Below are 113,566 nucleotides of genomic sequence, written 5' to 3' on the forward strand. Positions count from 1 at the left end.
AAGTGAAACGCCGTAGCGCCGATGGTAGTGTGGGGCCTCCCCATGCGAGAGTAGGGAACTGCCAGGCATCAAATTGCAACAGCCCCGACCTCACGGTCGGGGTTTTTTGCGTTTGTGGGCCGGGAAAAAGCGGCCCCGCAGCGGATAAAGCGCGCAGGGGCCCGGAATCTCCCTTTACGGCCCGGCTGCGGGCCAGTGATGCCCTACTTACTGCTGTTCTTCTAACCAGTTTAAAATAAAGTCTGTAACCATAATTGCGTTATTAATATCCAGCAAGGGCACAGGCAAAGAGAAAGCAGAATCTGCGGCAACCGCAATAACGTGTTCATCAAACAGCTCGCTGAAACGCTGTTCGCTCCCTCCACGCCACAGCACTATTTTGGGCACCGGCTCATGTTTAAAACCTTCCACTAAAATAATATCTGTCAGAGAAGGATCCATACGGCTGGCGAGAAAGCGAAGATCCGGCTCATTATGCTCAGGCGTTTCGGTAATCAATGCCCAACGCTGCGGATTATAAACCATCACCTGATCGGCTCCTGCCTTACGTAATTCATAGCTATCCTTGCCGGGCGTATCGATATCCATATTATGATGGGTATGCTTGATCAGGCCTGTACGGATCCCTCGCTGTTTTAAAATGGCAATAACCTGCTTTAACAGCGTCGTTTTGCCTGTCCCGCTCCAGGCCGCGATGGCTAAAAGGGGGATCATCCGCGTTCTCCTGCAATAAGATCTTCATAACGATTAATATTATTAAACGCGTCAGGACAATCGTTAAAATCCACGCTGTGTCCGCCTGCCTGCTGGAGAAAAATCATCACCTTCCGTTCTCCCTTTGTCAGAAAGCTTTTCAGCTGCTCAATTAAACTGACATGCATTAATGCCAGAGTGGGATGATCGCGTCCGTCAGATTTAGCCCAAACCACAGGTGCATCCCGTTTAGCCTGCCACAGGCGAGAAACTAAATCTTCTGGCAGTAAAGGGGTGTCACAAGAGACAAAAACCACCCATTCCGTCTCGATTTTTTCCAGCGCTGCCAGCATACCGGCTAACGGCCCCGGAAAATCCGGCAGCGTATCGGTTATAACCGACAGGCCGGTTTGCTGATAGACAGACAAATTACGGTTGGCGCTGATACACACACGGCTGACCTGAGGTCGTAGGCGACTCAGAACGTGCTGATAGAGCGGTTTTCCCTGATACAGCACCAGCCCTTTATCTTCGCCGCCCATGCGGCTGCCGCGCCCGCCTGCAAGAATGACGCCTGTAATCGAAACGGTATCTGAACCGCAAAAACGCATAAGCTGTAGACCCTCTTTTTTTGTGGGATTAACCCTGCTACCGTAGCGGAACCCGAATCTCACAGGAACCCTATTATGAAATGTCACCGTCTTAACGAGTTAATTTCACTGCTGCAGCCAGCCTGGCAACAGGAACCCGACCTGAATTTAGTGCAATTTTTGCAGAAAATGGCGGATGAGGCAGGATTTACTCAGCCCCTGGCCGACCTGAGCGATGACGTGCTGATTTATCATCTTAAACTACGCAATGCTGACAAAAGCGAAGCTATCCCGGGCCTGCAAAAAGATTATGAAGACGATTTCAAAACGGCGCTGCTTCGCGCGCGCGGCGTTATTAAAGATTAACTGCCGCTGTTCATCCGACGTACCGGCGATTAATGGTATCCTCAATGCATGACGATTATCGATGAGTACGCCGGATGACTGAACCCGCCTTTAACTTTCAAAACCTTAATCCTGATACGATCCTGGATGCGCTCTGGGAAACGGGCATCCGCGTTGAATCGGGGCTTACCGCGCTGAACAGCTACGAAAATCGGGTATATCAGTTTTCCGACGAGGACAAAAAGCGTTACGTGGTGAAATTCTATCGCCCTCAGCGCTGGTCTTCGCTGCAAATCGAAGAAGAACACCGGTTTACTGCCGAGCTGCTGGCTGATGAGGTCCCCGTGGCCGCACCGCTTGTGCTGCAAGGGCAAACGCTACATCAACATAACGGCTACTGGTTTACCGTTTTCCCCAGCCTGGGAGGACGGCAATACGAAACGGATAACTACGACCATCTGGAATGGGTTGGTCGTTTTCTGGGACGTATTCACCAGACGGGACGTAAAAAAACCTTTGATGCTCGTCCGACCTTTGGTCTGGAGGAGTATATCCACGAACCTCGTCAGGTGCTTGAATCCAGCACGTTGATCCCGGCCAAACTGAAACAGAATTTATTGGCAAGCGTCGATCTGCTCAGCGCAACTTTACAAAAGTGCTGGCATACTCAGTGGCAGCCGCTTCGTCTGCACGGCGATTGCCATCCCGGCAATATTCTGTGGCGCGATGGCCCGCTGTTTGTGGATCTGGACGACGCTCGTAATGGCCCTGCCGTACAGGATCTATGGATGCTGGTTAACGGCGATCTTCAGGAGCAGCGTATTCAGTGGGATATCCTGCTGGAAGCCTACGGTGAATTCTGCGAGTTCGACACACACGAATTGTCACTGATTGAGCCTTTACGCGCTATGAGGATGGTTTATTATCTGGCGTGGATTGTGCGCCGCTGGGAAGATCCGGCGTTTCCGGCCAGCTTTCCATGGATGACGGACGAAGATTTCTGGCGCAGACAGATCGCTATTTTCAATGAGCAGACCCGGCTGTTGCAGGAGCCACCGCTGCAGCTGATGCCTGCATTCCAGGGCTGATCGCCTTTTCCGGTCAGCCTCTTTTGCTGTTAGGAGAGAGTTTCCAGATGAAAAAGATTTTATTCGCGCTGATTGGTGTTTTTCTGGCGTTCAGCGCTTCTGCTGCCCAGTTTACCGATGGACAGCAGTACGTCACGATACAGAAACCTGTTACCGGCGAGCCTCAGGTTGTGGAGTTTTTCTCTTTCTTCTGCCCGCACTGCTATGAATTCGAACACGTCTGGCACGTTAGCGACGCGGTGAAAAAAGCCGTGCCTGCCGGCACTAAAGTGACTAAATATCACGTTGAATTCCTCGGCGGCGAAATGGGCAAAGTGGTGACTCAGGCATGGGCCGTTGCCATGGCGCTGGGTGTGGAAGATAAAGTCACTGCTCCGCTGTTTGAAGGCATCCAGAAAACCCAGACCATCACCGATCCGGCCAGCCTGAAAGCGGCCTTTGTGAAGGCAGCCGGCATCAAGCCGGAAGAATACGATGCGGCCTGGAACAGCTTTGTGGTGAAATCGCTGGTAGCCCAGCAGGAAAAAGCAGCGGTCGATGTCGATCTGCGCGGCGTGCCGGCGATGTTTGTTAACGGTAAATATATGGTTAACAACGGTGGCCTGGATACCAGCTCGATGGATAATTACACGCAGCAATACGCTAACGTCGTAAAATTCCTGTTAACCCAAAAGTAAGCCATATTTTGACGCAGCGAGGGTTTCAACCTCGCTGTGTCGGTTAAACCGCCTCTTCATTTCCTCGTCAGATCAAAATTCTTCCGATCGCTTTTTCTTGCTAAAGATCCACCAGATCGTTTAGCCGCTAATTTATATCCACATTAATGCAAATTACCTTTGGGCAAGGATCCTTAGCGGTTAAATATTTAAGTTATTGAAAATTATCGATTTAAATAATTGGTATAGCCCGGTACGCCAGCTGTATTAATATGTTATGAAATTTACGCACAAAGTTATCCACAGGAAGCGTTTGCGAAACAGGCCGCAAAACAAAGGCGTGTCGCCCGGAGATATTTCATATTTCCGGTATAGCTGTGGCATCCTTACCCTATAGTGAAATTTAACCCGGAATGTGACAAACCTATGGCACAAATTGCAGAAAACCCGCTTATTCTGGTAGATGGCTCGTCCTACCTGTATCGCGCATATCATGCGTTTCCTCCGCTGACCAACAGCGCCGGCGACCCTACCGGCGCTATGTACGGCGTGCTGAATATGCTGCGCAGCCTGCTGCTGCAATATAAACCCAGCCATGTTGCGGTCGTTTTCGATGCCAAGGGCAAAACGTTTCGTGATGAACTTTTTGAGCACTACAAATCCCATCGGCCGCCTATGCCGGACGATCTGCGTGCGCAGATTGAGCCACTGCACAATATGGTCAGGGCAATGGGACTGCCGTTATTAGCGGTATCGGGCGTGGAAGCCGATGACGTTATCGGTACCCTGGCGCTGGAGGCGGGTAAAAAGGGCATACCCGTTTTAATCAGCACCGGCGATAAAGATATGGCGCAGCTGGTCACGCCAAATATCACCCTTATCAACACCATGAATAACGCTATTCTTGGCCCGGACGAGGTGGTGGAGAAATACGGCATTCCACCCTCGCTGATTATCGATTTTCTGGCGCTGATGGGCGACGCTTCGGACAATATTCCGGGCGTGCCGGGCGTAGGCGAGAAAACGGCGCAGGCGCTGTTACAGGGACTTGGCGGTATTAAAGATATCTATGAGAACCTGGATAAAGTCGCCGATCTCTCCTTCCGCGGTGCCAAAACCATGGCGGCTAAGCTGGAGCAAAACAAGGAGGTCGCTCTCCTTTCTTACCAGCTGGCCACCATCAAAACTGATGTGCCGCTCGATGCAGGCTGTGAAGAGCTGATCGTTAGCGAGCCTGCTGTCGAAGAACTGCTGACGCTGTTCCGTCGCTATGAATTCAAACGCTGGATCACCGATCTGGAAGAGGGTAAATGGCTACAGGGGAAAAAGGGCGGCGCTGCTGCACAGAAAACCCTGGCGGAACAGCCGGAAAGCCCGCAGCCTGAAGCGACCAGCATTCTGGCGACGGATGGCTACGTCACTATCCTTGACGAGGAGACCTTTGCCGACTGGTTGCAAAAGTTACAGGCAAGCGAGCTTTTCGCTTTTGACCTGGAAACCGATTCGCTGGATACGTTGAGCGCCAATATCGTCGGCATCGCTTTCGCTGTGGCGCCGGGTGAGGCCGCTTACCTGCCGGTTGCTCACGACTACCTCGACGCACCTTTGCAGCTCGATCGTAAAGAGGTGCTGGCGCGCCTGAAACCGCTGCTGGAAGATAAAAAACTGTTCAAAGTTGGTCAGAACCTGAAATACGATCGCGGCGTGCTGAACAACTATGGTATTGAACTGCACGGTATTAAATTCGATACCATGCTGGAATCCTACGCGCTAAACAGCGTGGTGGGCCGTCACGATATGGATACGCTGGCTTCACGCTGGCTGAACCATAAAACCGTGACCTTTGAGGAAATCGCCGGGAAAGGTAAAAAGCAGCTGACGTTTAATCAGATTGCCCTTGAGCAAGCGGCGCACTATGCGGCGGAAGATGCGGACGTAACGCTACAGCTGCATCTGAAAATGTGGCCGGAGCTGGAAAAAGAGCAGGGGCCAAAAGAGGTTTTCGAAAATATCGAAATGCCGCTGGTGACGGTGATCTCCCGTATTGAACGTAACGGCGTGCTGATTGACCAGGCTATCCTTGCCAAACATTCTCAGGAGCTGACCACGCGTCTGGCAGAGCTGGAGCAGAAAGCGCACGAGCTGGCGGGTGAGCCCTTTAATCTTTCCTCTACTAAACAGCTGCAAACTATTCTGTTTGAAAAACAGGGGATTAAGCCAACCAAGAAAACGCCCGGCGGCGCGCCGTCCACCAGCGAGGAAGTGCTGGCCGAACTGGCGCTGGACTATCCGCTGCCAAAAGTTATTCTGGAGCACCGTGGCCTTTCCAAGCTGAAATCAACCTACACCGACAAACTGCCGGTAATGATTAATCCGCTGACCGGCCGCGTGCACACTTCTTATCATCAGGCGGTGACGGCCACGGGACGCCTTTCTTCTACCGATCCTAATCTGCAGAACATTCCGGTACGCAATGAGGAAGGACGTCGTATCCGCCAGGCCTTTATCGCTTCTGAGGGCCATCAGATCCTGGCGGCGGACTACTCGCAAATCGAGCTGCGTATTATGGCGCACCTTTCTCAGGACAAAGGGTTACTGAGCGCCTTCTCGGCAGGAGAAGACATTCACCGTGCCACGGCGGCGGAAGTGTTTGGCATGGCGCTGGATAAGGTGACGGGCGAGCAGCGTCGCAGCGCAAAGGCTATCAACTTTGGCCTGATTTACGGCATGAGCGCTTTTGGTTTGTCGCGTCAGCTTAATATCGGCGCGGGCGAAGCCAGAAAATACATGGATCTCTATTTTGAACGCTATCCTGGCGTGCTGGAATATATGGAAAGCACGCGCCAGCAGGCGGCGGAAAAAGGCTATGTCTCTACGCTGGATGGTCGTCGTCTTTATCTGCCGGACATTAAAGCCAGCAACGCGATGCGTCGCAAAGCGGCCGAGCGGGCAGCAATCAACGCGCCAATGCAGGGCACGGCTGCCGATATCATCAAAAAGGCTATGATTGCCGTCGACGGCTGGCTGACGCCGCAGGCTAATCCTGATGTGAAGATGATCATGCAGGTTCACGATGAACTGGTATTTGAGGTGAAAACGTCGGAAATCGAAGCGGCAACGGTGAAAATCCGCGAGCTGATGGAAAACAGTATGCAGCTGGACGTGCCGCTGCGTGTCGATGTGGGCGTAGGGCATAACTGGGACGAAGCGCATTAATCTGAGGCCGGGCTAAGGCCCGGCTTTATCAATGTGATGCCAGAAAGCGCTTTAGCCTGTCAATTAATGAGCGCTTATAAGCGATAACACCGTGCATAACGCCAGCGCTAACCTGTTATCGCTCAAACATTTTTTTTGCGCCTTCGCTACCTGAAAACTATTTTTCTGTGAAGTGTATTCGATAAAAAAGGGAATTTTGTGAAACGGGGCGGTAAAAAATCCTTTTGAGGCCTGAAAAAATCATGTAGAGTTGAAGATGTAGGGTACAGAGGTAAGATGTTCTATCTTTCAAACCGTTTACTTCACGTAACCGGATTTGGCTGAATATTAGCCGCCCCAGTCGTTATGACTGGGGCGTTTTTTATTGGGCGTCGTTCAGCCGGATATCAGGCTTCTGGTAACGTTTCTTCCGTCGCTGGTGGAATTTCACTGAACCAGCTGTCCAGTTTCAGGCGCAATTTATCGACGCCCAATTTCTTAAGCGAAGAGAAAGCTTCAACCTGTACATCGCCGACGAACCCTTTAGCGGCTTCGCGTACCAGATTTAACTGCGCTTTACGCGCGCCGGAAGCCAGCTTGTCCGCCTTGGTCAGCAGCACCAGCACCTGAATGCCGCTCTGTACCGCCCATTCAATCATCTGCCGATCCAGATCCTTCAGCGGATGACGGATATCCATCAGCACAACCAGCCCTTTCAGACACTGACGCATCTGAAGATATTCTGCCAGCGAACGCTGCCATTTTAACTTCATCTCTTCCGGCACTTCGGCATAGCCATAGCCAGGCAAATCCACCAGGCGATAGCCTTCGGTGACCTGAAACAGGTTAATCAGCTGGGTGCGGCCGGGCGTTTTACTGGTACGGGCCAGGCTCTTCTGATTGGTTAGCGTATTCAACGCGCTGGATTTGCCGGCATTAGAGCGTCCTGCAAACGCCACTTCAATACCGATATCGGCTGGAAGGTGGCGGATGTCGGGCGCGCTGGTGACAAAGTGGGTAAGGTTATAATTCCAGCCAGACAAGTTAGAAACTCCAGATAATAAGAACAATTGCGCAGAGTATACCCTGTATGGATTAAAAGCGCCCAGCCGCACGCGGCGCGGCGGTGGCTTTGTAAGAGATTGGCTATACTTTTTGCCAGAACTTTACCTTTTCTTTCCAGCTTTTAAAAATTAAGTTATTTAAAATCAATAGCTTATTATTTTAAGGCCAAACATTAATAAATTTTTTCGTAACTTACCTTGTGAGTTTCTCCATATAGTCTACATTTGTTGTCAGAGCCAGGATGGCTCACTTCAGGATGAAGCGCTCAGGGGGATGCCAGGAAGGTACTGAGCAGGGAAGGAAAGTGTCGGGGAACGGCTCATCTGAAGGGAAAGGACTGCGTCCACGGAGGACGGCATGGCAAGGGAAAACCGGGAAGTTGGATGCCAAAAAGGATGCTGACTTAGTCAGTCCTTCTGCGGAAGGTGCGAAAAAAGGCGACAGGGTGACCTGGCGCCTTTTTTCTTTGTCTGCTTTCTGCTAGATTCCGCCGCAATTCTATACTGAAGATAAACAGTCTGAGAGCAGAAACCATGAAGCAACCTGTACGCGATTCGCAGAAAAAACCGGCGGCAAAAGCGAAGCGTAAAACGCGCGATGAAATCAACACGGAAGCGCGCGATCGTAAACGCGATAAGAAACATCGCGGCCACGCCTCCGGCAGTCGCGCTAACCCCGTAGCGGCGACAAAGAAAAACGGCGAAAGCGCTAAAGAGAAAGATCCACGTATTGGCAGTAAAACGCCGGTAGCGCTGGGCGCTGCTGCCGCGCAGCCCGCGAAAAAAGCTAAGCCGGTGAAAAAAGCCGAAGAGAAGAAACCCCGTCTGACGCCGGAAGAAGAGCTGGCGAAGCTCGAAAACGACGAGCGGCTGGATGCGCTGCTGGATCGGCTGGAAAATGGCGACACCCTGAAAGCAGAAGAGCAGGCGTGGCTTGACCAGACGCTGGATCGCATCGACACGCTGATGGAACAGCTGGGGATCGCGCTGGATGACGAAGTCGAAGATGAAGAAGCTGAAGAGGATATGTATCGCCTGCTTAAAGGCGGTAATTAATCCCGGCGATGCTTTTCGGACTTACTTAAAGGACGGCGCCAACGGGCGCCGTTTCTGCATAAGGTATCTCTGCCAATGATTTGGCCTGGATCAATTTACCTGCTGATTCTGTTCTGCTGCCTGCTCTGGATGTTGGGTAAACTACGGCGTCTGTCCCGGCTGAAAGCCCGGCTACGCAGACCGACCGTCCTGCCGACAGCGCCTCCGCGACGGTCAACACGCCAATGCAGGAGAGAATATCGTGACGCAGACAATTGAGTGGGATCCCGTCCTGCTGCAAAAATATAATATCTCGGGTCCCCGTTACACTTCTTATCCTACCGCGCTGGAGTTCAGCGAGGCTTACCGCGAAGCCGATTTTATCCGTGCCAGCCAGCGTACTCCCCATCGCCCGCTGTCGCTTTATATTCATATTCCTTTCTGCCATCGCCTTTGTTACTTCTGCGGCTGTAATAAAGTCGTTACCCGTCATCAGCATAAAGCTGACGACTATCTGGAAGCTTTAGCCGTAGAAATCGCCAGTCGCGCCGCGCTTTTCCGCAACCGAACCGTGACACAGATGCACTGGGGCGGCGGCACGCCTACTTTTCTCAGTAAAGCGCAGATTTCCACACTGATGGCGCTGCTGCGTCAGCACTTTGCCTTCAGCGACGAGGCGGAGCTTTCCATTGAAATCGATCCGCGAGAAATTGAAGCGGACGTGATCGATCATCTCTTTGCCGCAGGTTTTACCCGGCTGAGCATGGGTGTGCAGGATTTCAATAAAGAGGTGCAGGAAAAGGTTAACCGCGTACAGGATGAGCAGACTATCGTCGCGCTTATCGAGCGGGCAAAGCGGGTGGGCTTCAGCTCTGTTAATCTCGATTTGATTTATGGCTTACCGAAGCAGACGCCGGAAAGCTTTGCCTTTACCCTGCAAAAGGTCATTGCGCTGAACCCCGACAGGCTTAGCGTCTTCAATTATGCGCATATGCCCGCGCACTTTGCCGCGCAGCGGAAAATTAAAGAGGCCGATCTGCCCGATCCCCAACAGAAACTGACCATCCTGCAACAGTCCATTGCCGCGCTGATGGCCTCCGGCTACCAGTTTATCGGTATGGACCACTTTGCCAGACCGGAGGACGAGCTGGCCGTTGCCCAGCGGGAAGGCAAGCTGCATCGCAACTTCCAGGGGTATACCACGCAGGGAGACAACGATCTGCTGGGCCTGGGCGTCTCCGCCATCAGTATGATCGGCGGCGGCTATGCGCAAAACCAGAAAGGGCTAAAAGAGTGGTATGACGCCGTGGCTAAGCAGGGTACGGCGCTCTGGCGCGGCGTAGAGCTGTCGGGCGACGATATCCTGCGCCGCGAGGTGATTAAAACGCTGATGTGTAATTTCTCGCTGGATTTCGCCGCTTTTACCTCGCACGGCGTCACCTTTACCGACTATTTTGCGGAGGATCTGGCGCTGCTTGAGCCGCTGATTGCAGACGGGCTGGTGGAGCGCAGCGAGAAAGGCCTTCAGGTCACTTCTAAGGGGCGCCTGCTGGTCAGGAATATCTGCATGTGCTTTGACCGCTATCTACGCCAGCAAACGCGCCTACAGCAGTTCTCGCGGGTGATCTGAAAAGAGGCGAGCATAAAAAAGCCGGAAACAAAAACGTTCCCGGCTTTTTAGTGCTGAAATTTTTGGCGCCTCAGCCTGGAAATTTCAGCATCGCTGCGCACAGCACGGCGGCCATAGCCGTTTGCGGCAGATGCGCGGCACCCGTCTGCGCGTAGTGCGTCACCACATGAATTAACGATTCCAGCATTATCTTCCTCCCCGATAACGGTTCAGAATGATACTGACTGATACCGATGTGTAAAGTCGCAAAAGCATAAAAAATGCGCGAATCGACGTTTTTTTATGCTTCTTCTGCTTTACTCCATACCCAGCTCTTTCAGCTTGCGGGTCAGCGTGTTTCGCCCCCATCCCAACAGTCGCGCCGCTTCCTGCTTGTGGCCTTGTGTATGACGCAGCGCGGTAGTCAGCAGCGTGCGCTCCATCTCTGGCTGTGCTTCCGATAACAAGTTTTGATGACCGGAACGCAGCGCGCGATCGGCCCACTGCGCCAGCAGCGTCGCCCAGCTGTCGGGCAGTGACTGCACGGGATTGTCCGGCGTGGCGGTTTCAAACAGCTCCGGCGGCAAATCCTGGATCAGCACTTCCTGGCCGGCGGCCATCACCGTCAGCCAGCGGCAGGTATTTTCCAGCTGGCGCACGTTGCCTGACCAGTGCAGGCGGGTCAGCGCCGTTTCGGTTTCGGGATGCAGAATTTTTGCCTCGACGCCCAGCTCGCGTGCCGCGACCTGAAGGAAATAGCGCGCCAGACGAGGGATATCCTCACGACGCTCCCGCAGCGGCGGCAGATGCACGCGGATAACGTTCAGGCGGTGAAACAGATCCTCGCGGAATTTGCCTTCCTGTACCCGCAGCTCCAGGTTCTGGTGCGTGGCGGCGATGATCCTGACGTCGACTTTGACCGGCGCATAGCCGCCGACGCGATAAAACTGGCCGTCGGCCAGCACGCGTAATAAACGAGTCTGCACATCCAGCGGCATATCGCCAATTTCATCCAGAAACAGCGTGCCGCCGTCGGCCTGTTCGAAACGTCCCTGACGGATTTGATTAGCGCCCGTAAATGCGCCTTTCTCATGGCCGAAAAGCTCCGACTCAATCAGATCCTTCGGGATAGCCGCCATGTTCAGCGCGATAAAAGGCGCCTTCGCGCGCGGGCTGTGGCGATGCAGCGCGTGCGCCACCAGCTCTTTGCCCGTGCCCGACTCGCCGTTGATCAATACGCTGATTGAAGAACGCGAGAGGCGGCCGATAATACGAAACACGTCCTGCATCGCCGGCGCTTCGCCGATGATATCGGTAGTCGGGCCGCTGACCGGCTGGTTGCGCGGCTGCTGCTGCTCCTGATAGTGGCTGATCGCGCGTTCCACTAACGCCACGGCTTCATCGATATCAAAGGGTTTTGGCAGGTAATCGAATGCGCCTTGCTGATAGGCGCTGACGGCCGCATCCAGATCGGAGTGTGCGGTCATAATAATTACCGGCAGCATCGGATGACGTTGCTTAATTTGTTTCAGTAACGCCAGTCCGTCCATGCCGGGCATACGAATATCGGAAAGCAAAACGTCCGGGGTTTTGGTGGCAAGCGCGTCCAGCACCTCGCTCGCGCTGTCAAACGTGGCGCAGTTTAAACCGGCTCCAGTAAGCGCGCGTTCAAGCACCCAGCGGATGGAGCTATCGTCATCGACGATCCAGACTATCCCTCGTTGCATAGAAACCTCACTGGCGAATAGGCAAATAAACGGAAAATTCGGTGTGGCCAGGCCAACTGTTAAATTCTATTTTTCCCGAATGCTGATCGATCAGGCTGCGGGCGATCGACAGGCCTAAACCGGTGCCGCCTTCGCGGCCGCTCACCATCGGGTAAAACAGCGTGTCCTGTAGCTGAGCCGGAATGCCGGGGCCGTTATCTTCAATATCGATACGGGCCACCAGGCGATAGCGGACGCCGTGCAGCGTTAGCTGAAATGCGGTGCGGGTGCGCAGCGTAATGGCACCGCCTTTTTCTCCCAGCGCCTGTAGCGCGTTACGCACCACGTTTAGCAGCACCTGTTCGATTTGGTCCGGGTCATGCGGCAGCTCCGGCAGGCTGGGGTCGTAATCTCTGATCAGCGTAACGTTATCGGGCAGCTCCATTGAGACCAGGTTAACCACGCGCTCGGCGACCTGATGGATGCTTTGCGTAACGTGCATGCCCGGCTGCTGCGGGCCAAGCAGGCGATCCACCAGGTTACGCAGGCGATCGGCCTGTTCGATAATGACTTTGGTATATTCCGTTAAGGCCGGGTCAGGCAGGGCTTTTGCCAACAGCTGCGCCGCGCCGCGTAATCCTCCTAACGGATTTTTAATTTCATGCGCCAGCCCGCGAACTAAATCCCGTGCGGCGACCTGTTGAGCATGCTGAAGCTGTTCCTGACTGAGGCGACGCTGATTGTCCATCGGCGCCATTTCCAGCAGGATTAGCCCGTCCGGCAGCAGCTGCGCCGTTAAAGACATAATATGCGCGCGGCTGTCGACGACCAGCGTAACCTCGCTGTCGGTAAACCCCTGACCGGCATTCAGACTCTCGCGCATCACCCCGATGTTCAGGGAAAAATAGCCCATCAAATCCGGCAGCGGCGTGCCAAAGAGCTTGCGGGAGCTTTGCGCCAGCAGTTGCTGAGCGGCGGGATTGGCGTAATGCACCACCAGTTCGCTGTCGACCAGCAGTATGCTGTTAATCAGCGAGTTGAGGATCTGCCCGGCATCGGGCTGCGTGCCTGTTGCCATAACAGCGTTCTCCTGCACCATTTTAGTGCATTATAGTCATGGAACCTGAAATTCGTCTCTCTGCGCGTGGCGCTCACGGCGAAAAAAGCCCATCCGGAGATGGGCTGAAAATTTCCACGGCAACACTATCTCCGGCGTTCGTTACGCTGCGGCCCGTGTTCACCCGAATCACTGAGCCTGCCGTAGCCGCTTTAACGCGACGAGTCGCCGGAGTCAGAAATCAGACGCTGTAGTACAGTTCGAACTCAACCGGGTGCGGCGTCATGCGAACGCGATCCATTTCAGCCTTGCGCAGGTCGATGTACGCATCGATGGTGTCGTCGGTGAACACGCCGCCACGAGTCAGGAACTCACGGTCTTCGTTCAGCGCGTTCAGCGCCTCTTCCAGCGAGCCGGCTACTTTTGGAATTTCAGCTTCTTCTTCCGGCGGCAGGTCGTACAGGTTTTTGTCCATCGCGTCGCCAGGATGGATCTTGTTGATGATGCCGTCCAGGCCAGCCATCAGCAGCGCGGCGAAGCACAGATATGGGTTAGCGGCTGGATCCGGGAAGCGGGCTTCAATACGGCGCGCTTTCGGGCTGGCAACCACTGGAATACGGATAGAGGCGGAACGGTTACGGGCAGAGTAGGCCAGCATAACCGGCGCTTCGTAACCCGGAACCAGACGCTTGTAGGAGTTGGTAGTCGGGTTAGACAGCGCGTTGATCGCTTTAGCGTGCTTGATCACACCGCCGATGTAGAACAGGGCCATTTCAGACAGGCCGCCGTATTTGTCGCCAGCGAACAGGTTGGTGCCGCCTTTGGACAGGGACATATGGCAGTGCATACCGGAACCGTTATCGCCAAAAATTGGTTTTGGCATAAAGGTCGCGGTTTTGCCGAAAGCGTGCGCCACATTGTGCACGACATATTTGTAGATCTGAATTTCGTCGGCTTTTTTGGTCATGGTGTTGAAGCGGGTGGCCACTTCGTTCTGACCTGCGGTCGCCACTTCGTGGTGATGAGCTTCAACAACCAGACCCATCTGCTCCATGGTCAGACACATAGCAGAACGGATGTCCTGTGAAGAGTCGACCGGTGGCACCGGGAAATAGCCGCCTTTCAGGCCCGGACGGTGGCCTTTGTTGCCGCCTTCATATTCTTTGCCGGTGTTCCATGCCGCTTCGATATCATCGATAGCCACGTGAGAGCCAGAGGTGGTCGCGCCGAAACGCACATCGTCAAACAGGAAGAATTCTGGCTCCGGGCCAAACAGCACGGTGTCCGCAATGCCGGAAGAACGCAGGAAATCTTCGGCGCGCTTGGCGATAGAACGTGGGTCGCGATCGTAGCCCTGCATGGTGCCTGGCTCAAGGATGTCACAACGAATGATAAGCGTAGAGTCTTCAAAGAAAGGATCCAGGACCGCGGTGGTCGCGTCCGGCATCAGCACCATGTCGGATTCGTTAATGCCTTTCCAGCCGCCGATGGAGGAGCCGTCAAACATTTTGCCTTCTTCGAAGAAGTCAGCGTTAACCTGGTGAGCAGGAATGGTAACGTGCTGCTCTTTACCTTTGGTGTCAGTGAAGCGCAGGTCAACAAATTTGACTTCATGCTCGTTCATCATCGACAGAACGTGTTCAGCGGACATACTTAACTCTCCTGGATTTGTCATGGTCGTCGGTTAGAGAACTTTCGCGGTGCGCTTTGCTTATCTCGCCCAGCCGACCGATAATTATGTTCTCTGACTGCTTAGCAACCGTTGTGGAAACTGGCCTCTTTCGCTTGTTATAATTAAAGCGAAAACTATGCCAACTTTCTTAATTGATGAAAAAAGCGCTATGATGCGCCCTCTCGTGAAACGGGAGCTGCACCATGATGGAAGTCGCGCACCATTATGGTGCTTTTGCGTGCGGTCAGTGCACAATAATAGTGCATTTTTCTGATAAAGGGTGTTTTTTGCACCGGAAACGGCCCCGAAAGCAATCCCGAAAGTTATCTTTAATTGAAAACTGTGATCCTGTTCAGCTCTTCGATTAATCCGTGTACAATAGCGCGCTATTTCTAATGCCTGAGGCAAAGCTGTGATCGAAAATTTGCGTAACATCGCCATTATTGCCCACGTTGACCATGGTAAAACTACCCTGGTTGATAAGTTGCTGCAGCAGTCCGGGACCTTTGACGCCCGCACCGAAGCGACCGAACGCGTAATGGACTCCAACGATTTGGAGAAAGAGCGTGGGATTACCATCCTCGCAAAAAACACCGCCATTAAATGGAACGACTACCGTATCAACATCGTGGATACCCCGGGACACGCCGACTTCGGCGGCGAGGTAGAGCGTGTGATGTCTATGGTCGACTCGGTGCTGCTGGTTGTGGATGCAATGGATGGCCCTATGCCGCAAACCCGCTTCGTGACCAAAAAAGCGTTTGCTAATGGTCTGAAGCCGATCGTGGTCATCAACAAGGTTGACCGCCCTGGCGCACGTCCTGACTGGGTTGTGGATCAGGTCTTTGACCTGTTCGTTAACCTGGACGCGACCGACGAACAGCTCGACTTCCCGGTTATCTACGCTTCTGCTCTGAACGGTATTGCTGGTCTTGACCACAGCGACATGGCAGAAGACATGACCCCGCTGTATGAAGCCATCGTGCAGCACGTTTCTCCTCCACAGGTAGAAATGGAAGCGCCGTTCCAGATGCAGATCTCGCAGCTGGACTACAACAACTATGTTGGCGTTATCGGCATCGGCCGCATCAAGCGCGGCAAAGTGAAGCCGAACCAGCAGGTCACCATCGTCGATAGCGAAGGCAAAACCCGTAACGGTAAAGTCGGCAAGGTGCTGACTCACCTGGGTCTGGAGCGTATCGACGCGACCGAAGCGGAAGCGGGCGATATCATCGCTATCACCGGTCTGGGCGAGCTGAACATCTCCGACACCATCTGTGACCCACAGAATGTGGAAGCGCTGCCGGCGCTGAGCGTTGATGAGCCAACCGTTACCATGTTCTTTAACGTCAACACCTCGCCGTTCTGCGGTAAAGAAGGTAAGTTCGTTACTTCTCGTCAGATCCTGGATCGTCTGCGTAAAGAGCTGGTGCACAACGTTGCGCTGCGCGTGGAAGAGACCGAAGACGCCGATGCATTCCGCGTTTCCGGCCGTGGTGAACTGCACCTGTCCGTACTGATCGAAAACATGCGTCGTGAAGGCTTTGAGCTGGCGGTATCCCGTCCAAAAGTTATCTTCCGCGAAATTGACGGTCGTAAGCAGGAGCCGTTCGAGAACGTCACCCTGGATATCGAAGAGCAGCATCAGGGCTCTGTGATGCAGGCGATGGGCGAACGTAAAGCGGACATGAAAAACATGGATCCGGATGGCAAAGGCCGCGTACGTCTTGACTACGTGATCCCAAGCCGTGGCCTGATCGGCTTCCGTAACGAATTCATGACTATGACTTCCGGTACCGGCCTGCTGTACTCCACCTTCAGCCACTACGACGATATTCGTCCGGGCGAAGTGGGCCAGCGCCAGAACGGCGTGCTGATCTCTAACGGCCAGGGTAAAGCGGTAGCTTTCGCCCTGTTCAGCCTGCAGGATCGCGGTAAGCTGTTCCTGGGTCACGGCGCAGAAGTTTATGAAGGCCAGATTATCGGTATTCATAGCCGTTCTAACGACCTGACCGTGAACTGTCTGACCGGTAAGAAGCTGACCAACATGCGTGCTTCCGGTACTGACGAAGCGACCACGCTGGTGCCGGCTATCAAGATGACGCTTGAGCAGGCGATTGAATTTATCGATGACGACGAGCTGGTGGAAGTGACTCCGCTGTCCGTACGTATCCGTAAACGTCACCTGACTGAAAACGATCGTAAACGCGCATCACGCGGCAGCAAAGAAGCTTAATCGCTTTTTTTAAGCTGTAATACAGGGCCGGATCTTTCCGGCCCTGTTTTTTTCGCCTGTGGAACCTTCCTTCCAGATTTCAAAATCCTGCCCTGTTCAGCTTCTCTTTTTACCGCTAGAGTGAATACCTTACCGGAACAAATGGAGATGGCCATGCTGTATATCTTTGATTTAGGTAACGTCATTGTTGATATTGATTTCAACCGGGTTCTGGGCGTCTGGAGCGATCTGGGACGCGTGCCTTTGGCCACGCTGCAAAGCCGTTTTACGATGGGAGAAAGCTTTCATCGTCATGAACGAGGAGAAATCAGCGACGAGGATTTTGCCGAACAGCTGTGCGACGAGCTGGGTCTGGCGCTGAGCTTCGAACAGTTCACCGCAGGCTGGCAGGCTGTTTTTGTCGGCGTCAGGGCGGACACCATCCGTATCATGAACGGACTGCGCGCGCGCGGCCATCGGGTCGTGATCCTGTCTAACACCAACCGGCTGCATCAGCGTTTCTGGCCGTCGCAGTATCCTGAGGTACAAAGCGCGGCGGACAAGCTCTATCTTTCCCAGGAGATGGGGATGCGCAAGCCGGAAGCGCGTATCTATCAGCAGGTGCTGAGCGAAGAGGGCTTCACCGCCGACCAGGCTATTTTCTTTGACGACAACCAGGAAAATATCGACGCGGCGCAGGCGCTGGGCATTCAGAGCGTGCCCGTATTTGATGCGACCACCATACCGGCCTTTTTCGCTAATGCGGCCGATTAACCATTATCGACACCGCCTGCGGGCGACCTGGCGCTGGATAAAGCTGCTGTGGCAGCGTATCGACGAGGATGGCATGACGCTGCTGGCGGGGCATCTTGCCTACGTATCGCTGCTGTCGCTGGTGCCGCTGGTGGCGGTGGTATTTGCGCTGTTCGCCGCGTTCCCGGCCTTCGCCGATGTCAGCAGGCAGCTCAAGCTGTTTATCTTTCAGAACTTTGTGCCGGCGTCCGGCACGGTAGTTCAAAGCTATCTGGAACAGTTTGTCGCCAACGTCAATAAAATGACGGCGGTGGGCGCCTGCGGGCTGGTGGTGACGGCGCTGCTGCTGATGTACTCCATCGACAGCGCGCTAAATGTCATCTGGCGCAGCAAGCGCAAAAGGCCCCTCGTTTACTCTTTTGCCGTCTACTGGATGATCCTGACGCTTGGCCCGCTGCTGGCGGGTGCCAGCCTGGCGATCAGCTCTTATCTGCTGTCGCTGCGCTGGGCTTCGGTCAGCGGCGTCAGCGGACTGATTGACTACGGGCTGCGTATTTTTCCGCTGCTGCTCTCCTGGCTGGCTTTCTGGCTGCTCTACAGCATTGTGCCAACGCGGCAGGTACCGGGGAAAGATGCGCTGGTCGGCGCGCTGGTGGCGGGGCTGCTGTTTGAGCTGGGGAAAAAAGGCTTTGCGCTCTATGTTACGATGTTCCCTTCATATCAGCTTATCTATGGCGTGCTGGCGGTTATCCCTATTCTGTTCCTTTGGGTTTACTGGACATGGTGTATTGTCCTGCTGGGTGCAGAGATCACCGCCTCTCTCGGCGACTATCGCCAGCTTAAACAGGAAGAAGAAAAGGAAGAGAATGATTGCCTTAATTCAACGAGCGCTGAGCGCCAGCGTGACGGTAGCCGGTCAGACCATCGGTGAAATCGGGCCGGGATTGCTAATCTTACTGGGCGTGGAAAAAGGCGACGACGAGCAAAAAGCGCAGCGGCTGTGCGACCGCGTGTTGGGCTATCGCATTTTCAGCGATGAGAACGGCAAGATGAATCTTAACGTGCAGCAGGCTGGCGGCAGCGTGCTGGTGGTTTCGCAGTTTACGCTGGCGGCCGACACGCAAAAAGGCATGCGCCCAGGCTTTTCGGGCGGCGCGGTGCCAGCAGAGGCCGAGCGGTTATATGAGTACTTTGTCGCCTGCTGTCGCGAAAGAGGCCTTGTCACCGAGACGGGCCGCTTTGCGGCGGATATGCAGGTATCGCTGGTTAATGACGGGCCGGTGACGTTCTGGCTTCAGGTATGAAGCGGTCGGAAAGGCTAACGGGCGCTCCGGAAAAAGAGAATCACTTTATGTATCATCTTCGTGTACCTGAAACCGCAGAAGAGCTGGATATCTACTACCAGTTTCGCTGGGAAATGCTGCGTAAACCGCTTCGCCAGCCCAAGGGATCGGAGCGCGACGCCTGGGATGCCTTTGCGCATCACCAAATGGTGGTGGATGAAAGCGGCGCGCCGGTTGCCGCAGGGCGGCTCTATATCAATGCGGATAACGAGGCGGCCATTCGCTTTCTTGCCGTGCACCCGGCGGTGCAGGGCAAAGGATTGGGCACGCTGGTCGCGATGACGCTGGAGTCGGTGGCGCGTCAGGAAGGGGCCAAGCGCGTGGTGTGCAGCGCCCGTGAAGACGCCGTCGAATTTTTCGCCAAGCTTGGCTACGTCAATCAGGGCGAAATCACCGTGCCACAGACAACGCCGGTTCGTCATTTTTTAATGATTAAGCCGGTGATCACGCTGGACGATATTCTGCATCGTGCCGACTGGTGCGGGCAGCTGCAGCAGGCCTGGTACGAGCACATCCCGCTCAGCGAAAAAATGGGCGTGCGTATTTTGCAGTATACCGGGCAAAAATTTATCACCACGATGCCGGAAACCGGCAACCAGAATCCGCACCATACGCTGTTCGCCGGCAGCCTGTTTTCGCTGGCGACGCTGACCGGCTGGGGGCTGATTTGGCTGCTGCTGCGCGAGCGGCATTTAGGCGGCACCATTATCCTGGCCGATGCGCATATCCGCTACAGTCATCCCATCAGCGGCAGGCCGGGCGCGGTAGCGGACTTAGGCTCGCTGAGCGGCGATCTGGACAGGCTGGCCCGGGGACGCAAGGCGCGCGTTCAGCTGGAAGTCGAGCTGTTTGGCAATGAAGAGTGCGGGGCGGTATTTGAGGGCGTCTATATTGTGTTGCCTGCCGATCCGGATGGCCCGCTGGAGCCAGCCGGATCGAATATGCCTTAACGGCCTTTTTTCTTGCGGCCCGGCTGGGTAAAGCGCTTGCGGGAGGCCAGGTTGCCCGGCGTCTTCGCGCCTTCTTTACCGCCTTTATCGCCGCCTTTCGGCCCGCCGATGGACGGTTTCTTCGCGGCGGCGGGCTTCGCTTTCGCCTGCGCTTTTTTGGCGGGTTTCGCTTCGGATGAGGAATCCTCAATCAGGCCGAACAGCTCGGTCAGCTCGTCGTCGGTCAGATCGCGCCACTCGCCCAGCGGCAGGCCTTTCAGGCTGACGTTCATAATGCGCGTGCGTTCGAGCTTAGTGACCTCGTAGCCAAAGTGCTTACACATGCGGCGGATCTGGCGGTTAAGCCCCTGCACCAGCGTAATGCGGAAAACAAACGGCGCTTCCTTTTGCACCTTGCATTTCAGCGTCACCGTGCCCAGCATCGGCACGCCAGCGCTCATGCCCTCAATAAACTCATCCGTCACCAGCTTGTTTACCGTGACCACATATTCTTTTTCGTGGTTGTTTCCGGCGCGCAGAATTTTATTGACCAGATCGCCGTGATTGGTCAGGAAAATCAGGCCCTGCGAATCTTTATCCAGGCGGCCAATAGGGAAAACCCGCTTGCTGTGGTTAACGAAGTCGCTGATGTTATCCCGCTCGCCTTCTTCCATGGTGGTGATAATGCCGACGGGCTTATTCAGGGCGATAAAGACCAGGTCTTCCTCATCGCGCGGCTCGATAAGCTGACCGTTCACTTTCACCACGTCACCGGCAAAAACCTGCGCGCCAACGGCGGCCCGCTTGCCGTTAATAAAGACATTTCCCTGTTCGATATAGCGATCGGCATCGCGACGAGAACAGATACCGCTCTCGCTAATGTATTTATTGAGACGTATGGATGAGTTGGTCAGCATGGTTCCTCCGTAAAAAAGCGGACTATACATTAACCGCGCTACGTTGCGAATACGGGTTAATCATATAGTCCGCTTACGGACAGCGTTTTTACCTGCTGCCGAGATTACCTGCCTGCACGGTCTGCTGAACTGACTTATCGCCAGCAACAGCGGAAAGCGAGCCGTTAACGGAAGGCTTCAGCGGCGCGTCTTTCGCCAGGCTGCCCTGCATCTTCAGCGTCAGCTCACCGTTTTCGGTCAGGGGCACCGCTGGCCATCCCCAGTCCTGCAACAGATTCAGCGGCGTTTCACGGCCATGCAGCGACAGCGAAAAGGCGCGCTGCGGCTGCTGCGAAACCGTTGCCAGCCCTTCGAGAAGGCCGCTGCGGGGAAACGCGCTCATCTCCGTGACGTTAATGGCATTGCTGTCCGCCGTCAGGGCGAGAGAAGGATGACGCAGATCCACACGGTTAAAGGTCGCTTCCGCTGCGTTAAAACTCAGGTTGCCGCCCCAGATGCCCCATTCCCGATCGCGCGCCAGCAGCAGGTTGCTGCCGTTGCCATCCAGCGAGGTCAGCTGGAAGGGAAAATCCGGATCGATATCAATAATCAGGTTATGGCTGACGTTCAGCTTTGTTACTTCCACAGCGTGCAGCCACGCCGGTAAACAGCTAAGCCAGAACGTCCGCCAGGCTGGCGGCAGCGTGTACTCCAGCCCGGCGATTACCACGTCATCCAGCGTCAGCTTTTTATCGCTGCGCGTCCAGTTACCTGACGCGCGGATCAGCCCGTTAACCCAGCGGGAGCTGAACTGCGTCAGCGCCGCGCCCTGCGGCGAGAAGGTCATATTAACGATAGGATCGTTCAGCAGCAGCGCGCCATTTACAAAGCTGCTGGCGTTCATCGACAGCGAGCCGTCCTCGCTTTCCCAGTCGCCGTCGCGCAGCGTTATATTTTTCAACGCCAGATTAAGATCGGTCACCGCCCAGTTCTGACCTTCCAGTCGGGCATCGGTTACATCCACTCGCTCGAAATGCACGACGGGCAGCGTCAGTAGAGGCTGTAGAAATTCGGCAAGCGTTTTGCTGCTTTGCAGACGCAGATTGTTCAGCCTTAGCGTGCTGACCTGCCAGCTGCCCTGCTCGTCACGCTGTGCGCTGGCCGTCACCGATCCGCGCGCCACGTCGGCGCCCATATTACTAAGCTCCAGCTGTTTGGACCTGATGCGGCCTTCAATCAGCACATTCCTGGCGGGAATGTCTTTAAACGTCAGCGATCCGGCGCTGAACTGGAAGCTGGCATTATTACCGATAAAGCTTGTCGCCTCGGGCTGCCACGGCATCACGCCGCCGTTTACGTGCTGAGCGTCCAGGGGCAGCATGTCGTGATGGCTGCTAACCGCCATTTCGCTCAGCTGCAAACGCGCTGCGGAAAGAGGCAGTTGGCTGGTTTTGCTGGTAATTCTTAGCGTACCCTGGTTAAGCAAAACGCTGGCAAAATGCAGCGGCCGTGAAAACTGCCCGGCGCTTAACCCTAAGTCGACGCTTTTTGCCACCAGGGTGGCTGGTCGGGTTTTATGGCCGAACGAAACGTCATGAAGGATGAGATGCGATGGCGCGGAAAAATTATGCTCCAGCTTGCCGACTGCCAGCTGATAACTACTGTGCTGGCTAACGGTGCGGCTGAGCCAGCTGGCTCCCCAGCGAGTTTGCAGCAGTAGATACAACACAATGACCAATGCCAGCAGGATAACCAGCAGCGAAAGAAGAATTTTTCCAACAAATTTCATGAGCTATCCCTGTGCGCTTGCAATAAGGGGTGTTATGCCTGATTTATGCGCGAAGCTCAACCCTGGGAAGACGGCAGAAGGCGCTTTGCCCTCTGCCGTTTACGCTATTTCTCCTGCGGGAAAAGCAGATTCAGGATGATAGCGGTAATGCCGCCGGCGGCGATGCCGGAAGAGAGCAGCGTTTTCAGCCATTCCGGTGCGAATTGCAGGATCAGCGGCTGTTGTGAAACGCCCAGTCCCACCGCCAGCGACAGCGCAATAATCATAATCGCCCGACGATTCAACGGCTCGCGCGAGACGATGCGCACGCCCGAGGCCGCAATCGTACCAAACATAACGATGGTCGCGCCGCCCAGCACCGGTTCAGGAATATGCTGCACAAAGCCGCTGACCGCCGGGAAAAGCCCCAGCACGATCAGCATCAGCGCCACCACGAAGCCAACGTAGCGGCTGGCGACGCCGGTCAGCTGGATCACGCCGTTGTTCTGTCCAAAACAGGAGTTGGGAAAGGTATTAAACAGCGCCGAGACGCACGAGTTCAGGCCGTTCGCCAGCACGCCGCCTTTCAGCCGCTTCATATAGAGCGGGCCGCTGACCGGCTGTTCGGAAACGTCGGAAGTGGCGGTAATATCGCCGATGGTTTCCAGCGAGGTCACCATAAACACCAGCATCAGCGGGATAAGCAAATTCCAGTCGATGCCCAGCCCGTAATAGAAAGGCTGTGGCACGGCAATCAGCGGCTGGTTCGTTGCGGCGGTTCCGGCGGGGAGCATATCCATCAGCCAGGCCAGCAGATAGCCAACGGCCATGGCTATCACCAGAGAAGCCACGCGCAAATAAGGATTACGCTGGCGGTTCAGCAAAATAATCACCAGCAGCACCGCGCCGGCGAGCAGCAGGTTCTTTGGCGCACCAAAGGTGTGATCGCCCATGGCGGCAAAACCGCCGCCGATAGAGGTCAGGCCGACCTGGATCAGCGACAGACCGATAATCATCACCACAATGCCGGAAACCAGCGGCGTAATTACGCGGCGCGCCAGATGCAGCACGCGGGAAAGCGCCATTTCGGTAACGGAAGCCAGCATCAGCGTGCCGAACAGGGCGGCCATCATGGTCGGCACATCCGCGCCGCCGTTTTTCAGCGCCATGCCGCCCATGATCAGCGGCGTCACAAAGTTAAAGCTGGTGCCCTGAATCGACAGCAGTCCCGATCCTATCGGCCCCCAGGTTTTTATTTGCAGCACCGAGGCGACCCCGGAGGCGAACAGTGACATGCTGATAATATGCTGCGTGTCCTGAGCGGGCAGGCCCAAAGCCTGGCAGATCAATAGTGCGGGCGTGATAACCGCCACAAACATCGCCAGCAAATGCTGGCAGGCAGCAAACAGCGTTTGCGGCAGCGGGGGACGATCTTCAAGGCGGTAAATTAATTCACTTTTTGCAGCGGGCGCTGCGCTGCGGCTGGCTTCAGAAAAATTAGCGGACATGCTCAGGGGTTCCGTGGCGAACAAAGTGGCGATTTTAAGCTTCTCCACGGCAAAAGCAAACGATTGCCAACAGCATCGGCTAAACGCCGGACGGCAAAGCGAACCACAATTCACTAAGCTTAATCATCGCGCCTGCGGGCCAGAAAAAAGGAAGCACACAATGAACGTATTTATTATTGGCGCAACGGGCGGCGTGGGGCGACGTCTCAGAAAACGGCTGGTCAATGCGGGCCATCAGGTAACGGGGCTGCATCGTCGGGACAGTCAAAAAGAGGCGCTGGAAGCCGATGGTGTAAAACCGGTCAATATCGACCTGATGAACACCAGTAGCGAAAGGCTGGCGGCGGCGATGCAGGGCTGCGATGCCGTGGTGTTCTCCGCAGGCGCAGCAGGCGCTGGCGTAGATCTCACCGACGGCATTGACGGCCGTGGCGCGCGCTTCGCTGCCGAGGCCGCCAGGCTGGCCGGTATTCAGCGTTTTCTGCTGGTTTCCGCTTTTCCGGATGCCGGAAGGGGCAAGGCGCCTTCGCCGGGCTTTGAGCACTATATGCAGGTAAAAAAGCAGGCCGACGTGATGCTTTCCGCCACCTCACTGGACTGGGTGATCCTGCGGCCCGGCACGCTGGTTAACGAAGCGGGCACGGGAAAAGTCAACGCCGGGTTGGCCATCCCTTACGGCACCATCCCGCGCGATGATGTGGCCGCTGTGCTGCATTCGCTGATTGAGCAGCCAGAGGTGAAAAGGGTGATTATTGAGTTAACCGGCGGCGAGCAGCCCGTTAACGAGGCGGTCGCCGCGATGGCTGCCTTTAGCGGCCGGTAGCCGCAGAGCAGGAGAAAAGACAGCAGGCTGCCGGGGGTCAGGCGTTGGTATAGCGCTCGGTTTCCGGCATCCAGCGTTCAATCAGCGCCTGCGCCTGTTCAGGATAGTGCTGATGAATATGGCGGGCGACGCGCTGCACTTCCGGGATCATCGCGCCATCGCGTACCAGATCGGCTACCTTGAATTCGGCGTTGCCCGTCTGGCGCGTGCCCAGCAGTTCGCCAGGACCGCGGATTTCCAGATCGCATTGCGCAATCACAAAGCCGTCGTTGCTGTCGCGCAGAACCTGTAAGCGTTTCTGCGCGGTTTTGCTCAGCGGCGCTTTATAAAGCAGCACGCAGTGGGAGGCAACCGAGCCGCGACCAACGCGGCCCCGCAGCTGGTGCAGCTGCGCCAGGCCCAGCCTTTCCGGGTTTTCAATGATCATCAGGCTGGCATTAGGCACATCCACGCCAACTTCAATGACCGTGGTAGCGACCAGCAGGTCAATCTCGCCCTGTTTAAACGCCTGCATCACCGCCTGCTTCTCGGTGGGTTTCATCCTGCCATGCACTAGTCCAACGTGCAGCTCTGGCAGCGCCAGCTTCAGCTCTTCCCAGGTGGCTTCGGCGGCCTGGGCTTCCAGCTGTTCCGACTCTTCAATCAGCGTACAGACCCAGTAGGCCTGGCGACCTTCGCCGCTACAGGCGTTCTGCACGCGGGTAATAATATCGGCGCGCCGCGTATCGGGAATGGCGACGGTAGTGACCGGTGTACGGCCCGGCGGTAGCTCGTCAATGGTGGAGGTTTCCAGATCCGCATAGGCGGTCATCGCCAGCGTACGCGGGATCGGTGTCGCGGTCATAATCAGCTGATGAGGATGAAAACCCTGCTCCTGGCCTTTCTCCCACAGCGCCAGCCGCTGGTGGACGCCAAAGCGGTGCTGCTCGTCAATAATCACCAGCGCCAGGCCGTTAAACTGCACCTGTTCCTGGAAAATGGCGTGGGTGCCGACAATCATCGATACCTGGCCGCTGGCGATGGCATCCTGCTGCGCCAGGCGCGCCTTGCCTTTCTGCTTGCCAGCCAGCCAGCCAACTTCAATCCCCAACGGTGCAAACCACTGGCGGAAGTTATTGGCGTGCTGTTCGGCCAGCAGCTCGGTTGGCGCCATCAGCGCCACCTGTTTGCCCCAGGCGATAACGTTCAGGGCAGTCAGCGCGGCCACCAGCGTTTTGCCCGATCCTACGTCACCCTGCACCAGGCGCATCATGGGATAGCTTTGTGCCAGATCCTGCTCTATTTCCTGCACGACGCGCGCCTGGGCGTTAGTCGGCTTAAACGGCAAGGCAGCCAGCAGCCTGTCGCTCAGCGCATGGCGAGCCGGCATAGCTAAAGCACGATAGCGCTGCGCGCCGGCGCGCACGGCCAGCATACTGAGATTGTGCGCCAGCAGCTCTTCCATAATCAGGCGTCGCTGGGCGGGATGCCTGCCGTTTTCCAGATCCACCAGCGCCATGTCGGGCGGCGGCCTGTGCAGCATCCGCAGCGCATCCGGCAGGCTGATCATGCCCTGGCTCAGCTCCTGCGGCAGAAGTTCGGCGACAGGACAGGTATCCAGCAACTTCAGCGCCTGATCGGTCAAGTTGCGCAGCGTCGCCTGGCGGATCCCTTCGGTCGTGGAGTAGACCGGCGTCAGCGTTTCCTGTAGCTCCACCACGCTGTTATCGCCCTGAACGCGATACTCAGGATGGATGATTTCGGCCCCGCGCTGGCCGCGCTTTATTTCGCCATAGGCGGTTACGCGCCGGCCGGGCGCCAGGCTGTTTTTCATGCCGGCGTTAAAGTTGAAAAAGCGCAGCGTCAGGATGCCGGTGCCGTCGCTGATTTGACAGGTCAGCATGCGGCGGCGGCCAAAGGAGATATCGCTTTGCAGCACTTCGCCCTCTACCGTGGCGTAGATGTTAGGCAGGAGGTCGTTAATAGCGTAAAGCTGGGTGCGGTCTTCGTAACGAAGCGGCAGATGCAGCAGCAGATCCTGCACGGTGGTCAGCCCGAGCTTCGCCAGTTTGCCAGCCTGGCTGGCACCAACGCCGGCAAGCGTGCTGAGCGGGATGGCGTCCATCAGGCGGCCCGTCATTTTTTACGTACCGATGCCTGCATGGTGGCCCACCAGTCGGGATCGGCAATCACCTCGCCCGTCTCGCTAATTTGCGGATAAGGTAAGCCTTTATGTTTGGCGACCCTGGCCAGAACGGGATAGCCGCCTTCAAACAGCAGGCGCTGCTGTTCGCTGTGGGAAAGCAGGCTCTCCTGACGCTGATACATGCCTGCGTTCTGGCGCTGGCGCTGCGCTTCATAGAGGATCAGTGCCGAAGCCACGGAAACGTTCAGCGACTGCACCATGCCGACCATCGGAATAACGATCTCCTGGTCAGCCAGTTCAAGCGCCTGTTGGGTGATGCCGGTTTTTTCCTGACCCATCAACACGCAGGTCGGGCGGGTGTAATCGATTTCGCGGAAATCTACTGCTTTATCAGAAAGATGCGTAGCCAGGATCTGCATTCCCTGGCCTTTAAGATGCGTGACCGCATCGGCAATAGTGGGATGCGTTTTTACCTGCACCCAGCTGTTGCTTCCGGCGGCGGCAGAGGCCATGGTACGCATCCGGCTGCCCGGCCAGACCGCATGGACTTCATGCACGCCAACCGCATCCGCCGTGCGGATCACCGCAGAGACGTTATGCGGTTTGTGCACCAGCTCCATGCAGACGGTTAAATCGTGCTGGCGGGCAGCCAGCATTTCACGGATACGGGCAAAACGTTGAGCATTCATGCGCTAGTTTCGGTTGCGGTGAACTTTGATCACGTCAGGCATTACGCGGATTTTGCGCATAATATTCGCCAGATGAACGCGATCGCGTGCCGTCAGACGGATAAAGGCGCTGTAAACCCGGCCATCTTTCTCTTCCGTGTTCAGGCTCTGGATATTCGATCCGGCGGTGTTTATGGCCGCCGTCAGGTTTGCCAGCGCGCCCTGGTGGTTAAACATATCCACCTTGATCTCCGCCACGAACTCCTGCTCGGTAACCTTATCCCACTCTACCGCCATAAACTTCTCTGGCTCTTTCTGGTAGCCGCGAATATTACGGCAGGATTCGTGGTGCACTACCAGGCCTTTGCCGGGGCTGACATGCGCCACGATAGGATCGCCGGGAATAGGGCGGCAGCACTTGGCAAAGGTGATCAGCACGCCGTCGGCGCCTTTGATTGGCAGCTTGCCGCGCGATGGCGTACTGGAAACCACCGGTGCAGGCTGGTCGCTCTGCTGCAGGTTTTTCGCCACGACCACGCTCATGGCGTTGCCCAGGCCAATCTCTGCCAGCAGATCGTCCAGCGTCGCCAGCTTCATGCGTTCCAGCTCGTGCTGAATGCTCTCCGGCGAAATCTCGGCCAGCTTGCGGCTGCCGCCCAGCGCATGATTCAGCAGACGACGGCCAAGGCTGACCGAGTCGTCGCGCTTGAGGTTTTTCAATAGCTGACGGATTTTGGCGCGCGCTTTGGAGCTGACCACGAAGTTCAGCCAGGCGGCGTTAGGCCGTGCGCCCGGTGCCGTAATGATTTCAACGGTCTGACCGCTGGTCAGCGGCTGGGAAAGCGGGTAGGGCTGGCGATCGACACGCGCGCCCACGCAGGCATGACCGATATCGGTGTGCACCGCATAGGCGAAGTCAACCGGCGTCGCGCCCGCAGGCAGTTCGACGATGCGGCCTTCCGGCGTGAAAACGTAAATCTCGTCCGGGAAAAGATCCGATTTTACGCTTTCGATAAATTCAAAGGAGCTGCCCGCGCTCTGCTGCAGCTCCAGCAGGCTTTGCAACCAACGCTGGGCGCGGATTTGCGCGGTGGTACTGCTTTCGCCCTGCTCTTTATAGGCCCAGTGCGCCGCGACGCCCATCTCTGCCATCTGATCCATATCTTCCGTACGGATCTGCACTTCAACCGGTACGCCATGCGGGCCGATCATCGAAGTGTGCAGCGACTGATAGCCGTTGGCCTTGGGAATAGCGATGTAGTCTTTCACCCGGCCCGGACGAGGCTTGTAGAGGCTGTGCATCTGGCCCAGCACCCGGTAACAGGTATCCACGTCGTGAACGATGACCCTGAAGGCATAGATATCCATAATGGAATGGAAGCGCTGCTCTTTCAGGTGCATTTTGCAGTAGATGGAATAGAGGTGTTTTTCCCTGCCGCTGACGCGACACGGAATGCCGGCTTCCTGCAGACGACCGTCAATTTCCGCAAGGATTTTCTGGATCATCTCTTTGCGGTTGCCGCGCGCCGCTTTCACTACCTCTTTGATAACGCGGTAGCGGTTGGGATAGAGCGCCTCGAAACCCAGCTCTTCCAGCTCGGTTTTCAGGTGATGAATACCCAGGCGATGCGCCAGCGGACTGTAGATCTCCAGCGTTTCCAGCGCGATACGACGACGCTTATCCGGACGCAGCGATCCCAGCGTGCGCATGTTGTGCGTGCGGTCAGCCAGCTTGATCAGAATGACGCGGATATCCTGCACCATCGCCATGATCATTTTGCGAAAGTTTTCGGCCTGCGCCTCTTTCTTATCGCGGAATTTCAGCTTGTCTAGCTTGGAAACCCCTTCCACCAGTTCAGCCACGTTTTTACCGAACAGCTGTTCCATATCCTGATAGGTGGCGGGAGTATCCTCGATGACATCATGCAGAAGCGCGGCCATGAGCGTTTCATGGTCGAGCTTCATCTCCGCCAGAATACAGGCGACAGCAACCGGATGGGTAATGTAAGGCTCACCGCTGGAGCGAGTCTGTCCCTCGTGAGCATCACGTGCGACAAGGTAAGCTTGCTTGAGGCGCTTTATCTGGTCCTCAGGCAAGTATTTTTCAATCAGTTGATTGAGACTTTCAAACAGATACAAGGGCGAGCCTTCCGGCTGATGATTAACGACGACCTTCAGCGATAGCGGTAACAGCCTGCAGTTCTGCGGCTTCCTGCTCCTGCTGTTCCTGACGATCACGGACATCCAGAATCTGGTTGGTGATCAGACCTTCTTCGATCTCGCGCAGCGCGATAACGGTAGACTTGTCGTTTTCTTCCGGAACCAGCGGATCTTTACCGCCAACCTGCATCTGGCGAGCGCGACGAGCGGCGACCAGAACCAGGTCAAAACGGTTACCAATTTTTTCTACTGCGTCCTGTACGGTTACGCGTGCCATAAGTGTGATACTCCACGGTTGACGAAATGACTGGGCATCATACTGAGTTGTCCTCAGTCTGCCAACAGTTTGCTGATTAAAGCATCATGACGGGATTTTTGACGGCCCATTCGCAGACGCTCGGCGCGAATAATGGTTTTCAGATCGGACAGCGCCAGATCGAAATCATCATTCACAATAAGGTAGTCGTACTCCGCATAGTGGCTCATTTCCGCGACGGCCTGCGCCATACGCCGGGCAATGACCTCTTCGCTGTCCTGACCGCGACCGCGCAGGCGGCGATCCAGCTCGTCTTTTGACGGCGGTAAAACAAAAATGCTGCGTGCCTGCGGCATTTTCTGACGGATTTGCTGCGCGCCCTGCCAGTCAATATCTAAAAAGACATCCACGCCGGTTGAGAGCACCTGCTCAATCGCCCTGCGTGACGTGCCGTAATAGTTGCCGAAGACTTCGGCGTGCTCCAGAAAGGCATCTTCTTCGATCATACGACGAAATTCGTCATGGTTTACAAAATAATAGTGTTCGCCGTGATTTTCACCCGGACGCACGCCCCTGGTGGTATGGGAGATGGACACCTGAGTGTCATACAGCGGTTGCGTCTTTAGCAGCGCGTTAATCAGGCTGGATTTACCCGCGCCGCTTGGTGCTGAAACAATAAAAAGTGTGCCTTGAGCCATGATGATTTCTTGCTATGCCAGTCGGAGTTTACTTCCTGCACAGTATACACGGGTGAAGGCCAGGATGCAGCGTTTCGGCTGTTCTGCCGCGTTTTTTCTCTAAAACTGGAAGATGGCTCGCGGTACTGATGACAGGTTTCATGCTAGGGAAAAAACTTTTCGATACGTTTTCCATAAGCGAACTTACGCTATCGCCATGTTCTGGTTTTGCCGATTTAATAAGCGAAGCAGAGCAACAAGGGAGTGTGGAGATGCGAAGCATAGTAATAATGTTCGGGCTGGGAGGGTGCGCCATTGCACAGGCTTTTTGCCCCGTCTGGTCGCCCGCCCGGGCAGAACTGGAGATGACGGCGCTGGAAAAACAGCTGAGCGACTGGGATCGGGCCTACTATGAGCAGGGCATCAGCCTGGTAGAGGATGAACGCTATGATGCCTTAGAGAAAACGTATCACGACTGGCAGCGCTGCTTCCGGCCCGAAAGCGAGTCTCGTTCGCCGGCGCTGGCGAAAAGCGGCAAGGTACGGCATCCGGTAGCGCATGTTGGCGTCAAAAAGCTGCCGGACAGGCGGGCGGTGGTGCGCTGGATGGTGGGAAAGCAACCGCTGTGGGTGCAGCCAAAACTGGACGGCATTGCCGTGACGCTCTGGTACCGGCATGGGAAACTTGTGCGGGTAATCAGTCGCGGCGACGGGCTGCGAGGAGAAGACTGGACGGAAAAAGCACGCCATATACCCGCTATTCCGCAGCAGATAACGCTGGATGACGATCCCCTGGTTTTGCAGGGCGAACTTTATCTGAAGATGACCGATCACCAGCAGGCCAGCCAGGGCGGCGTTAATGCCCGCGCCGTCGTGGCTGGCGCAATGCGGCGTAATGAGAGCTCGCCGCTATTGGCACAGCTGGGCATGTTTATCTGGGCGTGGCCGGACGGCCCGGAAAAAATGCCGCAGCGCTTACAGCAGTTAAGCAAGGCGGGCTTCAGCATTATGGAAGCCTGGAGCAAGCCTGTTGCCAACGCTGATGAAGTCGCCGACTGGCGCGAACGTTGGTTTCATCAGCCTCTGCCCTTTGTTACGGATGGCGTGGTGATCCACGGTACGCCAGTAAAGGGCGCTTACTGGCTACCCGGCGATAATACCTGGTCAGCAGCCTGGAAATATACGCCGCTGAAAGTGAGCGCAGAGGTTCGCTCAGTCGATTTTCCTATCGGGCGGACGGGAAAAACAGGCGCGGTACTAAATCTGTTACCCGTACAGCTGGATGATAAAAAAGTCAGCCGGGTCAATATTGGCTCGCTTAAACGCTGGCAGGCGCTGGATATCGTGCCGGGCGACAGGGTCGCCATTAGCCTGGCGGGTCAGGGCATCCCCAGGCTTGACGAGGTCATCTGGCGGGTACAAAAACGGGACAGGCCTCCCGTACCGGATGCTGATGCTTTTCATGCTCTGAGCTGTTTTGACTATACGCCTGCCTGTCGCGAGCAGTTTCTGGCCCGCCTTGTCTGGGCAAGCGGCACACAGGCGCTGGCGATGACCGGCGTCAGCCGCAGCAGCTGGCAGCGCCTGATGCAGGCCGGGCAGCTGACCCATCTCTTTTCCTGGCTTGCGCTGACTCAGGAAGATCTGCGGAAAATTGCTGACCTCACGCCCGCCCGCGCAGACTGGCTTTACCACCAATTCTCGCTAAGCCGACGGCAGCCCTTCAGGCGCTGGGTAAAAGCCCTGGGCGTTCCTGTACCGGAAGGTGCCCTGAACGCTATTGAAGATAACGACTGGTCAACGCTACTGGCCCGACGGGAAGAGGCATGGCAGCAGCTACCAGGCATAGGTAAAACGCTGGCCGGGCAAATCGTGCGTTTTCTGCATCACCCTCAGGTGCAGCAGCTGATTGCTTATGCAGACGAGGCAAGGCGATGAACCTTTTAGTGATCGGCATGAGGATAGTTAAATACCGGCAGCCCCAGCCGGAAGCGCAACGCCAGCAGGCGCGCCAGAAAGCCAAACAGCAGCGTGATGATGATGGCCAATTCGTCGGATACCGGCGTTTTCAACAGCAGGATATAGAGCCAGCCGGAAGCAAAAGCGATACCGGCATAAAGCTCCTTCTGGAAAACCAGCGGGATACGGTTGCAGAACATATCGCGCAGCACGCCGCCGAAGACGCCGGTAATCACCGCACTAATAGCCGCAATAATCGAGGCATGGCCCATATCCAGCGCCACTTTGGTGCCGATGATAGAGAAAACGGCCAGGCCCAGCGCGTCCAGCACCAGGAAGACCTTGCGCAAATGCGGCATCAGCGGCGCCAGCTGGGTGGTAATAACGGCAGCCATCGCCACAATGACGATGTATTCGGGGTGTTTTACCCAGCCAAGCGGGTAGTGCCCAAGCAGCATATCGCGCACGGATCCGCCGCCAATGGCGGTAACGGAAGCGATAATAATTACGCCAAACATATCCATTTTACGGCGGCCAGCCGCCAGCGCGCCGGTCATGGCCTCTGCGGTGATCCCAATCAGATAAAAAACAGTAAGTAGCATAACCCGCTCCTGAGCAATCGGCGGCAAGCCTGCAGGATCCCAGACAGGTTGACGAGTGAATTTTTCTAAAAGCCGTTAAGTAAATGAGTTTACCTAATCTGAAAATAAAGTAACCGTGCGCGTCTCCAGGACAACGTTTTATTTTGTTTAAGTTTTTTTGAATCCGCTATTCAGCAATGGGCTTAGCCACCTGACATAGCATGATTAAAAAACTGCACGGCTGGATCCTGAAGTCGGGCAGGCTACCACAAGGACGAGAAAAATGATGGCAGGTGAAATTTTCCGACTGTTGGCAAAAGGGATCCATCCGGAAACAGGCGAGCTGTTGCCGCCAGCTTCTGTTGTGCATACACCCGATGCTATAAGGCTGTTGTTTGCTCTGGCTGAAGAGTTCAGCGGTGTGAATTTCAGTTCTGTAAAACGGCAAGAAAAAGTGAAGCTGACGCCAGAAGAGCGTCGGGAAAAGAATCGAGCGGAAGGGCGGCCTGGCAATGCTTATCTTCCCTGGTCTGAAGAGCAAAAACAGGAGTTGATAGCGCTTTTCCGGCAGGGCCATTCCGTCAGCGAGCTGGCTGGCCTGTGTGAGCGTTCGCCGCGTTCAATCGCCATGCAGTTAGAAAAGCAGGCGCTTATCACGGCGGAACAAGCTGCGGCCTTTAGCTGAAGACTGCGCAGCCTGTACGGCGATCGTTGCCGCAGGTTAAAACCGGATCAGTTTTTCTTTACGAATTCTGATTTCAGCTTCATCGGGCCAAAGCCGTCAATTTTACAGTCGATATTATGATCGCCTTCCACCAGGCGAATGCTTTTTACCCTGGTGCCGATCTTAAGAGGCGTCGAGCTGCCTTTGACCTTGAGGTCTTTGATAACTGTCACGCTGTCGCCGTCAGCCAGCAGATTGCCGTTGGCATCTTTAACTACCAGCGCCTCTGTGGCTTCTGTGTTGCCAGACCAGACGTGGCCGCATTCGGGACAGTTAAACAGGTCGCCATCCTGCCAGCTGTATTCGGAGTGGCATTCAGGGCAGGGAGGAAGAGTTTGCATAAAAACCTTAAAATTATCCGCAGGAAAAGAAGGGGGATTTTAGCCTGGTGCCGCCTGTAAAACTATTCATCTTTGACGATATGCGCCAGGCACAGGGTTCATGCACTCACCAGTGATAAAAGTGTACGGCAGACAATAACTGTTTATGCATTGGGTCAATCATCTTACCAACCAGTTGGCTGTACGGCTCATAAAGAGCAAATTTGCGGGATAGCGATCGGGCTCACTCATGTTTTCTTCGCATGGTTGGGGACAATACGGAGGGAGCGGAAGATTTTATTGTTATCTCTACGCGAGTGGAGCCGTTCTAATCTGATTTGTTTTTTACCATCTTACCACTGTCGTTTATACGATATGTTCCGCTATCTACAATGAAATAAAGGCCGGTATTCCTGCTATTGTTAACCATAATGAGCGAATCTTTATCAATACAATTTACTGGCGGTTTCATATCATTAAAACAGAGTCGGTCATACCCATCGGTTTCTTTATATCCATCACCAAAATTCCAAAAAATGACGGTGAAAAAACCATCCCGGGCCGGCCTTGGGATGTTATACCTGTTCTTGAGGATTTCCTTGTTTTTCAACCACCAATTAATTTTCCCTTGTTCAGTTAGAGGGAAATTCTTTACTAAAACATCGCTATAGTTATGTCTTTGGTGAACAGCTATGATCTTCACAGGACGTAACGACAACAAGAGGAGGTAAACCAACAGGGTGCAACTAATAAGTAATGACGCACAAAACGCTTTTTTAATTTTAGATTTCATTGCGCTCACCTGTAATCTCTACAGTAGCTTCCATATTGGTCATGAATGGCCTGAAGCCAAACTGGTTGTATCGCTGGAGCACGAACCAGATACGGAAAAAATGGAACTGACTAAATTTTGTTTTCAAAATATCATCGCTATTCAAACCAAAATGGTCCTGTACCTTGTAATGTACCACTGTCCGGTAGCGATCATTATCAATATGCAGTGATTTTATAGTGATATGTGTAGCCCAAGTATCATGAACGGTAATGCCCATACCATTGTAATTATCCTGAAATCTGTCGAACTTTGGTAACTTACTACTTAGTATTGCATCTCTTAGTCTGTCCTTGTTTTCAATTGGAAAATTTTTTCTTTCCCAGTCTATACCTGTGCTAAATGCTTTTGATAACAAAATGCGTGTGCTTTTTTCCTCGGAAACATCTCTAATTATCTGTTCTTTCAATGCCCTGTTCAGCGCTGCATCCCGGAAAGTGGCACCCTTTTCGTTCTGCATGTGGTCGATCATCTTTTCAATCAGATGGCTGTATGGGCCATAAAGGGAAAATGTGCGTGATAGCGATCGGAGCTCCCCAAACAGGATAATGGCGCACTGCTGGCGAGTAATTTTCTCACCGGCTCCGCGCAGATTGCAGCAGAACATGGACTGAGGGCGATCCAGTGAGGAACGTCGGGTTAACGTATAAGGATCGACCCGATCGGAAATATAATTCAGCTGGTATTGGGATTTCAGCTCTGCTTCGGAAAGGTCACCACAGCGCATATCGTCGGCGTTGTAGTCGTCCATGCGTTTCCGAGACTTGAAAAAGGTACAGGGGAACTCCAGGGCTGGCATAACTTCGCCTCCTTGCGTGCAATAATCCATAAGTGCGTTCAGATAAAGCCAAATTATACGCCGCTGACGCGGCCTGTATAATATTAGATGCTCGGCAGACAAAAATTAGGAATATGGCCCGATTTTAGCGTCTTTTTCTGCATTGGGTGGCACCAGATGAAAACATCTTAAGGTACGTTCCGTATGGCTGGTGTAAGCCCTGGAAAAAACGATGATTTTAGTACTGTCTCAACCTGCGAGGACGGACTTACTCTTTTTTAAGTTTGATTATTTCACCCTCTTTTTTCATCCGATATTCGCCATCATTTAATGTAAATATAGTGCCTCTGTTCCTGCTGGAACTGATTGAAAATACCCTGTCCTTTTCAATACAATTTACAGGCGGGTTCATATCATTAAAGCAAAGCCTGTCATTTTTACCTTCTTCTTTATAACCCTCACCAAATAACCAGAATGTCACATAAAAATGACCATCACTGTCAGGTTCAGGAATGCCATGTTTATCTTTTAACATACCTTTGTTTTTTAACCATCAGTTAATCTTTCCTTTATCCGTTGGCGGAAAAATGGTGACCAGAACATCACTGAAACCACTACTTCTGTGGTGAACGGCTATGATCTCCATGGGGTGCCCCTCAAGCCGTTCTCCTGCCTTAATCCATGCCTGCATCTGAATATCTGTCAGCTTTGCCATAGTGTTGCATTAACATTGAATAGTGCTTTGTACCCAAGCTGGAGCGAGGAAAGTACTTTGGGTACAAAGAAAATGCGCGATGTTATGCAACAGCATGAAAATAATAAAGCCCGCAATTAGCGGGCTTTATTGGTTTTCTGCTACTGAGTGCGACTGTATGCAACTTTACTCAATGTTCTGGATCTGTTCACGCATCTGCTCAATCAGCACCTTCAGCTCAATAGCCGAAGTGGTAACCTCTGCATTGATTGATTTAGACGCCAGCGTATTCGATTCGCGGTTAAATTCCTGCATCATAAAGTCGAGGCGGCGGCCCACCGCTTCTTTCTTTTTCAGGATGTTATAGGTTTCTTTAACATGCGCTTCCAGACGATCCAACTCTTCCGCCACGTCCACGCGCTGCGCCAGCATAATCAGTTCCTGCTCAACCCGATTACTGTCCAGCTGAACCTGAGCCTCTTCCAGTTTGGTAACCAGACGTTCGCGCTGCCATTTCAACACGTCCGGCATCTGCGCACGTACTTTAGTCACTTCAGTACTGACGCCTTCCAGCCGTTGTTCAATCAATGATTTTAACGCGGCGCCTTCCGTTTCACGGGCGGCGATAAAGTCGTCCAGAGCGCTGTCCAGCGCGCTTAACAACTCTGCGGAAATGGCATCCAAATCCTGCTCTTCTGCTGACATGACGCCAGGCCAGCGCAAAATATCGACCGGATTGATTTCGCCCTCGTCGCTCTGCATTTTGACCCAGTTGGCGGCTTTAACCAGCTGGATAGCCAGTTTTTCATTCAGCACCAGAGAGCTCTGCGCGCGCGCGTCTGCGTCAAAACGCAGATTACACTCGATTTTACCGCGGGTCAGTCGGTTGCGAATACGTTCGCGGATCACCGGCTCCAGGCCGCGAAACTGCTCGGGCAGACGGATATAGGTTTCTAAATAGCGCTGGTTTACGGAACGAAGCTCCCAGGCTGCGCTGCCCCATTCGCCTTTGGTTTCACGCCGGGCGTAGGCGGTCATACTGCGGATCATTATGCGTACCCGTTTTCAGAATAAGTTCAGGTGATTATAGCGGTGCCGGCCTTGCCTTAACAGGCATCTGGTCAAACTCTGACAAATCAATGGGATTGAGGCGGCGCTTACTATCGCGCCAGCTGCACAGAAACCGCGTTGCCAGCAGGCTGTCATAGGCATTCGGCTTTGAAATCCGTATAATGCGCAGCCAATCACGATTTTCAAGCCGGAGAAAAACCATGCGTCCAGCAGGCCGTAATGCCCATCAGGTGCGTCCCGTCACCCTGACTCGCCACTACACCAAACATGCGGAAGGCTCCGTTCTGGTTGAATTCGGTGAAACCAAAGTCCTTTGCACCGCCACCATTGAGGAAGGCGTGCCGCGCTTTCTGAAAGGACAGGGCCAGGGCTGGGTAACCGCAGAATATGGCATGCTGCCACGCGCTACCCATAGCCGTAACGCTCGCGAAGCGGCCAAAGGCAAGCAGGGCGGCCGCACGCTGGAAATTCAGCGTCTGATTGCCCGTTCCCTGCGAGCAGCGCTGGATCTGAAAGCGCTGGGCGAATTCACCATCACGCTGGACTGCGACGTCCTGCAGGCGGATGGCGGCACGCGTACCGCTTCTATTACCGGCGCCTGCGTAGCGCTGGCAGATGCGCTTAATCATCTGGTCGCTATCGGCAAGCTGAAAGCCAACCCGATGAAGGGGATGGTCGCCGCCGTGTCTGTCGGCATCGTCAACGGCGAAGCGTTATGCGATCTGGAATATGTCGAAGATTCCGCTGCGGAAACCGACATGAACGTAGTCATGACCGAAGATGGTCGCATGATTGAAGTGCAGGGCACGGCAGAAGGCGAGCCGTTCAGCCATGACGAGCTGTTGACGCTGCTGTCGCTGGCTCGCGGCGGTATTGATACGCTGATTCAGGCGCAGAAAGCGGCGCTACAAGACTGATTTCCCCAGGCGACCAGAGAGTCGCCTTTTTTAATGATTGAGGAGCGAGACATGAAAGCCTGGCAGCGCCAATTTATCGAATTTGCTATTAATAAGCAGGTCCTGAAATTTGGAGAGTTCACGCTGAAATCCGGACGTAAAAGCCCCTATTTCTTTAACGCGGGCTTGTTTAACACGGGCCGTGACCTGGCGCTGTTAGGCCGTTTCTATGCGCAGGCGCTGGTGGATTCCGCTATCGATTTCGATCTGGTGTTCGGCCCGGCCTATAAAGGCATTCCTATCGCTACTACCACCGCCGTTGCGCTGGCCGATCACCACGACCGCGATGTGCCTTACTGCTTCAACCGTAAGGAAGCGAAGGACCACGGCGAAGGCGGAACGCTGGTCGGCAGCCCATTACAGGGCCGTATTATGCTGGTAGATGACGTTATTACCGCCGGTACCGCTATTCGCGAATCGATGGAGATCATCTCGGCGAATAAGGCGACCCTGGCCGGCGTGCTGATTTCGCTGGATCGTCAGGAGCGAGGCCGCGGACAGGCGTCGGCTATTCAGGAAGTGGAGCGCGATTACGGCTGCAAGGTTATTGCCATCATCACGCTGAACGATCTGATTAGCTACCTGGAAGAGAAACCGGAGCTGGCCGATCATCTGGCCGCCGTCCGGGCCTACCGCAAAGAGTACGGTATCTGACGAATGCGGGCCGCGAGTTGCGGCCCTTTCATTTCACACCGGCTGGAAGGCCAACTGCGGCCTTCCCGATTCAGACCAGCTGACAGGCCAGCAGCGGCCAGCGCGTTTCAAATTCCACCGTCGGGCGATAGCGGAAGTCGGAACGCACAAAGCGCGACAGCAAACCCTCACAGAAAGCCAGCAGCTGCGAGGCCAGCAGCGCCTCCTCCGTCTGGAATCCTTCGCCGGTACGCATTTTCTGCTCGCGCAGCACCTGCTTCAGCTGCACCTCAATCCGTTCGAACAGCTGGTTAATTCTGCTTTGCAGGCGGTCCTGCTCGAACATCAACGCATGGCCGGTCAGAATACGTGATAAGCCCGGATTACGCTCACCAAAGCCCAGGATCAGCTGGATAATCAGCCGTAAACGCGGCAGCGTCTCTTTTTCATCCTGCAAGATTAGATTGATGCGCGTAATCAGGCTGTCTTCAATAAACTCAATCAGGCTGTCAAACATGCGGGTTTTGCTGGGAAAGTGCCGGTAAAGCGCAGCTTCAGAAACCCCCACGCTTGCCGCCAGTTTGGCGGTAGTGATCCGCTGGCTACCATCGCTGGATTCCAGCATTTGCGCCAGCGCCTGCAGTATTTCTTCGCGACGATTCCTTTTCGCACTTTTTTTCTCTGCCATGTCCTGAAAGACCCCTGAAATATCACCATGTACGGGCAAGCGCCCACGCAACATCCGTGAGCCATCACGCTCACGGTGGAAATAAGGACGGGTACTCTGGTCGGTCGTTACTGACGACCCGAGTGGCCGAAGCCGCCTTCGCCGCGCACGCTGGCGTCGAAGTCATTAACCAGATTGAATTCAGCCTGAACGACCGGTACAAACACCATTTGCGCGATACGCTCGCCTGGCTCAATGCTGAACGTCTCCTGGCTGCGGTTCCAGACGGAAACCATCAGCTGTCCCTGATAATCGGAGTCGATTAGCCCGACCAGGTTGCCCAGCACCACGCCATGCTTATGGCCGAGGCCGGAGCGCGGCAGGATAACGGCCGCCAGCTGCGGGTCGCCAATATGGATAGCCAGGCCGGTCGGTACCAGCGTGGTCGCACCCGGCGCCAGCTGTACCGCCTCGTCCAGGCAGGCGCGCAGATCGAGACCAGCGGAGCCGGAAGTGGCATAGGCGGGCAGAGGGAAAGTGGTGCCCACGCGCGGGTCTAAAATCTTAACGTCGATTTTTTTCTTCATAACGGCTGACTATCTCGTCCAGTAATTGTTGGCCCAGGAGCTGCTTATCGCCGAGCGGTAAGGCTTTATTCCCTTCCTGCCAGAAAAGATGCAGGGCATTGGTATCGCTGTTGAAACCGTGCCCGGCTTTTGAAACATCGTTGGCGCAAATCAGATCCAGATTCTTCCGAATCCTTTTTTGCCGGGCGTATTCTTCCACATTCCGGGTTTCCGCTGCAAACCCCACCACGTACGGGCGATTTTGCTGCATGGCCGCGACGCCCGCGACGATATCCGGATTCTTAATCATCTTCAGCAGGATTTCGTCGCCCTGCTTTTTGATTTTCTCGCTGGAGACTTCCGCAGCGCGGTAGTCGCCGACGGCAGCGGCCGCGATAAAAATCTGCTGTTCGGCGGCGCTGGCCATCACCGCCTGCTGCATTTCCAGCGCGCTTATCACGTCGATACGTTTGACGCCCGGCGGCGTGGCTAAGGCGACCGGCCCGGCGACCAGCGTCACGTTAGCGCCCCGTTTTGCGGCGGCGGCAGCCACGGCGAAGCCCATTTTACCCGAGCTGTGGTTGCTAATGAACCGGACTGGATCAAGCGATTCGCGGGTTGGGCCAGCGGTTACCATCACATTAAGGTGCGCTAAATCGTGCTGCGGCGTCGCCCAGCGGACGGCTTCGTCCACGATAGTCAGCGGATCTAACATTCGGCCCGGCCCGACGTCGCCGCAGGCCTGGCTGCCGCTGTCCGGCCCCCAAATCATCAGGCCGCGCGCCTGCAAAACCTGAAGATTATGCTGCGTGGCGGCGGCACGATACATCTGCTGGTTCATGGCGGGAACGACGGCAACAGGCGCCGCCGTCGCCAGGCAAATCGTGGTAACCAAATCGTTAGCCATGCCTGCGGCGACGCGAGCGATAAGATCGGCCGTGGCGGGTGCCAGGATCACCAGGTCAGCCCATTTTCCCAGTTCGATATGCCCCATCGCCGCTTCCGCCGCCGGATCGAGCAGGTCGTCGCTGACCGGATGACCCGATACGGCCTGTAGACTCAGCGGCGTGATAAATGCTTTGGCTGCGGCAGTCAGCACGACGCGCACTTCCGCCCCGCGATCGCGCAGGCGTCTTACCAGCTCAGGCGCCTTGTAGGCAGCGATACCGCCGCTTACGCCCAGCACAATACGTTTACCGGTTAATGTCATAGTTTCTGCTCCATTGAGCCAGCAGGGCGCCCGCGCGCCGGAATTCCGCCATTTTATCATAATCCCTGCCTGCTGACTTTTAGCACAACGACCGTACTGTAAAGCAGCCCGGCAGACGGAAAAATGCATGGAAAACTACTGTATATAATGCCATGATTTAGCCAGCTACGGAAGGAGAAAGCGGATGAAGAAGCCATGGAAAAAAATGCCACCGCGCGAAAAGCTGGTGGCAGGCGGGGCCGGCACGTTGACGGATACGGAACTGCTGGCGATTTTTTTACGTACCGGCGCGCGCGGTGTCCACGTAATGACGCTGGCGCAACAGCTGCTGGAGGAGTTCGGTTCGCTGCACCGGCTGATGACGGCGGACAAAGACGCGTTTTTACGGGTGAAAGGCGTAGGCGTGGCGAAGTATGCCCAGCTGAATGCCATTGCCGAACTGGGCAGGCGTTTTTTCACCTGTGCGGATTCGGTAAAACAGGCCATGCAAAGCCCGGGCGATATGGTGAATTTCCTGCACAGCAAGCTGGCGCATCGTGAACGGGAAATATTTATGGTGGTTTTTTTTGATAATCAGCATCGGGTCATTCACACCAGTGAAATGTTTGCGGGCACGATAGCCAGCGTAGAGGTGCATCCGCGTGAAATCGTGCGTGAAGCGCTGAAGCAAAACGCGGCGGCGATTATCCTGGCGCATAACCATCCCTCGGGCATTTCGGCGCCCAGCATGGCAGATCGCGATGTGACTCAACAGGTTAACGACTGCTGCAAGCTGTTTAACATCCGCGTGCTTGACCATATTGTTATCGGTCAGGGCGAATATGTTTCCTTTGCGGAAAAAGGCTGGCTGTAATGCGGAAAAAAGCGGCAAACCGTGTTTTTTCCCACGTAGCGGCGGTGCTTTTTCCGTTCAAATGCGGCAATTTTGCGCGATCCAAAGGGATCTTTATCTGTTCGGGACTTGAGCACCAGCGTTGCAGGGCGTATACTACGCCACCTTTGAGAATCTCGGGTTTGGCATTTGGGCCTGCTCAGCGGGTTCACATAGAACTCGCCTGGATGGGCTAAGAGCCTGACGAGGCGGCCAAGACCTTATTTTTAAAGCTCGAGCTTATTTGATTTTTGGAGAATTGACATGTCACGAGTCTGCCAGGTAACTGGAAAGCGTCCGGTGACGGGTAACAACCGTTCCCACGCAATGAACGCGACGAAACGCCGTTTCCTGCCGAACCTGCACTCTCACCGTTTCTGGGTTGAGAGCGAAAAGCGCTTCGTTACACTGCGCGTATCTGCCAAAGGCATGCGCGTAATTGATAAAAAGGGTATTGAGACGGTTCTGGCCGATCTGCGTACCCGCGGTGAGAAGTACTAAGGTAAGGAACTGAAACATGGCTAAAGGTATTCGTGAGAAGATCAAGCTGGTTTCTTCTGCTGGTACAGGTCACTTCTATACCACCACGAAGAACAAGCGTACTAAGCCGGAAAAACTGGAACTGAAGAAATTCGATCCTGTTGTCCGCCAGCACGTGATCTACAAAGAAGCTAAAATCAAGTAATTGACTTTAGCGACTGAAAAACCCTGCCTCGGCGGGGTTTTTTCTTTTGTGCGCCTGAAAACATTTGCACGTCTGAAAACATCTGTACGCCTGAAAACATCTGCGGGAGGTTTGTATGCCGGAATTACCAGAGGTTGAAACCAGCCGACGCGGTATCGAACCGCACCTTGTCGGCGCCACCATTCTGCACGCCGTGGTGCGCAACGGCCGGTTGCGCTGGCCGGTCTCGCATGAAATCCACAGCCTCAGCGACCAGCCGGTACTCAGCGTACAGCGCCGCGCCAAATATCTGCTGTTGGAGCTGCCTGAAGGCTGGATCATCATCCATCTTGGCATGTCCGGCAGTCTACGCGTGTTGTCAGAAGAAGCACCGCCGGCGAAGCATGACCATGTGGATTTGGTGATGAGCAACGGCAAAGTGCTGCGCTATACCGATCCTCGCCGCTTTGGCGCCTGGCTGTGGAGCAGCGATCTGGCCGCCAGTAACGTACTGGCCCATCTTGGCCCGGAGCCGCTGAGTGAAGCTTTTAACGCGGATTACCTGTTTGAGAAGTCGCGCAGCAGGCGTACGCCGGTCAAGCCCTGGCTGATGGACAACAAGCTGGTGGTGGGCGTTGGCAACATTTACGCCAGCGAATCGCTGTTTGCCGCCGGGATCCATCCCGATCGACCGGCAATGGCGTTGACCAGAGAAGAAGTGGTTCTGCTGACGGAAACGATCAAGGCCGTGCTGCTGCGATCGATTGAGCAGGGCGGCACCACGCTGCGTGATTTCCTGCAGTCGGACGGTAAACCGGGCTATTTCGCGCAGCAGCTACAGGTCTATGGCCGTGCTGGCGAACCCTGCCGCGTTTGCGCTACGCCGATCGTAGGCGCCAAACACGCGCAGCGCAGCACCTTCTATTGCCCGACCTGTCAGAAATAATCAGGCGGAGAGCTTTGCCAGCAGAGCGCTGTGCACCGACGGCGGCAGGAAAGCGCTGACGTCGCCGTGATGGCGCGCCACCTCTTTGACCAGCGTGGAAGAGATAAACGAATATTTTTCTGAAGGCATCAGAAACACGCTTTCCAGCTCCGCCAGCAGGTGCCGATTCATATGCGCCAGCTGCATTTCGTATTCAAAATCGGACACCGCCCGCAGGCCGCGCACCAGGACGTTGGCCTGCTGATCCCGCGCGAAGTTCGCCATCAGATCGCTGAATCCTACCACTTCCACATTCGGCAAGTGTGCGACCACCTGTTGCGCCAGCACCACGCGTTCATCCAGCGAGAACATCGGCTTTTTACTGGGGCTGGCGGCAATAGCCAGGACGATATGGTCAAACATTAACGCGGCGCGCGTGACGATATCCAGATGACCGTTGGTCATGGGATCGAAAGTGCCGGGATAGATCGCTTTTGTGCTCATAGGCCGCCTTTGCCGGAAGCGTGGGAAGAGTGGTTCAGCGCCCAGAGCGCCGTGTATTTATTGAAGGTGTACTGCGCGTTAACCACGGCAAGCAGCCAGCCCTGTTTGCCATCCAGAAAACCGGCGCGCAGCACCAGCGTTTTCAGGAAGGCGCCCAGCGTATGGGCGAAAATTGAAAACAGGCCGCACTTTTTCCCCTGGTGGTGACGCTGCTTCGCCCAGGCTTCGGCATAGGCGAACTGCTTCCACTGAAACGCAGAGAAATCGCGGCAGGTCAGATGCAGCAGATCGCCCTTCAGCGCCACCACCTGCGCCCCTCTGGCTTCCAGCGATTCATGCACCTGATGATCGTTATAGCCGTATTCACGTGGATAGAGACGAGTCACGCGGTCAGGATACCAGCCGCTGTGGCGCATAAAACGCCCCAGAAACAGATTGCGGCGGCCCAGGCTATAAACCGTGGCGGGCGCGGCAGGCTGTTGCAGCACGGATTCGATAGCGGCGCGCAGCTGCGGCGTCACGCGCTCGTCGCTGTCGATCATCAAAATCATCGGATGCGTGGCATAGCTTTGCGCCAGCTGGCGCTGTTTGCCGTAGCCGTGCCATTCGCGGGAGTGAAACACTTTGGCGCCGTGGCGGGCGGCGATTTGCGGCGTGCCGTCGCTGCTGCCGGAGTCCAGCAGCACAATCTCGTCGGCCCAGTTCACGGACTCCAGGCATTCCGGCAGCAGCTCGGCTGCGTCTTTAGCGATCAGCACGACCGACAGAAGCTGACGTGAAGGCATTTAGTGATTCCGCTGTGGCAGATAGGGTTCAAGTAACTGTAGCAGACGCTGTAGCGCGCCCTGATTCTGGTGCAGTACCTCTACCGCATGGCGGCCGTAGTAAAGACGATAGTCTTCGTCGGTCAGCAGCGTGCCGATCTCTTTATCCAGCGAGTCGGCATCGGTTACGGCGATCAGGCCGTCCGCCTGCTGAAGTTTTGCACAGATATCTTTGAAGTTAAACGTATGCGGCCCCATCAGCACGGGGATAGCATGTGCGGCGGCCTCGAGCGGATTATGCCCGCCGCGCTCCACCAGGCTGCCGCCGACGAAAGCCAGATCGGCGATGCCGTAGAGCAGCATCAGTTCGCCCATCGTATCGCCAATCACCACCTGGGTGCCGCTGGAAGGGATCTCGCCGCTGCTGCGTAGCGTGTAGCTGAAGCCGGCCTTTTGCGTCATGTCGCGAGCCGTGTCGAAACGTTCCGGATGGCGCGGTACCAGGATGAGCAGCAAAGAAGGAAAACGCGCCAGGAGCTTGCGGTGCGCTTCCAGAATAATGCTTTCCTCGCCTTCGTGCGTGCTGGTGGCTATCCATACCGGACGACGCGGCGCCCACTGCCGACGCAGCGTGACCGCGCGGGCGGCCAGCTCGGGCGTTACGGAAATATCGAACTTCAGGCTGCCGGTCACCGCCAGCTGGGAACGCTTCAGGCCAAGCGCCACAAAGCGTTCGCCGTCTTCCTCGTTCTGCGCCGCGATCAGCGTAATCTTTTGCAGCAGACGCTGCATAAATTTACCGAGCTTGCCGTACCCTTTCGCCGAACGCTCCGACAGGCGGGCGTTCGCGATGACCAGCGGGATTTTTCGGGCGTGAAGCTGCGCGATCATATTCGGCCACAGCTCGGTTTCCATAATGATCACCAGCCGCGGGCTGACATTATCCAGAAAACGGTTCATCGAGCCGGGCAGATCGTAAGGCAGATAGACGTGATGAACATCTTTACCGAAGGCGGAAGCCGCTCGTTCCGAACCGGTCGGCGTCATGGTCGTCACGGTAATCGGCATCGTGGGATAACGGTGGCGCAGCGCCCTGACCAGCGGCACGGCGGCCAGCGTCTCGCCGACAGAAACGGAGTGCAGGAGTATACCGTCCGGCTTGACCTTGCCTTTACAGTAGCCGTAGCGTTCGGCCCAGCGCTTCCGGTAGGCGGGCGCTTTTCTGCCGCGTAACCAGAGCCGGAGCCAAATCAGCGGCTGAATAAGATAGAGCAGGACGGAATAAATTGTTGTCATCACAGTGTTTACGAATTACGGAGTGACTCGCGTCAGAAAGTGCCGGAAAAGAGAAACATTACCGCATGTTAGCAGATAAGTCGCGCATGCTCACACCTTCTTCTCAGGCCTGTCGCAACACTTGTTGATATAGCGCATGAAGCTGCCCTGCCAGGCGCTGCGGCGAGCAGGGGAGAACGCGCTCCCGGGCCGCATCGCCCATGCGCGCATCAACGCTTCTGAGCGGGATGGCCTGCGCGGCGGCGCTCAGTGCCACAATATCCAGCGCGTCGCAAACGTAGCCCTGTTCGCCGTTAACGATAAACTCTGCGCCGCCGCAGGTGTCGCTGGTGATGACCGGCAGACCGCAGGCCATCGCTTCCAGGATCACGTTAGGGAAAGGATCGTAAAGCGTGGGCAGGATCAGCGCGTCGGCCGCATGGTAATAAGGGATCACGTTGTGCTGCACGCCGACAAAGTGGACGCGTTTTTCGCAGCCCAGCGCGCGAGCGTGGCTAAGATAGCGGGCCTGCTGTTTATCCTGACCCACCACCAGCAGGTGCGCTTCGGTAGCGGCCAGGGCGCTGATGGAGGCCCTTAATCCTTTGCGCTCGAAACCGGAACCGACGTAAATAAACACTTTGGCTTCGGCAGGCAGACGCAACGACGCGCGCGACTGCTGGCGCTCGGCCGGCGTGGCAGGCTGAAAGCGCTGAGCGTCAATCGCGTTGTAGATCACCGCGAACTTCTCTTCCGGCACCTGAAAACAGCGCATGATGTCGTTTTTTACCATCAGCGAATTACAGATGATTTTTTTCAGCGCAGGTGAGCGGAACATCTCTTCTTCCGCCGCCATCACATAGCGATGATAAGGGCTTAAATCGGCCAGCAGCTTTTGCACGGGCGAAACGATGCGCGCTCTTTGTGCCAGCCAGACGCGATGCACGCCGTCGCCGGCGCGAAAAATATCACAGCCCGCAATGCGCTCGTGGCTTTGTACGATATCAAACTTCTCTCGCTGCCAGCATTCACGCGCCGCCAGCGCAAAGCCGCGCTCGCGCGAGATGCGTCCCCATTTTTTCGGGTTACAGATATGCAGGTGCCATTCCGGTTTCGGCTCGCCCTGCCAGCTGCGGGTGATGATGTTCAGATCCAGACTGTCATCGTCCAGCGCCTCCAGCGCCCGCGAAATAAACCGCTCCGCGCCGCCGTCCGGGCGATATTTTTGCCGCACTATAGCCAGTCGTACTTTACTCATCCAGATAGTTCCTTGCGGCTTTGACCACGTCATCAAGTGGGATGGCAGAAAGATAACGGGTCTCGGTCCTGGTATTAATGCTGTCCGGCGAAGGGAGAGGCGCATAGTCGCCGGCCCAGATCACCTGATTATTGTCGCCCCAGGGACGCCACTGCTTAAGCTTGGTCGGGCCAAACAGCGCGATGCACGGCGTATCCAGCGCGGCGGCCATATGCATCGGCGCGGAATCGACGCCGATAAACAGGCGGGCATGATCGATCAGCGAAGCCAGCTGCGGCAGCGACAGCTTTCCGGCCAGCGAAATCGCTTTGCCGGGACACAGCGAGAGAATATGGTCGATCATCGCCAGCTCTTTTTTGTCCGGCGCGGCGGTCAGCACGATATCGATCTGCTCAGAGGCCAGCGCGGCGATCAGCCCGGCCACTTTGTCATCTTCCCAGCATTTAAAAATCCAGCGCGAGGTAGGCTGGATAACGATATAGGGACGCGTAACCTTGCTTTGCGCCAGCACGGTTTGCGTATGTGACCAGTCGCTTTCGCTGTAGTGCATCGCTGCCGGGAAACCGGAAAAGGGAATATTCAGCGGCTGTAGCGCGGCCAGGTTTTGCTCAACGGTATGCAGCTGGCTGTGGTTGCTGGTGGACACGAGGTGCGTATGCGCCCGTTGCCAGAAGGCGTTGCGACGCTTGTTGTAAGCGAACCCAATCCGAACCGGCGCGCCGGAAAGGGCGGTGATAATCGCGCTGCGCCACTGATCGGCCAGGTTGATGACCAGATCGTAGCCTTCCTGGCGGATCGCCTTAAGCAGCGCGGCTTCATGGCGCAAATGCGCCAGCGTTCCCTCGTTTTTCCATTTGCGATCGATAAAGCGCAGCTGACGAATATGCGGATGCGCCTGCAGCATCGGCAGCGTCTCTTTATAGAGCAGCACGTCGACGGCGGCCTGCGGATAGCGCTGGCGCAGCGCCTCAATAACCGGCGTGGTAAGCAGCATATCGCCATGGTGACGCAGCTTGATCAGCAAAATCTTTCGCGGCGCAAAGGAGGCGGGAATCGACGAAGAAATGGCCATACTCATGGGATCTCAAAATAAAGTGGACCGATTGTAAGGGAAAGCTCGTGCAGGAAAAAGGCGCCGCGCATTACGAACGACGCCAGCGGTAAATCCGGATCAGCCAGAGCAACAGCTGATACCACTGTTTAACGCCGCGCGCGTTGCGCAGCATCCTTCCCGGCGTTTTGCTGGCGAGCAGATCCGCTATCATCGCCTGCCGTGCTTCAGCATCAGGTTCACGCCGTAAAGCGTGGCAAACGGTCAGCGCCTCTTTGGTTACCTGACGATAAATTGCCGGACCAATTTTAACTTTATCGCGATAGCGCAGGTTGATCTCATCCAGCATCCGGGCGATTTTCAGATAATGCCGTTGATACTCGACGTTTGCCATACCGCTGCGTTTGCGGTTGCTGATGGACTGGTCGTGAACGTAATACCGGTACAAAACCTTATCGGTGTAGCGAACGCGGCGAGCGTTCAGCATGAGTTCGGTCGTCCACGGGATATCCTGATGGTGCAGGCCGGGTTCAAACTGTAGGTGCAGCTGGTCGATTAGCGAACGGCGATAGATACCCAGCCACACGACGTGCAGATAGCGGTTGGACGCCAGCGCCTTGTTCAGCCATTCTGCGCCGCTCAGCACCGGCGTAGCCTGTAGACGGTCGGCAGGGATAAGCGTTTTTGCCCGGCCCGATCCCCAAAAAACGCGCTCGGCGTTACACTGCGCCACATCCAGATCGTCCTGTTCCGCCATGGCGATCAGCGTGCTGTACATCTCTGGCGAAAGCGTATCGTCGGCGTCGGGGAAAGTGACATATTTGCCGCGCGCTATCGCCAGCCCGGCGTTGCGGGCGCGGGAAACGCCGCCGTTAGCCTGGTCGATCACGGTGATATGGTCATATTCGCTGGCGTAGCGGTGCGCCAGCTGCGCCGAAGCATCCGTCGAGCCGTCATTGACGATGATGATTTCCAGCGAGGCCAGCGTTTGCGCCAGCATAGAGTCGATAAAAGCCTGAAAGCTGGTTCCGGCGTTATACATCGGGACGATCGCGCTCAGCAAAGGCGCTGAGGAGGTATCTTGCGGTTTCATGCTCAGGATGACGTCTTCTTTTCTTGTAATGGCCGCTTGCGCGCGCAGATAAAATCATAAATATCGTCGAGCTTGCGATTATCCAGCTCGTAAAGCTGCTCGACGGGATGATTAAACTTATACAGGGCGTGAAAAACAAACGACGACGGCGCGATATGATTCGGCCCGATTAACAGCACGTCGCCCAGCGGACGCTGCTCTTCAACGCAGCAAGGCCCGTAGATCAGGATCACTGGCACATTTTGCGAGTCAGCGATGTAGATGTTGCCCGAGTCGGAGGCGATGTAAAAATCCATCTGGCTGATGGCGTAGGGCAGGCCTTCCAGCGAAACCTTACCGATCATGTTAACGATGTTATCGCTTTCACCCACCACTTTATTGAGCTCGTGCAGGCGAGTAAGTTCATTTGGCGCGCCAAAAACATAAAACAGGCAGGGCAGCCCGCTCAGCCTGTCGAACAGGGCTTTCCAGATCGTCGGCGGAATGGTTTTCGCCTGGTTGCCGGCCGAAATACTGATGCCGATTTTGATCTTGTCCGTTCTGAACACTTCTTCCGGCGTAGTGTCCGGCTTCAGCAGCGGCAGCGTGGCGTGCTTGGGATAGCTTTCTTTGGTCAGCGAACGATCGGCCAGCCTGAGGTAGTTTTCCAGGGTTAGCGAATACTTATCATGTTCCACGGTGCCGGTCGCGGTCAGATAAAAGATCCCCTGATACCATTTGCGGCGGTACATCGACAGAAACTGCTTGTTGCTCGCGTTACAGCAGGCGGCATAAAACAGATTGGTATTATTGGGATGCAGCAGATAGACGTTTTCATAGCGATTCATCAGCTTCAGGGCCAGCTTCAGCTTGCTGTACGTGCTGCTTTTATGCTCTTCAATATAAAAAATGTCCGCCAGCGTGCTGTCGTGCTCCGCCAGCGGTGCAACGGTACGGCTCAGCAGCGCGTCGCTCTTTTCAAGATGCGCCAGCAGGGGGGTGATATTGACAAAATCGCCGATTTTCGCCGTCTGGATCACCAGATTACGGGCCTCTTTTTTATGGCTGAGTTTCATCAACAGCTTAAAAGGCAGTAAAAGTAAAAACAGCAACACATAATTCACGCTCGGTTCTCCCTGAGCGAAAAGTGCCGGTATTCAGCTGCCACAGATGACGTTTGTAACGTTTTCACCGTGCTCTGATAGCCGTTTTCGGTTATGAGCGTATTCATACTGAAACCTTAAAAGATAAAAATGCGCGTCCGGCCAGGCCAGGGAGCGCGCCAGAATAATGTCTGACCCTCTCAGACATCTCCGATCCGCAAACGTTGCGTGGGCCTAAGAAGCGATTAGCGCAAGATACTGTTTGCAGATTGCTTCGATGCTGTAAGCCTCCAAATCAAGCTGTGAAACATCAGGCGGGTTTGACCAGACGTCCGCGATAGTGTCCGCCAGCGAATCCACATCCAGGTTCGCCAGGCCGCGAGCCAGTTCGCCGGTCATGATCGACACGGGGCCGCCGGGACAGCGCGTACTGACTACGGGCACCTGGCAAATCAGCGCTTCTACCAGCACGTTGCCGAAGCCTTCGCTGTCCGAGCTGACCACCAGCAGCTTCGCGTTGCGGATCCAGGGATAGGGGTTGCTGGTAAAACCTTTAAAAATTACCCGATCCTGAATGCCCAGCGTTAGCGCCAGTTTCTTAATTTTTCCTACTGCTTCATCCGTGCCCTGGCCGATTAAAACCAGCGGCGCGCTTATCCCCGTTTTGGCATAGGCGCGCAGCAGCCTGTCGTGGCGCTTGGTCTGGTGAAAGCGGCCGACGTGGATCAGATAGGGTTCGCCCGCCATCTCGCAGGGCTGCATAGCCGCGGTACGAACGGTATCAAAATCGAAAGGGTTGAAAATGATCCGCTCGTGCTTTGGCTGTATCGCAAAGGAGCGTTTCAAATCGCTGACCACGTACTGAGAGACGCCGATGATATTCCGGTTTTGATATACGCGGCGCGTTTTCAGTTTCTTCTGCCACAGGGAAAAGCCCTGCCGGTGGGCCAGATAAGAGGCGGAAAAGACGCCGTGCAGGCAAAACCAGGTCTTGTCCTTGTCGAGATGGCGACAGCGGCTGACGATACGGTCGGTTTTGTGCAGGTGCGATACCACCAGGTCGAAACGGCCCTGCTCTTTTTCGGCCTGCATTATCGCCCGATCCAGGCAGGCTGCGCGCCGGCTCAGCTCCGTAAGTTTCCGCCAGGGCATATGGCAGGTATCCTGAATGACCTGATAATCCAGCCCGGCAGGAATGGCGTAATCGCAGACGGCACGCAGCGAAAACAGCGAAACCCGATGACCGCGCTCTATCAGCCCTTTGGAAAGCGTCAGCACAACTTTCTCCGCGCCCCCGCCGGGCAGACCATCAATGATCATTAATACGCGCTTGGACAATTTTGTACCCTTAGCAGAGAAAATCATGCGGTGCCGACCGATTCCAGGCCACTAACCGCATGAAAAAAAGCATTTTTTTATCTAGTCGGGCAAGTCCCTTGCCGTAGCCCGGTAAAGCTGTCCTGCCGATCCTGTCAGGCTGAGCCAGTTTTATCTGTTTATCTTAGAAAAATAAAAAAGATAGCGCCATAGCCAATCGCTTTCGCGCCGTTGCGCTGCAATTACTGTTGCGTCCCGTCATGCCGCTGTTACCATACCGGCAGAGTTAACACGAGGTTAACGCGGAGCGCCGCATCGACATGAAAAAACCTGCTTTCTTAATCACCATCGATACGGAAGGTGATAATCTCTGGCGTAATCGCTCTGGTCAGGTGACCACCGAAAATGCCGCTTGGCTTGCCCGCTTTCAGCAGCTTTGCGAGAAATATACCTTTAAACCGACCTGGTTGACGAACTATGAAATGGCCGTCGATCCGGTTTATATCGATTTTGCCCGCGATGTTATCGCTCGCGGCCAGGGCGAAGTAGGCATGCATCTGCACGCCTGGAACAGCCCGCCAGCCTATGAATTAACCGACAACGACTGGCAGCATCAGCCCTATCTGATTGAATACCCTCGTGAAGAGATACGCAAAAAAGTCGCTTTTATGACTGAGCTGCTGGAAGAGACGTTTAACGTCAAAATGCTCAGCCACCGTGCGGGACGCTGGGCGTTCAACGAGTATTACGCTCAGCTGCTGGTCGAACACGGCTACCGGGTTGACTGCTCGGTGACGCCGGGCGTTAACTGGCGGTTTTCCCCGGGCGCGCCGCAGGGCAACGGCGGCACGGACTATACGCACTTTCCCCGCTCGGCTTACCATCCCGATAGCGCAGATATTTCTCGTCCCGGCAATTCACCGCTGCTGGAAGTGCCGATGACCATCCGTTATAAGCACTCCGGGCTGATGAATGCGGTTAAACAGGGCTACGATCGCCTGCGCGGCAAGCGCCGCAGCCCTTCCGTTTACTGGCTGCGCCCGACTGGCGGCAACGCGCAGCAGATGATCGACCTGGCGGAAAAAACGCTGGCGGAAGGCGCTGACTACGTAGAGTTTATGCTGCACTCCAGCGAGTTTATGCCCGATGGCAGCCCGACCTTTAAAACGGCGGCCGATATTGACCGGCTCTATGACGATCTGGCGCAGCTGTTCAGCTGGCTGCAAAGCCGCACTCATGGCATGACGCTGGCGGAGTATGCCGCCGCGAAAGCCGGCACCTGAACAGAAACGGGGCCGTTAAAGGCCCCGTTTTCTCACCGTCAGCATTTTCCTTTTATAACTCGTCCTGATTTTGCCGTTCAGCAAAAAACGCCCCAGGCCGACCTGCGCGATCCGCGCTCTCACTTTGTCGCCCTGCGAGGTTCCTCGCAGATCGGCATGGTAGCGATTGGCGATATCCAGCCAGTGGCAGGTGATCAAATGCTCATAGCGCGGCGGTAAAACCTCGTCCATATGCGCCGTTGCGGCGATCAGGCAGGCAATTTTGTCGGCATCAATAGCGGACGACAGGCTCTGCTCATGCTTGCGGTAGAGATAAAAACCGGCGGAGGTAAACAGCGTTTTTTTGCTCTGCATCAGCAGCTGCGGAAACAGCCAGCTATCTTCGTAGCAGATAAAGTCCGGAAAGGCGTGCTGCTGAATAAGCTCGCGGGAGAAAAACTGGCCGATAAAATGCGCCTGATAATCACGATGGATCAGGAAGCGCTCTACGGCATCATGCGTGGTCAGCTCCTCAGGCTCGGCAGGCTGCCACTGCACCGTGGGCGAGGCGTGCCGCACTTCGATAATTTTACTGAGCAGAATATCCGGCGAGGTCTGGCGCAGCGTCGTCAGCCGGTGCGCCAGCGCGTCGGGCAGCAGCATATCGTCGCCGTCCACCATTAAGACATAATCGCCGCGCGCCAGGCCTACCGCGTGGTTACGCACTTTGCCAACGTTGCGATAGTCGGTATGGCTGCTGCGAAGCTGCGGCAGCCGCGCCGCGTAGCGCTCAATAATGCTCTGCGTCGCATCCGTGGAAGCGTCGTTAACCACGACTATCTCTGCGCGATCGATTGCCGCGCCCAGCGAAGCGACGACGCTTTCCAGCGTATCGGCCAGCGTCTCGCCGCAGTTATGGGCGGCAATCAGTACGCTCAGCGCAGGGCTGTTCATGACTTTTCTTCCGGCGAGGAACCCAGCAGCGGCATCAGCTGCGCCATCACGTTTTCGGCAGAAATATCCGCCATGCGATTGCCCTGTGCGGGTTTCAGTACAAACTGGTTTTTGCCATAGCCGCCGATCAGGCCGGGATCGGTGGGGCCGTACAGCGTGATATTAGGGCGATCCAGCGCCGCCGTTAAATGGCTAAGCCCCGTATCTACCGACACTACCGCGGCGGCGCCCGCTAACGTGCGCGCCACCTGCTCCAGCGTAAGTTTGGGCAGCACTTCCACATAGTCGAAGCCAGCCGCCAGCCGCTGCGCGCGCTGGTGCTCATGTTCCGCGCCCCACGGCAATTTGATCCGCAGGCCGCTGCCGTTCAGCAGCGTAATCAGCTCACGCCACTGCGCTTCCGGCCAGTGCTTTTCATCGCGCGTGGTGGCGTGCAGGAAGACCAGATAGCGGCCGTCATCCGGCGAAGGCTCACGCATAAAATGTTGCGCGATAGCGTAATCGCCAGGCGTCTCCGGCAGCGGATAATTCAGGCTTTTGGCAAACAGCTCGCGCGTGCGCTGCACGGCATGCTGCTGCTTATTGATTTCATGGCGTTGGTCATACCACCAGCTGGCGAAAGGTTCGCGCGCGCTGCGGCTGTCCTGACCATGCTTGACGCCTTTAGCGATGCGCGTCACCAGCGCGGCGCTTTTGATCAGGCCCTGCGCGTCAATCACCATGTCATACTGGCGCGACTGTACTTCGCGCTTGAACAGAAAGCGTTCTTCGCGCACTTCGCTGCCGAACCAGTGCTTGCGCCAGCGGCGGATTGCCACGGGGATAACCCGATCAACCGCCGGATGCCAGGAGGGGATTTGTGCGAAACCTTCTTCTACAACCCAGTCGAAACGGATGCCGGGGATAGCCCGCATGGCGTCGGTGAGGGCGGGCAGCGTGTGCAGGACATCGCCCATTGAGGAGGTTTTTACAATCAGGACGTGCATACAGCCTCCAGAGGCTGACCCAGCAGCGCCGACAGCTCTTCCGCCACGCGCTGCGGCTTAATATCTATCAGGCTCTGGTGATAGCCTTCTTCCGCATCGCCTTTACGGACCTTGTGATAGCCGGTGATCAGCCGGATAACGCGCGCTTTATGCGACAGCGGCGGCGTAAAGTCCGGGCTGCTTGGGCCGTAAAGCGCAACGAGCGGGCGGTCCAGCGCGGCGGCGATATGCATCAGGCCGGAGTCGTTGCTGACCACGGCCTGGCAGTGCGCCAGCAGAATGACCGCCTGCTCCAGTTTGGTTTCGCCAGCCAGATTATGGCAGTGCTGGCGCGAGCTTTCTTCCAGGCTTTGCAGGATTTGCTCGCCGGTCTCTTTATCTTTAGCCGAGCCAAACAGCGCGATCTGATAGCCGCTGTCGATCAGCTGCTGCGCCAGCGCGGCATAGTGATAGTGCGGCCAGCGCTTGGCCGGCCCGAATTCCGCGCCGGGACAGAAGCCGATAAGCGGCCGTTCCGCGCTCAGCCTGAAGGCGGCGGCGGTTTCCTGCTTTTCCTGCTCGTTGACGAGCAGCTTCGGCCAGAGCAGCGGCTGCGGCAGATCGCTGGCGCTCGCGATCTGCGCTTTGTCGTAAGCCAGCGCGACGTAGCGCTCAACCATCAACGGAAACGCGGCTTTATCCAGCACGCGGATATCGTTCAGCAGGCCGTAGCGCATCTCGCCGCGCCAGCCTGTACGGGTCTGGATATCGGCAAAGAAAGGCACCAGCGCGGATTTAAAGGAGTTGGGCAGGACGTAAGCGCGATCGTAACCCTTATCGCGCAGCGAGCGGCCCAGACGGCGGCGCTCGCCCAGCGCCAACGCGCCGTGGCCCAGCGGCATCGCCAGCGCCTCGTTGACTTCCGGCATCCGCGACAGCAGCGGACGGCACCACGCGGGGGCCATCACGTCAATTGTGGCTTCAGGCCAGCGCTGTTTCAGCGTGCGATAAAGGCTTTGCGACATCATCATATCGCCGACCCAGGATGGCCCGATCACCAAAATTTTCATTGCCGGATCCGTCCCGTTACGCGTTGCGATTCAGCCAGGCCATATACTCGGCCACGCCTTCTGCCACGGTTTTAAACGGCTTATCGTAGCCCGCCGCGCGCAGTTTGGTCAGGTCCGCCAGCGTATAGGCCTGGTAACGTCCTTTCAGTTTTTCCGGGAAAGGAATGTATTCGATCTGGCCTTTCTGATGGAAATTCAGCGCGGCGTCGGCCACTTCCTGGAAAGATTCGGCACGGCCGGTTCCGCAGTTAAAAATGCCGGAAACGCCGTTTTCCCAGAACCACAGATTGACGGCGGCGACGTCTTCCACATAGATAAAGTCGCGCTTAAAGTTATCGCTGCCTTCAAACAGTTTTGGATTTTCGCCGTTGTTCAGCTGGGTGTTCAGATGGAAAGCCACGCTCGCCATGCTGCCTTTATGCCCTTCGCGCGGGCCATACACGTTGAAGTAGCGGAAGCCGCAAATCTGCGACTGCGCTTCCGGCAGGATCTCACGTACATAGTGGTCAAACAGCATTTTGGAATAGCCGTAGACGTTCAGCGGCTGCTCATACTGACGCTCTTCGATAAAGTTATCGTTGCGGCCGCCGTAAGTCGCGGCGGAAGAGGCGTACAGGAAAGGGATCTGACGCTCAAGACAGTAGTGCAGCAGCTCTTTGGAGTACTGATAGTTGTTATCCATCATGTATTTGCCGTCCCACTCGGTGGTGGAAGAGCAGGCGCCTTCGTGGAAAACCGCCTCGACGTCGCCAAAGTCTTCATCGGCCAGAATGGCGATCAGGAAATCTTCTTTATCCATATAATCGGCAATATTCAGATCCGCCAGGTTGGCGAATTTGGTGCCGTCTTTCAGGTTGTCGACCACCAGAATATCGGTGTGGCCTTTGTCATTCAGCGCTTTGATGATGTTACTACCGATAAATCCCGCGCCGCCAGTGACGATAATCATGAGTTTTAACCTTTAAGAATGTGGGTGAAACACAAAGTTCACGCGCTAATGCCTGATATCATAACATCTCAGCCCGCCTCAAACAGCCGGATGACTCCGTAAGAGAAGGTAAATTCCGGCCGGAGGCGGCAAACTACTTCAGCTTTTCCGCGTCGGTCAGATAGCGTACTTTGCGGGTATAATCCTGGCCCTTGAACGTCAGCGGCGTATCAGGGGATTGCAAATATTTTTGCCATTCGTCCAGCGGGAACCCGCCGTGCGCGCCCACCACTTCTTTGGGAATGGCTGCTGTAGTGCCACCGATTTTTTTGGAAACCGGCCAGTTCATCCAGTCGCCCAGGTTGACCGTTTTCAGATCCAGCATATCCAGTAAGGCAGCCAGAGGCAGCTGATCGGTCGGCGGCTGGGAATCGTCCATCAGCTCCCATGTGTCCTGAAACAGCGTCAGCCACAGCGGACAAATACGTTTCCACGTCTGGTGCGTCGCGGCTAAAAAGGCGCCGTTAACGTGCTCGACGATAAAAGGACGCACGCTGTTGCGGTAGTAGGCGGGACGATTCTGTTCCGGCGCGTTCATCAGCTTGGCAATCATTTTGCCCTGGCGGAAGCTGGAGTAAATGTGTCCGTCCAGCATATTGATGACCGGCATTTTCAGCAAATTCAGGTCTGAATCGATCATCAAAATACCTTCGGTACGCGCCTGTAGTGGCGCCTGAAGCTTGATTAAACGGCTGCGGTAAATCTGCTTATAACGATAGCTCTCTTCCCGCACGGGCACATCCAGCGTCACCACGCGCGTTTTCTCCGGCAGCTGGCCGAAAGCTTCGACAGGCTGGTCGCTGACGATGACGATTTCCTGTGCCGCAGGCGCGAAGCGCGAGGCGAACAGCGCGCTCAGCCTGGCCTCTTCAACAAAATCCGCGCCCGTACAAGGAATAACAACAGAGGTCACCGGGACAGCGCCCTGAACTTCTGGCTGTTGATACGAAATATTATGTCGTGCGCGAATATGCCGAAATCGGGGATTCAAAAATTCAAACATGCGATGAGTTTCCATAAGCCGCAGTTTTCAAAATGGTTTCCACGCCAGAGACGTAGTGCTCAATGGCATAGTGTTCTTTGACGTGCTGGTTTGCCTGGCGCAGAAGCTGCTGGCGCTTTTCAGCATCAAGCCACAGCGTTTCCATCTGTTTGAACAGGCCCTGCGTATCGCCATAATCAAACAGCAGGCCGGTTTTGTTATGCTCAATAAGCTCCGCCGTGCCGGTGACTTTTGAACCGATTACGGCGGTGTTGAGCAGCATGGCTTCCAACACCACGCGCGGCAGGCCTTCGCTTTTCGACGCCAGTATAAAAACGTCGAAAGCAGCCAGATAATCCAGCGGGTTGCTGCGAAAACCGGTAAAAATCACGCGATCCTGAATCCCGGCCTGCGCCGCCTGCTGCTGCAGTGCCGCCAGCTCCGGCCCTTCGCCCAATATCACCATACGCCAGTCGGCTTTGGGAAAAGCAGCGGCAAACTTCGCCAACGCCTGCAAGGTATGGTGATTGGATTTTCTGGCAATCAGCGAGCCGATACTGCCGAAAACAAAGGTATCGTCGGTTACGTCCGGCAGCTGCCGGCGCATGGCGGCCCGTTCCGGTAACGGTTGATAAATATCGATGGCGTTAAAAACGGTAAGGCATTTTTCCGCCGCTACGCCGTTGGCCAGCAACACTTCGCGTACGCCGTTGGAGACGGCGATAACCGCATCGGCGCGCCGGTTGACCATCGCAACCAGCTCGCGGTCCAGCACCGGCTCAATACGGCAGTGCTGCACCACGCTGACGGGCAGATCGCGGGCAGCCAGATAGCCTTCGGCGTTGGAGCCGGGCTGATTATTCATATACAACATATCGCTCTGTTGCTGAATAAGCAGCTGGCGAATAGCGAGGGCGTTGGGCCGGATGCGCCATAGCTTATCGACAAAACGTGTGGCTTTCAGCCGCAGGCCGCGATGGAAAAACACCAGCGAACGCAGCAGCTCTTTAAGCAGCTTCGCCCAGCGCGGCTGTTTGCGCTGGGCAATAAAGGTAACGGGGATAGCCAGCGAAGCCAGCACCTGCTCAATGGAATCCCCGCTGCCGCGCCGGTAGTTATGGTAAAAGCAGCAGCGGATATCAAACTGGCTGCGATCGATACGCTTCAGCAGCTCCAGCATACTGTTGGTGCCGCCGCCCCATTCATTGCCGGTATCCAGTAACAGAATTTTTTTACGCTGTGGCGCCATCATGCCGCTTCCAGACTCGTTTAGCCGACGTGATGCGGCATGAAGATTAATCGTTGCCCAGTTCCAGCTTCAGGCCGGAAAAGTAAGTATTGATATAGCGGACGCCCGCGCTGTCGGCGAGGCTTTCCGTTATGGCGTTCAGCGCGCGGCTGGCCGGCACAAATTCAGGCTTGCCCGGGCAGGCTTTCACGCCCTTGAACGGATTACGCGGCGGCGTCGGTTTCGCGACGGTCGGCGGCGCCTGACGGCCTGCGTTTTGTGGCTCGTTCAGCAGCTGACCCGGACTGACCAGCGTGATATCGGCTGGCAGCGTCGGCAGCATCTGTTGCAGTACTTTCACCGTAGTCGGGTGTGGGTGCCCAATAGCAATCGCGGAGCCGTCGCGCTGGGCCAGATGCACCGCGCGCAAAAACTGTTTGCGAATATCGGCTTCGTTTTGCGTATCGTCCAGAAAGACGCGGCGCTTAATCACTTTAACGCTGGTGCCCGCTGCGGCACGGGTCGATTGACTGTTGCCGATGGTCATGCTGTCGAGAAAATAAAAGTTGTAGTGGTTCAGCACCTGCATCACTTTCTGCATGCCCGGCAGGCTGGAAGTCATCGCGCTGCCCATATGGTTGTTCAGCCCCACGGCGTAGGGAACTTTAGCCACGGCCTCCCGGATAATCCGCTCTACCTCTTCGCTGGACATGTCCGGGCGCAGCGTGTTTTTTTCCAGCGGCTGTTTGCTGAGCGGCGCCATCGGCAGATGGATCAGCACCTCATGTCCCCGCTGGTGGGCTTTCGTTGCCATTTCATGAGCATGGGTAGCGTCCGGCAATACCGCCACGGAAATGGCTGCCGGCATTTGTAATACCTGGTTTTCCTGCGCCGGACGATAGCCAAAATCGTCAATGACGATAGCGAGTTTACCCGCGTGCGCCGAACAGGCCATCAGCAGACCCGTCAGCGCGCCGCTGAATTTATAAAGATAAGACAAAAGTTATTTTCCCAACCACGGAAGTGGATTAACGGCCTGTCCCTGGCGGCGGATTTCAAAATAGAGCGAAGGCGTGCCGCGCCCGCCGCTGGTGCCGACCAGCGCAATCGGCTGGCCTGCCCTGACCTGAGCGCCCACGCTGACCAGCGCGCTCTGATTGTAGCCATACAGGCTCATATCGCCTTTGCCATGTTCCACCACCACCACCAGACCATAGCCCTGTAGCCAGTCCGCCATCAGCACGCGACCGTCGGCAACGGCTTTGACTTCCCGGCCTTCCGGCGCGTCGATCACCAGTCCTTTCCAGCGCAGTTCACCCTGCAACTGCTCGCCGAAACGGTGCTCAAGGGTGCCGCGCACTGGCCACAGCAGCTGGCCGCCGGGCCTGCCCAGACCGCCGGTTCTCGCCATCAGCGAGCGCTCGCCCTCGGTAGGTTTATAGGTGGTGCCTTTGCTTTTAGCCTGCGCCTCACGTTCGCGCACGCGCTGCGCTTCTTTGGCCTCTTTTTCGGCTCTGGCGCGGGCTTCCCGCTCCGCTTTGGCGATCTTATCGCGCAGGCGGCTCTCGTTCGCCCGCATCTCTTCCAGCTGCGCCTGGTCTTTCTCCAGCGAGGATTCCAGCGTGGTCAGCGTTTTCTGGCGCGCCGCACGAGCGCTTTCCAGCTTCTGCTGCTGGACTTCCTGCTGCGAAAGCATCGCTTTCTGCTTCGCCTGCTTGTCGACCAGCGAGGTTTTCTGGGAAGAGAGATCGCTGCGCGTTTTTTTCAGATCGTCGATCGATTTCTGGCGCGCATCGTTCAGGTAGCCAAAGTAGGCCAGGATACGTTCGCTACGCTGGCTCTCTTCGCTGCTCAGCAGCAGCTGTAAACCGTTGTGCTGGCCCTGGCGAAAGGCGGCGTCCAGCTGCTCGGCCAGCATTTTTTCCTGCTTCGCCTGCTGGGTTTGCAGTTTGCCGATCGAGGCGGTAAGCGCCGCGATCTCGCCATTGAGCGCGCCAAGCGTACGCTGGGTTTCACGCAGCTGTCGGCTGGCCTGGGCAATGATTTTTTCCTGGCTTTGCAGCTGATCGAGCAGCTTGCTGCGCTGCTGTTTTTGCTGCTGAACGCTTTTTTCTTTGGCGGCGATATCGGCACGCAGGCTGGAGAGCGCGGATTTCGTGTCGTCTGCGTGGCCGATAGCGGGCAGCAGAAGCAGGCCAGCGCAAAACAGGCTGGCTGACAGCGTGAACATGCCCGATCGTAACGGGGGTGCAGAGGCCAATCCGTTAGCTGGGGTTCGTTGATATGAAACTGTCGCTTTTTCCCTCATAGGAGGAGGATTATTCCACGATGAACAGCGCCTTACCAGCCTCGCCGGCGGGTTTTGCGTTTCCATCGGTGACAAAGCGAGGCGGCTGGCCGGAAAGCGCAGACGCAAAGAGGGTCGCTGCGCAATTAATCGCCAGTCAGGATTACTGCGTTAACCTTCGGATCGAACGTTTATGACATAAGCCAATTTTTTTGGGAAATTTGCCGCAGAAAAAGCAACTCTGACGGCATCGCGTCTGTACATGAAACGCCTGGCAGGTATACTCAGAAGCCTTGTTTTCGCTTATTAACCCTTTCGGGAGTTGTTACCCCTCATGCAAGATATTATGCAGTTCGCAGGCAATCATACCCTTCTTAGTCTGGCATGGGTCGTCCTGCTGGTTTTGGTGATCGTGACCACTGTTAAGGGCATGTTCTCCAAGGTAAAAACCATCAGTCGCGGCGAAGCAACGCGTCTGATTAATAAAGAAGAAGCCGTGGTAGTGGACGTGCGCGGGCGCGATGACTTCCGTAAAGGCCATATTTCTAACGCGATCAACGTGCTGGCTGCCGATATCAAAAAGGGCAGCTTTGGCGAACTGGAAAAACACAAAACGAAGCCGGTTATCGTGGTGTGCGCTAACGGCGTTTCTGCAGCCGATCCTGCTGCGCAGCTGAACGCCGCCGGTTTTGAACAGGTTTTCATTCTGAAAGACGGCGTGGCTGGCTGGAGCGGTGAAAACCTTCCGCTGGTGCGTGGCAAATAATTTCTGGAGACGAAGGTATGGCAAACGTTGAGATCTACACCAAAGCAACCTGTCCTTTCTGTCATCGCGCCAAAGCGCTGCTGGCTCAGAAAGGCGTAGCGTTCCAGGAAATCGCTATCGACGGCGACGCTGAGAAGCGCGAAGAGATGATCAAACGCAGCGGCCGTACCACCGTTCCGCAGATTTTCATCGATGCACAGCATATTGGCGGCTGTGACGACCTCTATGCCCTCGAGGGCCGCCAGGGCCTCGACCCGCTGCTGCAGTAACGCGGGCAAGTGGCGCAATAACGGATTATTAACCCATAGGATTTTAAAATGTCAGAACAAAATAACACCGAGATGTCTTTCCAGATCCAGCGTATCTATACTAAAGACGTCTCTTTTGAAGCACCAAATGCGCCGCAGGTTTTCCAGAAAGAGTGGGAACCAGAAGTGAAACTGGATCTGGATACGGCATCCACTCTGCTGGCTGATGACGTATACGAAGTGGTTCTGCGCGTAACCGTGACCGCCACCGTGGGCGAAGATACGGCTTTCCTGTGCGAAGTGCAGCAGGCGGGCATCTTCTCCGTGGCCGGCATTGACGGCAACCAGATGGCGCATTGCCTGGGCGCATACTGCCCGAACATCCTGTTCCCTTATGCGCGCGAATGCATTACCAGCCTGGTTTCCCGTGGGACCTTCCCGCAGCTTAACCTGGCGCCGGTTAACTTTGACGCGCTGTTTATGAACTATCTGCAGCAGCAGTCAGGTGAAGGCGCCGCTCCGCAACAGGATGCATAATGCCTGCCTCAATGAGTGTACTCGGTGCCGGCTCGTACGGCACCGCCCTGGCTATCACGCTGGCCCGTAACGGACACGACGTGGTGATGTGGGGCCATAACCCACAGCATCTGGCGCAGCTCCAGGCTGACCGCTGCAATGCGGCTTTTCTGCCCGATGTTCCTTTTCCCGATTCGCTGAGCCTTGAGAGCGACCTGGCGACGGCTATTGCCGCCAGCCGCGATCTGCTGGTGGTTGTGCCCAGCCATGTGTTCGGCGATCTGTTACAACAAATTAAACCGCACCTGCGCAGCGACTCCCGCATTGTCTGGGCCACCAAAGGGCTTGAAAAAGAGACCGGGCGGCTGCTGCAGGACGTGGCGCGCGAAATCCTGGGTGACGATCTGCCGCTGGCGATTGTGTCCGGCCCGACCTTTGCCAAAGAGCTGGCGGCGGGCATGCCGACGGCGATCGCGCTGGCCGCGACGGATGCCGAATTTGCCGACGATTTACAGCAGCTGCTCCACTGCGGCAAAAGCTTTCGCGTTTATAACAACCCAGATTTCACCGGCGTGCAGCTTGGCGGCGCGGTAAAAAACGTTATCGCCATCGGCGCGGGTATTTCTGACGGTATCGGCTTTGGCGCCAACGCCAGAACGGCGCTGATTACCCGGGGCCTGGCGGAGATGACCCGGCTGGGCGTAGCGCTGGGGGCCGATCCCGCCACCTTTATGGGCATGGCGGGACTGGGCGATCTGGTGCTGACCTGTACCGATAATCAGTCGCGCAATCGCCGCTTCGGCATGATGCTGGGGCAGGGAATGGACGTGACGGCGGCGCAAAATACTATCGGGCAGGTAGTGGAAGGATTCCGAAATACCAAAGAGGTGAGGGCGCTGGCCGCACGCTGCGGCGTGGAGATGCCGATAACCGAGCAAATTTATCAGGTATTGTATTGCGAAAAGAACGCGCGGGAGGCAGCATTAAGCCTACTTGGGCGTACACGGAAAGACGAAAACAGCATCAGCTGAGACAGGGAAGCGCCGCAGTATTCTGTTATTTGATGGGGAGTAGAGTAATGCCGTGTGTAGAGCCCGGGGTGGTCTGGGATTATATCAAAGAGGAAGCGCGGGCGCTGGCGGAAGGCGAGCCGATGCTGGCCAGTTTTTACCACGCTACCTTGTTAAAGCACGATGATCTGGGGAGCGCGCTGAGCTATATGCTGGCTAACAAGCTGGCTAACCCAATCATGCCCGCTATCGCCATCCGCGAGATCGTCCAGGAGGCCTATAAGCAGGACGCCTCTATGATCCAGTCGGCCGCCTGCGACATTCAGGCCGTACGCCAGCGCGATCCCGCCATTGATAAATACTCTACGCCCCTGCTCTATCTGAAAGGGTTTCATGCTCTACAGGCTTACCGTATCGGCCACTGGCTGTGGAATGAAGGCCGCCGTGCGCTGGCCATCTATCTGCAAAACGAAATCTCTGTCTCTTTTGCCGTGGATATTCATCCGGCCGCGAAGATCGGGCGCGGCATCATGCTCGACCACGCCACAGGCATTGTCGTGGGCGAAACCGCCGTGATTGAAGATGATGTTTCTATCCTGCAATCAGTGACGCTGGGCGGTACAGGCAAGACCAGCGGCGACCGTCATCCTAAAATCCGCGAAGGCGTGATGATTGGCGCAGGCGCGAAAGTGCTGGGCAATATTGAAGTGGGACGCGGTGCCAAAATCGGCGCCGGTTCCGTGGTGCTACAGCCCGTGCCGCCGCATACCACGGCGGCCGGCGTACCGGCGCGCATCGTCGGCAAACCCAGTAGCGACAAACCGTCAATGGAGATGGATCAGCACTTCAACGGTATGGTGCCGGGCTTTGAGTTCGGCGACGGTATTTAGCTTTTAATCAGCGCGCCCGCATAGTCCAGCTGGCGCCACGCTTCATAAACCACCACGGAAACCGCATTCGACAGGTTCATGCTGCGGCTGTCCGGCTGCATTGGAATACGAATTTTCTGCGCCGCAGGCAGCGCGTCCAGGATCTCTTTGGGCAGGCCGCGCGTTTCCGGGCCGAATAGCAAATAATCCCCTTTCTGATAGCTTACGGCGCTGTGCGCGGGCGTGCCCTTGGTGGTCAACGCAAACAGGCGCTGCGGCTGTTCGGCTGCCAGAAAAGCCGCATAGTCGGCGTGACGCTGGATGGCGGTGAATTCATGGTAATCCAGACCAGCCCGGCGCAGACGCTTATCATCCCAGGTAAAACCCAGCGGCTCAATCAGATGCAGGCGAAAGCCTGTATTGGCACACAGACGAATAATATTGCCCGTGTTTGGGGGGATTTCAGGTTCAAAAAGTACGATATTCAGCATCAGCAGCGGCCCTCGTTCACAAGGGCCGCAGCATAGCAAATTCAGCTGTTGCTGGTATAGAGCGGCAGCCAGAGCGTCAGTCGCAGTCCGCCAAGCGGGCTGTCATCTGCTTTCACCCAGCCGCGATGTTGCTGAATGGCGGTTTCCACAATCGCCAGCCCCAGGCCGGTGCCGCCAGATTCACGGTCGCGCGCCTCGTCGGTACGGTAAAACGGCCGGAAAATCTGCTCGCGATCTTCCGCGCTGACGCCCGGGCCATCATCATCCACATGGATGGTAATACCCTGTTTATCCACGGAAAAGCTGACTACGATACGGCTATGAGAATAGCGCAGCGCGTTACGAACGATATTTTCCAGCGCACTATCCAGCGCGCTCGGGTTGCCGTAAAGCGGCCACGGCCCTGGCGGATAGGGGACTTCCAGCGTTTTGCCCATCTGCTCCGCTTCAAACCGGGCGTCGTCCAGCACGCCTGACCAGAGATGATTGGCCTTCATGGCTTCGCTGACCAGCGCGTTCTTATGCTGGGTGCGCGACAGCACCAGCAGATCGTTGATCATGCCGTCCAGCCTTTGCGCCTCCATCTCAATGCGCTGTAGCTCTTTACCTTCACCCTGGCGACGACGCATCAGCGCGGTAGCCAGCTGTAATCGCGTCAGCGGCGTGCGCAGCTCGTGCGAGATATCGGACAACAGACGCTGCTGCGCGGTCATCATTCGCTCCAGCGCGCTCACCATCTGGTTGAAGCTGGAACCGGCGGCGAGAAACTCCTGCGGGCCAGATTCGAGCTCAGGGCGTTGCCGCAGATTGCCGGCGGCCACGTCATCGGCCGCGTGTTTCAGTTTGCGCGCCGGTTTCGCCAGGCTCCACGCCAGCCAGAGCAGCAGCGGCGAGCTGATCAGCATGGTGACTATCAGCAGCAGCAGCGGGCGGTCAAACAGCAGGTTGATAAAATCCAGCTGCGAACTGCCGGCAGGCCTGATCAGATAGAGCTGATAGCTGTCTTCGCCATCGCGCACGGAAAACGGCCCGAGCATCTCTGTGCGGCCATATTTCTTTTTCTGCGGGTGATCGGCGTTATCGGACTGGCCGATAAAGTTACGGATAACCTGCATCTCGTTATGCTGCGCGCCGATGACACGGCCTTCGCTCGTCACCAGCAGCAGGCGCTGACCCGGCGGTGCCCACTTGTCGATGGCGCGAAACAGCCTGCGCCACCACATTAAATCGTTGGGCGGATCCTGCATCAGCTCCGCCTCGACGTGTTGTTCTATCATGGTGCCCTGCCGCTGCTCATTATCAAGCAGCGGCGTCATCTGACGGGTATCCAGTTTGGGCACCATCAGCACCAGCATCAGCACCAGCGCCAGGGTCAGCCAAAAAATGGCAAAGATGCGGGTAGTCAGGCTCGATATCATGTAGCGGAGACCATCAGATAGCCCCGACCGCGCAGCGTTTTAAACCAGGGATGTCCATCCTTGCGGTCCGGCAGCTTGCGGCGCAGATTGGAAATATGCATATCGATGGCGCGGTCAAACGGCGTTAAGCGTTTGCCTAACACTTCCTGGCTCAGGTGTTCGCGAGAGACGACCTGGCCCAGATGCTGCGCGAGCAGATAGAGCAGCGTAAACTCGGTACCGGTTAAATCCAGCGTGACGTCGTCAAAGCTGGCCTCCTGACGCCCCGGATTCAGGCGCAGATGGTCAACCTCCAGCGTTGGGGAACCGCTGTCGTGCTGTTGCTGCTGTTCACTCCAGTTGGAGCGGCGTAAAATTGCGCGTATGCGGGCCACCAGTTCGCGATCGTTGAAGGGCTTAGGCAGATAGTCATCCGCGCCCAGTTCCAGCCCCAGAACGCGATCCAGCTCGCTACCGCGCGCGGTCAGCATGATAACCGGCGTTTGATGCTGCTGACGCAGCTCTTTCAGGGTATCAATACCGTTCTTTTTGGGCATCATAACGTCGAGAAGTAACAGATCGACAGAACTATCCAACAGGGCCAGTGCCTGTTCGCCGTCGCCAGCTACCAGTACGTCGAACCCTTCCATTTCAAGCAATTCTTTCAATAGCGAAGTCAATTCGCGATCGTCGTCAACCAACAGGATTTTATTCATTTTTTATCGCCCTCCACAGGCAAAATACCGTGAACGAATGCCCGCAATCCATGACTTTACGTAGTTTTACACCCCCTGACGCATGTTTGCAGCTGCCCCCGTAGACTGATTTTCGTTGAATCGAAATATGGAAACCAACCTGGGAGTTAACGATGCGCAAAGTTACCGCCGTCGTTGTGGTTCCGGCGCTGATACTCAGCTTCTCCGCCGCATGGGCTACAGATGTGACGACGTTTGACGAGATGCATCGGGGTAGTGCAGTGCCAGGCAGTATGGCGCAAGTTCCGCAAAACCACATGTTTGATGGCATCGATCTTACCGAACAGCAGCGCCAGCAGTTACGGGATCTGATGCAGCAGGCTCGTCATGAGCGTTCTCCCATAAGTATTAACGATTTAGAACAGCTGCACGCAATGATTATTGCAGATAAATTTGATGAGGCGGCCTATAAAGCCCGCGTCGACAAAATTGCTCAGGCTGAAGTAGCACGGCAGGTAGAGATGGCGCGAGTGCGCTACCAGATGTATCACCTGCTGACGCCGACGCAGCAAGCCGTTCTGAATCAGAAGCATCAGCAGCGCATAAACGAAATGCGCCGCCTGACGGAAGCGCAGCACGTTACACCGCTGCAGGCTGTAAGTAGCACAGGCAGTAACCAGTAGCAGAATATCCCTTTTTTCCTTGCCATAGACACCATCCCTGTCTTCCCCCACATGATGTGGGGGTTTTTTTATCAGGCTTTTCACACTTCCCGCCTCTGATGATTTCTCAAAAAACCTTCATTACAGCCGCTTGTCTTCCGATCACGTGAAAGGATAACCCCAATAACTCCATATAGAGTTACTGGTCGAGCTGGGGCAGGACATTCCTGCCGTGGCCACTGTAGGCACGCTGGCTAAAAACCCTGACTTCGCGGGCTATACGTGGGCGCTGGTGGAGGTGGATATACTTCGTTTGCTGGGCGGCGCTGAAAAAATTAACGTTACCTTGCCTAAGTCTCTTATTGACCGGATCGATCGTTTCGTTGCCAGGCACCCGGCGTTTAAAAGCCGCTCGGGCTTTCTGGCTCAGGCAGCGTTAGAGCGTATTAGCGCATCACAATAGACGCTGTTAAACAGCATCCGGAAAAGGTTTTTTAATGAGACCAGGATGCGTTTTTTTTAATATAAATATCTTTATCAATGAGTTAATTTTGACTGGTTAATGCCACCCCTGTCTTTCCCCTCATGATAACGGGGCTTTTTTTGCCCGAAATCCGGTATACTTAAGCCACTGTCCTGAACGGAGTGCGATATGGCACAGCATTATGCGCGCCTGGTTAACTCTGCCGCTCTGGCGGCTACGGCTCTGGCTTCTCTGTTACTTCTGGTGAAGATTTTCGCCTGGTGGTATACCGGCTCGGTCAGCCTGCTGGCGGCGCTGGTGGATTCTCTGGTGGATATTGCTGCCTCGCTGACTAACCTCTTTGTGGTGCGCTACTCTCTGCAACCTGCCGATGAGGAACATACCTTCGGACACGGCAAGGCCGAATCGCTGGCCGCGCTCGCGCAAAGCATGTTTATCTCCGGCTCCGCGCTTTTCCTCTTCCTGACGGGATTACAACATCTGTCGACGCCTGCCGGGATGCGTGCGCCGTTGGTTGGGGTTATCGTCACGCTTATTGCGCTCTTTTCTACGCTACTTCTGGTCGCTTTTCAGCGCTGGGTGGTGCGCAAAACCCACAGCCTCGCCATTCGCGCCGATATGCTTCACTATCAATCTGACGTTATTATGAACGGCGCCATCCTGATAGCGCTGGGATTGAGCTGGTATGGCTTTAAACGCGCCGATGCGCTGTTTGCGTTGGGTATCGGCGTCTGGATCCTCTATAACGCGCTGCGGATGGGGTACGAAGCAGTACAGCTGCTGTTGGACAGGGCGCTGCCGGAGTCAGAGAAGGCAGAAATTGCGACCATTGCCGGCCAGTGGCCCGGTGTGGAAGGCGTACACGATATCCGCACGCGTCTTTCCGGCCCGACGCGTTTTATTCAGCTGCATCTGGAACTAAAAGACCATCTGACGCTGTTTCAGGCGCACCTGATTGCGGAAGAAGTTGAACGAGCGTTGCTGAAAGCTTTTCCCGGTTCTGATATTACTATTCACCAGGATCCCTGCTCGGTAGTACCTGAAAAGGAGCTGAATGGGCTATGATTTTCAGAGAGTTAAAAGAGTTACCCGAAAATTGCCTGAAAGAGTTATTTTGCGATGGAAAAATAGCAGAATGATCTCTGACCTGAATCAATTCAGCTAAAAGGCTTTGATATACTATTGCCAACATTAGTCGATCGCTCGCGTACGCCGATCCCCCAAGGCGTTCAGAATTTAAAATTTGCATTAACAAGTTCAGAGGTTGTCATGATCAAAAAAATCGGTGTACTGACAAGCGGCGGTGACGCGCCTGGCATGAATGCAGCTATTCGGGGTGTCGTTCGTGCGGCGCTGAGTGAAAATCTTGAAGTTTTTGGTATTTATGACGGCTACCTGGGATTATATGAAGACCGCATGGTAAATCTGGATCGCTACAGCGTTTCCGATATGATCAACCGCGGCGGTACTTTCCTGGGGTCGGCGCGTTTCCCGGAGTTCCGCGAAGAGTCCGTTCGTGCCGTGGCCATTGAGAACATGAAAAAGCGCGGGATTGATGCGCTGGTGGTCATTGGCGGCGATGGCTCCTATATGGGCGCCAAAAGGCTGACGGAGATGGGCTTTCCCTGCATCGGCCTGCCGGGCACCATCGATAACGACGTAGCCGGTACGGATTACACTATCGGCTACTTTACCGCGCTGGAAACGGTGGTAGAGGCCATTGACCGCCTGCGCGATACCTCTTCTTCCCATCAGCGTATCTCTATTGTCGAAGTGATGGGCCGCTACTGCGGCGATCTGACGCTGGCGGCAGCGATCGCGGGCGGCTGCGAATTTATCGTCCTGCCGGAAATTCCGTTTACCCGCGAAGAGCTGGTGCAGGAAATCAAAGCGGGCATCGCTAAAGGTAAAAAGCACGCGATTGTGGCGATTACCGAGCACATTTGCGATATCGACGAGCTGGCGAAATATATCGAATCCGAAACCAAACGCGAAACCCGCTCGACGGTGCTGGGCCACATTCAGCGCGGCGGCGCGCCGGTAGCCTATGACCGCATTCTGGCTTCACGGATGGGCGCCTACTCTATCGAGCTGCTGCTTCAGGGCTACGGCGGCCGCTGCGTCGGTATTCAGAATGAGAAGATGGTGCATCACGATATTATTGACGCCATTGAGAATATGAAGCGTCCATTTAAAGGCGACTGGCTGGATACGGCTAAACGTCTTTATTAAATCGTAATGACTTTTCAGGCGCTGCCCGTCAGCGCCTTTATTATGCAAAGTGATATTCCATTCAGTTATTACAGCTATCTTTTAATTCTTTAAGTCAGCAGTCACTTTGTGTCACGCTCTCTGCCAGAAAAAACCTTTGGGAGCGCGCATAATGAAAAAGTGGAGCATCGGATTAACCCTGCTGCTGGCTTCAACCAGTGTTCTGGCAAAAGATATCCAGCTGTTAAACGTCTCTTACGATCCTACCCGTGAGCTTTACGAGCAGTACAACAAAGCTTTCAGCGCGCACTATAAGCAGGAAACAGGCGATAACGTGGTGATCCGTCAGTCGCATGGCGGCTCCGGCAAGCAGGCGACCTCCGTGATTAACGGCATTCGCGCCGATGTGGTGACGCTGGCGCTGGCTTCCGACGTGGACGCTATTGCCGAGCGCGGACGCATCGACAAAAACTGGATCAAGCGTTTGCCGGAAAACTCCGCCCCTTATACTTCCACCATTGTGTTCCTGGTCCGCAAGGGCAACCCAAAACAGATCCACGACTGGCAGGATTTGACGAAGCCTGGCGTTTCCGTGATCACGCCAAACCCAAAAACCTCTGGCGGCGCGCGCTGGAACTATCTGGCTGCCTGGGGCTGGGCGCTGGACAAAAACAACGGCGACAACGACAAGGCGCTGGCCTATATCAAGGCGCTGTTTAAGAATGTTGAAGTACAGGATTCCGGCGCACGCGGCGCAACCAATACTTTTGTTGAACGCGGCATCGGCGACGTGCTGATCGCGTGGGAAAACGAAGCTTACCTGGCCGTCAACAAGCTTGGCAAAGACCAGTTTGAGATTGTGACGCCGAGCGAGTCGATTCTGGCCGAGCCGACGGTATCCGTTGTGGATAAAGTGGTCGACGAGCGCGATACCCGTAAAGTGGCCGATGCCTACCTGAAATACCTTTATTCGCCGGAAGGTCAGGATATCGCGGCGCAAAACTATTATCGTCCGCGCGATCCGGCAGTGGCGAAAAAATATGCCGACAAATTCGCGCCGGTGAAGCTGTTTACCATCGACGATCCTAAGTTCGGCGGCTGGGCCAAAGCGCAGAAAACGCATTTTGCGGATGGCGGCACCTACGACAAAGCCATGCAGCGTTAATATCTTCAGAATGCTGACAGAGGGTGAGTTTGTCATCAGTCAGAAGCCAGTCATCCGACTGGCTTTTGTTTTCTTCGTTATATCCTGCTGATTCCAAAAAGCTTCCGCCAAATAGTCACGCGTGTTGATTATTTAGCATGACCTTTAGCAACGATTCGTTTACATTATGCGCAATTTAACGCGCAGAGGTTGTTGTCATGCAGGGAGGAACGCGTGTCCTGATTATGGGCATCGTGGCGTCCGTGGCTGTTATTGCAGGCTGCAAGGCGCTCAGTTTTAAACACAATGCCAATGCATTATGGAATATCGTCAGCCAGCAGTGCGTACCCAATCAGCAACAAAACAACGATCCGGCGCCCTGCCGCATTGTAGATTTGCGCAACGGCTACGTGGTGATGAAAGATCGGGAAGGGCCGCTACAGTTCCTGTTAATGCCCGTGAAAAAGCTTGCCGGTATCGAAAGTCCGGAGCTGCTTAATCCTTTTGCTCCTAACTATTTTGCCGAGGCCTGGCACGCGCGTCACTATATGGAAGAGCGTCGCGGCTCGCCGGTAGACGACAGCGCGGTAGCGTTAAGCATTAACTCGCAGCGCGGCAGAACGCAAAATCAGCTGCATATTCATATCTCCTGCCTGCGTCCGGATATCCGGCGGCGGCTGGACAGCCTGAACAGCTCGCTAAGCGAGAAATGGCAGTCGGCGCAGTTGGGTAAGCATGAGTATCAGATCAGGATAGTGAGCCGTGACGAACTGAAAAAAACCAGTCCGTTTGTCCGCATTGCAAACGAGCTGCCGGGCGCGCGTGAGGAGATGGGGAAATACGGTATCGCGGTGGCGGCAATGCCGGGCGGGCGGCGGGTGCTGATGGTGATTAAGCGCAATCTGCTGCTGCTGAACCGGGGTTCGGCGGAAGAGCTTCAGGATCACAGCTGCGCTATTTTGCAGCCGTCATCCTGATTGTTATCAGACCGGAGTATTAGCCTGCTCCGGCTCATCATCCGCATATTCCGCCGTGGCTATCCAGGCGGCGCAGAACAGCGTCAGACGCGCGAAAAAGTAGAAGAAAGCCATCAGGCCAAGCACGGAGCCGAACGCCGCGCCGGAAGGTGAAGAAGCCAGCTTCGGCAACGTCATGGTCATAATGGCTTTAATCACCTCAAAGCCGATAGCGGCGAGCAGCGTCCCGCGGAACAGCGCCTTTTTACGCGGCTGGTGGCGCGGCAGGCGCCAGAAAATCCACAGAAACAGCAAATAGTTCGCCAGGATAGAGATGGTCAGGGCAATGGTGGTCATCGCCGGGCGCAGCCATTCGATACCGTCCAGCCCCAGCGCCCGCACGATGGCGTCCTGCGCCGCGCCAGCGACCGAAGTCAGCATGATGGTAATAAACAGCGCCAGCACCAGGCCTATCAGCGAGATAAAATCGCGGGTGTATTTGAAGTAAATCTTTTCTTTATCCTGCTGGTTACGTTCCCAGACGTCGCGCGACTGCGCGCGGACGGCTTCGCGCAGGTTGCCCATCCAGCTGATGCCGGAATAGAGCGCCACCAGCAGGCCGGTGATCCCCACGGTAGTGCGCTGCTCGACGGCCGTTTTCACGCTGTTTTTCAGCGTAGTGGCCAGCGTAGGATCGCTGATGCTGTTAACCATTCTGTCGATCAAATCCGTCAGCAGATCCTGATTGGAAGCGAGTACGAAACCCACACCCGCAAACGACACCATCAGAATGGGGATCAGCGAAAGAAAAGAAAAATAGGTGATCGCCGCGCCAAACTGGCTGCCCATGCGGTCGGTAAAGCGCTCCCCGGCGCGGATAAAATGCGCCACCGCCGGAATAGCCTGAAACCAGCTTACCAGACGGGAAACGCGCGTAATCGACTTATCAACGGTTTGATTGCCGGTTTTGATATTAATCAGCGGCTTTTCCGCTTTTTTCTCTTCGGGTTTATTTTCCTTCATGGATCCTTCTTCATATCCTTCAAGTGCATGGCGTAAAACAAATTATAGCCGGACGCTCAGGCAACGTAGTTTTTCATTGCCTGGGTCAGCCATTCCATAAAGACCTGAACCCGACGCGTCAGGTTGCGGCGATGGGGATAAATCAGCGAAACGGGCATCGGTTCGGCGCGAAAATGCGGCAGGATCTCGACCAGCTTTCGCTCGGTCAGCGCCTGTTTTACGCCGCGTTCCGGCACCTGAATAATGCCCAGGCCGGCCAGACAGGCGGCGCGATAGGTTTCCGTGCTGTTAACGGTTACCGTTCCACCGGTTTGAATATAGCGGCTATTTTTACCGTCAAAGTATTCAAAGCCCGTCGGCTGCACGCCAATCTGCTGGCTGTAGTGCACCATCGCGTGCGAGACGAGATCGTCCGGCGTGGCCGGCGTACCAAAACGCGCCAGATAGTCAGGGCTGGCGCAGTTAATCAGCGTCAGCTTACCCAAAGGCCTGGCGATCAGGCCGGAACTTTCCAGCACGCCGACGCGCACCACGCAGTCAAAGCCTTCCCGCACCACGTCCACGCGTCTGTCGCTGCTGCTCAGCTCCAGTTCGATGCCGGGATAGTGCTGCATAAAATCCGGCAGCAGCGGCAGGATATAGTCGCACGCCATGCTGATGGGCATATCCACCCGCAGCTTGCCGCTTAGCGTGGCGGGATCGTGCTGGAACAGCGAATCCATTTCATCCAGCGTCGCCAGCACGTCGCGGCAGCGTTCGTAATAGATCAGGCCGTCCTGCGTCAGCTGGACGCGCCGCGTGGTGCGGTGCAGCAGCCGCACGCCCATCGCGTTTTCCAGCGATTGCAGCTGCCGCGACAGGCTGCCTTTAGGCAATCCCATGCTGTCGGCAGCGCGGGTGAAGCTCTGAAGTTCAGCGACCCTGACGAAAACCTGCATTGCGTGAATTTTATCCATTTATCCGCCCATTGTTGCTTATAACGAAACAGTGATGCGTAGCCAGGACCATTTATAGATCGCTTTGCGAGCAATATCCTGTTTTTTATCCACAGCGGAACCTACGGAGCGAGAAATGAGCCATAAAATTGCGGTTATTACCGGCGGCAGCCGGGGTTTAGGCAGAAACGGTGCGCTGAAGCTGGCTGAAAAGGGCGTTGACGTGATTTTTACCTGGCGCAGTAAAGAACAGGAGGCGCAGGCGGTCGTTAAGGAAATTGAAGCGCTGGGCGCCCGTGGCGTCGCGCTACAGCTGGACGTCGGCGACAGTCAGGCCTTTCCCGGCTTTGTCAGCGAAGTGCAAAAACAGCTAAAAGCGATCTGGCAGCGTGACAGCTTTGATTATTTATTAAACAACGCAGGCACGGCGCTGCATGAGCCTTTTGCGTCGACCACGGAAGCGCAGCTCGAGGCTTTGGTTAACGTCCATTTTAAAGGGCCGTTTTTTCTGACGCAGCAGCTGCTGCCGCTGATAGCCGACGGTGGGCATATCCTTAATGTCTCCAGCGGCCTGACGCGTTTCAGCCAGCCTGGCTCCGGAGCGTATGCGGCGGTAAAAGGTGCGATGGAAGTGTTAACGCGCTATCAGGCGAAAGAGCTGGCGGCGCGGGGCATTCGCGTCAATATCCTGGCACCCGGCGCTATCGCAACGGACTTCAGCGATGGGCGAGTACGCGACAATCCGCAAATTAATGCGTTTATCTCTTCCGTCACGGCGCTGGGTCGCGTGGGGCTGCCGGACGATATCGGCAAGGCGATCGCCATGTTGTTCAGTGACGAAAGCGCCTGGATCACCGGACAGCGCATCGAGGCGTCCGGCGGCATGTTTCTCTGAGGCGTTTCAGGCCGGGAATCGTCGCGCCTCCCGGCTTTAGCCTCAAAGACGGATAGTGCCGTCTATGACCGTGACCGTCTGGCCGCCAATCCAGGCTGTGCCCGACGCCCAGCTGACGCTCAGGCGACCGGCGCGCTGTAAGGCCGTGCCCTGACGCACGCGGTAATCCAGCTCCACGCCCTGCGCCTGCAGGTAGCGGGCGAGACAGGCGTTGGCGCTGCCGGTCACGGGATCTTCGCACAGCGAGCCGTGCTCCATCAGCAGGCCGCGCACCTCATACTGTTCCGCTGCGCCCTGCAAAGGGCCAAACGGCATCACGCCGGTCACGCGGGCTTTTTTCAGCAGCCGTTCAAATTCCGTAACGTTGGGTTTGATCGCCAGCACCGCTTCGGCGGAAACCATTGGTACCAGCAGAAAACGAATGCCCATATCCGCAATCATTACCGGCAGACGGGTTTCTATCGCATCGGTGTTTAACGCGCTGCCCAGCGGCGCCTCGTTAAATTCCGTCAGCGTCGCCTCCGGGGCGGCAAAAGCCAGCGCGCCGTCGTCGGCAATCTTAACCTTTACCAGCCCCAGCTCGCACTGCTGCACAATCTGGCCCGGCTTCTTCAGGCTAATACCGGATTCCAGCAGCGCATGGGCCGTACCGAGCGTTGGGTGGCCAGCGAACGGCAGTTCGCCGTCCGGCGTAAAGATACGCACCCGGTAATCGGCGGCCTCGTCGGTTGCCGGCAGAACAAAGGTGGTTTCCGATAAATGCGTCCAGCGGGCCACGGCCTGCATCTGTTCTGTGCTGAGATCCTCGGCCGCCATGATCACCGCCAGCGGGTTGCCGTTTAAGGGCGAAGAGGTAAAAACATCAACCTGTTTAAAAGCACGTAGCTGCGTCATCTGTCTCTCCTTTCCATTAATTTTCTTTGACAATATCAGGAATTTTCCCGGTCGGGGTGCTGAAGAGGTGCTATTTTCAGGTTAAGGAGCGCCGTTATCAGTTCACGCTGTAACAGGTAGCCTAAACCCGAACAAAAAAGTGACGGAAATATGCTGAAAATACTGGGGCGTGCATCGTCTATCAACGTCCGTAAAGTCCTGTGGGCCTGTGAGGAACTGGGTATCGCCTCTGCACGCGAAGAGTGGGGCGAAGGCGCCAGATCGCCTCAGGAGGCCGAATTCAGGGCGCTTAATCCCAACGCATTAATGCCGGTTATTCAGGAAGGCGATTTTATATTATGGGAGTCCAACGCCATCATTCGCTATCTGGCGAACGCTTATGAAGGCGGCTGGCTCTACCCACAGGAACCGCGCGCGCGTGGACGGGTCGATCAGTGGATTGACTGGCAGGCCACCGAACTGAATACTTCCTGGCGCTATGCGTTTATGTCGCTGGTGCGGCATTCCCCCGCCCATCAGGATCCGCGCCTGCTGGCCGCCGCCTGTAAAGGCTGGAACTACACGATGGCTATTCTTAATCAGCAGCTGGAAAAAACCGGCGCTTTTGTCGCGGGCGACGCGTTCTCGCTGGCCGATATCCCGATTGGGCTGTCGGTGAACCGCTGGTATGAAACGCCGATGGAGCATCCCGAGCTGGCGGCGGTGCGCGCCTACTACGAGCGCCTGACGAAGCGTAAGGGCTACGCGCACTGGGGACGCAACGGGATGCCGTAACGGCTCAGGCTATGCCGGGCGGGATGCCGCTCATCTCGCAGGCCAGCTCGCCGGTGCGCTTCAGTGCCCAGGTATAGCGTTCGTCAAAGTGGTAGCAGCAGGTCAGCCGGATCGCGCTGTTGCAGCGGTCGCTCAGCGTATAGAGCGCGCCCGGCGTCAGGCAGATTTTCTCCTGCAGCAGGCGGTGGAACAGATCGATGCAGTCGATCTGGCCCGGCAGCTCGACCCAAAAGATAAAGCCGCCGCTGGGCAGCGTCGCTCTGGTGCCCTGCGGGAAATGCCGGGCGATCAGGCCGCGCGCCTCATCCATTAACGTGGCATAGCGGCGACGCATGGTGCGAAGATGACGATCGTAGCCGCCGGATTCCAGAAACAGCCCAAGCGTTTCGCTCAGCAATTTTGATTCCGTCAGGGAAGAAACCGACTTAAGCCGCGCCAGCGCCTGGGAAAAACGTCCCGCCGCTATCCAGCCAACGTGAAAATCGGGCGCCACCGTTTTAGTGAAGCTGGCGCAGTGCAGCACCCAGCCATCCGTATCGAAAGCCTTTACCGCTGGCGACAGCGGCCAGCAGAATTGCAGCTCGTCATAAAGCCCATCCTCGATCAGCGGCACCTGATAATGGTTAACCAGCTTCGCCAGCCGCTTTTTATCCTCCAGCCGCATGGTGCAGCCCAGCGGATTTTGTACCGTCGGCATGGCTACCAGCGCCTGAATGCGCTGCTCACGCAGCACCAGCTCCAGCGCGTCCAGCGACAGACCGTGCTGCGGATCGGTAGGCAGCTCCAGCACCTTCAGGCCCAGGCTCGCCACCAGAGGGAAGAGGTAGAAATAGGTGGGCGTTTCCAGCCCGATGCAGTCGCCGGGCCTGGTGACGGCGCGCAGAGCCAGCTGTAGCGCCTCCATACAGCCGTGCGTCAGCGTAATATCTTCGGCGGTGAGCATCATGCCCAAATCCGCTACGCGCCGGGCGATTTCACGACGCAGACGCTGGCTTCCCGGCGGCAGCGCGTAGCGGCCGATCAGCCCAGGTTCGCGCCGCAGCAGCGAAGCCATAATGCGGCTGATTTTCGCCGTCGGAAAGAAATCGCTGTTTTGCGGGCAGGCCAGCGAAAGGTTGATATAGTCCGGATGGTTTTGCGCCGCAAAGACGGTATCGATCAAATCGAGCTTCTCGCTGCCGGGCGTGCGCACCTGTGACTGGTGGCCGTTGCGCGCCCTTAACGAAGGCAGAACGCCCCGGACATAGTAGCCGGACTGGGGACGCGCTTCGATCAGTCCGCGATCTTCCAGTAGCCGATAGGCCGTCAGCACGGTGTTAACGCTGACCTGATGGATAGCGGCGCAGCGGCGCACGGCGGGAAGGCGGCTACCCGGCAGCCAGGTGCCGTTGTGAATGGCTTCCGCCAGCGTTTCGGCCAGCTGGTGATACAGCGTCTGCTCTTGCGGATCGATAATGGACACAGTCACGTCTCCGGCTAATGGGTACAGTTAATCGATAACAAGGATTGTGCTCATAACAATAGTGGATTTCTGAATCTGTTACCATCATCGCAGACGCCTTACCATGTTCTTCTCATTCACTTGCAGGAGAGCGGCCATGCTCGATCCCTCTTTTTTCAGCTACGTTACCGTTATGTCGATCACGCCTGGGCCGAACAATCTGATGCTTGCCACTTCCGGCGTTAACTTCGGGATGCGCCGCACCGTGCCGATGATGTTCGGCATCACGCTGGGCTGCGCCTTGCAGATAGCGATCGCCGCGCTGCTGCTGGACAGCCTGCTGCTGTGGATGAGCGCCATTCGCCTGCCTTTAACACTGCTGGGCTGTGCCTATCTGTTGTGGCTGTCATGGAAGATTTTCCGCGCGGGCGCGCCGGAACTGCGGGAAAAAGCGAGGCCGCTGACGCTGCTGGGCAGCGCGCTGTTTCAGGTGGTCAATCCAAAGGCCTGGCTGATGGCCACCAACGTAGCGCTGATCTATTCCGCCAGCAGCGGCATCCTGCCGATCATGAGCGGTTTCGCCGCGCTGAATCTGCCCTGCATTTTGGTCTGGGCGATGATGGGCGACAGATTGGGCAGGCATTTGCAGGTGGCGTGGAAGCTGCGGGCCTTTAACAGCGTGATGGCGCTGTCGCTGGTGGCCACCATCGGCTGGATGCTGGCAGAGGTGTTAAAGCCATAAAAAAGGGCGGCCCGAAGGCCGCCTTCTGTTTTAGTCTCCGACTTCGCCGCCGCCTTCCTGCGACGGCCACTTCCAGTCCCGTACTTCCGGGATATCCTCGCCGTATTCACGCACCCAGGCGTGATGAGCCGCCAGCTTCTCCTGAAGCTTGTCCAGCACGTCGGCGGCTTTCTCCTGCAGACCGGGCACGCGCAGGATCGCTTCCTGCGCCAGATGGTAACGATCCAGCTCGTTCAGCACCGTCATATCGAAAGGCGTGGTGGTGGTGCCTTCTTCGTTAAAGCCTCTGACGTGGAAATTCGGATGATTATTGCGCTGGTAGGCCAGGCGATGGATCAGCGCCGGATAGCCGTGGAAAGCGAACACCACCGGCCTGTCGCGCGTAAAGATCGCATCAAAATCCTGCTCTTCCAGCCCGTGCGGATGCTGGTCGCGGATTTGCAAAGCCATTAAATCCACCACGTTAACGACGCGAACCGACAGATCGGGCAGATATTGCCGCAACAGATCGACGGCCGCCAGCGTTTCCATCGTCGGCACGTCGCCCGCGCAGGCCATTACCACGTCCGGCTGTTTGCCTGGCTTCTCGTTGCCTGCCCAAGGCCAGATGCCCATGCCTTTCTCACAGTGCGCGATAGCCTCATCCATGCTCAGCCACTGCGGCTCCGGCTGCTTGCCGGCGATGATCACGTTAATGCGGTCCCAGGTTTTCAGGCAGTGATCGCCGACCCACAGCAGAGTATTGGCATCCGGCGGCAGATAAACGCGAACAATATCGGCTTTCTTGTTGATAACGTGATCGATAAAACCGGGATCCTGATGGCTGTAGCCGTTGTGATCCTGTCGCCAGACGTGCGAGGAAAGCAGATAGTTAAGCGAGGCGATCGGCTCGCGCCACGGCAGCTTGCGGGACACCTTCAGCCACTTGGCGTGCTGGTTGAACATCGAATCGATAATATGAATAAAGGCTTCGTAGCAGTTGAACAGGCCGTGGCGACCGGTTAACAGATAGCCTTCCAGCCAGCCCTGACACTGATGCTCGCTGAGGATTTCCATTACCCGCCCATCCGGCGCCAGCTGCTCGTCGTAATCGCGGATCGCCTCCATCCAGGTGCGATTAGTGACGTCAAAAACCTTGCTCAGCCGGTTAGAGGCGGTTTCGTCCGGGCCGAACAGGCGGAAGTTATCAGGGTTATCGCGGAAGATAGCGCTCAGATAGCTCGCCAGCACGGCGGTAGACTGCTCCTGCGTGTCGCCAGGCTTATCGATTTTTACCGCAAATTCCCGAATATCCCGCGTTTTTAACGGCTTGCGCAGCCGGCCGCCGTTGGCGTAAGGCGTCGCGCCCATGCGCTTTTCGCCCTGTGGCGCCAGCGCCTGCAATTCGGGTTTAAGCCTGCCTTGTTCATCAAACAGATCGTCAGGCCGGTAGCTTTGCAGCCAGTTTTGTAACAGCTGGCGATGCTCGTCGTTTTCCCGACATTCGGAAACCGGCACCTGATGCGCGCGCCAGAATCCTTCCACCTTTTTGCCGTCCACCGTTTTTGGGCCGGTCCAGCCTTTCGGGCTGCGCAGAATAATCATCGGCCATGCCGGTACGCTGTCGCCGGTGTGGCCCTGACGCGCCTGCTGCTGGAAGTCACGGATGCGATCGAAAGCACGATCCAGCGTGTCGGCCATCAGACGGTGCATTTTTTGCGGGTCGTCGCCGCTGACAAACAGCGGTTCATAGCCGTAACCAGCGAACAGCTGCCGCAGATCTTCATCGCTGCTGCGGCCAAGCAGCGTAGGATTGGCAATTTTGTAGCCGTTCAGATGCAGGATCGGCAGCACGGCGCCGTCCCGCGCGGCGTTTAAAAACTTAGTGCCGTGCCAGCTGGCCGCCAGCGGGCCGGTTTCCGCTTCGCCATCGCCGATCACGCAGGGCACGATAAGATCCGGATGATCGAAAGCCGCGCCAAAGGCGTGCACCAGCGAATAGCCCAGCTCGCCGCCTTCATGGATGGAGCCGGGCGTTTCCGGCGCCGCGTGGCTGGGAATGCCGCCGGGAAACGAAAACTGGCGGAAAAGATGCTGCATGCCCTGCGCGTCCGCGCTGACTTTTGGGTAGATTTCGCTGTAGGTGCCTTCCAGCCAGGTATTGGCGACCATGCCTGGCCCGCCGTGGCCGGGGCCGCAGATATAAAGCAGGTTGAGATCGCGCTGGCGAATAATGCGGTTCAGGTGCGCATAGATAAAGTTCAGGCCCGGCGTGGTTCCCCAGTGCCCCAGCAGACGAGGCTTGATATGTTCAGGCTGCAGCGGCTCGCGCAGCAGAGGATTAGCCATCAGGTAAATCTGCCCGACCGAAAGATAGTTAGCGGCGCGCCAGTAACGGTCAAGCAGCGCTAATTCAGTCTCGGTAGCGGAATGGGGTGAAGAGGTGTCCATCAGCTGCTCCTTTTAAATGAGTCAGCTAAAAGCATAGACGCCTGGAGGAGTTGTGCAGGAAGCGGCAAAATGCGCGCGTAAAAAAGGCGGGAGATCCCGCCTTCAGGCTTTACTATTTACCGATTACGGCTGCGGCCACCGCCGCTTCGTCATTGGCCGCGGTAAACGGCGTGTAGTCGAGCTGCAAAACGCGGCTGGTTTCCGCCAGCTGGTGCTCGGTTGCCGCCACGTTGCCGTTCAGCTTCTGGCCGTAAGAGGGCACAATCGCTTTCAGCTTCGCCTGCCATGCCGACGTCGCCATTTGCTCAGCGAACACTTTGCTCATCAGATCGATCATAATAGGCGCGGCCGTGGAAGCACCCGGCGAGGCGCCCAGCAGCGCGGAGATGGTGCCGTCCTGCGACGTGACGACCTCCGTGCCCAGCTTCAGCACGCCGCCTTTCTGCGCGTCTTTCTTGATAATCTGTACGCGCTGGCCCGCCTTAACGCGACGCCAGTCCTCTTTTCTCGCCTCCGGGAAATAATCCCGCAGCGCCTGGCAGCGATCGTCATCGGTCAGCATGACCTGGCCAATCAGGTATTTCACCAGGTTAAAGTTATCCAGCCCGACGTGCACCATTGGCTTAAAGTTCGACGAGGTCATGGAGCCGAACATATCCCACAGCGAGCCTTGCTTCAGGAACTTCGTCGAGAAGGTGGCAAACGGCCCGAACAGCAGCACCTGCTTGCCATCCAGCATCCGCGTATCCAGATGCGGCACGGACATCGGCGGCGCGCCAACGGAAGCTTTGCCGTACACTTTGGCCAGATGGCGCTTCACGATCTCCGGGTTTTCGCTTACCAGGAACTCGCCGCCGACCGGGAAGCCCGCATATTCTCTGGCTTCTGGAATACCGGTCTGCTGGAGCAGCGTCAGCGCCGCGCCGCCCGCGCCGATAAAGATATATTTCGCGCGGATGGTTTTCCGGCGGCCGTTGTTTTTCAAATCGGCCACGGTCACGTTCCAGCTGCCGTCGCCGTTGCGCTTAAAGCCGCGAACCTCATGGGCGGTTTCCAGCGAAAAATGCTGGTTTTTCTGTAGCGATGCCACCATCTGGCGCGTGATTTCGCCGAAGTTCACGTCGGTGCCGGTGGTGATGCGCGTGGCGGCAACGCGATCTTTGTCGTCACGTCCTTCCATCAGCAGCGGTGCCCACGCCCTGATTTGCTCCGGGTCTTCTGAATACTCCATACCGCGGAACAGCGAGCTTTTCTGCAGCGCCGTAAAGCGTTTCTTCAGGAACGCCACGTTGTCGTCGCCCCAGACAAAGCTCATATGGGGAACGGTGTTGATAAAGCTGCGTGGATTGCGCAGGACGCCTTTCTGGACCAGATGGGACCAGAACTGGCGCGAGATCTGAAACGCTTCGTTGATCTCGACGGCTTTTTTGATATCGACCGAGCCGTCTTCTTTCTGCGGCGTATAGTTCATTTCGGCCAGCGCGGCATGCCCGGTACCGGCGTTGTTCCAGCCGTTGGAGCTTTCTTCAGCCACGCTGTCCAGGCGTTCGATCATACTGATGCGCCACTCGGGTTCCAGAGCCTGCAACCAGGTGCCAAGCGTAGCGCTCATCGCACCTCCGCCGATCAGTAATACATCTTTTTCTTCATCTGCCGTAGCGGCTTTCGCAGAGCCCATAGCGGCCAGAAGTCCTGCTAATTTTGGCATGAGGCGACTTCTCCGTATGTTGATAAATCAACATGGTGAGCAGGTGAAACGGCGCGATCTCTTTCGGACCGTGGTAGCCGCTTCGCTGAGTACAGTGCGCTTCCATCACAAAAACGGATGATTAACGCGCGTTAAGCGTTGTGGAAATATACCATTGTTACGTAGCAATTAAAAAATTGTTTAAAGATTAAAAATGAGAATGAATAATCAAACAAAATTAGAGGAAGTAATACCAGAGGCTGCTTCAGCGAAACGGCAAAGAGAGTTAGCGGTTATTTATTATTAATTTTCATAAGGATAATTTGGTTTTCTTCGGATGGGGTTGTGCAAAAAGCAGGCAGGTAAAGCCTGAAAAGCAGGCGTGAGCAGGGAAGATCGCAGAGAATTTAGTTGTTATTAAATGTTAACTGATTGTTAAGTGGGAAAGGCCGGCGGACGATTCAGCCGCGTGGCGGGTAAAATGAGGGTGGATATCTCCGTGCGGACAGGCCGATTTAAAAAACCTCCGCGCAGGCCGGGCAAAAAAATGCCTGCTCCGCACGGGCGGAACAGGCGTCACAGATTGATACGTCCGGCATGCTGCCGGACGGAACAGGCACTGTGCTTTATCGGCAGCGTCAGGCTTTTTTAGCCGCTGCGGCAGCCTTAACGATTACCGCGAAAGCATCCGCTTTCAGCGATGCGCCGCCAACCAGCGCGCCGTCGATATCCGGTTGGGCAAACAGCTCGGCCGCATTCTTATCGTTAACGGAACCGCCGTACTGGATAATGACCTGTTCTGCGACAGCGGCATCTTTTTTGGCGATATGGTCACGGATAAATTTATGCACGGCCTGGGCCTGTGCAGGGGTAGCGGATTTGCCGGTGCCGATAGCCCAGACTGGCTCATAGGCAATGACCACGCCGTTGAACGCGTCAGCGCCCTGGGTTTCCAGCACGGCGTCAATCTGGCGTGCGCAAACTTCTTCGGTTTTACCCGCTTCGTTTTCCGCTTCGGTTTCGCCAATGCACAGTACCGGGATCAGACCGGCCGTTTTCAGCACCGCGAATTTTTTGGCAATCAGCTCGTCGCTCTCTTTATGATAAGTGCGACGCTCGGAGTGGCCGATAATGATGTATTTCGCGCCTACGTCTTTCAGCATCTCGGCGGATACTTCGCCGGTGAACGCGCCAGACAGGTTAACGTCCACGTTCTGCGCGCCAAGCACGATATGGCTACCCGAGCTGGCGTGCTTCGCCAGATCCAGATAAATCGTTGGAGGGGCAATGGCTACGCCGCAGCCATCGACGGCGCTCAGCTCATTACGCAGACCGGCAATCAGCTCGTTGACCATGTGTTTGCTGCCGTTCAGTTTCCAGTTACCCATTACTAACGGATGTCGCATTCTATCCTCCACGCTTAGCGCGATACGGTTTAATTACCCTGCCTCAGCAGCGTTGTCTGCCGGACAGTATAGAGATCAAAGCCCTTCAGAGCTTTGCTTTTCGTCATTTTTAAACCCGGTTAGCTGCCGTTCAGGGCGAGTTTTACCGGCTCGATGGCGAAGGTCAGCCCTTTTTCGCCGTTGTCGGCCACCACGTAGCGCAGCGCGCCTTCCGCCTGGGCATAGTAGCGCGAGCCTTTCCCTTTACTCAGCAGATCGTCCAGCCGCTTCTGACTCTGTTCCTGAGTCAGCGTCGGTTCAAAAAACCGCGTCAGCGCAATCATATAGGCCAGCGCTTTATCCCGTGCGGCTTTCTCTTCCGGGCCGGGCACCGGCAGCCAGGTAATCTGTAACGTTTTGATCTTTCCGGTTCCCTGTTCCAGCGCGGTAGAAGAGTAGAGATTTTCATTGATCTTGCTGGCGGCACGGGTCAAATTACTTTTATCACCGCGGCTGTCCGTCGCCCGGTATTCAGCAATCTGTAACTTTGGATTGATAGCATTATACTTTTCGCGAAACTGGCCGATAGTCATATCAAAGGTCGGCGCACCCGCCAGAAGATAGGGCGCTGTAGGCATATGTTCAGCACGCTCCTGAGGATCGGCTTCGGCCCGAACGGGCGCGGTACTCAGCCAGACCAGTAACGTAAAACCCGTGAACAACGCTTTATTCATTATCTGTCGCTCTAACTAATGCAGTTAACGCAAGATTAAAACGGACAATGACCGGCAAAGTCAAAGCCTGACGCTGTTCTGAGGAAGAAAAAATGACCTTACAAGCGTGGTGTTTTTCCTGGCGTGGCAGGCTGGGGCGGCGCGATCTGTGGATTTGGCTGACGCTGTGGCTGGTGCTGCTGACCGTGCTGTTTACCCTGGCCGCGCGAGGCTGGATCAGCACGCAGACCGCCGCCTTCTGCGTGGTCAGCCTGCTGTGGCCGTCCAGCGCCGTGGTGGTGAAACGTCTGCACGACCGTAACAAATCGGCCGCCTGGGCTTTGCTGCTGATCGTGGCGTGGATGCTGCTGGCAGGGAACTGGTCGGCGCTGCCCGCCACCTGGCAGTGGACGCTGGGGCGCTTTATTCCCACGCTGATCCTGGTGACCATGAGCCTGGAGCTGGGCGTGTTCAGCGGCAGCAAGGGCGCCAACCGCTTCGGCAAAACGACGTTGCAGGTGAACTATTTTGGCCGTCGGACGCCCGATTACCAGTAGTGTTCGCTGGTGATATGGCCAGGCTTACGTTTCAGGTGCTTGCGCATGTCGCGCGTCTCTTTCAGCAGCTGCTGGGTGTCTCTGACCATCTGCGGGTTGCCGCACAGCATGATATGGCTCTCTTCTGCCGTCATGGGCAGCCCGACGGCGGCTTCCAGCTCGCCACGCTCTATCAGCGCGGGCACGCGGCCGGTCAGCGACCCCTCGGCCGCTTCGCGGCTGACCACCGTCTGAATACGTAGCTGTCCCTGATAGCGCTGCTCCAGCGCCTGCATCAGCGGCAGATAGCTCAGGTCCTGCGCGTAGCGGACGGCATGGACGAGAACGATATGCTCAAAACGCGCCAGCCCTTTGCCTTCCTGCAGGATAGAAAGATAGGGGCCGATAGCCGTCCCGGTCGCCAGCATCCACAGCGTTTTGCACTCGGGGATTTCATCTATCACAAAAAAACCGGCGGATTCTTTGGTGATCATCAGCTTCTGGCCCGGCTGCAATGCATGAAGTCGCGGGCTTAATTTGCCTTCCGGCACCGTCACCAGGTAGAACTCCAGGTTGGCGTTGCTGGGGGCGTTCACAAAAGAGTAGGCGCGCTGCACGCGTTCGCCGTCGACTTCCAGCGCCAGCTTGGCGAACTGTCCGGCAATAAAGGGATCGATGGGCGCGGTGACGGTAATGCTGAACAGGCTCTCCGTCCAGTCCTGCACCTGCTGTACTGTGGCGTTGACCCACTCGGCCATAGTGCGCTCCTTAGTCAAAACGGTTGAATAGCCTATCTTCGCTACGGAACGGCTTTTTTGCCAGCCTCCGTGTTGCGCAAAGCTCATATCGACAAATCCGGCATCCGACGTACAGTTTCATTTACGCCGCTGAACGCTTTTGCTGACACTTAATTAAAGACCATTTTTCCTTGCCCTCTCGCTTTGTCATGCGTTCCTGATATTTTCCTCGCTATCGAAAACCCTTCCTGGCCAATCGTTCTGTTTAATGGCGATTTAGCCGATAAATTGTGCTGATAAAATGAAGAAAATTGCAAACGGGCATTTGCTGGTGATGCTGATCGCGCTGGTGGCCGTCGGTCAGATGGCGCAAACCATTTATGTCCCGGCGATGGCGACCATTGCGCAGGATTTTGGCGTGCGCGACGGCGTGGTGCAGCGCGTGATGGCCGCGTATCTGATGACCTACGGCGGCTCGCAGCTGCTGTATGGCCCGCTGTCGGATAATATCGGGCGGCGTCCGGTTATCCTGGGCGGATTAACTATTTTTATGATCGGTTCACTGGTCGCGCTCGGCGCGCCGACCTTCGATCTGCTGGTGCTGGGCAGCGCCATTCAGGGGCTGGGAACGGGCGTGGCGGGCGTAATGGCTCGCACCATGCCGCGCGATCTGTATGCGGGCGGCGCGCTGCGGCAGGCCAACAGCCTGCTGAATATGGGCATTCTGGTCAGTCCGCTGGTTGCGCCGGTGATTGGCGCGCTGCTGACTCATCTGTTTGGCTGGCACGCCTGCTTTATTTTTCTGCTGCTGCTCTGCCTGGGCGTGGGCACGGCAATGCTGCGCTGGCTGCCGGAAACGCGTCCCGCGCCGTTGGAAAAACGCGCGCTTTTTTCACGCTATAAGCCGCTGCTGGCTGACAGCACCTTTGTGCGCTATCTGATTATGCTGATGGGCGCGCTGGGCGGCATCGCCGTGTTTGAAGCCAGCTGCGGCGTGCTGATGGGCGGCGTGCTGGGACTCAACAGCCTCACGGTCAGCCTGCTGTTTATTCTGCCGATCCCGGCGGCGTTTTTCGGCGCGTGGTTTGCCGGTCGCGACAATAAGCCTTTTCAGCAGCTGATGTGGTGGTCGGTCAATAGCTGCCTGCTGGCTGGCGCGCTGATGTGGATCCCGGCCTGGTTCGGCGTGATGACCATCTGGACGCTGGTGGCGCCTGCCGCGCTGTTTTTCTTCGGCGCGGGCATGCTGTTTCCCCTGGCGACCACGGGCGCCATGGAGCCGTGGCCCTATATGGCCGGTACGGCGGGCGCGCTGTTGGGCGGCCTGCAAAACCTGGGATCGGGCCTGGCGGCCTGGCTGTCGGCGCTGCTGCCGCAGAACGGCCAGTTCAGCCTGGGAATGCTGATGTTCGCCATGGCGCTGCTGATCCTGCTGTGCTGGCTACCCTTGTCGAAAAGGCCGGAGATGCACGCGGTATGAAGTAACGGGCCAAACGGCCCGTAAACATCCTACAGAATATATTGATGCAGGCTCGCGTCCTTACGATCCAGATAGTGAATGGACTGGATGCGGCGGATAGTGCGCGATTTGCCGCGCACCAGCAGCGTTTCGGTGGTGGCGACGTTGCCCTCGCGCGTAATGCCTTTCAGCAGATCGCCGCTGGTGATGCCGGTTGCGGAGAAAATAACGTTATCGTTGCGCGCCATGTCGGCCAGCGCCAGCACCTTTCCGGCTTCAATACCCATTGCCCGACAGCGTTGCAGCTCCTGTTCACCCAGCGCGCGGTTTTCCGGCGTATCGCCTTTGACCGCGTGACGCGGCAGCAGGCGTCCCTGCATATCACCATCCAGCGCGCGGATCACCGCCGCCGAAACCACGCCTTCCGGTGCGCCGCCGATGCCATACAGCACGTCCACTTCGCTGTCCGGCATACAGGTCAGGATAGAGGCGGCGACGTCGCCGTCGGGAAAGGCAAAAATTCGCACGCCCAGCTGCTGCATCTCGGCAATCACGCCGTCATGGCGCGGCTTGGCAAGAACGGTGACGGTCAGCTCCGTCAGCGGTTTTTGCAGCGCCCGCGCGATATTTCGCAGGTTTTCCGCCAGCGGCAACGCCAGATCGATAGCGCCTTTCGCGCCAGGGCCAACCGCCAGCTTTTCCATATACATATCGGGCGCGTTCAGAAAGGTGCCTTTATCGCCAACGGCCAGCACGGCCAGCGCGTTGGCCTGGCCCATGGCGGTCATGCGCGTGCCTTCAATAGGATCGACCGCGATATCCACCGCATCGCCCTGGCCGCTACCCACTTTTTCGCCAATGTACAGCATCGGTGCTTCGTCGATCTCGCCTTCGCCGATGACGATTTGCCCATCGATATCGACTTTATTCAGCATGATACGCATGGCGTGCACCGCAGCGCCGTCGGCCGCGTTCTTGTCGCCGCGCCCCAGCCATTTATAGCCAGCCAGCGCTGCCGCTTCCGTTACGCGTGAAAATTCAATAGCGAGTTCTCGTTTCATAATGGGCCTTACGCAAAGTAATGAAGCAGGAAGTCTGGCATGGCGGGGAGGAAAAACGCCAGCATTCTTATCGCCGGGTTCTGAACATCAGGGAGGAGGGGCGGAACAGATGCCCGCAGCCGTGGCGACTGCGGGCGAGAAGACGTTACTCTTCGTGGTCTTCCCATGCCTGAGCGCGGGAAACGGCTTTCTTCCAGCCTGCATAACGATAGTTACGCTCGGTGGTTTCGATGCTCGGACGGAATTCGCGTTCAATGACGGCCTTGGCACGGACTTCATCCAAATCTTTCCAGAAGCCGACCGCCAGCCCCGCCAGATAGGCGGAACCCAGCGCGGTTACTTCCAATACTTCCGGGCGTTCGACGCGGGTGCCCAGGATATCGGACTGGAACTGCATCAGGAAGTTGTTGGCTACCGCGCCGCCATCGACACGCAGAGACTGCAGGCGGGTGTTGGAGTCATTCTGCATGGCTTCCAGCACGTCGCGGGTCTGGAAGGCGATAGATTCCAGCGTGGCGCGAATAATATGGTTCGCGTTCGCGCCGCGCGTCAGGCCGAAGATAGCGCCGCGCGCATACGGGTCCCAGTAAGGCGCGCCCAGGCCGGTAAAGGCCGGCACCATATACACGCCGTTGCTGTCTTTCACCTTGGTGGCGAAGTATTCGGAATCGGTGGCGTCACCGATTAGCTTCATCTCGTCACGCAGCCACTGGATAGACGCGCCGCCGATAAATACCGCGCCTTCCAGCGCATAGTTGACTTCGCCGCGCGGGCCGCAGGCGATAGTGGTCAGCAGGCCGTTAGTGGAGGTGACCGCTTCCGTGCCCGTGTTCATCAGCATAAAGCAGCCGGTACCGTAGGTGTTTTTCGCCATGCCCGGCTGAACGCAAAGCTGGCCATACAGCGCCGCCTGCTGGTCGCCCGCGATACCGGCGATAGGGATACGCGTGCCGCCTTTACCGCCGATATTGGTCTGGCCGTAGACTTCGGAAGAAGACTTCACTTCCGGCAGCATTTCACGCGGGATATCCAGGATATCCAGCATGCGCTGATCCCACTCCAGCTTGTGGATGTTGAACATCATGGTACGCGAGGCGTTGGTGTAATCGGTGATGTGCACCCGTCCCTGCGTCATTTTCCATACCAGCCAGGAATCGACGGTGCCGAACAGCAGCTCGCCGCGCTTTGCCCGCTCGCGCGAGCCTTCAACGTGATCCAGGATCCATTTAACCTTGGTGCCGGAGAAGTAAGGGTTAATCACCAGCCCGGTAGTGTGCTGAATATACTCTTCCAGCCCCTCTTTTTTCAGTCGGGCGCAGTAGTCGGCGGTGCGCGGATCCTGCCAGACGATAGCGTTATAGATCGGCTTGCCGGTCTCTTTGTCCCAGACGATAGCGGTTTCACGCTGGTTGGTGATGCCAATGGCGGCTATCTCGTCCGAACGGATATCGGCGTGGGCCAGCACTTCCACCAGCGTGGAGCTTTGCGACGCCCAGATGTCCATCGGATCGTGTTCGACCCAGCCGGTCTTAGGATAAATTTGCTGAAATTCGCGCTGGGAAACCGCAACAATGTTGGAGTCGTGATCCAGCACCACGGCGCGGGAGCTGGTTGTGCCCTGATCCAGCGCGACGATATATTTTTTATCTGTAGTCATAAATCCTTCCTGATGTGTAAAGGGTTAGCACTTACGCTTTACGCTGTTCAGCACGCGCTATCGTCTCTGGCTTCTTTACCGCAGCTGCGCCAGGCAGGTTACGGGCGATCAGAGAGCGGTAGCCGAATGCACCCACGCAGGCGCCAACAATCGGGCCAAAAATTGGCACGAGGAAATAAGGAATATCGCGGGCGCCGGTGAAAGCAACGTTACCCCAACCGGCCAGCCAGGCAAAGATCTTGGGCCCGAAATCACGGGCCGGGTTCAGGGCGAAGCCGGTCAACGGGCCCATTGCACCGCCGATAACCGCGATAAGCAGGCCGATCAGCAGCGGAGCCATCGGGCCGCGTGGCAGGCCGTTGCCGTCGTCGGTCAGCGCCATAATCAGCCCCATCATCACGGCAGTGATCACGGCTTCAACCAGGAAAGCCTGGCCAACGCTGATATGCGGATTAGGGTAGGTAGAGAAAATACCGGCCAAATCCAGGCTCTCGACGCTGCCGCGCACCATATGGTGCGTCTGCTCGTAGTCCAGAAACAGGTTATGGTAGAGCGCATAAACCAGCGCGGCGGAGCAGAAGGCGCCTGCCACCTGCGCCACAATATAAGGAATAACTTTACGGCCTTCGAAGTTGCCAAACAGGCAAAGCGCCAGGGTCACGGCCGGGTTCAAATGCGCTCCGGAAATGGCCGCGCTCAGGTAAACCGCCATGGCAACGGCGATCCCCCAGATGATGCTGATTTCCCACAGGCCGAGTACCGCGCCTGCTACCTTTGCCGCCGCGACGCAGCCGGCACCAAAGAAAATAATCGTGCCGACGCCGAGAAACTCGGCGATGCACTGCCCTTTAAGGGTGGTGGTTGTCTGGCTCATGATGTTGGTTCCTGAAGGCGAGGTTAAATGGTGTACGGCTTTTTTTTCTCTTTCCCTGAGTCGCCCCAATCTTGTGTGGGGTTGTTGTGAATTTATCGTTAACGAGCATAAACGAGAAATAGCGAAATCAAAAGTTGTGTGCTGCTTCAAAAAAATGAGCGTTTTCGCGTCTTTTAACGGAATTTTCCTGCGGCTTTTGGCTTTCGTTTTCCATTTCATGTTGCAATTTGTTAACAATACCCGCGCAGGGATCGCGGGTAAATGTTACAAACACCAGGTCTGCGCTGAAAAACGCGGCTCTCTGCGCCGTAGCAGGTTCGTTGCTGGACTTGGCGGGCCGCTCTACATACAATCGGAACATCGTTGTGAGCCGCAGCGGGTCGGCCAGTGTCGATCGCGCCGCGTCTGCAACATCAACGCCTTGCGATTAGGAGAGGTCATTTACGATGTCATTTGAAGTGTTCGAGAAACTGGAAGCAAAAGTACAGCAGGCGATTGATACTATCACGCTGCTGCAGATGGAAATTGAAGAGCTGAAAGAGCAGAACAACAACCTGAATCAGCAGGTTCAGCAGGCCGCGGGCAACAGCGAATCCCTGGTGCGTGAAAACCAGCACCTGAAAGAGGAGCAGCATGTCTGGCAGGAGCGTCTGCGTGCGCTGTTGGGAAAAATGGAAGAAGTCTGAGTCAGGTTTGACGGCAGGCGGTAAAAGAACGGGTGCCAGTCAGCACCCGTTTTTGCTATATGCCAGCCGGTGGATCTTCTGGAAGGATAAGGTTTGCTATTCGATATCCAGCGGATCTTCGGAAAGGATAATACCGGTATTGTCGGCATAAAGATGGTCGCCTGAAAAGAAGGTCACGCCGCCAAAATTGACGCGCACGTCGCTTTCGCCAATGCCTTCGCCAGCGGCGCCAGCCGGGATAGCCGCAATCGCCTGAATGCCGATATCCAGCTCTTCCAGGTCGTCTACCTGGCGCACGGAGCCGTAGACCACCAACCCTTCCCATTCGTTTTGCAACGCCAGGCGAGCCAGCGCCGCATCGACCAGCGCGCGCCGTACAGAGCCGCCGCCGTCTACCAGCAGCACGCGCCCGCGTCCGTTTTCTTCCAGCAGATCATACAGAAGCCCGTTATCTTCAAAACATTTCACCGTGGTGATTTGCCCGCCAAACGAGGTGCGGCCACCAAAGTTTGAAAAGAGCGGTTCAACCACGTTCACATCTTCATGATAGATGTCGCAGAGTTCGGAAGTATCGTATTTCATAAGGGGTTCATCTGTTCGCCACAGGGAGACTAAGTATATCGCTTTCTGGCGGTTGTTGGCAAAATCATCAGTTGTTAAAAATTGCGGCAGGTCAGGGACATCGCGATTAGTTCATCGCCAGACCAATGGCGAAAAGCAGATTAACCAGCAGCGTCGCTTTTACCGTTTTCTCCAGCACGGGCCGCATAGCGGCGGCGGCGGTATGTTTGATAACAAAGCGTGCCTGGCCGAACAACAGCGGCGCGCTGAGCAAAAACAGCCAGCCCGACGCGTCCAGCATCGCCAGTTTGGCATACAGGCCAAAGCAAAACAGCGCGCCGGAAAGCAGCATGGCATGGTAATAGCGCGCGTTACAGGCGCCGAGCCGTACGGCCAGGGTGAATTTACCGTTCCGCCGATCGCTGTCGATATCGCGCATGTTATTGACGTTGAGCACGGCGACCGCCAGCAGGCCGCAGCCGGTCGCGGGCAGAAAAGCCAACAGATGCAGACCGTGCGTTTGCAGATAAAAGCTGCCCACCACGCCCAGCCAGCCAAAGAAAACCAGCACAGAAAGATCGCCCAGCCCAAGATAGCCGTAAGGTTTTTTCCCTACCGTATAGGCGATGGCGGCGACGATGGCCAGCGCGCCCAGCGCCAGAAAGCCGAGCATATCGCCGAGGCTCTGACAGGCGCGTACCACCAGCGTTACGCCCGCGATCAGCGTCAGCGCAACCGTCAGCGTCAGCGCAAAGCGCATCTGCTTCAGGCCGATCAGCCCTTTCTGCATGCCGCGTAGCGGGCCGAGGCGATCGGGCGTGTCGCTGCCTTTTACCGCATCGCCATAGTCGTTGGCCAGATTGGACAAAATTTGCAGCAGCGCCGTGGTCAGCAGCGTCAGCAGCGCGACGGCCGGATCGAAATGTCCCTCACGCCAGGCCAGCGCCGAGCCGGTAATCACTGACGCGCAGGCTAAAGGCAGCGTACGTAAGCGCAGGCTTTCCAGCCATGCGCGGAAAGAGGTAAAAGCCGGAACTGCAGAGATATTGTCGCTCATCAGGCTGGGCCTTTGCTGAAAGAGGATGAATGCCGGAAAGCGACCAGTTTACTGGCTGTCTGCACGCGGAGAATTAATCCACGTCAGGAATTGGGCGGGAAAGCAGATGCGGCGGACAAAGAAAAACCCCGCGCGTAAGCGACGGGGTTTAAAAAGGCGCGAGCGTGGAAGATTACAGAATAAAGCGGCTGAGATCTTCGTCCGCTACCAGCTCGTCCAGATGTTTACCAACGTAATCGGCATCGATGGTGATCGACTCGCCGTTGCGGTCGCTGGCGTCGTAGGAAATCTCTTCCATCAGGCGCTCCAGCACGGTATGCAGACGACGCGCGCCGATGTTCTCAGCGGTTTCGTTCACCTGCCAGGCTGCGGCAGCGATGCGGCTGATGCCGTCTTCCGTAAAGTGGATATCCACGCCTTCGGTCTTCATCAGCGCCTTGTACTGCACGGTGACGGACGCGCTTGGCTCGGTCAGGATGCGCTCAAAGTCGTGCGTGGTCAGCGCCTGTAGCTCAACGCGGATCGGCAGACGACCCTGCAGTTCCGGGATCAGATCGGAAGGGCTGGCGACCTGGAACGCGCCGGAAGCGATAAACAGAATGTGGTCGGTTTTCACCATACCGTGCTTGGTGGAAACGGTGCAGCCTTCCACCAGCGGCAGCAGGTCGCGCTGTACGCCTTCGCGGGAAACGTCCGGGCCGGAGCTTTCGCCACGCTTACAGACCTTGTCGATTTCGTCGATAAACACGATGCCGTGCTGCTCGACCGCGTCGATCGCTTCCTGCTTTAACTCTTCCGGATTGACCAGTTTGGCGGCTTCTTCCTCGATCAGCAGCTTCATCGCTTCTTTGATCGGCAGCTTACGCGGCTTCTGCTTCTGGCCGCCGATGTTCTGGAACATCGACTGCAGCTGGCTGGTCATCTCTTCCATACCCGGAGGCGCCATGATCTCGACACCCATTGGCGCGGCGGCCAGATCGATTTCGATCTCTTTATCGTCCAGCTGGCCTTCGCGCAGCTTTTTGCGGAAAGACTGGCGGGCAGCAGACGGCTCGGCAGCGGCTTCCGGCTGGCCCCAGTTGTTTTTCGCCGGTGGGATCAGCACGTCGAGAATGCGTTCTTCGGCCATCTCTTCGGCGCGATAGCGGTTTTTCTCAATCGCCTGCGAGCGCACCATTTTGATCGCGGAATCGGTCAGATCGCGGATGATAGAATCCACTTCTTTACCTACATAGCCCACTTCGGTGAACTTAGTCGCTTCCACCTTAATAAAAGGCGCATTCGCCAGCTTGGCCAGGCGACGGGCGATTTCGGTTTTACCTACGCCGGTCGGGCCAATCATCAGAATATTTTTAGGCGTCACTTCGTGGCGCAGCTCTTCGTCGAGCTGCATACGGCGCCAGCGGTTGCGCAGGGCGATGGCAACAGCGCGCTTGGCGCCGTCCTGGCCGATAATAAATCTGTCCAGTTCGCTGACGATTTCGCGCGGGGTCATTTCAGACATAATCAGGGTCCTTACGCTTTAGACGATAATTCTTCGATAGTAAGATTGTGGTTGGTATAGATGCAGATATCGCCTGCAATACCCAGCGCTTTTTCCACGATGTCGCGCGCGCCAATGTCGGTGTTTTCCAGCAGCGCACGAGCGGCAGCCTGTGCGTACGGGCCGCCAGAACCGATGGCGATCAGATCGTTTTCCGGCTGGATCACGTCGCCGTTGCCGGTGATGATCAGCGAGGCGTTTTCGTCAGCTACGGCCAGCAGGGCTTCCAGCTTGCGCAGCATCCGATCGGTACGCCAGTCTTTGGCCAGTTCGACCGCCGCCTTCACCAGATGGCCCTGATGCATCTCCAGCTTGCGTTCGAACAGCTCAAACAGCGTAAAGGCATCTGCTGTGCCACCGGCAAAACCAGCAATGACCTTGTCATTATAAAGACGACGCACTTTTTTGACGTTGCCTTTCATTACGGTGTTGCCGAGCGTAGCCTGGCCATCACCGCCAATTACTACCTGGCCGTTGCGTCGTACACTTACAATTGTTGTCACGGGCAGACCCCTTGTTACAGTCGAAAGATCTCCCCGCAGGCCTACTGCGGGGCAATGATGCGATCAGATATGGGGGGAATCTGGAAGGTTTCAACCCCCCAAAGAGACAGGAATACAATTTGAGTGGCCGTTGCCGCGCAGGCGTTTCAGCGTGCTGTCGGCGGCGGTGCGGCTGTTGTAAGGGCCGACGATCACGCGATTCCAGCCGCCGCCGCTGGTGATTTTGCTTTCAAAGCCTTCAAACGCCAGCGAGGCGCGTACGGATTCCGCCTGGTCGCTGCCTTTGAACGAGCCGCACTGCACCATCCAGCGCTGCGTCTTCTCTTTTTCGACTTCTTTTGGCTTCTCGGTTTTCGGCTGCGGCTGGCGGACAGGCTCCTGAGCTACCGTCGGCTGCTGGCTGTGCTGCGGCAGCATGTGCTGCTGCTGTGCCGGCTGCTGACGCGATGGCTGTACCTGCGGCTGCGTTTGAACCTGACGCGGCTGGATCTGTGGCTGCGTCTGTACCTGACGAGAAGGCTGAGGTTCTGATGAATAGGCGTTCTGCGGCTGGCGCGACTGCTGTTGCAGCTGCGTCTGCTGCTGCTGGCGCTGTAGCGTTTGCTGGCGTTGGGCTGGCGTCTGCTCGTTCCACGGCACTTCGTTCAGCTGGGTAGGCTGCTGGCGCATATCGGCCTGCATCTGCTCCAGCAGCTGGCGCTGTTCGTCGGTCAGTTGCGTAGGCGAATGCACTTCACCGCCTGCCGAAGGCTCGACGGGCGTCGGCACGGTGATTTGACGGTTCTCCAGCTCTTTAATGTAGCGCCAGCGCTCTTCTGGCTTGGGCGGCAAACCGTTGCCGGCTGCTTTGTGATCCGGAATGACCGGCGCCTCTTCCTCTTTTTTATGATGGGCGATAAACCATAAGCCGCCGACAAACGTCACCAGTACCGCGACGGCCAGACCTACCATGATCTTTGATACACCCGATCCGCTGCTGCGCTTTTTACTGCCGCCGCGGCCGTTGCTCTTTTTGCGACGCGTCCCTGTCGAACGCCCGCGGCCTACGTAATCTTTTTGTGCCACTATCGTTCCGCTAATAATCAATGAAGAGTAAGGTCGGGCCAGCGCGCTGGCCTGCAGCTCGCCATGTTACTCAAGGGCCGGAAGTTTGACCAGCAGGGATACGATTAAGAATCTGCTGAATCTCGGTTTTGTTGCCCAAAAGGAAAGATTTTGTTCGCGCTACGCTTTTTGCCGCAGCGCGGGCGCCGTGCTGCCGCGAATTTTTATTTCAAAATCCAGCAGCCGGGAACCGCTGTTTACCAGCTTGCCCTGTAGCTGTTCCAGCAGCAGATTCATCGCCTCGCGGCCGATGTTGAATCGCGGCTGGGCAATGGTAGTCAGCTGAGGATCGCTGTAGCGCGACAGTTCGATATCATCAAAACCAATCAGCGACAGATCTTTCGGCACGCGCAGCCCCATTATTTTCGCCTGCGCCATCGCGCCCAGCGCCATGATATCGCTGTGGCAGAACAGGGCGTCCGGCGGCTGCGGCAGCCGCATTAGCTGCTTCAGCGCGCGGCTGCCGGCGTCAAACGTGAAATCGCCGCGCACGATATAGCGCGGATCCAGCCTGATGCCGTTGCGTTGCAGCGCCTGAATATAGCCCTGCAGGCGATACTGACACAGCGGCATCTCCTGCGGCCCGGCGACGCAGGCGATACGCTCGTGGCCCAGCTTAAGCAGATGGTTCACCGCCTCGAACGCCGCCGTCAGGTTATCAATGTGCACGGTCGGCAGCGCCAGATCGGGCGCGAATTCATTGGCCATCACCATCGGCGGCAGGCTGCGCTGCTCTTCCGGCCCGGTTTCAAAAGGCACCTGCGACCCCAGCAGCACCATGCCGTCAATCTGTCGGGTCATCACCAGATTCAGGAAAGCGCTCTCCTGACGGTTTTGGTGCGCGCAGTCGCCAATCAGCACCAGATAGCCTTCTTCGGCCGCCACCGATTCCACCCCGCGAATAATTTCGCTGAAAAAGGGGTCGCAAATGTCGGGCACTATCACCAGGATTGTGCGGGACTCGCTGCGTCGCGGATGGCGCACCATGGCATGAGGCGAATAGCCAACGGCAATCACCGCCTCGTCGACTTTTTGGCGCGTGGCGGCAGAAACCTTTTCCGGACTCATCAGGGCGCGGGAAACGGTCGCCGTCGATACGCCCGCTTTTTCCGCCACGTCTTTCATCGTGGCGCCCACGGTTTCTGGCTTGTGCTCCAACGCTGTTCTCCTCATACCGGCCGGTTGACTGCCCGGCGTCGGCCGGAAATAAAAGGCTTTTTGTCAGCGTTATAGCCGACCCTCACCGTGAAATTAACCAATGCTAATCAATTGCGTTACTTAATTTGCATAAAAATAGTGACTTGTGCGACTTTTTTCGAGCCGGCTCGCAGCAAGAAGACGATATCGTCTGGCATTTCAGCTTTCGGTGGGATCCACATCCAGCGTCCATTTCACCTTGCGCGACTGCGGCAGCGTGCCCATCAGCGGCAGCGTAGCCTTAATCAGCCGCTGCAGCAGCGCGCGGGAAGGATGCTGGAGCAGCAGCTGCCAGCGGTAGCGCCCGCCTCGTTTAGGCTGAAGCGCCGGCACCGGGCCCATAACCCAGAACGCTTCATCCTTAAGCGGGCTGGCTTCCAGCAGATTGCGCAGCTGCTGTAAAAAGAGCGCGGACTGCTGGTTATCGTGATCCTCCGAGCGGAACAGCGCGTGGCTGGTGAACGGCGGCAGAAACACGGTTTTCCTTTCGAGCAGCGCCTGCTGCGCAAAAGCGTCGTAGCCCTGATGCAGCAGCGTTTGCAGAAGGGGATGTTCAGGATGATGGGTTTGCAGCATCACTTCGCCCTGTTTCCCGGCACGTCCGGCACGCCCGGCCACCTGGGTATAAAGCTGGGCGAAGCGCTCGGCGGAGCGGAAGTCGGCGGAAAACAGCGCGCCGTCGACATCCAGCAGCGAAACCAGCGTCACGTCAGGAAAGTGGTGGCCTTTTGCCAGCATCTGCGTGCCCACCAGGATCCTGGCGCCGCCACGATGAACGTCGGCCAGATGTTGTTCAAGCGCGCCCTTACGGCTGGTGGTGTCGCGGTCGATGCGGGACAGCGGCACGCCGGGAAACAGCTCGCCCAGGTTTTGCTCCAGCTGTTCGGTGCCCAGGCCGACCGGCACCAGATGCGTCGAGCCGCACTGGGGGCACTGGTGCGGAATAGGGCGCTGGCTGTCGCAGTGGTGGCAGCGCAGCTGGCGGTGGTGCTGATGCAGCGTGTAGTAGCGGTCGCAGCGCTGGCATTCGGCTATCCAGCCGCACTCGTGGCAGAGCATGGCCGGAGAAAAGCCGCGTCGGTTTAAAAACAGCAGCACCTGATTATCCGCCTGCAGATGCTGCCCTATCTTTTTGATCAGCATCGGCGACAGGCCGCCCTGAAGCTTCACGCCTTTCAGGTCGATCAGCTGCTGCGTCGCCTGACGCGCGTTGCCCGCACGCTTGCTGAGGTTCAGCTGACGATATTTGCCCATCTGCACGTTGTGCAGCGTCTCCAGCGCGGGCGTGGCGGTTCCCATTACAATCGGGATATCTTCCTGACGGGCGCGAAAAACAGCCAGATCGCGCGCCTGATAGCGCCAGCCTTCCTGCTGCTTGTAGGAGCTGTCGTGCTCTTCATCGATAATAATCACGCCCAGCTGCGCAAAAGGCGTGAACAGCGCCGAGCGGGTGCCGATAACGATGGCCGTTTCACCCTGACGGGCGCGCAGCCATACCGCCAGCCGCTCGCTGTCGTTCAGCGCGGAGTGCAGCACGTCTACCGGCGCGTCAAAGCGCTCGCGGAAGCGGGCGATGGTTTGTGGCGTCAGGCCGATTTCCGGCACCAGCACCAGCGCCTGCTTGCCGCTGGCCAGCACGTTCTCCAGCACGCTCAGGTAGACTTCGGTTTTGCCGGAGCCGGTGATGCCGGCCAGCAGCCAGGCAGCGAAATGGTCGTCTTCGGCCCGGATAGCGCCGACCGCCGTGGCCTGTTCGGTGTTCAGCCGCAGCCGTTCGCCTTTGACGGCGTAATGCGTTCGCCAGTCCTGCGGCGCGCGCTGCTGCGTCTGGAGATCGCATAATCCTTTGGCGCGCAGGGCCTGAAGCGTCGCATCGGTAATGTCGTGCTGGCCGATTTCATGGCGATAGAGATTACGCTGGCGCAGCGCCGCCAGCGCCTGCTGCTGTTTCGGCGCGCGCTTCAGGCTTTCCGGGGCGGTTTCCCGACCGGTTTCCGTGATAAACCACTGCCAGAGCGGCGCTTCCCGCGCGGGTTTCCCCTGGCGCAGCAGCACGGGCATGGCGTGAAACAGCACTTCGCCCAGCGGATAGTGATAATAGTCCGCCGCCCACAGCAGAATGCGCCACAGCGAAGCGGGATACAGCGACTCGTCGTCCAGCACTTCATAAACGGGCTTCAGCTGATCGAGGGGAAAGTCGCTGGTATCCGCAAGCCCCACCACCACGCCGACCGCTTTGCGCTTGCCAAACGGCACGCTGACGCGCGCGCCCGGCACCGCCGCAGGCAGATGCGCAGGCAGCAGATAGTCAAAGTTGCGGGCAAGCGGAACGGGCAGAGCGACCTGAACGACGGGCATGAATTTATCCGGATGAAATTATGAGCGGGATAGTGTACACTGTGTCTTCCTGAATGTGCGGATTCGATTGCAGCGAGCGGTTATTTTCTGTATAGTTCGCCGCCGTTGGTACGGCATTTTGGTATCAAATCACCTGAATTATTAATCTTCGTGTGGTGCCGGTGCAGGGTTTTCCTGGCACGGGAGAGCGACACGGCCTTAACTGAGGTTTTCCCATGAAAAAAGGTATTCACCCAAATTACGCTGAAGTTACTGCTAAATGTTCTTGCGGTAACGAAATCAAAACCCGCTCAACCGTGGGTCACGACCTGAACCTGGACGTGTGCGGCAAATGCCACCCGTTCTACACCGGCAAGCAGCGTGACGTTGCCAGCGGTGGTCGTGTTGACCGCTTCAACAAGCGTTTCAGCATCCCAGGCAGCAAATAAGTCGCCTGCACGAAGCGGATACCGTTTCGGATGCAATAAAAAACCCAGCTTCGGCTGGGTTTTTTTATATCTGCGAAAAAGCGCTCAATATTCCCAGGTATCGGGATCGACGCCCATTTCCCGCATGATCGCTTTGGCGGCTTCCGGGATTTCGTCGCTGCGCTCTTTACGCAGATCGACATCATCCGGCAGAGGCTGGCCGGTAAAAGCGTGCAGAAACGCTTCACACAGCAGCTCGCTGTTGGTGGCGTGACGCAGGTTGTTAACCTGACGACGGGTACGCTCGTCGGTCAGAATTTTTAAAACTTTTAACGGGATGGATACCGTAATTTTTTTTACCTGCTCGCTCTTTTTACCGTGCTCAGCGTAAGGGCTGATATATTCGCCATTCCATTCAGCCATGGGTTACCTTAGTCATCATTAATATTTACTGTGCCGAAATTCAGCTAATTATGCCCGAAGTTGGGCGGCGCCACACCGTATTGCGCCCACTTTTTCCAGGGAGCAAAAAGGTAATATTACCGGTTATTGACAGATTGCTCAATCTATACGCAAAGACATTTAGAAGTCCAGATGTATTGACGTCTATCTGTTCCCTGTTATGCTGATGGCTCTTCTTTCTTTCTCCTGCAGGAATTTATGCACCATGACGCGTAAACAGGCAACCATCGCGGTACGCAGCGGCTTGAATGATGACGAACAGTATGGCTGCGTTGTCCCGCCAATCCACCTCTCCAGCACCTATAACTTTACCGATTTCAACGAGCCTCGGGCGCATGACTACTCACGTCGCGGTAACCCTACCCGCGATGTTGTCCAGCGCGCGCTGGCCGAGCTGGAAGGCGGCGCCGGTGCGGTGATGACCAATACCGGCATGTCGGCGATCCACCTGGTTTGTACCGTCTTCCTGAAGCCGGGCGATCTGCTGGTGGCGCCGCACGACTGCTATGGCGGCAGCTATCGCCTGTTTGACAGCCTGAGCAAGCGCGGCGCGTATCGCGTGAAGTTTGTCGATCAGGGCAATGAAGCGGCGCTGCACGCCGCGCTGGCGGAAAAACCGAAGCTGGTGCTGGTAGAAAGTCCGAGCAATCCGCTGCTGCGCGTGGTGGATATCGAGGCTATCTGTAAGGCGGCGGCAGAAGCGGGCGCGGTTAGCGTGGTGGATAACACCTTCCTTAGCCCGGCGTTGCAAAACCCGCTGGAGCTGGGCGCCGATCTGGTGATCCATTCCTGCACGAAATACCTTAACGGCCACTCCGACGTGGTGGCGGGCGCGGTAATTGCCAAAGATCCCGAGCGGGTGAAAGAGCTGGCCTGGTGGGCGAATAATATCGGTGTAACCGGCGCGGCTTTCGACAGCTATTTACTGCTGCGCGGCCTGCGCACGCTGGCGCCACGTATGGCGGCCGCACAGCGCAACGCGCTCGCCATCGTGGATTATCTGAAACAGCAGCCGCTGGTTAAAAAGTTGTATCATCCTTCACTGCCGGAAAACGCGGGCCATCAGATTGCCGCCCGCCAGCAGAAAGGCTTCGGCGCGATGCTCAGCTTTGAGCTGAACGGCGACGAGCAGACGCTGCGTCGTTTCCTGAAGGCGCTGGAACTGTTCACGCTGGCCGAATCGCTGGGCGGCGTGGAAAGCCTGATCTCCCATACCGCTACCATGACCCATGCGGGCATGTCGGCAGAGGCGCGCGCGGCGGCAGGTATTTCGGAAACGCTGCTGCGGGTTTCCGTAGGGATTGAAGATCACGAAGATTTAATTGCCGATCTGGATAATGCATTCCGGATAGCGGCTAAGAGGTAAGCATGAGTCATTCAGCAGTGGCAGCAGGCGCGCGTCAGCTGCATAAATTCGGGGGCAGCAGCCTTGCCGACGCCAAATGTTACCTGCGGGTAGCGGGGATCATGGCGGAATACAGCCGTCCCGGCGACGTGATGGTGGTGTCCGCCGCAGGCAGCACCACCAATCAGCTGATTAGCTGGCTGAAGCTGAGCCAGAGCGACCGCCTGTCGGCGCATCAGGTGCAGCAGGCGCTGCGACGCTACCAGAGTGAGTTAATCAGCAGCCTGCTTCCGGCACAGACGGCGGACGGGCTGATCGGCGAATTCATTCGCGATCTGGAAAAGCTGGCCGCTCTGCTGGATGGCAAAATAACCGAAGCCGCCTACGCGGAAGTGGTGGGACACGGTGAAATCTGGTCGGCACGGCTGATGGCGGCCGTGCTTCAGCAGCAGGATATGGCGGCGAGCTGGCTGGACGCGCGGGAATTTCTGCGCGCCGAGCGGGCCGCCCAGCCGCAGGTGGATGAAGGAAAATCCTGGCCGCTGCTGCAACAGCTGATTGCCCAGCATCCGGGCGAGCGGCTGGTGGTAACCGGCTTTATCAGCCGCAACGACGCGGGTGAAACCGTGCTGCTGGGCCGTAACGGCAGCGACTATTCCGCCACGCAGATCGGCGCGCTGGCCGGCGTGTCGCGCGTCACCATCTGGAGCGACGTAGCGGGCGTTTACAGTGCGGATCCGCGCAAGGTGAAAGACGCCTGCCTGCTGCCGCTGCTGCGGCTGGATGAGGCCAGCGAGCTGGCGCGCCTGGCCGCGCCGGTGCTGCATACCCGTACGCTACAGCCGGTTTCCGGCAGCGATATTGACCTGCAGCTGCGCTGTAGCTACCAGCCGGAACAGGGCTCGACCCGCATTGAGCGCGTGCTGGCTTCCGGCACGGGCGCGCGGATTGTCACCAGCCACGACGACGTCTGCCTGATTGAGTTCCAGGTGCCGCCGCAGCACGATTTCGCCACGGCGCAGAAAGAGATTGAACGACTGCTTCAGCGCGCGCAGCTGCGTCCGCTGGCGACCGGCGTTCATCCCGATCGCCACCTTTTACAGCTTTGTTATACCTCGGAAGTGGTGAACAGCGCGCTGACGCTGCTGCAGGACGCGGGCATTCCCGGACGCCTACAGCTGCGGGAAGACATGGCGCTGGTCGCGCTGGTGGGCGCAGGCGTCTGCCGCAATCCGCTGCACAGCCACCGTTTCTGGCAGCAGCTGAAGGATCAGCCGGTTGAATTTATCTGGCAGTCGGAAGAGGGCATCAGCCTGGTCGCCGTGCTGCGCGTCGGGCCGACTGAACATCTGATCCGCGGTCTGCACCAGTCGCTGTTCCGCGCGGAAAAACAGGTCGGCCTGATGCTGTTCGGCAAGGGCAATATCGGCTCCCGCTGGCTGGAACTTTTCGCGCGCGAGCAGGAAACGCTATCGGCGCGGACGGGATTTGAATATGTTTTAGCCGGCGTGGTCGATAGTCGTCGCAGCCTGCTGAACTACGAAGGGCTGGACGCCAGCCGCGCGCTGGCCTTCTTTGATGACGAGGCGGTGGAGCGGGACGAGGAGTCGCTGTTCCTGTGGATGCGCGCGCACCCGTTCGACGACCTGGTGGTGCTGGACGTGACCGCCAGCGAGCAGCTCGCCGATCAGTATCTGGATTTCGCCAGCCACGGTTTTCACGTGATTGGCGCGAACAAAGTGGCCGGGGCGTCAAGCAGCGACCGCTATCGTCAGATCCGTGACGCCTTCGCTAAAACCGGCCGCCACTGGCTTTACAACGCCACCGTCGGTGCCGGGCTGCCGGTTAACCACACCGTGCGCGATCTGCGTGAAAGCGGCGACAGCATTATCGCCATCAGCGGCATCTTCTCCGGCACGCTTTCCTGGCTCTTTTTGCAGTATGACGGCACCGTGCCGTTTACCGAGCTGGTGGATCAGGCATGGCAGCAGGGGCTGACCGAACCGGATCCGCGCGTCGATCTTTCCGGTCAGGACGTGATGCGCAAGCTGGTGATCCTGGCGCGCGAGGCGGGCTACGATATCGAACCGGATCAGGTGCGCGTGGAGTCGCTGGTGCCGAAAAGCTGCGAAAGCGAGTCGGTCGATCACTTCTTTGAGAACGGCGAGGCGCTGAACGAGCAGATGCAGCAGCGCTTTGAGGCCGCACAGGAGATGGGGCTGGTGCTGCGTTACGTGGCCCGCTTTGACGCCAACGGCAAGGCGCGCGTCGGCGTCGAGGCGGTCAGGGACGATCATCCGCTGGCGGCGCTGCTGCCTTGCGATAACGTCTTTGCCATTGAAAGCCGTTGGTATCGCGATAATCCGCTGGTGATCCGCGGGCCGGGCGCAGGTCGCGACGTAACGGCAGGCGCAATCCAGTCCGACATCAACCGGCTGGCGCAGCTGCTGTAGTTTCTTTCGGGGCCGTAAAACGCGGCCCCGGCTTAAATGATAGCGCGTCATTTTTCTGTGCATTCAGCCCGATCGCGGCGGCCCTTTGATTTTCCTCACTTCTTTTTCCTGCATGAATTTCATTCAACTTTGTTGAGAATTTGTCACGCTGCGGCATCATTTATCTGTTGACGTAAAACTGCCGATCCGTCATTTTGAATGTCTGGACGTCTAAACGTATAGAAGTTCAAGGTGGGCCGTTTTCTTCCGCGATCGATGAGGTAAGCCATGAGTTTTTTCCACGCCAACCAGCGCGAAGCACTGAACCAGAGTCTGGCCGAACTGAACGGGCAGATTAACGTCTCGTTTGAGTTCTTTCCGCCGCGCAGCAGCGAAATGGAACAGACTTTGTGGCGCTCTATCGATCGTCTCGGCAGCCTGAAGCCGAAATTTGTTTCGGTTACTTACGGCGCGAACTCCGGCGAGCGTGACCGTACCCACAGCATCATCAAAGGTATTAAGGATCGCACCGGGCTGGAAGCCGCGCCGCATTTAACCTGCATTGACGCCAGCCGCAGCGAGCTGCGCGCTATCGCTCAGGATTACTGGGACAGCGGCATTCGGCATATCGTGGCGCTGCGCGGGGATTTACCGCCGGGCGGCGGCAAGCCGGAAATGTACGGCGCGGATCTGGTGGCGCTGTTAAAGGAAGTGGGCGATTTTGATATCTCCGTTGCCGCCTATCCCGAGGTGCATCCGGAAGCCAAAAGCGCGCAGGCGGATTTGATCAACCTGAAGCGCAAAATTGATGCGGGCGCAAACCGGGCTATCACCCAGTTCTTTTTCGATGTGGAAAGCTATCTGCGCTTTCGCGACCGCTGCGTAACCGCCGGGATCGACGTGGAAATCGTGCCCGGCATTCTGCCGGTTTCCAACTTCAAACAGCTGCAGCGTTTTGCCACGCTGACCAACGTGCGCGTGCCGGGCTGGATGACCAGCATGTTCGCCGGGCTGGATGACGACCCGGAAACCCGCAAAATGGTGGGCGCCAACGTGGCGATGGATATGGTAAAAATCCTCAGCCGCGAAGGCGTGAAAGATTTCCATTTCTATACGCTGAACCGTGCGGAGATGAGCTACGCCATTTGCCACACGCTGGGCGTGCGCCCGGCGGTTGCCGTGCCGGCCTGATAAGTAAAAGCCAGCTGCGGCTTCGTTTACGCGAGGCGGCATTTTTTTTATGATACCTGTTTTCCAGGGCAGGAATCATGAAGAACCCATGCAAAACATTATCAGGGAAATAAAGCGGCTGGGGATAAAAGGCTGTTTACTGATGGCCTTTTTTACCGTTGTGCCTTTGGTGGCGATGGCGTACTGGTCTGCTCTTTCGCGCAACGTCTATCTGGCCGATCCAGATAGCGTTTTCTGGATAGCTGGCGAAGTCGGCGTAGGCGCCGCCTTAGTCATTACCTTAGTGGCCGTCATCTTTTTTCACCATCGCCTGACGCTGCGGCAGCTCCCTAAACTTTTTATCTGTAGCGCTTTTATGATCGGCGTGTTCTCGTTGCAGCTGCCCTCCGCTCTGGTTCGCTATCTTCCCCATCAAAGCAGTCAATATCTGACGGAGTATGACGTCTCTTTTCCCGGCCCGAGCCGGGGCAAATCGGGCCGTTGCGAAATGGGGCTGTGGCTTAAGGATCGTCACCTTAACCGCTGGATACAGTTTTGCAGCAGCAGGGCCTGGCTGGCTGAACATTGCGAAAGAGGCATGGACAGAATGGAAGTGGTGGAAGAGGTCAATAAGTATGGCGTCAGGGTCGTCAACTTCTGGTGCGCGTGGTCGCCCATTAAACCATAAGGGCGTTCATATCCGGCAGATATGAACGCCCTGTACCGTTAGCCCGTATTACGCATGCCCGCCGCGACGCCGGCTATTGTCACCATCAGCGCCTGCTCAACGCGCGGATCCGGCTCTTCACCATTGGTTTCCTGTAGGCGGGAGCGGTGCAGCAGCTCGGCCTGCAGTACGTTCAGCGGATCGGTATAAACGTTACGCAGCGCGATGGATTCGGCAATCCACGGCTGGTCGGCCATCAAATGCGCATCGTTGGCGATGGTCAGCACCGCTTTGATATCGGAATCCAGCTGGTCGCGCAGCTGCCTGCCCAGCGGCCACAGCGTCTGGTCCACCAGCCGCTGATCGTAATATTCCGCCAGCCAGAGATCGGCTTTGGAAAATACCATTTCCAGCATCCCCAGACGGGTGGAGAAGAACGGCCAGTTGCGGCACATCGCCTCCAGCTGATCCTGATGACCCGCCTGCATCGCTTTTTGCAGCGCCGCGCCCGCGCCCAGCCAGGCAGGCAGCATCAGGCGGTTCTGCGTCCAGGCGAAGATCCACGGTATCGCGCGCAGCGACTCGACGCCGCCGCTGGGGCGCCGCTTGGCCGGACGGGAGCCCAGCGGCAGTTTGCCCAGCTCCTGTTCCGGCGTGGCCGACCGGAAATAGGGCACGAAGTCGGCGTTTTCACGCACGTAGCCGCGATACATCTCGCAGGAGTCGGCGGAAAGCTGATCCATAATGCCGCACCAGGCCGCTTCCGGTTCCGGCGGCGGCAGCAGGTTGGCTTCAAGGATGGCGCCGGTGTAAAGCGTCAGGCTGCTGATGGTGACTTCCGGCAGGCCGTATTTAAAGCGGATCATCTCGCCCTGCTCGGTCACGCGCAGGCCGCCTTTCAGGCTGCCCGGCGGCTGGGAAAGCAGCGCCGCGTGGGCCGGCGCGCCGCCACGGCCAATGGTGCCGCCGCGTCCGTGGAACAGCGTCAGCGCGATACCGGCTTTTTCGCAGGTTTTAATCAGCGCATCCTGGGCCTGATACTGCGCCCAGCTGGCGGCCATCACGCCCGCGTCTTTTGCCGAATCGGAGTAGCCAATCATCACCATCTGCTTGCCCTGGATAAAGCCGCGATACCAGCCGATATCCAGCAGCTGACGCATCACGTCGTTGGCGTTGTTCAGGTCGTCCAGGGTTTCAAACAGCGGCGCCACCGGCATGGCGAAAGGAATGCCCGCCTCTTTAAGCAGCAGATGCACCGCCAGCACGTCGGAAGGCGTTTTCGCCATTGAGATCACGTAAGCGGCAATGGAACCTTTCGGCACTTCCGCCGCCACGCGGCAGGTATCCAGCACCTCCTGCGTCTCGGCGCTCGGCTCCCACTGACGCGGCAGCAGCGGGCGTTTGGAACTCAGCTCGCTGATCAGAAACGCCTGTTTATCGGCTTCCGACCAGCTGGCGTAGTCGCCCAGGCCTAAATAGCGGGTGACTTCTGCAATAGCGTCGGTGTGGCGCGTGCTCTCCTGACGCAGATCGATGCGCACCAACGGCACGCCGAAGCACTTGATGCGGCGCAGCGTGTCCAGCAGCTGGCCGTTGGCGATAATCCCCATACCGCAGGCCTGCAACGACTGGTAGCAGGCGTAGAGCGGATCCCAAAGCTGTTCGTTGGCAATCAGCAGGTTATCGGGACGCGCAGGCCGCTCGCCCTTCAGGCGGCGCTCCAGATACGCCTGGGTCGCCAGCAGCTGGGCGCGCAGGTTTTTCATGATTTCGCGGTAAGGCTCCAGCGCCTCCGGGTTGCCGCACAGCTCGCGGACTTCCGGCGTACACTCCGACATCGACAGCTCGGAAACCAGCACGGCGATATCGCGCAGGAACAAATCGGTGGCTTTCCAGCGGCTTAGCTGCAGCACGTGGCGGGTGATTTTAGCCGTCACGTTCGGGTTGCCGTCGCGGTCGCCGCCCATCCAGGAGGTAAAGGTCACCGGCACAAAATCTACCGGCAGCTTAACGCCAAACGACGCCTCTACCTGCTCATACAGCTCGCGCAGAAAGGCCGGGACGCCTTCCCACAGGCTGTTTTCCACCACCGCGAAGCCCCACTTGGCTTCATCGACCGGCGTCGGGCGATATTTACGGATTTCATCGGTATGCCAGGCCTGCGCAACCAGCTGGCGCAAACGACGCATAATCTGCGATCGGTCGTAGTCGGAAAGATCGTTGTGATCCAGCTGTTTCAGACAGCTGTTGACCTCGACCAGCTTGTGGATCAGCGTGCGGCGGGTGATCTCCGTCGGGTGTGCGGTCAGCACCAGCTCCAGAGAAAGCGATTCGATAGCCTCGCGAATTTTGGCTTCCGTCAGGTTGGGCTGCTGCTTCAGGCGCTCGAAGGTTTTCGCCAGCAGCTCCTGGTGATTGGCGCCTTCGCCCTTGGGCGATATGGTGTGGTACTGCTCGGCGACGTTGGTCAGGTTCAGAAACTGGCTGAAGGCGCGCGCCACCGGCAGCAGTTCGTCATTGGATAAATTTTGCAGCGTGGTAAGCAGCTCTTTACGGTGGGCGTCGTTTCCCGCGCGGGAAGACTTGGAGAGCTTACGGATGGTTTCCACCCGATCCAGGATGTTCTCGCCAAGCGCATCCTTAATCGTATCCCCGAGCAGTTTGCCGAGCATACTGACATTACTTCGCATTGCGGAATATTGTTCGTTCATATGACCCCTGACCGTTATTTTTATCACTCTCTACCGTCGCCGGTATAACATTGCCTTTTATCTAGCCACGTTCCCGTCCATCCGTCAATTGACTTAAACGTGTGCGAACCTGTCGCTAACTTGCGGTAATTTAAGAAATTTAACAGCGACGCAGCGAGATAAGTTATTCTTATCGAGAAACAAATGATAAAGCCGGGGTAAAAGGCCGTTTTACTGGCTAAATGCCCCGCTTTTCACTCAGTGATTGCAAAAATGCTGTACGACCTGCGTAATCAATTCGCGGGTAGGTTTAATAAAAGCGGTATCAAGATATTCATCCGGCTGGTGCGCCTGGTTAATCGAACCTGGCCCTAACACCAGCGTCGGGCACAGTTCCTGAATAAACGGCGCTTCGGTGCAGTAGTTCACGATGCTGGTTTCCGTACCCAACAGCTTTTCCACCACTTTGACCAGCCGATGATCGGCAGGGCATTCATAGCCGGGGATCGGCGGATGCAGCTGGCTGACGTTGACGCGGCCCGGCCAGCGTTCGCTGACGGGTGCCAGCGCCTCGTTAATCAAGCCTTCCAGCTCGTTCAGCGTCAGGCCCGGCAGCGGCCGCAGATCCATATGCAGATCGCAGCAGGCGCAAATGCGATTTGCCGCATCGCCGCCGCTGATATGGCCAAAGTTCATGGTGGGATAAGGAATGGCAAAACCGTCGTGACGATAGCGCGTTTTCAGCGTGTCGCGCAGCGCCATCAGCTGCGTGATGGATTCATGCATCAGCTCAATGGCGTTGACGCCGCGCGAAGGATCGCTGGAGTGGCCCGACTGGCCTTCAATGCGGATCACATTCGACATATGGCCTTTGTGCGCCCGCACCGGCTGAAGCGAGGTAGGCTCGCCGATAATGGCGCAGTCGGGCCGCACGGTGGCGTTTTCAGAGAAATATTTCGCGCCCGCCATCGTGGTTTCTTCATCGGCGGTCGCCAGCACGTAGAGCGGTTTCGCCAGCTTTTTCACGTCAACATCGCGCAGCGCATCAAGGATAAAGGCGAAGAAGCCTTTCATATCGGCGGTGCCCAGGCCATACAGCTTGTTATCGTGTTCGGTTAACGTAAAGGGATCGCGCGTCCAGCGGCCATCGTCGAACGGCACGGTGTCGCTGTGACCAGCCAACAACAGGCCGCCAGCGCCGCTGCCGGTACGGGCCAGCATATTAAATTTATGGCGCGTGCCGGGAACCGGCTGCACTTCCACCTCAAAGCCAATATCGCGGAACCAGCCTGCCAGCAAACTGATTAAAGCTTCATTACTCTGATCCATCGCGCTGTCGGTGGCGCTGATGGACGGCGTGGCGATCAACTCACGGTAAAGCTCAATAAAAGGCGGTAATTTTGTCTTCACTGTTGACAGTCCTTGCGTTAGGATAGTATCAATATTCATGCATTAATAGTGAATAAAAATACATTAATGGCGTGGGGATGGAAACCAGATTTCCTGCATAACCGGCGCTAACCGCGTGGGAATACGGCGTGAAGCCGTCACCCGAAACCCGAGACCGTTATAAGGTGTCCGATGTTAAATACGCTGATTGTTGGTGCCAGTGGCTATGCTGGCGTAGAGCTTGCGACCTACCTGAACCGTCACCCTCAGGTGAACATAACCGCTTTAGCGGTATCAGCGCAAAGCCCTGACGCCGGAAAATTGCTTTCCGATCTGCATCCGCAGCTGAAAGGCATCCTGGACATGCCGCTGCAGCCGCTGACAAGCGCGGCAGAGTTCGCCGACAAAGTAGACGTGGTGTTTCTGGCGACGGCGCACGAAGTCAGTCATGACCTGGCGCCTGAATTCCTGGCCGCCGGCTGCGTGGTGTTCGATCTGTCAGCCGCGTTCCGCGTCAACGAAGAGAGCTTCTTCACCGACTATTACGGCTTCCCGCATCAGCATAAAGCGTGGCTGGCAAAGGCCGTGTATGGCCTGGCCGAATGGCAGCAGAGCCAGCTAAAAGAAGCGCAGCTGATTGCCGTGCCGGGCTGCTATCCGACCGCCGCGCAGCTGGCGCTGAAGCCACTGATTGCGGCGGATCTGCTGAACGAAGCGCAGTGGCCGGTGATCAACGCCACCAGCGGCGTCAGCGGCGCAGGACGCAAAGCGTCCGTGACCACCAGTTTCTGCGAGGTCAGCCTGCAGCCTTATGGCATTTTCACCCATCGTCACCAGCCGGAAATCGCCGCGCATCTTGGCGTGCCGGTGATCTTCACGCCGCACCTGGGCAACTTCCCGCGCGGCATCCTGGCCACCACCACCTGTCGGCTGAAGGCGGGC

Annotated in this window: 108 protein-coding genes and 3 pseudogenes (1 of these 111 cut by a window edge); 45 read left to right on the forward strand and 66 right to left on the reverse strand. The window is 56.6% G+C overall.

Going from position 1 to position 113,566, the window contains the following annotated elements:
* Window positions 1–207 precede the first annotated feature (207 nt).
* On the reverse strand, window positions 208–714 hold the full coding sequence (gene mobB, locus ACA373_RS19810; protein ID WP_370734986.1) for a molybdopterin-guanine dinucleotide biosynthesis protein MobB: 507 nt from the start codon (window positions 712–714) through the stop codon (window positions 208–210).
* Window positions 711–1,304 (reverse strand): molybdenum cofactor guanylyltransferase MobA, encoded by a 594-nt coding sequence (gene mobA / locus ACA373_RS19815; RefSeq protein ID WP_370735002.1) that lies wholly within the window; start codon window positions 1,302–1,304, stop codon window positions 711–713. Before mobA ends, mobB begins: the two co-directional genes overlap by 4 nt.
* A 75-nt stretch (window positions 1,305–1,379) precedes the next feature.
* Here mobA and ACA373_RS19820 point away from each other — a divergent pair, with 75 nt between their 5' ends.
* The 4 genes from ACA373_RS19820 to polA all read left to right on the forward strand — a co-directional run bounded on the left by ACA373_RS19820 (window position 1,380) and on the right by polA (window position 6,588).
* Window positions 1,380–1,649 (forward strand): YihD family protein, encoded by a 270-nt coding sequence (locus ACA373_RS19820; protein WP_125290661.1) that lies wholly within the window; start codon window positions 1,380–1,382, stop codon window positions 1,647–1,649.
* Window positions 1,650–1,723: 74 nt separating this feature from the next.
* Complete coding sequence (locus ACA373_RS19825) at window positions 1,724–2,716, forward strand: serine/threonine protein kinase (protein WP_301253376.1); 993 nt, start codon at window positions 1,724–1,726, stop codon at window positions 2,714–2,716.
* Between the two features lie 47 nt (window positions 2,717–2,763).
* Window positions 2,764–3,393 carry a thiol:disulfide interchange protein DsbA gene (dsbA, locus tag ACA373_RS19830; protein WP_253456921.1) on the forward strand — a complete coding sequence of 210 codons (630 nt, stop codon included), beginning with the start codon at window positions 2,764–2,766 and terminating at the stop codon, window positions 3,391–3,393.
* Window positions 3,394–3,798: 405 nt separating this feature from the next.
* Window positions 3,799–6,588: a DNA polymerase I gene (polA, locus tag ACA373_RS19835; RefSeq protein ID WP_253456923.1), complete on the forward strand. Its 2,790-nt coding sequence runs from the start codon at window positions 3,799–3,801 to the stop codon at window positions 6,586–6,588.
* 386 nt (window positions 6,589–6,974) lie between these two features.
* On the opposite strand, the gene yihA is transcribed toward polA, so the two are convergent.
* Window positions 6,975–7,610: a ribosome biogenesis GTP-binding protein YihA/YsxC gene (gene yihA / locus ACA373_RS19840; protein WP_253456926.1), complete on the reverse strand. Its 636-nt coding sequence runs from the start codon at window positions 7,608–7,610 to the stop codon at window positions 6,975–6,977.
* A 555-nt stretch (window positions 7,611–8,165) separates the two neighbouring features.
* Between yihA and yihI the strand changes: the two genes are divergently transcribed.
* Together yihI and hemN are read left to right on the forward strand one after the other, a co-directional pair.
* Window positions 8,166–8,687, forward strand: coding sequence for a Der GTPase-activating protein YihI (yihI, locus tag ACA373_RS19845; protein WP_253456928.1), 522 nt, complete (start codon window positions 8,166–8,168; stop codon window positions 8,685–8,687).
* Between the two features lie 238 nt (window positions 8,688–8,925).
* Entirely contained in the window at window positions 8,926–10,296 is a 1,371-nt protein-coding gene (hemN, locus tag ACA373_RS19850; RefSeq protein ID WP_301731004.1) for an oxygen-independent coproporphyrinogen III oxidase, read from the forward strand.
* Window positions 10,297–10,366: 70 nt separating this feature from the next.
* Here the strand turns inward: hemN and ACA373_RS19855 are convergent, their stop codons facing one another.
* The 4 genes from ACA373_RS19855 to glnA all read right to left on the reverse strand — a co-directional run bounded on the left by ACA373_RS19855 (window position 10,367) and on the right by glnA (window position 14,689).
* Window positions 10,367–10,483: a YshB family small membrane protein gene (locus tag ACA373_RS19855; protein ID WP_148101258.1), complete on the reverse strand. Its 117-nt coding sequence runs from the start codon at window positions 10,481–10,483 to the stop codon at window positions 10,367–10,369.
* 109 nt (window positions 10,484–10,592) lie between these two features.
* Complete coding sequence (glnG, locus tag ACA373_RS19860) at window positions 10,593–12,002, reverse strand: nitrogen regulation protein NR(I) (RefSeq protein ID WP_253456931.1); 1,410 nt, start codon at window positions 12,000–12,002, stop codon at window positions 10,593–10,595.
* Window positions 12,003–12,009: 7 nt separating this feature from the next.
* A complete protein-coding gene (gene glnL / locus ACA373_RS19865; protein ID WP_253456934.1) occupies window positions 12,010–13,059 on the reverse strand; it encodes a nitrogen regulation protein NR(II) in 1,050 nt (349 codons plus the stop codon).
* A gap of 220 nt (window positions 13,060–13,279) precedes the next feature.
* A complete protein-coding gene (gene glnA / locus ACA373_RS19870; protein WP_253456937.1) occupies window positions 13,280–14,689 on the reverse strand; it encodes a glutamate--ammonia ligase in 1,410 nt (469 codons plus the stop codon).
* 433 nt (window positions 14,690–15,122) lie between these two features.
* On the opposite strand from glnA, the gene typA reads away from it, so the two are divergent.
* Window positions 15,123–16,946: a ribosome-dependent GTPase TypA gene (gene typA, locus ACA373_RS19875; RefSeq protein WP_125290646.1), complete on the forward strand. Its 1,824-nt coding sequence runs from the start codon at window positions 15,123–15,125 to the stop codon at window positions 16,944–16,946.
* Here typA and ACA373_RS19880 read toward each other — a convergent pair.
* On the reverse strand, window positions 16,943–17,101 hold the full coding sequence (locus ACA373_RS19880) for a hypothetical protein (protein ID WP_369896566.1): 159 nt from the start codon (window positions 17,099–17,101) through the stop codon (window positions 16,943–16,945). The genes typA and ACA373_RS19880 overlap by 4 nt on opposite strands.
* Here ACA373_RS19880 and yihX point away from each other — a divergent pair.
* From yihX to fabY, 4 genes are read left to right on the forward strand one after another with little or no spacing between them, the layout of a single operon-like run.
* On the forward strand, window positions 17,100–17,699 hold the full coding sequence (gene yihX / locus ACA373_RS19885) for a glucose-1-phosphatase (RefSeq protein ID WP_253456940.1): 600 nt from the start codon (window positions 17,100–17,102) through the stop codon (window positions 17,697–17,699). The genes ACA373_RS19880 and yihX overlap by 2 nt on opposite strands.
* Entirely contained in the window at window positions 17,686–18,609 is a 924-nt protein-coding gene (locus tag ACA373_RS19890; protein ID WP_369896567.1) for a virulence factor BrkB family protein, read from the forward strand. The genes yihX and ACA373_RS19890 overlap by 14 nt, the downstream gene beginning before the upstream one ends.
* Window positions 18,545–18,982 (forward strand): D-aminoacyl-tRNA deacylase, encoded by a 438-nt coding sequence (gene dtd / locus ACA373_RS19895; protein WP_370734987.1) that lies wholly within the window; start codon window positions 18,545–18,547, stop codon window positions 18,980–18,982. The genes ACA373_RS19890 and dtd overlap by 65 nt, the downstream gene beginning before the upstream one ends.
* Before the next feature lie 47 nt (window positions 18,983–19,029).
* The gene (gene fabY, locus ACA373_RS19900; protein ID WP_253456948.1) at window positions 19,030–19,971 is read left to right on the forward strand and encodes a fatty acid biosynthesis protein FabY; all 942 of its coding nucleotides are present in this window, start codon (window positions 19,030–19,032) and stop codon (window positions 19,969–19,971) included.
* On the opposite strand, the gene rluF is transcribed toward fabY, so the two are convergent.
* From rluF to ACA373_RS19915, 3 genes are all read right to left on the reverse strand, one after another.
* Window positions 19,968–20,867: a 23S rRNA pseudouridine(2604) synthase RluF gene (gene rluF / locus ACA373_RS19905; RefSeq protein ID WP_369896568.1), complete on the reverse strand. Its 900-nt coding sequence runs from the start codon at window positions 20,865–20,867 to the stop codon at window positions 19,968–19,970. The two genes, fabY and rluF, sit on opposite strands and share 4 nt — an antisense overlap.
* An 88-nt stretch (window positions 20,868–20,955) precedes the next feature.
* Window positions 20,956–22,635, reverse strand: coding sequence for an AsmA family protein (locus ACA373_RS19910; RefSeq protein ID WP_370734988.1), 1,680 nt, complete (start codon window positions 22,633–22,635; stop codon window positions 20,956–20,958).
* Window positions 22,636–22,739: 104 nt separating this feature from the next.
* Window positions 22,740–24,122 carry an NCS2 family protein gene (locus tag ACA373_RS19915; protein ID WP_253456956.1) on the reverse strand — a complete coding sequence of 461 codons (1,383 nt, stop codon included), beginning with the start codon at window positions 24,120–24,122 and terminating at the stop codon, window positions 22,740–22,742.
* Between the two features lie 160 nt (window positions 24,123–24,282).
* Between ACA373_RS19915 and ACA373_RS19920 the strand changes: the two genes are divergently transcribed.
* Entirely contained in the window at window positions 24,283–24,945 is a 663-nt protein-coding gene (locus ACA373_RS19920) for an SDR family oxidoreductase (RefSeq protein WP_253456958.1), read from the forward strand.
* A gap of 37 nt (window positions 24,946–24,982) precedes the next feature.
* On the opposite strand, the gene recG is transcribed toward ACA373_RS19920, so the two are convergent.
* From recG to gmk, 5 genes are read right to left on the reverse strand one after another with little or no spacing between them, the layout of a single operon-like run.
* Complete coding sequence (gene recG, locus ACA373_RS19925; RefSeq protein WP_253456961.1) at window positions 24,983–27,064, reverse strand: ATP-dependent DNA helicase RecG; 2,082 nt, start codon at window positions 27,062–27,064, stop codon at window positions 24,983–24,985.
* Window positions 27,061–27,759 (reverse strand): tRNA (guanosine(18)-2'-O)-methyltransferase TrmH, encoded by a 699-nt coding sequence (gene trmH / locus ACA373_RS19930; protein ID WP_301730991.1) that lies wholly within the window; start codon window positions 27,757–27,759, stop codon window positions 27,061–27,063. Before trmH ends, recG begins: the two co-directional genes overlap by 4 nt.
* Before the next feature lie 3 nt (window positions 27,760–27,762).
* A complete protein-coding gene (gene spoT, locus ACA373_RS19935; protein WP_125290632.1) occupies window positions 27,763–29,877 on the reverse strand; it encodes a bifunctional GTP diphosphokinase/guanosine-3',5'-bis pyrophosphate 3'-pyrophosphohydrolase in 2,115 nt (704 codons plus the stop codon).
* Between the two features lie 22 nt (window positions 29,878–29,899).
* Complete coding sequence (gene rpoZ / locus ACA373_RS19940; RefSeq protein WP_016191359.1) at window positions 29,900–30,175, reverse strand: DNA-directed RNA polymerase subunit omega; 276 nt, start codon at window positions 30,173–30,175, stop codon at window positions 29,900–29,902.
* Between the two features lie 53 nt (window positions 30,176–30,228).
* The gene (gmk, locus tag ACA373_RS19945; RefSeq protein ID WP_125290631.1) at window positions 30,229–30,852 is read right to left on the reverse strand and encodes a guanylate kinase; all 624 of its coding nucleotides are present in this window, start codon (window positions 30,850–30,852) and stop codon (window positions 30,229–30,231) included.
* Window positions 30,853–31,103: 251 nt separating this feature from the next.
* On the opposite strand from gmk, the gene ligB reads away from it, so the two are divergent.
* Entirely contained in the window at window positions 31,104–32,768 is a 1,665-nt protein-coding gene (ligB, locus tag ACA373_RS19950) for an NAD-dependent DNA ligase LigB (RefSeq protein WP_301730988.1), read from the forward strand.
* A gap of 5 nt (window positions 32,769–32,773) precedes the next feature.
* On the opposite strand, the gene ACA373_RS19955 is transcribed toward ligB, so the two are convergent.
* The gene (locus ACA373_RS19955; protein WP_125290629.1) at window positions 32,774–33,391 is read right to left on the reverse strand and encodes a trimeric intracellular cation channel family protein; all 618 of its coding nucleotides are present in this window, start codon (window positions 33,389–33,391) and stop codon (window positions 32,774–32,776) included.
* Window positions 33,392–33,653: 262 nt separating this feature from the next.
* On the opposite strand from ACA373_RS19955, the gene ACA373_RS19960 reads away from it, so the two are divergent.
* Window positions 33,654–34,055: a hypothetical protein gene (locus tag ACA373_RS19960; protein WP_301730987.1), complete on the forward strand. Its 402-nt coding sequence runs from the start codon at window positions 33,654–33,656 to the stop codon at window positions 34,053–34,055.
* 47 nt (window positions 34,056–34,102) lie between these two features.
* On the opposite strand, the gene ACA373_RS19965 is transcribed toward ACA373_RS19960, so the two are convergent.
* The 5 genes and pseudogenes from ACA373_RS19965 to ACA373_RS19985 form a co-directional block, all read right to left on the reverse strand.
* Window positions 34,103–34,435 carry a zinc ribbon domain-containing protein YjdM gene (locus ACA373_RS19965; RefSeq protein WP_253456977.1) on the reverse strand — a complete coding sequence of 111 codons (333 nt, stop codon included), beginning with the start codon at window positions 34,433–34,435 and terminating at the stop codon, window positions 34,103–34,105.
* Between the two features lie 307 nt (window positions 34,436–34,742).
* Window positions 34,743–35,207, reverse strand: a complete 465-nt coding sequence (locus ACA373_RS19970; protein ID WP_370734989.1) for a DUF943 family protein — start codon at window positions 35,205–35,207, stop codon at window positions 34,743–34,745.
* Window positions 35,197–36,045: a YPO3983 family protein gene (locus tag ACA373_RS19975; RefSeq protein WP_370734990.1), complete on the reverse strand. Its 849-nt coding sequence runs from the start codon at window positions 36,043–36,045 to the stop codon at window positions 35,197–35,199. Before ACA373_RS19975 ends, ACA373_RS19970 begins: the two co-directional genes overlap by 11 nt.
* A gap of 247 nt (window positions 36,046–36,292) precedes the next feature.
* Window positions 36,293–36,739, reverse strand: a pseudogene (locus tag ACA373_RS19980) (DUF943 family protein).
* Between the two features lie 165 nt (window positions 36,740–36,904).
* On the reverse strand, window positions 36,905–37,768 hold the full coding sequence (locus ACA373_RS19985) for a YicC/YloC family endoribonuclease (RefSeq protein ID WP_301253389.1): 864 nt from the start codon (window positions 37,766–37,768) through the stop codon (window positions 36,905–36,907).
* A 221-nt stretch (window positions 37,769–37,989) separates the two neighbouring features.
* Between ACA373_RS19985 and rph the strand changes: the two genes are divergently transcribed.
* Both rph and pyrE read left to right on the forward strand, forming a co-directional pair.
* Entirely contained in the window at window positions 37,990–38,706 is a 717-nt protein-coding gene (gene rph, locus ACA373_RS19990; RefSeq protein WP_125290623.1) for a ribonuclease PH, read from the forward strand.
* A gap of 51 nt (window positions 38,707–38,757) precedes the next feature.
* Complete coding sequence (gene pyrE / locus ACA373_RS19995; protein WP_253456988.1) at window positions 38,758–39,399, forward strand: orotate phosphoribosyltransferase; 642 nt, start codon at window positions 38,758–38,760, stop codon at window positions 39,397–39,399.
* A gap of 70 nt (window positions 39,400–39,469) precedes the next feature.
* Here pyrE and slmA read toward each other — a convergent pair whose 3' ends face one another.
* The 3 genes from slmA to coaBC form a co-directional block, all read right to left on the reverse strand.
* A complete protein-coding gene (gene slmA, locus ACA373_RS20000) occupies window positions 39,470–40,066 on the reverse strand; it encodes a nucleoid occlusion factor SlmA (RefSeq protein WP_253456991.1) in 597 nt (198 codons plus the stop codon).
* 107 nt (window positions 40,067–40,173) lie between these two features.
* A complete protein-coding gene (gene dut / locus ACA373_RS20005; RefSeq protein WP_253456994.1) occupies window positions 40,174–40,632 on the reverse strand; it encodes a dUTP diphosphatase in 459 nt (152 codons plus the stop codon).
* Entirely contained in the window at window positions 40,610–41,821 is a 1,212-nt protein-coding gene (gene coaBC / locus ACA373_RS20010; protein WP_369896576.1) for a bifunctional phosphopantothenoylcysteine decarboxylase/phosphopantothenate--cysteine ligase CoaBC, read from the reverse strand. The genes dut and coaBC overlap by 23 nt, the downstream gene beginning before the upstream one ends.
* Window positions 41,822–42,005: 184 nt before the next feature.
* On the opposite strand from coaBC, the gene radC reads away from it, so the two are divergent.
* The 4 genes from radC to mutM all read left to right on the forward strand — a co-directional run bounded on the left by radC (window position 42,006) and on the right by mutM (window position 44,302).
* Entirely contained in the window at window positions 42,006–42,674 is a 669-nt protein-coding gene (gene radC / locus ACA373_RS20015; RefSeq protein ID WP_253456999.1) for a DNA repair protein RadC, read from the forward strand.
* Window positions 42,675–42,956: 282 nt separating this feature from the next.
* Window positions 42,957–43,193 (forward strand): 50S ribosomal protein L28, encoded by a 237-nt coding sequence (gene rpmB / locus ACA373_RS20020; protein ID WP_004154798.1) that lies wholly within the window; start codon window positions 42,957–42,959, stop codon window positions 43,191–43,193.
* Between the two features lie 16 nt (window positions 43,194–43,209).
* Window positions 43,210–43,377: a 50S ribosomal protein L33 gene (gene rpmG, locus ACA373_RS20025; protein WP_001051798.1), complete on the forward strand. Its 168-nt coding sequence runs from the start codon at window positions 43,210–43,212 to the stop codon at window positions 43,375–43,377.
* A 115-nt stretch (window positions 43,378–43,492) separates the two neighbouring features.
* Window positions 43,493–44,302 carry a bifunctional DNA-formamidopyrimidine glycosylase/DNA-(apurinic or apyrimidinic site) lyase gene (mutM, locus tag ACA373_RS20030; protein ID WP_253457002.1) on the forward strand — a complete coding sequence of 270 codons (810 nt, stop codon included), beginning with the start codon at window positions 43,493–43,495 and terminating at the stop codon, window positions 44,300–44,302.
* Here the strand turns inward: mutM and coaD are convergent, their stop codons facing one another.
* The 8 genes from coaD to ACA373_RS20070 form a co-directional block, all read right to left on the reverse strand.
* Window positions 44,303–44,785 carry a pantetheine-phosphate adenylyltransferase gene (coaD, locus tag ACA373_RS20035; protein WP_301730982.1) on the reverse strand — a complete coding sequence of 161 codons (483 nt, stop codon included), beginning with the start codon at window positions 44,783–44,785 and terminating at the stop codon, window positions 44,303–44,305.
* A complete protein-coding gene (locus ACA373_RS20040) occupies window positions 44,782–45,570 on the reverse strand; it encodes a glycosyltransferase family 2 protein (protein WP_253457005.1) in 789 nt (262 codons plus the stop codon). Before ACA373_RS20040 ends, coaD begins: the two co-directional genes overlap by 4 nt.
* On the reverse strand, window positions 45,571–46,845 hold the full coding sequence (gene waaA, locus ACA373_RS20045; RefSeq protein WP_253457007.1) for a lipid IV(A) 3-deoxy-D-manno-octulosonic acid transferase: 1,275 nt from the start codon (window positions 46,843–46,845) through the stop codon (window positions 45,571–45,573).
* A 103-nt stretch (window positions 46,846–46,948) separates the two neighbouring features.
* Window positions 46,949–48,082, reverse strand: a complete 1,134-nt coding sequence (locus ACA373_RS20050; RefSeq protein ID WP_253457010.1) for a glycosyltransferase family 4 protein — start codon at window positions 48,080–48,082, stop codon at window positions 46,949–46,951.
* Window positions 48,075–49,148: a putative lipopolysaccharide heptosyltransferase III gene (gene rfaQ / locus ACA373_RS20055; protein WP_301731003.1), complete on the reverse strand. Its 1,074-nt coding sequence runs from the start codon at window positions 49,146–49,148 to the stop codon at window positions 48,075–48,077. Before rfaQ ends, ACA373_RS20050 begins: the two co-directional genes overlap by 8 nt.
* 76 nt (window positions 49,149–49,224) lie before the next feature.
* On the reverse strand, window positions 49,225–50,226 hold the full coding sequence (locus tag ACA373_RS20060; RefSeq protein ID WP_301730978.1) for a glycosyltransferase: 1,002 nt from the start codon (window positions 50,224–50,226) through the stop codon (window positions 49,225–49,227).
* Window positions 50,227–50,228: 2 nt separating this feature from the next.
* On the reverse strand, window positions 50,229–51,329 hold the full coding sequence (locus ACA373_RS20065) for a glycosyltransferase family 9 protein (RefSeq protein WP_301252463.1): 1,101 nt from the start codon (window positions 51,327–51,329) through the stop codon (window positions 50,229–50,231).
* A gap of 213 nt (window positions 51,330–51,542) precedes the next feature.
* Window positions 51,543–52,628 carry a glycosyltransferase gene (locus ACA373_RS20070; protein ID WP_253461183.1) on the reverse strand — a complete coding sequence of 362 codons (1,086 nt, stop codon included), beginning with the start codon at window positions 52,626–52,628 and terminating at the stop codon, window positions 51,543–51,545.
* A 317-nt stretch (window positions 52,629–52,945) separates the two neighbouring features.
* On the opposite strand from ACA373_RS20070, the gene ACA373_RS20075 reads away from it, so the two are divergent.
* Entirely contained in the window at window positions 52,946–53,908 is a 963-nt protein-coding gene (locus ACA373_RS20075; protein ID WP_125290610.1) for a deacetylase, read from the forward strand.
* Between the two features lie 15 nt (window positions 53,909–53,923).
* Here ACA373_RS20075 and ACA373_RS20080 read toward each other — a convergent pair whose 3' ends face one another.
* The 8 genes from ACA373_RS20080 to envC all read right to left on the reverse strand — a co-directional run bounded on the left by ACA373_RS20080 (window position 53,924) and on the right by envC (window position 62,382).
* Window positions 53,924–54,841: a glycosyltransferase family 2 protein gene (locus tag ACA373_RS20080; protein ID WP_370734991.1), complete on the reverse strand. Its 918-nt coding sequence runs from the start codon at window positions 54,839–54,841 to the stop codon at window positions 53,924–53,926.
* A complete protein-coding gene (rfaC, locus tag ACA373_RS20085) occupies window positions 54,838–55,827 on the reverse strand; it encodes a lipopolysaccharide heptosyltransferase RfaC (RefSeq protein WP_253457018.1) in 990 nt (329 codons plus the stop codon). The genes ACA373_RS20080 and rfaC overlap by 4 nt, the downstream gene beginning before the upstream one ends.
* The gene (gene rfaF, locus ACA373_RS20090) at window positions 55,815–56,876 is read right to left on the reverse strand and encodes an ADP-heptose--LPS heptosyltransferase RfaF (protein ID WP_253457021.1); all 1,062 of its coding nucleotides are present in this window, start codon (window positions 56,874–56,876) and stop codon (window positions 55,815–55,817) included. Before rfaF ends, rfaC begins: the two co-directional genes overlap by 13 nt.
* 16 nt (window positions 56,877–56,892) lie before the next feature.
* Window positions 56,893–57,825, reverse strand: coding sequence for an ADP-glyceromanno-heptose 6-epimerase (gene rfaD, locus ACA373_RS20095; RefSeq protein ID WP_125290606.1), 933 nt, complete (start codon window positions 57,823–57,825; stop codon window positions 56,893–56,895).
* Window positions 57,826–57,958: 133 nt separating this feature from the next.
* Window positions 57,959–58,867, reverse strand: coding sequence for a hypothetical protein (locus tag ACA373_RS20100; RefSeq protein WP_370734992.1), 909 nt, complete (start codon window positions 58,865–58,867; stop codon window positions 57,959–57,961).
* On the reverse strand, window positions 58,860–60,095 hold the full coding sequence (locus ACA373_RS20105; RefSeq protein WP_253461184.1) for a glycosyltransferase: 1,236 nt from the start codon (window positions 60,093–60,095) through the stop codon (window positions 58,860–58,862). The genes ACA373_RS20100 and ACA373_RS20105 overlap by 8 nt, the downstream gene beginning before the upstream one ends.
* Before the next feature lie 46 nt (window positions 60,096–60,141).
* Window positions 60,142–61,029: a divergent polysaccharide deacetylase family protein gene (locus tag ACA373_RS20110; RefSeq protein ID WP_301252505.1), complete on the reverse strand. Its 888-nt coding sequence runs from the start codon at window positions 61,027–61,029 to the stop codon at window positions 60,142–60,144.
* Between the two features lie 48 nt (window positions 61,030–61,077).
* Window positions 61,078–62,382 carry a murein hydrolase activator EnvC gene (gene envC / locus ACA373_RS20115; protein ID WP_253457027.1) on the reverse strand — a complete coding sequence of 435 codons (1,305 nt, stop codon included), beginning with the start codon at window positions 62,380–62,382 and terminating at the stop codon, window positions 61,078–61,080.
* A gap of 313 nt (window positions 62,383–62,695) precedes the next feature.
* On the opposite strand from envC, the gene ACA373_RS20120 reads away from it, so the two are divergent.
* Genes ACA373_RS20120 through cysE form a run of 5 tightly spaced genes read left to right on the forward strand, consistent with a single transcriptional unit; the run spans window position 62,696 to window position 65,791 of the window.
* The gene (locus ACA373_RS20120) at window positions 62,696–63,127 is read left to right on the forward strand and encodes a rhodanese-like domain-containing protein (RefSeq protein ID WP_253457030.1); all 432 of its coding nucleotides are present in this window, start codon (window positions 62,696–62,698) and stop codon (window positions 63,125–63,127) included.
* Between the two features lie 17 nt (window positions 63,128–63,144).
* Window positions 63,145–63,396, forward strand: a complete 252-nt coding sequence (gene grxC, locus ACA373_RS20125; protein ID WP_125290603.1) for a glutaredoxin 3 — start codon at window positions 63,145–63,147, stop codon at window positions 63,394–63,396.
* 48 nt (window positions 63,397–63,444) lie between these two features.
* Window positions 63,445–63,912 (forward strand): protein-export chaperone SecB, encoded by a 468-nt coding sequence (gene secB / locus ACA373_RS20130; protein ID WP_125290602.1) that lies wholly within the window; start codon window positions 63,445–63,447, stop codon window positions 63,910–63,912.
* Window positions 63,912–64,922 (forward strand): NAD(P)H-dependent glycerol-3-phosphate dehydrogenase, encoded by a 1,011-nt coding sequence (gpsA, locus tag ACA373_RS20135; protein ID WP_253457033.1) that lies wholly within the window; start codon window positions 63,912–63,914, stop codon window positions 64,920–64,922. The genes secB and gpsA overlap by 1 nt, the downstream gene beginning before the upstream one ends.
* Before the next feature lie 47 nt (window positions 64,923–64,969).
* Complete coding sequence (cysE, locus tag ACA373_RS20140; RefSeq protein WP_253457035.1) at window positions 64,970–65,791, forward strand: serine O-acetyltransferase; 822 nt, start codon at window positions 64,970–64,972, stop codon at window positions 65,789–65,791.
* Here the strand turns inward: cysE and trmL are convergent.
* Genes trmL through cpxR form a run of 3 tightly spaced genes read right to left on the reverse strand, consistent with a single transcriptional unit; the run spans window position 65,788 to window position 68,374 of the window.
* Window positions 65,788–66,261, reverse strand: coding sequence for a tRNA (uridine(34)/cytosine(34)/5-carboxymethylaminomethyluridine(34)-2'-O)-methyltransferase TrmL (gene trmL, locus ACA373_RS20145; RefSeq protein ID WP_125290599.1), 474 nt, complete (start codon window positions 66,259–66,261; stop codon window positions 65,788–65,790). The two genes, cysE and trmL, sit on opposite strands and share 4 nt — an antisense overlap.
* 41 nt (window positions 66,262–66,302) lie before the next feature.
* Window positions 66,303–67,679: an envelope stress sensor histidine kinase CpxA gene (cpxA, locus tag ACA373_RS20150; protein ID WP_125290598.1), complete on the reverse strand. Its 1,377-nt coding sequence runs from the start codon at window positions 67,677–67,679 to the stop codon at window positions 66,303–66,305.
* Window positions 67,676–68,374 carry an envelope stress response regulator transcription factor CpxR gene (gene cpxR / locus ACA373_RS20155; protein WP_125290597.1) on the reverse strand — a complete coding sequence of 233 codons (699 nt, stop codon included), beginning with the start codon at window positions 68,372–68,374 and terminating at the stop codon, window positions 67,676–67,678. Before cpxR ends, cpxA begins: the two co-directional genes overlap by 4 nt.
* Before the next feature lie 152 nt (window positions 68,375–68,526).
* Between cpxR and cpxP the strand changes: the two genes are divergently transcribed.
* The 6 genes and pseudogenes from cpxP to ACA373_RS20185 all read left to right on the forward strand — a co-directional run bounded on the left by cpxP (window position 68,527) and on the right by ACA373_RS20185 (window position 73,831).
* Entirely contained in the window at window positions 68,527–69,036 is a 510-nt protein-coding gene (gene cpxP / locus ACA373_RS20160; protein WP_253457037.1) for a cell-envelope stress modulator CpxP, read from the forward strand.
* A gap of 169 nt (window positions 69,037–69,205) precedes the next feature.
* A pseudogene (locus ACA373_RS20165) lies at window positions 69,206–69,478 on the forward strand (type II toxin-antitoxin system HicB family antitoxin); the annotation flags it as partial.
* Between the two features lie 189 nt (window positions 69,479–69,667).
* The gene (fieF, locus tag ACA373_RS20170) at window positions 69,668–70,564 is read left to right on the forward strand and encodes a CDF family cation-efflux transporter FieF (RefSeq protein WP_253457039.1); all 897 of its coding nucleotides are present in this window, start codon (window positions 69,668–69,670) and stop codon (window positions 70,562–70,564) included.
* Window positions 70,565–70,768: 204 nt separating this feature from the next.
* Window positions 70,769–71,731: a 6-phosphofructokinase gene (gene pfkA / locus ACA373_RS20175; RefSeq protein ID WP_125290594.1), complete on the forward strand. Its 963-nt coding sequence runs from the start codon at window positions 70,769–70,771 to the stop codon at window positions 71,729–71,731.
* A 151-nt stretch (window positions 71,732–71,882) separates the two neighbouring features.
* On the forward strand, window positions 71,883–72,875 hold the full coding sequence (locus ACA373_RS20180; RefSeq protein WP_301252471.1) for a sulfate ABC transporter substrate-binding protein: 993 nt from the start codon (window positions 71,883–71,885) through the stop codon (window positions 72,873–72,875).
* A gap of 197 nt (window positions 72,876–73,072) precedes the next feature.
* A complete protein-coding gene (locus ACA373_RS20185; RefSeq protein WP_253457043.1) occupies window positions 73,073–73,831 on the forward strand; it encodes a CDP-diacylglycerol diphosphatase in 759 nt (252 codons plus the stop codon).
* Between the two features lie 6 nt (window positions 73,832–73,837).
* Here the strand turns inward: ACA373_RS20185 and yhjD are convergent, their stop codons facing one another.
* A complete protein-coding gene (yhjD, locus tag ACA373_RS20190; RefSeq protein ID WP_253457045.1) occupies window positions 73,838–74,833 on the reverse strand; it encodes an inner membrane protein YhjD in 996 nt (331 codons plus the stop codon).
* A gap of 56 nt (window positions 74,834–74,889) precedes the next feature.
* The gene (locus ACA373_RS20195; RefSeq protein ID WP_253457048.1) at window positions 74,890–75,789 is read right to left on the reverse strand and encodes a LysR family transcriptional regulator; all 900 of its coding nucleotides are present in this window, start codon (window positions 75,787–75,789) and stop codon (window positions 74,890–74,892) included.
* A 115-nt stretch (window positions 75,790–75,904) separates the two neighbouring features.
* Here ACA373_RS20195 and ACA373_RS20200 point away from each other — a divergent pair, with 115 nt between their 5' ends.
* Window positions 75,905–76,663 (forward strand): SDR family NAD(P)-dependent oxidoreductase, encoded by a 759-nt coding sequence (locus ACA373_RS20200; RefSeq protein ID WP_253457052.1) that lies wholly within the window; start codon window positions 75,905–75,907, stop codon window positions 76,661–76,663.
* Between the two features lie 42 nt (window positions 76,664–76,705).
* On the opposite strand, the gene ACA373_RS20205 is transcribed toward ACA373_RS20200, so the two are convergent.
* Window positions 76,706–77,557: a PhzF family phenazine biosynthesis protein gene (locus ACA373_RS20205; protein ID WP_370734994.1), complete on the reverse strand. Its 852-nt coding sequence runs from the start codon at window positions 77,555–77,557 to the stop codon at window positions 76,706–76,708.
* Between the two features lie 150 nt (window positions 77,558–77,707).
* On the opposite strand from ACA373_RS20205, the gene ACA373_RS20210 reads away from it, so the two are divergent.
* Window positions 77,708–78,331 (forward strand): glutathione S-transferase family protein, encoded by a 624-nt coding sequence (locus tag ACA373_RS20210; protein ID WP_253457057.1) that lies wholly within the window; start codon window positions 77,708–77,710, stop codon window positions 78,329–78,331.
* A 4-nt stretch (window positions 78,332–78,335) separates the two neighbouring features.
* Here ACA373_RS20210 and ACA373_RS20215 read toward each other — a convergent pair whose 3' ends face one another.
* Entirely contained in the window at window positions 78,336–79,793 is a 1,458-nt protein-coding gene (locus tag ACA373_RS20215; RefSeq protein ID WP_370734995.1) for a PLP-dependent aminotransferase family protein, read from the reverse strand.
* 136 nt (window positions 79,794–79,929) lie between these two features.
* Here ACA373_RS20215 and ACA373_RS20220 point away from each other — a divergent pair, with 136 nt between their 5' ends.
* Window positions 79,930–80,514, forward strand: a complete 585-nt coding sequence (locus ACA373_RS20220; protein ID WP_253457064.1) for a LysE family translocator — start codon at window positions 79,930–79,932, stop codon at window positions 80,512–80,514.
* A 30-nt stretch (window positions 80,515–80,544) separates the two neighbouring features.
* Here ACA373_RS20220 and ACA373_RS20225 read toward each other — a convergent pair whose 3' ends face one another.
* The 4 genes and pseudogenes from ACA373_RS20225 to ACA373_RS20240 all read right to left on the reverse strand — a co-directional run bounded on the left by ACA373_RS20225 (window position 80,545) and on the right by ACA373_RS20240 (window position 86,750).
* A complete protein-coding gene (locus ACA373_RS20225) occupies window positions 80,545–82,944 on the reverse strand; it encodes a phosphoketolase (protein WP_370734996.1) in 2,400 nt (799 codons plus the stop codon).
* 151 nt (window positions 82,945–83,095) lie between these two features.
* Window positions 83,096–84,652, reverse strand: a pseudogene (gene mqo, locus ACA373_RS20230) (malate dehydrogenase (quinone)); the annotation flags it as partial.
* 617 nt (window positions 84,653–85,269) lie between these two features.
* Entirely contained in the window at window positions 85,270–86,037 is a 768-nt protein-coding gene (gene tpiA, locus ACA373_RS20235) for a triose-phosphate isomerase (protein ID WP_253457069.1), read from the reverse strand.
* A 119-nt stretch (window positions 86,038–86,156) separates the two neighbouring features.
* Window positions 86,157–86,750, reverse strand: coding sequence for a YiiQ family protein (locus ACA373_RS20240; RefSeq protein WP_125290582.1), 594 nt, complete (start codon window positions 86,748–86,750; stop codon window positions 86,157–86,159).
* Between the two features lie 92 nt (window positions 86,751–86,842).
* Here ACA373_RS20240 and ACA373_RS20245 point away from each other — a divergent pair, with 92 nt between their 5' ends.
* A complete protein-coding gene (locus tag ACA373_RS20245; protein WP_301730963.1) occupies window positions 86,843–87,286 on the forward strand; it encodes a DUF805 domain-containing protein in 444 nt (147 codons plus the stop codon).
* Here the strand turns inward: ACA373_RS20245 and fpr are convergent.
* Complete coding sequence (fpr, locus tag ACA373_RS20250) at window positions 87,277–88,023, reverse strand: ferredoxin--NADP(+) reductase (protein WP_253457076.1); 747 nt, start codon at window positions 88,021–88,023, stop codon at window positions 87,277–87,279. The genes ACA373_RS20245 and fpr overlap by 10 nt on opposite strands.
* Window positions 88,024–88,303: 280 nt before the next feature.
* Between fpr and emrD the strand changes: the two genes are divergently transcribed.
* Complete coding sequence (gene emrD / locus ACA373_RS20255; protein WP_253457079.1) at window positions 88,304–89,482, forward strand: multidrug efflux MFS transporter EmrD; 1,179 nt, start codon at window positions 88,304–88,306, stop codon at window positions 89,480–89,482.
* Window positions 89,483–89,511: 29 nt separating this feature from the next.
* On the opposite strand, the gene glpX is transcribed toward emrD, so the two are convergent.
* The 3 genes from glpX to ACA373_RS20270 all read right to left on the reverse strand — a co-directional run bounded on the left by glpX (window position 89,512) and on the right by ACA373_RS20270 (window position 93,053).
* Entirely contained in the window at window positions 89,512–90,522 is a 1,011-nt protein-coding gene (gene glpX, locus ACA373_RS20260) for a class II fructose-bisphosphatase (RefSeq protein ID WP_370734997.1), read from the reverse strand.
* Between the two features lie 145 nt (window positions 90,523–90,667).
* Complete coding sequence (glpK, locus tag ACA373_RS20265; RefSeq protein WP_253457085.1) at window positions 90,668–92,179, reverse strand: glycerol kinase GlpK; 1,512 nt, start codon at window positions 92,177–92,179, stop codon at window positions 90,668–90,670.
* Window positions 92,180–92,210: 31 nt separating this feature from the next.
* The gene (locus ACA373_RS20270; RefSeq protein ID WP_301252485.1) at window positions 92,211–93,053 is read right to left on the reverse strand and encodes an MIP/aquaporin family protein; all 843 of its coding nucleotides are present in this window, start codon (window positions 93,051–93,053) and stop codon (window positions 92,211–92,213) included.
* Here ACA373_RS20270 and ACA373_RS20275 point away from each other — a divergent pair.
* Window positions 93,052–93,510 (forward strand): hypothetical protein, encoded by a 459-nt coding sequence (locus ACA373_RS20275; protein ID WP_253457091.1) that lies wholly within the window; start codon window positions 93,052–93,054, stop codon window positions 93,508–93,510. The genes ACA373_RS20270 and ACA373_RS20275 overlap by 2 nt on opposite strands.
* Window positions 93,500–93,739, forward strand: a complete 240-nt coding sequence (gene zapB, locus ACA373_RS20280; RefSeq protein WP_125290575.1) for a cell division protein ZapB — start codon at window positions 93,500–93,502, stop codon at window positions 93,737–93,739. The genes ACA373_RS20275 and zapB overlap by 11 nt, the downstream gene beginning before the upstream one ends.
* A gap of 96 nt (window positions 93,740–93,835) precedes the next feature.
* Here the strand turns inward: zapB and rraA are convergent, their stop codons facing one another.
* The 7 genes from rraA to priA form a co-directional block, all read right to left on the reverse strand.
* Window positions 93,836–94,321 (reverse strand): ribonuclease E activity regulator RraA, encoded by a 486-nt coding sequence (rraA, locus tag ACA373_RS20285; protein ID WP_253457093.1) that lies wholly within the window; start codon window positions 94,319–94,321, stop codon window positions 93,836–93,838.
* Between the two features lie 106 nt (window positions 94,322–94,427).
* Entirely contained in the window at window positions 94,428–95,357 is a 930-nt protein-coding gene (locus ACA373_RS20290; protein ID WP_301252487.1) for a 1,4-dihydroxy-2-naphthoate polyprenyltransferase, read from the reverse strand.
* A 172-nt stretch (window positions 95,358–95,529) separates the two neighbouring features.
* Complete coding sequence (hslU, locus tag ACA373_RS20295) at window positions 95,530–96,861, reverse strand: HslU--HslV peptidase ATPase subunit (RefSeq protein ID WP_125290572.1); 1,332 nt, start codon at window positions 96,859–96,861, stop codon at window positions 95,530–95,532.
* A gap of 11 nt (window positions 96,862–96,872) precedes the next feature.
* Window positions 96,873–97,403: an ATP-dependent protease subunit HslV gene (hslV, locus tag ACA373_RS20300; protein WP_012439891.1), complete on the reverse strand. Its 531-nt coding sequence runs from the start codon at window positions 97,401–97,403 to the stop codon at window positions 96,873–96,875.
* Between the two features lie 90 nt (window positions 97,404–97,493).
* A complete protein-coding gene (ftsN, locus tag ACA373_RS20305) occupies window positions 97,494–98,468 on the reverse strand; it encodes a cell division protein FtsN (RefSeq protein WP_301252492.1) in 975 nt (324 codons plus the stop codon).
* A 159-nt stretch (window positions 98,469–98,627) separates the two neighbouring features.
* Complete coding sequence (gene cytR / locus ACA373_RS20310; RefSeq protein ID WP_253457102.1) at window positions 98,628–99,665, reverse strand: DNA-binding transcriptional regulator CytR; 1,038 nt, start codon at window positions 99,663–99,665, stop codon at window positions 98,628–98,630.
* Between the two features lie 198 nt (window positions 99,666–99,863).
* Window positions 99,864–102,062, reverse strand: a complete 2,199-nt coding sequence (gene priA, locus ACA373_RS20315) for a primosomal protein N' (protein ID WP_370734998.1) — start codon at window positions 102,060–102,062, stop codon at window positions 99,864–99,866.
* Window positions 102,063–102,277: 215 nt separating this feature from the next.
* Between priA and rpmE the strand changes: the two genes are divergently transcribed.
* Window positions 102,278–102,490 (forward strand): 50S ribosomal protein L31, encoded by a 213-nt coding sequence (gene rpmE / locus ACA373_RS20320; RefSeq protein WP_024966154.1) that lies wholly within the window; start codon window positions 102,278–102,280, stop codon window positions 102,488–102,490.
* Between the two features lie 84 nt (window positions 102,491–102,574).
* Here rpmE and metJ read toward each other — a convergent pair whose 3' ends face one another.
* Complete coding sequence (metJ, locus tag ACA373_RS20325) at window positions 102,575–102,892, reverse strand: met regulon transcriptional regulator MetJ (RefSeq protein WP_125290568.1); 318 nt, start codon at window positions 102,890–102,892, stop codon at window positions 102,575–102,577.
* Window positions 102,893–103,136: 244 nt separating this feature from the next.
* Between metJ and metB the strand changes: the two genes are divergently transcribed.
* The 4 genes from metB to ACA373_RS20345 all read left to right on the forward strand — a co-directional run bounded on the left by metB (window position 103,137) and on the right by ACA373_RS20345 (window position 108,566).
* Window positions 103,137–104,297 (forward strand): cystathionine gamma-synthase, encoded by a 1,161-nt coding sequence (gene metB, locus ACA373_RS20330; RefSeq protein WP_253457108.1) that lies wholly within the window; start codon window positions 103,137–103,139, stop codon window positions 104,295–104,297.
* A 2-nt stretch (window positions 104,298–104,299) separates the two neighbouring features.
* A complete protein-coding gene (locus ACA373_RS20335) occupies window positions 104,300–106,729 on the forward strand; it encodes a bifunctional aspartate kinase/homoserine dehydrogenase II (protein ID WP_253457111.1) in 2,430 nt (809 codons plus the stop codon).
* Between the two features lie 267 nt (window positions 106,730–106,996).
* Window positions 106,997–107,899: a methylenetetrahydrofolate reductase gene (gene metF / locus ACA373_RS20340; protein WP_253457115.1), complete on the forward strand. Its 903-nt coding sequence runs from the start codon at window positions 106,997–106,999 to the stop codon at window positions 107,897–107,899.
* 88 nt (window positions 107,900–107,987) lie between these two features.
* Window positions 107,988–108,566 (forward strand): hypothetical protein, encoded by a 579-nt coding sequence (locus tag ACA373_RS20345; protein WP_253457119.1) that lies wholly within the window; start codon window positions 107,988–107,990, stop codon window positions 108,564–108,566.
* Between the two features lie 38 nt (window positions 108,567–108,604).
* Here the strand turns inward: ACA373_RS20345 and ppc are convergent, their stop codons facing one another.
* Together ppc and argE are read right to left on the reverse strand one after the other, a co-directional pair.
* Window positions 108,605–111,256, reverse strand: coding sequence for a phosphoenolpyruvate carboxylase (ppc, locus tag ACA373_RS20350; protein ID WP_301252495.1), 2,652 nt, complete (start codon window positions 111,254–111,256; stop codon window positions 108,605–108,607).
* Between the two features lie 237 nt (window positions 111,257–111,493).
* The gene (gene argE / locus ACA373_RS20355; RefSeq protein WP_301252496.1) at window positions 111,494–112,645 is read right to left on the reverse strand and encodes an acetylornithine deacetylase; all 1,152 of its coding nucleotides are present in this window, start codon (window positions 112,643–112,645) and stop codon (window positions 111,494–111,496) included.
* Between the two features lie 171 nt (window positions 112,646–112,816).
* On the opposite strand from argE, the gene argC reads away from it, so the two are divergent.
* On the forward strand, window positions 112,817–113,566 hold the 5' portion of the coding sequence (gene argC, locus ACA373_RS20360) for an N-acetyl-gamma-glutamyl-phosphate reductase (RefSeq protein WP_370734999.1). The gene runs 255 nt beyond the window's last position; 750 of the gene's 1,005 nt are visible here — the first part of the coding sequence; its start codon is at window positions 112,817–112,819; its stop codon lies beyond the right edge, outside the window.

Source organism: Erwinia sp. STN24 (genome assembly GCF_041320675.1).
Taxonomy (GTDB): Bacteria; Pseudomonadota; Gammaproteobacteria; order Enterobacterales; family Enterobacteriaceae; genus Erwinia; species Erwinia aeris.

Coding starts and splice junctions, on each gene's coding strand:
- ACA373_RS20270 (WP_301252485.1), bottom strand. CDS start 93,053: ATGAGCCAGACAACCACCACCCTTAAAGGGCAGTGCATCGCCGAGTTT.
- glpX (WP_370734997.1), bottom strand. CDS start 90,522: ATGAAACGAGAACTCGCTATTGAATTTTCACGCGTAACGGAAGCGGCA.
- ACA373_RS20070 (WP_253461183.1), bottom strand. CDS start 52,628: ATGATCATTGATGGTCTGCCCGGCGGGGGCGCGGAGAAAGTTGTGCTG.
- dtd (WP_370734987.1), top strand. CDS start 18,545: ATGATTGCCTTAATTCAACGAGCGCTGAGCGCCAGCGTGACGGTAGCC.
- ACA373_RS20245 (WP_301730963.1), top strand. CDS start 86,843: ATGACCTTACAAGCGTGGTGTTTTTCCTGGCGTGGCAGGCTGGGGCGG.
- ACA373_RS20275 (WP_253457091.1), top strand. CDS start 93,052: ATGATGTTGGTTCCTGAAGGCGAGGTTAAATGGTGTACGGCTTTTTTT.
- gmk (WP_125290631.1), bottom strand. CDS start 30,852: ATGGCTCAAGGCACACTTTTTATTGTTTCAGCACCAAGCGGCGCGGGT.
- ppc (WP_301252495.1), bottom strand. CDS start 111,256: ATGAACGAACAATATTCCGCAATGCGAAGTAATGTCAGTATGCTCGGC.
- tpiA (WP_253457069.1), bottom strand. CDS start 86,037: ATGCGACATCCGTTAGTAATGGGTAACTGGAAACTGAACGGCAGCAAA.
- ACA373_RS20120 (WP_253457030.1), top strand. CDS start 62,696: ATGCAAGATATTATGCAGTTCGCAGGCAATCATACCCTTCTTAGTCTG.
- pfkA (WP_125290594.1), top strand. CDS start 70,769: ATGATCAAAAAAATCGGTGTACTGACAAGCGGCGGTGACGCGCCTGGC.
- coaD (WP_301730982.1), bottom strand. CDS start 44,785: ATGAGCACAAAAGCGATCTATCCCGGCACTTTCGATCCCATGACCAAC.
- ACA373_RS19960 (WP_301730987.1), top strand. CDS start 33,654: ATGATGGCAGGTGAAATTTTCCGACTGTTGGCAAAAGGGATCCATCCG.
- dut (WP_253456994.1), bottom strand. CDS start 40,632: ATGAAGAAAAAAATCGACGTTAAGATTTTAGACCCGCGCGTGGGCACC.
- ACA373_RS20240 (WP_125290582.1), bottom strand. CDS start 86,750: ATGAATAAAGCGTTGTTCACGGGTTTTACGTTACTGGTCTGGCTGAGT.
- rfaC (WP_253457018.1), bottom strand. CDS start 55,827: ATGCACGTCCTGATTGTAAAAACCTCCTCAATGGGCGATGTCCTGCAC.
- fabY (WP_253456948.1), top strand. CDS start 19,030: ATGTATCATCTTCGTGTACCTGAAACCGCAGAAGAGCTGGATATCTAC.
- mutM (WP_253457002.1), top strand. CDS start 43,493: ATGCCGGAATTACCAGAGGTTGAAACCAGCCGACGCGGTATCGAACCG.
- ACA373_RS19955 (WP_125290629.1), bottom strand. CDS start 33,391: ATGCTACTTACTGTTTTTTATCTGATTGGGATCACCGCAGAGGCCATG.
- slmA (WP_253456991.1), bottom strand. CDS start 40,066: ATGGCAGAGAAAAAAAGTGCGAAAAGGAATCGTCGCGAAGAAATACTG.
- ACA373_RS19970 (WP_370734989.1), bottom strand. CDS start 35,207: ATGAAATCTAAAATTAAAAAAGCGTTTTGTGCGTCATTACTTATTAGT.
- glnL (WP_253456934.1), bottom strand. CDS start 13,059: ATGGCAACAGGCACGCAGCCCGATGCCGGGCAGATCCTCAACTCGCTG.
- ACA373_RS20110 (WP_301252505.1), bottom strand. CDS start 61,029: ATGGCCTGTTCGGCGCACGCGGGTAAACTCGCTATCGTCATTGACGAT.
- ACA373_RS20335 (WP_253457111.1), top strand. CDS start 104,300: ATGAGTCATTCAGCAGTGGCAGCAGGCGCGCGTCAGCTGCATAAATTC.
- cysE (WP_253457035.1), top strand. CDS start 64,970: ATGCCGTGTGTAGAGCCCGGGGTGGTCTGGGATTATATCAAAGAGGAA.
- ACA373_RS20040 (WP_253457005.1), bottom strand. CDS start 45,570: ATGCCTTCACGTCAGCTTCTGTCGGTCGTGCTGATCGCTAAAGACGCA.
- grxC (WP_125290603.1), top strand. CDS start 63,145: ATGGCAAACGTTGAGATCTACACCAAAGCAACCTGTCCTTTCTGTCAT.
- ACA373_RS19880 (WP_369896566.1), bottom strand. CDS start 17,101: ATGGCCATCTCCATTTGTTCCGGTAAGGTATTCACTCTAGCGGTAAAA.
- ACA373_RS20225 (WP_370734996.1), bottom strand. CDS start 82,944: ATGGACACCTCTTCACCCCATTCCGCTACCGAGACTGAATTAGCGCTG.
- rpmG (WP_001051798.1), top strand. CDS start 43,210: ATGGCTAAAGGTATTCGTGAGAAGATCAAGCTGGTTTCTTCTGCTGGT.
- ACA373_RS20075 (WP_125290610.1), top strand. CDS start 52,946: ATGAAAAAACCTGCTTTCTTAATCACCATCGATACGGAAGGTGATAAT.
- recG (WP_253456961.1), bottom strand. CDS start 27,064: ATGACGGGCCGCCTGATGGACGCCATCCCGCTCAGCACGCTTGCCGGC.
- rfaF (WP_253457021.1), bottom strand. CDS start 56,876: ATGAAAATTTTGGTGATCGGGCCATCCTGGGTCGGCGATATGATGATG.
- yihX (WP_253456940.1), top strand. CDS start 17,100: ATGCTGTATATCTTTGATTTAGGTAACGTCATTGTTGATATTGATTTC.
- trmH (WP_301730991.1), bottom strand. CDS start 27,759: ATGAATGCTCAACGTTTTGCCCGTATCCGTGAAATGCTGGCTGCCCGC.
- emrD (WP_253457079.1), top strand. CDS start 88,304: ATGAAGAAAATTGCAAACGGGCATTTGCTGGTGATGCTGATCGCGCTG.
- mobA (WP_370735002.1), bottom strand. CDS start 1,304: ATGCGTTTTTGCGGTTCAGATACCGTTTCGATTACAGGCGTCATTCTT.
- ACA373_RS19920 (WP_253456958.1), top strand. CDS start 24,283: ATGAACGTATTTATTATTGGCGCAACGGGCGGCGTGGGGCGACGTCTC.
- gpsA (WP_253457033.1), top strand. CDS start 63,912: ATGCCTGCCTCAATGAGTGTACTCGGTGCCGGCTCGTACGGCACCGCC.
- rph (WP_125290623.1), top strand. CDS start 37,990: ATGCGTCCAGCAGGCCGTAATGCCCATCAGGTGCGTCCCGTCACCCTG.
- ACA373_RS19890 (WP_369896567.1), top strand. CDS start 17,686: ATGCGGCCGATTAACCATTATCGACACCGCCTGCGGGCGACCTGGCGC.
- rpoZ (WP_016191359.1), bottom strand. CDS start 30,175: ATGGCACGCGTAACCGTACAGGACGCAGTAGAAAAAATTGGTAACCGT.
- glnA (WP_253456937.1), bottom strand. CDS start 14,689: ATGTCCGCTGAACACGTTCTGTCGATGATGAACGAGCATGAAGTCAAA.
- rluF (WP_369896568.1), bottom strand. CDS start 20,867: ATGCTGACCAACTCATCCATACGTCTCAATAAATACATTAGCGAGAGC.
- rpmB (WP_004154798.1), top strand. CDS start 42,957: ATGTCACGAGTCTGCCAGGTAACTGGAAAGCGTCCGGTGACGGGTAAC.
- cpxR (WP_125290597.1), bottom strand. CDS start 68,374: ATGAATAAAATCCTGTTGGTTGACGACGATCGCGAATTGACTTCGCTA.
- polA (WP_253456923.1), top strand. CDS start 3,799: ATGGCACAAATTGCAGAAAACCCGCTTATTCTGGTAGATGGCTCGTCC.
- ACA373_RS19910 (WP_370734988.1), bottom strand. CDS start 22,635: ATGAAATTTGTTGGAAAAATTCTTCTTTCGCTGCTGGTTATCCTGCTG.
- yhjD (WP_253457045.1), bottom strand. CDS start 74,833: ATGAAGGAAAATAAACCCGAAGAGAAAAAAGCGGAAAAGCCGCTGATT.
- zapB (WP_125290575.1), top strand. CDS start 93,500: ATGTCATTTGAAGTGTTCGAGAAACTGGAAGCAAAAGTACAGCAGGCG.
- dsbA (WP_253456921.1), top strand. CDS start 2,764: ATGAAAAAGATTTTATTCGCGCTGATTGGTGTTTTTCTGGCGTTCAGC.
- ACA373_RS20210 (WP_253457057.1), top strand. CDS start 77,708: ATGCTGAAAATACTGGGGCGTGCATCGTCTATCAACGTCCGTAAAGTC.
- cpxP (WP_253457037.1), top strand. CDS start 68,527: ATGCGCAAAGTTACCGCCGTCGTTGTGGTTCCGGCGCTGATACTCAGC.
- ACA373_RS20220 (WP_253457064.1), top strand. CDS start 79,930: ATGCTCGATCCCTCTTTTTTCAGCTACGTTACCGTTATGTCGATCACG.
- metJ (WP_125290568.1), bottom strand. CDS start 102,892: ATGGCTGAATGGAATGGCGAATATATCAGCCCTTACGCTGAGCACGGT.
- rraA (WP_253457093.1), bottom strand. CDS start 94,321: ATGAAATACGATACTTCCGAACTCTGCGACATCTATCATGAAGATGTG.
- cpxA (WP_125290598.1), bottom strand. CDS start 67,679: ATGATATCGAGCCTGACTACCCGCATCTTTGCCATTTTTTGGCTGACC.
- ACA373_RS19915 (WP_253456956.1), bottom strand. CDS start 24,122: ATGTCCGCTAATTTTTCTGAAGCCAGCCGCAGCGCAGCGCCCGCTGCA.
- mobB (WP_370734986.1), bottom strand. CDS start 714: ATGATCCCCCTTTTAGCCATCGCGGCCTGGAGCGGGACAGGCAAAACG.
- trmL (WP_125290599.1), bottom strand. CDS start 66,261: ATGCTGAATATCGTACTTTTTGAACCTGAAATCCCCCCAAACACGGGC.
- ligB (WP_301730988.1), top strand. CDS start 31,104: ATGCGAAGCATAGTAATAATGTTCGGGCTGGGAGGGTGCGCCATTGCA.
- ACA373_RS19975 (WP_370734990.1), bottom strand. CDS start 36,045: ATGCCAGCCCTGGAGTTCCCCTGTACCTTTTTCAAGTCTCGGAAACGC.
- envC (WP_253457027.1), bottom strand. CDS start 62,382: ATGAGGGAAAAAGCGACAGTTTCATATCAACGAACCCCAGCTAACGGA.
- ACA373_RS20050 (WP_253457010.1), bottom strand. CDS start 48,082: ATGAGTAAAGTACGACTGGCTATAGTGCGGCAAAAATATCGCCCGGAC.
- rpmE (WP_024966154.1), top strand. CDS start 102,278: ATGAAAAAAGGTATTCACCCAAATTACGCTGAAGTTACTGCTAAATGT.
- ACA373_RS20290 (WP_301252487.1), bottom strand. CDS start 95,357: ATGAGCGACAATATCTCTGCAGTTCCGGCTTTTACCTCTTTCCGCGCA.
- ACA373_RS19985 (WP_301253389.1), bottom strand. CDS start 37,768: ATGATCCGCAGTATGACCGCCTACGCCCGGCGTGAAACCAAAGGCGAA.
- ACA373_RS20345 (WP_253457119.1), top strand. CDS start 107,988: ATGCAAAACATTATCAGGGAAATAAAGCGGCTGGGGATAAAAGGCTGT.
- ACA373_RS19820 (WP_125290661.1), top strand. CDS start 1,380: ATGAAATGTCACCGTCTTAACGAGTTAATTTCACTGCTGCAGCCAGCC.
- ACA373_RS20180 (WP_301252471.1), top strand. CDS start 71,883: ATGAAAAAGTGGAGCATCGGATTAACCCTGCTGCTGGCTTCAACCAGT.
- secB (WP_125290602.1), top strand. CDS start 63,445: ATGTCAGAACAAAATAACACCGAGATGTCTTTCCAGATCCAGCGTATC.
- ACA373_RS19855 (WP_148101258.1), bottom strand. CDS start 10,483: ATGCTGGAATCGTTAATTCATGTGGTGACGCACTACGCGCAGACGGGT.
- ACA373_RS20080 (WP_370734991.1), bottom strand. CDS start 54,841: ATGAACAGCCCTGCGCTGAGCGTACTGATTGCCGCCCATAACTGCGGC.
- coaBC (WP_369896576.1), bottom strand. CDS start 41,821: ATGACATTAACCGGTAAACGTATTGTGCTGGGCGTAAGCGGCGGTATC.
- hslU (WP_125290572.1), bottom strand. CDS start 96,861: ATGTCTGAAATGACCCCGCGCGAAATCGTCAGCGAACTGGACAGATTT.
- glnG (WP_253456931.1), bottom strand. CDS start 12,002: ATGCAACGAGGGATAGTCTGGATCGTCGATGACGATAGCTCCATCCGC.
- radC (WP_253456999.1), top strand. CDS start 42,006: ATGAAGAAGCCATGGAAAAAAATGCCACCGCGCGAAAAGCTGGTGGCA.
- priA (WP_370734998.1), bottom strand. CDS start 102,062: ATGCCCGTCGTTCAGGTCGCTCTGCCCGTTCCGCTTGCCCGCAACTTT.
- ACA373_RS19965 (WP_253456977.1), bottom strand. CDS start 34,435: ATGCAAACTCTTCCTCCCTGCCCTGAATGCCACTCCGAATACAGCTGG.
- metF (WP_253457115.1), top strand. CDS start 106,997: ATGAGTTTTTTCCACGCCAACCAGCGCGAAGCACTGAACCAGAGTCTG.
- fieF (WP_253457039.1), top strand. CDS start 69,668: ATGGCACAGCATTATGCGCGCCTGGTTAACTCTGCCGCTCTGGCGGCT.
- metB (WP_253457108.1), top strand. CDS start 103,137: ATGACGCGTAAACAGGCAACCATCGCGGTACGCAGCGGCTTGAATGAT.
- glpK (WP_253457085.1), bottom strand. CDS start 92,179: ATGACTACAGATAAAAAATATATCGTCGCGCTGGATCAGGGCACAACC.
- pyrE (WP_253456988.1), top strand. CDS start 38,758: ATGAAAGCCTGGCAGCGCCAATTTATCGAATTTGCTATTAATAAGCAG.
- ACA373_RS20105 (WP_253461184.1), bottom strand. CDS start 60,095: ATGGCGCCACAGCGTAAAAAAATTCTGTTACTGGATACCGGCAATGAA.
- ACA373_RS20100 (WP_370734992.1), bottom strand. CDS start 58,867: ATGTTTGAATTTTTGAATCCCCGATTTCGGCATATTCGCGCACGACAT.
- waaA (WP_253457007.1), bottom strand. CDS start 46,845: ATGACAACAATTTATTCCGTCCTGCTCTATCTTATTCAGCCGCTGATT.
- ACA373_RS20195 (WP_253457048.1), bottom strand. CDS start 75,789: ATGGATAAAATTCACGCAATGCAGGTTTTCGTCAGGGTCGCTGAACTT.
- ACA373_RS19825 (WP_301253376.1), top strand. CDS start 1,724: ATGACTGAACCCGCCTTTAACTTTCAAAACCTTAATCCTGATACGATC.
- ACA373_RS20185 (WP_253457043.1), top strand. CDS start 73,073: ATGCAGGGAGGAACGCGTGTCCTGATTATGGGCATCGTGGCGTCCGTG.
- ACA373_RS20060 (WP_301730978.1), bottom strand. CDS start 50,226: ATGAAACCGCAAGATACCTCCTCAGCGCCTTTGCTGAGCGCGATCGTC.
- ACA373_RS20205 (WP_370734994.1), bottom strand. CDS start 77,557: ATGACGCAGCTACGTGCTTTTAAACAGGTTGATGTTTTTACCTCTTCG.
- rfaD (WP_125290606.1), bottom strand. CDS start 57,825: ATGATTATCGTCACTGGCGGCGCGGGATTTATCGGTAGTAACATCATC.
- ACA373_RS20200 (WP_253457052.1), top strand. CDS start 75,905: ATGAGCCATAAAATTGCGGTTATTACCGGCGGCAGCCGGGGTTTAGGC.
- yihI (WP_253456928.1), top strand. CDS start 8,166: ATGAAGCAACCTGTACGCGATTCGCAGAAAAAACCGGCGGCAAAAGCG.
- fpr (WP_253457076.1), bottom strand. CDS start 88,023: ATGGCCGAGTGGGTCAACGCCACAGTACAGCAGGTGCAGGACTGGACG.